We start from the raw sequence: 115,343 nt of genomic DNA on the forward strand, positions 1-115,343 counted from the left end.
TATGGCAGGGGTAGTTTTGGCGCAGTCTTTAGCGACTCGCTAATCGCGATGGCGCTTTTAGGTGGTATGTCATTTGTGGCGTACTTAATCGCACAAATCCCACCATTAGGTAAATTACCCGTTATTTTCTGGGTATCCCTCATTGCTGCGGGTCTGTGTTCACCATTATTCCCTTACGATAAAGAAATGATCGCAATGACAGGCAAAATTTCACTTGCTGTTATTAGTACCACGGTACTGGCATTTGCAGGTCTTTCACTCGGTAAAGATATCGAAAAATTTAAAGCCATCTCTTGGCGGATTATTCCAGTTTCACTGGCGGTATTCACGGGAACATTCTTATTCGCTGCACTTATTGGTCAAGTGACTCTTTCATGGAGTGGCGTTATCTAAATAGAGGAAAATATTAACCATGACAATGACCAAAGACCAATTGAAAGCCAAAGTATGTGAAGCTATTGCGTCTAACAAAGACATAATCAAAAAGCTAGCAGACGATATTTGGGCAGAGCCTGAACTAGGTTATAAAGAAACCAAAACAGCAAAAAAAGTTGAAGCCGCATTTTCCGCTTTAGGCGTAAACTACCGCAATCAACTTGCCCTAACAGGTGTTAAAGCACGCTTAAAAGGTGGCAAAGGAAGCAAGCACAGTATTGCCGTGATTGGCGAGTTAGATGCCATCATTTGTGCTGAGCACCCTGATGCCGATGACCTCACAGGCGCGGCTCATTGCTGTGGGCACAATGCGCAAATTGCCAATATGATGGCGGTGACAATTGGTCTGGTTAAATCAGGTGCAATGGAATACCTCGCGGGGGACGTGGTTCCCTTCGCGGTTCCCGCTGAGGAATATGTCGAGCTTGCCTACCGCAATAAATTGATTGAACAAGGAAAAATCAATTATATCGGTGGCAAGCCCGAATTAATCTCCCTCGGTGAGTTTGATGATGTGGATATGGCGATGCAAATCCACTTAACCAGTGTTAAACCTGAGCGTGATATCGGTTTTATCGAGATGTCGACAACCACCAATGGGTTTATTGGCAAACTGATTAACTACAAAGGTAAATCTTCCCATGCCGCAGCGGCACCCCATTTAGGTGTGAACGCACTGAATGCGGCCATGATGGGTATTATGGGGGTAAATGCGATTCGCGAAACCTTCCAAGAAAAAGATTATATCCGTTTCCACCCAATCATTACCCAAGGTGGCGATTTAGTAAATGTCACGCCAAGTGATGTGCGGATGGAAAGTTATGTCAGAGCCTCAAATGTCCCTGCGATGGTTGATGCTAATGAGCGGATCACTCGTGCACTGGTTGCTGGGGCAATGTCTGTTGGCGCTGAAGTGGAGGTAAAAGATTTACCAGGTTATTTGCCACTTTATAACAACGACACACTCAATGACTTACTACAGCACAATGCTCATGACTTAATTGGTGAAGACAATGTCTGGGTTGCAGAACATATGACAGGTAGCACAGATACTGGCGATCTTTCCCACATCATGCCAGTGAGCCACCCATGGATTGGTGCAATTCGCGGTGGATTACATGGTAAAGATTACGTGGTATTTGATGATGATATGGCCTATATCCGTCCTGCTCAAATGATGGCAATGACCATTATTGACCTGTTGTTTGATGATGCTGCTGGCGCTGATGCTCTTATGGATAATTACAAGCCATTGATGAGCAAAGAAGAATACCTCGCATTTATCAGCTCCTTTAAAAATTAATTTGTCCCCCTAAATATGTTGCTAAAAGCTACATATTTAGGAGGTATTTCTTATGCACTCCTCCTTACCTTCCTTTTATTTATCGTTATCAACGATTATTTTTAAATATATTTAATTTTATTGGGCATTCTTTATTTATCAAATCAATTAACTTATTTTAAATACGTTTTTAAATCATAAAAACCTAACGAAAATCCATCTTAAAAAATATAAAGAAACACTAAAACCCATACAACAAAACCACAAAACATACTGATATATAATACATTTTTAATTAAATTTATTTTTCTACTTTATTTCTTTTGCTTACCATCTAAATTCTTCATGAGCCATGAAATACTGATATGATATAAATACGATCCCCATCACGCATACTTTCTGAATATTAACGTTAAAATCTAGCTAACCAATAATAATCAACAATAACCACTAACAGATATTTTCTGAAATTTGGCTTATTTTGAAAATAAATGACAATGATGTTATGTCATTGTAGCACCAAGAATTGAACACGCTTACACCAGGGCCCCTTTTAACAGCATGAAAATTGCTTTCTGTATACGGGAAATAATGTAATGACCAATAAGTACAATATTAGTGAAAAACTCTTTTCGCTTGAGACATTTAGCAAAAAAACGCGCCAAGACTTACATAAAATCCCTGAACTCTCAGGTCAAGAATTCAAAACATCGCAATACTGCCGCGAGCTGATGCAAAGTTTTGGCTACAGCATTCGTCTATTTGAAGGTTATACCGGTTTTACCGCTGATCTGATTATTGACCCTGCTAAGCGTTTAATTGCTTATCGTACCGATATCGATGGCCTTGAAATGCCTGATTTAACCTGTAACGAACACAGTTCTGTTCATGAAGGTTGTGCCCACAACTGTGGTCACGATACCCATATGACCATCGCACTGACCGCGGCAAAATACCTGAGTGAAAACCGCGATGAACTGACCCATAACGTTCGTTTTATCTTCCAGATGGCAGAAGAAGACATGCGTGTTCCTGGCGCCAATAAAATGGTTGAAATGGGCTGTATGGATGGCGTTGATGAGGTTTATGGCTTACACAATGATGCGGCATTTGAAACAGGCAACATCAAATTTAACGCTGGCGTGATGTCCTCTTATGGTTCAGCTTGGACACTGGATGTACACGGTGTTTCCGCACATGGCTCAACACCGCATAAAGGGCTAGATGCCATTCGCGAAGCAACACGTATTATCGATTACATGGATTATATTGTTGCGAAAAAAACCGATCCTTTTAGCCCTGCAGTCTTTGGCTGCGGCATGATCAACGGCGGAACTATTCCAAATGCATTGGCCGATCATGTCCAAGCACGTGGAACCATTCGTTCAATGGATGAGGAAACCGACAAAATCTTAAAAGCAAGCTTTAAAGAAATTGTTGAACGTAGTGAAGCTGGCGGTTTCAAAACGACACTTGAGTGCAGTGGTTACCCTGCAGTCGTAAACCACCCACAAGCCGCTAAAGTGATTTACGATGCAGCGGCGGCATTCTTACCCATTGAAAACATTGAGTCAAATGGCAAGCCAATGACAGGAAGCGAAGACTTCAGTTTTATGGTCAATGCCACAAAAGATAAACTTGGCGCCATGTACTTTTTAGGTAGCGGTAACCAAGCAAAAGGCATCAATAACTATCTGCACGCCAATCCCTATTTTGTCGACGATGACTGTCTGTTAATTGGCGCTCAGATTTTTATTAATATCGCGACACGTTAAAACTAAAATAATACACACAGTAATCTAAAGCCGAATAATCTAAATTATTCGGCTTTTTTCTTAGAGTTCAGGTAGTGAGCGATAGAGCTCGTCACGCTCGTTTTTATCCGTTGGAACCCATTGCGCAGATTGGTGAATATAATTTAAATCAAGGTGAGGGGCATAGCTGGAAATAAAGTCATACATATAGTCTTTCAGGTGCATATGTCGACTAATACAAACATGTGTATAACTTGGCTTCACTAAATTACTAATATCAATGCAACGTAATGTCTCGCTGTCTTCTTCAGGGTCAAAAGCAACGGTCGAAATAATACCAACCCCTGCTCCGTGCTTCACATAGTATTTAATAATTTCTGTATCAACTGCCGTTAATACAACATTTGGCGTTAATTTATTTTGATAGAAAACTTGGTCGAGCTTTGATTGACCTGTAAAACCAAACACATAGGTAATTAGTGGGTATTGAGCAAGTTCCTCAATCGTTAATTTTTCACACTGTGCAAGTGGGTGATCATGGGGAACGATAACGCTACGTGACCACTGGTAGCAAGGCAAGGCTAATAAGTCATCGTAAAGGTGCATCGATTCTGTTGCGATAGCAAAATCCACATCCCCATTGTTAACCATTTCTGCTAACTGCGCTGGCGCACCTTGATGAAAATGCAGGGAAATATTGGGGTAACGTGCATTAAAGCGCTCAATCACCTTTGGCAATTTATAGCGGATTTGTGTATGTGTCGTGGCAATATGCAGATTTTGTTTAATCGTCGTGTCTTCGTGGGAAACAATATTTTTAATTTTATCAAACTGCGCCAAAATATCGCAGGCCACTTGGTGAACTTGTTCTCCAATCGGGCTTAATGAAAGTAAGTTATTATTTTTCCGATTAAATAAAGAAACATTCAGCTCATCTTCCAATAGTTTAAGCTGCTTACTCACTGTAGGTTGCGAGGTATACATTTTCTCAGCAGCATTAGTGATATTAAAATCACTTCTTACCACCTCAACAAAACTTTTTAGCTGACTAATGTTCATTGCTGATTTATCCAGTTTAAATGGATCAAAATAAGAATTAAAAGAGACAATTTTTTATACAACATACACCATGTTGTGCGCAATAATTGTATCACAAAAAGATAAGCCCACTAAATTAATGGCTACTCATTATTCTTTTCTAATGATAAAACTCGTTCAACCTTGGCATAGGTTATGCATTTATTTTGTAATGACCTCTATTCATAGCACTATCCAAGGAGCATCTCATGAAAGACAATAATATCTTTGACTTACGTCTCCCTGCGGAAATGGCTAAAGTCGCAGAGCAAGCAGGCCTTTATAAAGTCAGCAAAAAAAAGGATATTAGCTTTTTTTTAGCGATTATGGCTGGTATTTTTATTTCTATCGCATTTACGTTCTATATCACGGTTACGACAGGCGCCGTTCCCGCAAATTCACTCACTAAATTAGCAGGAGGGCTTTGCTTCTCATTAGGGCTGATTTTAGTAGTGGTATGTGGAGCCGATCTTTTCACTTCAACAGTCCTCACCGTTATGGCAAAAGCCAGTAATTTAATTACGTATAAGCAATTGATTGGTAATTGGATATTGGTTTATCTTGGTAATTTTGTTGGCGCAATTTTCTTTGTCGCGCTTATCTGGTTTTCAGGCCAATTAATGAACAGCAATGGCCTGTGGGGACTGAATGTTTTGCAAACGGCTGACCATAAAATGCACCATACGTTTGTTGAGGCCGTTTGCCTTGGCACACTGTGCAACTTGATGGTCTGTCTTGCGGTTTGGTTAAGTTATTCTGGTCACTCTTTGACCGACAAAATTGTCGCTTTGACGCTGCCGATCGGCATGTTTGTCGCCAGTGGCTTTGAGCACAGCATCGCCAATATGTTTCTTATTCCCTTAGCCATTGTCATACGCAACTTTGCTCCCGACACATTTTGGAATGCAATCCACAGTTCCGCTGATAGCTTCCCTGCTTTAACCGTCAACAATTTTATTACCGACAACCTTATCCCTGTCACCATTGGCAATATTATTGGTGGTGGCGTACTCGTGGGGATTACCTACTGGTGGATTTATTTGAAAAATCAAAAAAGTGAGCATTAATAAAATTAAAAATAACACCAACACACATTCACTATCTATGGTTGAATTAATACAGAGAGTTAATTTTATAGTATATCCATTAACTCTCTGTTAATTATGCAGTTAGGCCGCCATCAAGCACCAATGTTTGCCCTGTCAAATATTGGCTATTGTCACCAATCAGAAACTCTACCATTTTGGCAACTTCTTGTGGCTGGCCTAAGCGACGTAACGGAATATTTTTACACATCGATTTTAATTTCGCTTCAGGCATCGCTCGCGTCATATCACTCTCAATCAACCCTGGCGCAAGGCAATTTACCCGTAAACCAAACCGCCCAACTTCATGCGCTAAAGACCGAGCCATCCCCATCATCGCCGCCTTACTTGCTGCATAAGCCGTTTGCCCAACATTCCCTTTTAACCCAGTAACCGATGACATCAATACAATAGAACCTGAATTCGTCATTAACATCGCAGGTACCAATTTGCGGTTCCAATTCACAATGCAAATCAAGTTATTATCTAAAACATCTCGCCAAATATCCCCATCCTGATGAATATGCAATGCATCTCGAGTAATACCTGCGTTATGTATAATGGCGGCTGGGGCGCCAAATTTATCCAATAAAGATTGAGACAACACATCGACTTGCTGCCCATCTTTACCATCACATTGAAACCCTTTTATCCATCTATTTGGACGTCTATTTTCGAGTAAAGAAAGCGTACTCGCTATACTTTCGGTACTACGTCCAGTGAAGATAACATTCCAGTTATGTGATAATTCAGCGACTAATGCCTGACCAATTCCCCGGCTTCCACCAGTGACTAACACCCACTTATGGTTTTCCATTTAGGATTCAGACTCCTTATCAATATGTTCACAAAGTTCTTTAATTGAAAGATTTGGATGCTGAATGAAAAAATCAGCGTCTAACGCAACATTAAAATCACGTTTTACCAGTACCATTAATTCAACATAATCGAGGCTATCAAATTCTAATTGAACTAATGTGAGGTTCTCATTCACCTCTTCGCTTTCTAAATCTTTTGCATCACAGATCATTTCGCTAATTTTGTTATAAATTGTTTGATATTGGCTCATTTTTTTATCCTTCCACTGTTATCAATTTAACGAATTCACTTTTAACGTTATTAAATTACTGATTAATTTATTGTCATAACGACCAATAATATTGATATTAATTAATAGCCCACCATCTAAATCCCCCATCACTAATGCAGGTAGGATGTGTATCTGCATCGGCTTAGGTTCCTTTATCGGAGACCACTTCTTAAGAAGATCTCTATCAAAAATCACTTCCTGATGTGTTTGTACGATGGGGTAGCGGGAAAAAATATCTTTTAGGGTTGCTCCTTCGGATAACCATTTCGAGATATCTTTTTGTTTTAATAATGAATTATCATGTATCAAATATTGAAATAAAATTGCATCTATAAATTGCCACTCATACATCTCTGTTGGATAAAGCGGAAAAGATAGCTGTAATTTCGCCATCTCCTCTGAAGAAATATGCGCCCCCCAATCCAAAACGTTAGTGTTTAAGCCATCAACTGGGGATAATTGACAAGTTAGGCAATTTTGCTGCTCTTCTGTAGATAAAATAGCGACTGAACCCGCTTTATTACGCGCGACTAAATCATAGGATTTATCATTCCATAATGGACTTCTTAGCCGTACCGCACATTTAACAAACGCTGATTTTGTTCTCTGCTGAGCATCTTGTGAGCCGTGAAGAAATTGCTCACTTGCAAATTGTTTCGCATCAAGCAATGCCCGCATTCCATGGACGCTTAATTGTTCCCCACCAGCCGCTTGCACCCACTTAAGATCAAAATGAATCGGGTTATAGTCTCCAGAAAATTTCGCCCACCCAGCTGCATCAGCTAATGTGTAATACAACGCTCTCATTTCGCGCTCTCCAATATCAGCGCAGCATTTGCACCGCCAAAACCAAAACTGAGATTCAACGCCCTTTCTACTTTTTTGAAACGGTGGTCATTCGGAATATAATCAAGATCGCATTGTGGATCCGGGGTATGGAGGTTTGCGGTTGCGGGCATCACGTCATGTTCCATCGCTTGTAAGCAAATGATAGTTTCAAAACTCCCCGCTGCCGCGATTAAGTGCCCACTATATGATTTAGTGCTGGAGATTGGGATATCGTAAGCGGCTGCCCCTAAGGCTTTTTTAAGTGATTCCGTTTCATTCAAATCATTCAACGCCGTCGAGGTACCATGGGCATTGATATAATTTAATGACGCAGGCGAGATCTTCGCTTGCTGTAACGCCATTTCTATCGTTTTAACGCGAGCTACGCAGTCCTCTGCAGGTGAGGTAAAATCAAATGCATCTGAATAATTTGCATACCCAGTAATTTCACCCAATATCACCGCCCCTCGGGCAATTGCACTGTCATGCTCTTCTAAGCATACGACCGCAGCACCTTCAGATAATACGAACCCGCTGCGCTCTGCACTAAATGGGCAACTGGCACGCGTAGGGTCTGTTTTCTCTCGTGTTAAAGCACCTAACACGTCAATATTCCACACAGCGCAATCTGTACGTAATGATTCCCCCGCCCCCGCTAACATCATGGAAGCCCTACCATTGCGGATCACTTCAAACGCATCCCCAATCGCGATAGTCCCTGTGGCACATGCGGCTATTGTCGTATTTTGATATCCTCGTAAATTCCAAAATTGGCTGCATGCCGCTGTTGTGACATTTGGCATCGCATAAAAACAGTTGAATGGCGATGTCATGCCTGTCGCATCAAACTCACTCACCGACATATAACTTTCATCTAAACCTGCCCATCCAGTTCCCATAATCACGCCACACATGAGAGGGTCATAAAATTCTGATGGTGAATTCCCTGAAAATGCCATTTCCATGGCTTCTCGAGCTGCACCTAATGCTAGGCGGGTATGCCGTGGTAACCGACGGCGAATGGCGGCAGGAACACCTTTTAAATTGGGTTCATTATCAATTAATCCCAAAAAGTGGCTGTGAATATTTTTATCCGTTTTATCCACGTAACGGTATCCTAATTGCTTATCCATGATAGCTTGCCAACATGCTTGCGCGGTTCCACCAAGGGGAGTGACAGCGCCATATCCTGTCACAACAACGCGTTTTAATTGGGTCTTTTGGTTCATGATTGGTTGTCCTCGTGATGAACGCTACCACCACCTTGTGCTAGCCAAAGTTGCAACGTTGCATAAAGATAATCGTATTGGTTTTGCGCTAATGAGTTTTCGATGGATAACAAATCATCCTGCGCATTAAGTAGTGTTTGATAGTCAACAGCGCCAGCGCGATAACGGTTTCCCGTGAGCTTTAATCTTTGCTGGCTAAGGGATAATGACTGCTGTAACTGTGTCCGTATTTCATCTGCAGTAAAACGCGCCTCCATGGCATTATCAATTTCAGCGAGTGCGCTATAAGCTGTGCTTCGAAATGACACTGCCGCTTGTTGCACCTGCAAATCTGACTGTTCAATAGTAAGTTTTACGGTATTCCATTGAATAAAGGGGAGTGAGATGCTGCTGCCAATAACTCGAGAGGGGTCACTAAACCATTGAGAAAATAACTGGCTTCCTGCGTTAAGCGCACCTTGAAGAGATAGCGTAGGATAGAAACTCAACTTCGCAGCATCTGAATCAGCAAGTGCAGAGCGCAAACGTGACTCTGCGGCTTGAATATCTGGGCGTTGTGCTAATACCGCCAAAGGGGTCATTCCCTGAATCTCAACTCGCAGGTCACTATTAAGAGAAGATAATTCACTCACATGCTGCTCTGCAGGGCGATTTAACAACAGTGCTAAGGCATTACGTGAGTTCTCACGTTCCTTGATAAGCTGACGTAATTCATTCTTACGACTAATTAGCGTTTGTTCTGATTGCAATAAATCTAATTGGCTTACTTTCCCAGCTAAATACCAAGACTGAATGAGTTGCTGGCTTTTCTGTGCAATTTCCTGACTTGCCGTTAGGTTTTTTATCTGTTGATTTAATAGCGCAATATTCCAATAGAGCTGTGCCGTTGTGTTGATTATCACAAGCGTCGTTGCATGGTAATCTTGTTCAGTAGCGACGGCTTCCCATGCATTTTTCTCACGAACACGTGCTAATTTACCCCATAAATCAATCTCATAACTTAATGTTAAGTCTGCACTATAACTTTCTTGTGATGAGTTGCCATGGCGAATTGATTTTGAGTTACTAGCAGATCCCCCTAATGAAAAATCAGGCGTTATATTGGTATTTGCTAAACCTGCCGTATTGCGAGCCAGCTTTAATTTAATTGCGGCTAATGCTAAATCATTGTTATTTTCTAAAACTTGATTAATCAATTGGGATAGCTTGGGATCATTAAAATTTTCCCACCAACGCCCTACTGTATTTCTCTGCAGGTCAGATGGCATAACATCATTCGCACTTGATGAACGCTGAATTTTATCACCCCATTGCTGAGGTAGAATAAGTTCAGGACGTTGGTACTCGGTGCGGGTAAAGTTCCCACACCCACTGAGTAAACAGATAAAAAGTACCACTGAACCAAAATAAGGCGATTTTATTTTCATTCCCGTGCTAATGCCTCCGTTGGGTTAAGCTTGGCTGCCCTACGTGCTGGGAAATAACCAAAAACTAAGCCAATTAGCGCAGAGAAACCACAAGCCAATAACACGGGTAACAGTGTGAATACCATGGTAAATTCAGTCGTGATGTACGCAAAAATGCCACCTGCTAACCACGAGCCTATAATCCCAATGAGCCCTCCTAACGCACAGATCATGACGGCTTCAATTAGAAATTGGTTCATGATATCCGCAGGTCTCGCTCCCACTGAAAGGCGGATACCTATTTCGTGGGTTCGCTCTGTAACTGAAACCAGCATGATATTCATAACACCCACCCCTCCCACTAATAAGGAGATGGCTGCAATCGACGTGATCAGTAATGACATGGAATCAGAGGTTTTTTGTAGCGCGCTAGCCAGTTGGTCATCAGACTGAATAAAAAAGTCTTTTTTTCCATGTTCACGCAGTAAATGCTTTTCGACCTGCACTTCTACTTGTTTAGCGGCTAACATTTCGGGAAAACGTAATGTGATATATTCAATAGGTTTATCACCGAGAACTCGCTGCTGAAGAGCCGAGTAAGGAGTCCATCCCATAACATATCCGCTGGACATTTTCGGGCCTGGTTTACGCGCAATTCCAATGATCCGCCAAGGTGAACTACCAATTTGGACAATTTGGCCTAAAGGCTCTTCATCGGGTGCAAATAAAATATCCCGACTAGCATCATCCAGCACAATAACAGGCTCACTGTCATTCACATCTAACACACTAAATTGATTTCCAGACAACATTTGAATACCTTGAGCTGCAAAGTATTCATCAGAAACACCATTTAGCATGATGGAGTAATCGAGCCCTTTATTGATAGCTACTGTCATGCTGCTGACAACTGGCGAAATAGACTCAATCCATGAGAGCTGTTTTAGGCTTTTAATATCATTTAATGATAACGCGCGTTCCATATCTGGCCGCTTTGCCCCCCATCCAGTACCTGGGCGAATTTCAAGCGTTGTGCTGCCTAACTTACCAATTTCATCCATAATGGCACGTCTTGCGCCTTCACCGACCGCCATTGATGACACCACAGAAGAGATGCCAATAATAATGCCCAGCATTGATAAAAAAGCGCGCATTCGGTGCCCTAATAATGCCCGCCAAGCCATACGAATCGACTCATAAATGCCACGCCAAAGTGATGCCCGACCATTATCTTTAACAGAAGGAAGATTATGCTTAGCACGTGCCTGCGCTTGTGAAAGGTTTTGATTATCGGCGACAATTTTCCCATCACTAATTTCGATAATACGTTGAGTTTGCTCAGCAATATTTCTATCGTGGGTCACGATCACCACGGTATGGCCGTCTTGATGAAGTTGATGCAAAATATTCATTAATGCATGCCCACTCGAGCTATCCAAAGCGCCCGTTGGTTCATCCGCTAAAATGACTTGTGCGCCATTAATTAATGCACGGCACACACTGACACGTTGTTGTTGCCCTCCAGATAATTGATATGGCTTATGGTTCAAACGAGATTGTAAACCGAGCTTATCAGCTAAAAGTTGAATTCGCTGCACACGCTCATCTTCAGGCATTGCGGTGTACAGCGCTGGAATGGCAATGTTTTCTTCAGCACTGAGATAAGGCATCAAATGATAGCGCTGGAAAATAAACCCAAGATATTGGCTACGCAGCTCAGCAAGCTGCTCACTGGTCGCCTCATGAACAGGGATACCATTGATAAAAACTTCGCCACGAGACGGTTTATCTAAACAGCCAATAATATTCATCAAAGTTGATTTACCAGAGCCAGAGGCTCCAATAATGGCAACCATTTCCCCTTGATTTATCGATAGTGTTATATCATTCAATACAGGGATGATTTGTGTTCCAGCCGAAAACTCACGATAAACATGGTAAAGTTCAATGAGAGGGCGAGATGAAGATAACGTTGGTGATATTATCTTCATGATTAACTCGCTATTTTCTCTTGTTGAACAACAACTTGCTCACCTTCAGCGATACCCTCCAGAATCTCAACAAAATGGCGATCATTTATACCTACTTTGACGGTTCGAGCTTCTGTTATTTCATTTTTGATAACAATGACTTCATATTGGTTAAGACCCAGAGAACGACCTAACGCACTCACGGGTAAACGCAGCGCATTTTTAGCTTGGGCAACACGAATAAAAACCTGTGCGGTCATCGACGTTTTTAATGCACGGTCGGTGTTATCAACCTCAAATGTTCCATTGTAATAAATCGCGCTATTTTGCTGACCAGCTGAATTATTATTCCGCTCATCAAGGGCTTCGGGCGGAATAGGTTGCACGTACCCCATGGTGCTTTCGTATTGTTTCTCAGGATTTGCAATTACATAGAATGTCAGTGGCTGACCAGGTTGAATTTTTTGAATATCCGCTTCTGAAATGCGGGTTTGTACTTGCATCTTATCTAAATTAGCCAACACCAAGATCGTAGGTGCCGTTTGTGAGGAAACGATGGTTTGCCCCTCATTTGCAACAATACCCAGTACTTCTCCATTAATTGGAGCCACAATGCGGGTAAAGTTCAAGTTAGCCTGAGCCGTTTGCACATCCATTTCTGATTGTGTGATTAACGCTTCATTAACGCTAACTTGCTGTAATTGTGCTTCATATTGCGCTTGCGCTTGCTCATATTCACTGCGAATGCCAGAACCGTCGCGCTGCATAATTATCTGGCGCTGATAAGCTTTAATGTATTGAATTAACGTTGCTTCTGCTGCGCGCTTTTGCGCTTGTGCGCTCAATAGGCGTGCAGTCGCATTTTTAAGCTCAGATTGCTGAATTGTTGGGTCTATTTCGGCTAATAACTGCCCTTTTCTGACTCTATCACCTTGCTTTACAAATAATTCTCTAATTTGCCCATTAACCTGAGCCCCCACATTCACTTGAATAGACGGTTTTAGTGTGCCAGTCACCATGACCACTTTTTCAATATCCCCCCGATCAACCGAAAGAATGACTCTACTTTGTGCGGGTTCTGTCGGTGCTTGCCAAGCAAGGCTCGTCAACACAATGACAAGTAACAATGCAATGAGACCAATCCAAACACGAGCTCGCATAAATAAGTGTAAAAATGTCGGCTTAATGCGGGGAGAAGTCATAATCAAAGCTCTCCTATGCTAGCAAGCAAAGACGTTGTAGGCTGAGGTGCGTCCTCACGATTACCACCATCATTTCTGATTGATACTTTTTTATGTAATTCACCCGCAGTAATTCGATAAATTGAATCAAATCTTGTCGTGATTTCCTCACTGTGTGTCACAACAATGAGGGTTTTCCCTGTTTTTAGGCAATGTTCCTGAATTGTTTCTATAACGATTTTTGCCGTTTCTTCATCTAAGTTTGCGGTAGGTTCATCCAGTAAAAGAATTGGGCGAGAACTATAAAGTGAACGAGCTAGCAACAAACGTTGGCGTTGCCCAAGAGAAAGTGCAGAATGGCTTTCCCTAATCAACGCATTTAAACTGCCTGGTAACTGACTTACCACTGTGCCTAACGCCAGTTTATTGAGTAAGTTTTCGACCATTTTTCGGTCTTTTTCGCGGAAGTTAGGGTCAAACAACGTGATGTTATCTAACACAGTTGCATTGAATAAAATATCCTCTTGGCTTTGTAAACAAACAAGTTGCGTAAGCTGTTGTACACTTACAACCTCTTCATTTGACAAACATTTTCCTTTCTGAGCACTAAATAGCCCTGCAATAATTCTCAACAAGGTACTTTTACCCGCCCCAGATTCACCCACAATGGCGACTTGAGCACCTGATGGCAAATCTAGCGAGATATCATTTAATATTGGCTTCGATGGGTCATAGCTAAAATGAATGTTTTCGAAGGTAAGGTTCGGGGCTACTCTACCTGCTGGTGATATTGTTTGAGGTGAGACCGTGCTTTCCTCACTTTTCTGAGGAAATAAAGAGTGAGCGCGTGTATCAATAATATGCAGCTGAGATTTGTGAATAATCGCATAAAAAATTCGAGTAACATAGGTAGTGAAAATTTGACGTAAAAAGCTATAAGCAAAAAAATCACCTAAGGAAATCAGGTCATTAGCAACCATCGGCAGCACAACCAACATAAAAATAACCATTTCGAGGCTACCTGTTAGCTGGTAAATACCATCTTTAATTTGTTGGTACACATTTCGACGCTGCATGCAGGTAAACAATTCACGGCTTAGCCACGCAAATTGCGCCTTACGTTGCTCTTCGATACCGGCTGTTTTTATGGTCAGAATGCCCTGTAAGGTTTCCATAAAAAAGTCATTAAGCTCAGCAGCTTTAAGCTGTAATTGCTGGGTGTACCAACGATCGCGAATAATTGCCCATACACTAATGAGCCCCATCACGGTCACCCCTGCCGCTGAAATAACGGCAAGAACAGGAGCAATCCAAAACATCACACCCAATGCAATGGCGCAAATAATCCAATCAGTTCTAAGCCCATTATCAAGCTCAATTTTCTCAGTTAATGCACCCTGCCAAGCAACAAAACGACTGAAAATATCCCCTGGTGCACGTTTTTCAAAAAATCGCAAAGGGTTACTCATTAACCGCGAAAAACCCACCCCACTGTTAATTAACACAAAGTGTTTAACAAACCGTTCGCTTATCATACGAACACCGAGCGCAAGTAGCGTGGCAACAACAAACGCGACAATAAACCAACCATAAGGAAACACTGCATTTTTAGCATCTGAAAATGCTTGGTTGATTGCATTACTCACCATTGCAGGCATTAAAAACAATGTTAGCGAAACGAGGAAAACAAAGGTCATTAACCAATAAATACCTCGCACCTTAGCGGTTTCTTTCAAACTCATCGCATGAGGTACTTTCTGTGTGGAGGCCTTGTTTGTAGCCTGTTCAGAGGAAAGTGATTCGACTTTTTTCAATGCCGTATCTGGCTCTAAAATCAGCGCATAACCGCTAATTTCAGCTTTTAGTGCAGAAAAAGGCAACCATTGCTGCCCTATCGCAGGGTTCATTACACAAACATTATTTCCCTTACGATAAGCAAGTAAGACAAAATGATTTGCGCCATAATGCAAAATCGCAGGAAGCGGCAGGCTACTTAATTCGTCATGCTCAAATAAGACAGGCGTAGTTGAAATGCCATAATTTACTAAAATTGAGGAAAGATCGATCAATGAAGTTCCATGATCAGAAGCTGGATGAACTTCCCTCAATGCATTAAGGGAAAGCGAAAGGCCTTGAGTTTGGGCCAACATCGCAATGCATGCCAAACCACATTCATTCGTTTCTTCTTGAGCGACAAAATTTGGAATAGTATTTTTCATTATTATTAGTGACTAATAAAATAAAGTGAATGGCTATGCCATAAAAGCCAGTCATTGGGATATTCGCGAATTGAATTTTCGATAATAACGGGCATTTGAGCTGCAACATCCTTTGCAGCAATAGGTGGATATATCTTGATTTTTAAGCCATTTTGATAATACAGATGATAAAAAATGACCTGCGCTGAAATCGCATTAGATAAACGTACAACCCCATTATGTAATTTCGCTGCTCGACCAAATAACTGACACGATAATTTACTCGACATCCCTTCTTCAGTTTGAATGGTGTAATCTGGCGTGATATCTGGAAATACAATCATATTTTTTTGGCCCGTCGCAGTTTCTGTCATTAAAGTCATTAATTGAGTCGCTAATGACTTATTGTCTTGATGAATTGAACAATACGACAAATTCACTTGGCCTAATTCACGGGCAGAGGCATTGTATTTTTGTTGCTCCGCACTGGATGAAACCACTACCGTAGCGTTGCCTGGAGTAACTCCAGAGCCGACTATCGTAGCCAGCACATCAGAAACCATATGTAATGGCGCCAAAACAATCGGTTTATTTTGCTGATGCAAAGGTGCAACAACACTATCAAGGGCAAGAATGCAGGCTTGTAATTGCGCCATAATTTGGCGGTTTTGCCCCCATGTAGCCGCTTCTTCCAAAATAAAGCGCTGTACTGCGGCCCATCTCGCATCGACGTTGCCATTCGTCTCCACTAAACTGCGATAATTTTGCGTTGCAACTTTGTTTTGATTACGGTATTTACGACCGAATACCCCAATTCGGCAACCCAGTTTAGCGATTAGCAGAACTGGGACAATATAACCTCGACGCAAAAGAAAGCGAAAAGAAGAGATTCCATAGTGGCTGAGATTTTCATATCCTTTTTTAAACGGTATTAAGCAGCTTTTTACACTGAACACCGTCCAAACAATTAAAAACCGGATCACTGTGACGCCTTATTGCTTTTTTCCAATAATTCCAACATATAAGCTGAAAATTCAGGGAAATCACGATCTTGATAAACTACATATCGTTTATTAATAATAAATGCAGGGGTGCCTGTGATTTGGTAATACTGGGTAATATCAGCCATATATTTAATACGTTCTTTAACTGAGCTGGTTTGGCTAATTTCATGATATTTTACTGAGTCAATGTCATGCTGCTTTAACCATACATCTAAAATATCTTTCTTGGTTAAGTCCAGTTTTTCGTTGATAACTGAGTTATAAAGTGCCTGACGTAATTCGGCTTCTACCCCCATTTCTTCAAGGGTTGCAAAAATAGGCGCGTATGCAGCAAGCCCTACGCTATTATCCATTGCTAAATGAATGGCTTTAAACGTAATACCCTCTGGAAGCTCCTTTTCAAATTTGGCCATATTGTCATTGCTTAACGCACAATAATGACAACCATAAGAAAATATTTCTATGATGCTATTATCTTCCTTTATTGGGCTTGATAAAACTTGTGCAGTATTAAACTCGACAAAAGAAGAATCATCTAAGTTACTATTTGAAAAAGTATTAAAGATGAAAATATGGTAGAACAAAACCGTCATGAGTGAAGAAATCACAGCAACGAATATTGTGTAAATTGTGATGGTTATTGGTTTAAAATGCATATTCATAACAGCCGTTCCAATTTAAAGTAAAATATACATGGGGGTCCATCCCCATGTATTAATTAAAGGTAGTTAAATTAAATCTTATGGTTTAACAGCACCTGAACAGTTTGCAGCGTCAACATTTTTAGCTTTGTATGTTTTATTTCCATGCTTGTCAGTACAAGTTGTAATTAATTTACAAGATGAAACACCACCAACAATGATACTTTCATAAGAATCAGTACAAACTTGTTTAGTTCCACCAACTACAGCAGCAGCTTCGATAGCATTTAATGTTTTCATGTTATTTCCTTTTAAGATAAATATTAATTAATAAAACACATATCTGTTGATGATTTTTCACCAACAAATTCTTTAGAATTTTTTATTTTTAGAAAAGAAGAACAATAATAACCAACTAAAAATTCAATTGATTTAACCTTTCATTTTCGCCAAACAAATAACTCGCCTTATATCTAACGTCTCTTGCTTTATCCTTTTCACCTAGCTCATTTAAAACCAGAATCCAAGAAATATAAACATTAATGTCAGGAGATGAATTTGATGCGTCCATGGCCCAATCATTAAATAAATTAAGGTACTTAATATCCTGCGTTTCGTTATAGCGTAATAAATACCCCATATTCAAATCAAACTGATAACGGTCATACATCAATAAATAGTTCCAATTATGGTAAAGAGGCTTTTCTATTGATAACAACATTTGCTGTCCCGTTTTTTCTATATAGGTTAAGTATTGTTGTGCTTGTAATGTCATGTATAACAGAATGACGGACAAGGCTGAGCCAAATATAATAATTCCTTTTAAAAAGTAGTTCACCATCTTATTTAGTTTATATTTTTTATTTGGTGAATCAGCACAGCGTAATAACAATATTAAAACTATCCCATGAGGTATCGATAACCACAAAGGAAATTCTGTCATCATATGGAATATGATAGGCAAAGCCGCTACCCAATAAATGTAATTTTCATTTTTATTTTTAAATGTAGATAGCAATAAAGCTACACCACCGATAATAATTAAAACTGTCGCAATAAGCCCAACAAAACCACCTTCGACCATCCAACGTAATATTTCATTATGTGGATGTGACATTATTCTTGCATTAGTCTCTAGTAAACCACCACCAAATCGCTCTAAAAATACTGACTCAAAACTTCCTACGCCCCATCCCAATAATGGTTTTTCGCTGAAAAGATATAAACTATGCTGCCATAAAACCCATCGAATTCGTGATGTATTTAATTTACTTTCAGTCGTATCTATAATATTAAGACCATTCTTGATTCCATAGCCAATTATTAAACCAAGAATAACAATCAGAAATAAAAATAAAATTTTTTTACGATGATACTTTGCAATTAAATAAAAAACAATAAAAATAAAAATTAAATTTAAATAACCTGTTAATGATTGAGACAAAGGTACTGTTGCACTCATTAAAAGCAAAGCAGTAGCAATAAAGCCAACTAAATACCATTTAGCATTCTTTATTTTGATCAACAAACTTACTGCACTTGCTATTCCTACGCAAATGAAACTAGAAAAAACATTAACCTGTTGAAATACACCATATGGCCTATCTCCATTTAATGGCGGATAAGGTAGACCTATTAATGGCAATAGATTAAAAACTTGAAGCATCGCCAATATACTTTCTATAATAGCAGCAACAAGTATTCCATAAAGTATAATTTCACGGACTACATTTGAAATATTAAATTGAACTAAAACCTGATAACATATCAATATCCCTAATAACCAATAAGCTGTTAAGTAAGCATTGTAACGATAGTTCTCAGGCGAAAAAAAACATAGCACCATCAAGATAATTAAGCCTAATGAAATAAAATTACTTGCTAATGAATAAGTTATACTTATCTTTTTTATTTGAAAAAAAATCGCCACCACTAAAAATAAAGCCAGAAAAAAGGCACTAACGATATTTAATGGTAGTGAAAATCCTGCCCCACCTAAATTAGGTAGATAGATGTGAAATATAATTCCAAAGCACACAATCACACTACCGATAACAACCCAATTACTCTGACTATATAAATATAAATTATTTGATTTTTTTATTACACTCATCGTATTTATTTTACTTATCACTGATAATTTAATGTGTAATATGCAGTGCTATAAAATAGCCCATATGTAATAGTCTGATTAGTTCGAGCTTCTGGTTCAGCTTCAACATAAGCTTTAAATTGAAGCTCAGTATTATTATCCGCCAGATTTTGCGCCAATGATGGAACATTTAACTCTATCGGTGTTTCATTTAAATTTAATAGCCCAATCCCGATTCCATTCGCTTCGCTTTTGTCATTAATCGCTAAATGATCAGGGAGATTAGTGTTTTCTACTCCATTAAATGTTACTGTTACCGCGTTAAATACAGACGTATTACAGTTTATTAAATGAATCGAAAATAATAAAGGTTTCGATTTTCCTGTTGAATAAAGCTCTTTTACTGAAACCTCTTTAAAGTCTACTGGCACCTTTTCACTACCTGGTGCAATTTGGCAAGGTGTAACCATCACATTACCCCTAAAAGAATAACTCCCCATATTAGTATGAGTAATATCTGCAACAGCCTGATTTGAACCAAATAAAAAAAGGCAACATACCGATAAATAAATTGTGTTTAATATTTGATTATTATTTTGCATTGTTAACCTCATTGGAATTCAGCGAGGATCGTGCCTGTCGCTGTAAATTCACCATCATCCACTGTGCTACCTGGAGCTGCAATTGGTGCCGCAGTTAAATTCCAAGTACCTTGGTTATTAAAAAAATTAGGTACAGTATAAGCTTGGTTAGGTTTAACTAATGCTCCCGTCAAATTCTCTTTAATAACAATGCCAAGGTTTGTTCGCTTCACGCCATTTTTTAATGTTCCGTAATAATCCGCATTAAAATCGGCTTGACCTGAAGCACCTGGGAGTAAAGATAACTTGATGTTCAGATCCCCCGTCGTAAAGCTTCCACCTCTACATTTCACTGGGATATTAAAAGGTTCTGCATAATTAATTCCATTTAACTGTTCACTTGTATTTGCAACATCTTTAAAGTCAATATTAATTGGATTTCCATCATTTATCGTACATTCATCAGCAACTGTAATAATTCCCGCAGCCAGTACAACACGTGTTGATGGAATTGGTGGATAAGACGTTAATCCATTAGTCGCGGTTCCTTTTTTAGCAAATACTTGAACTAATTCCGCTTGGTTTATGGTAATTCCATTAATAATCGGTTTTTTTAACCTAAACGTTACTGTTCCGCTAGAGCCTGTTCGAAGCGTTACTGCATAAGGACGGCTATTTGTACTCGTCGGCCTACACTCCATTGGATCAGACCCCCCATTCCACAAGTTCGATGCTGGAACAGCCACTTTCCTAGGCTGCGTCCCGCCAAGCTGGATTTCAACTTTCACATCGAAATACTCATTTAAGGTCAAATAACCCGGATTTTGCATTGATTGGGGTATTGTTGACATTAAATCAAAGGTCATTCCAGAATCGGGATTGTTGTTACCTGGCCCACCAGGCTGCATATAAGTTTGACAATAAATATCAAAATAAGGCCAGTCTGTAACATCAAAATTAAATACCGTCTCTGCGTCTTTTTCATTTATCAAAAGCTGGTTATTCATTCTTGCTTCGAATGTATAGGTCCCTCCATCGGGTATTACAGCCCCATGTGGATACCCAAATACTGACTGAGGTAACAATGCCACTACCGCCAAACTAGTCGCGATCGCTATATCTTTTAATATTTTATTGTTGGATATAGACATTGTTATAAATACTCCAGTTTTAACCTAACTAATCCGCTAAAATTACCTGCTGAAACAACTTGGCTTGTTGCTTCTAAAGATGCGTTTAAGGTAATGTTATTATCCCCTGGCTTAAGCACCCATGAGCCTTTAGGTTGGTTAAGCATTAAATTCTCATGGTCTTGGCTGAAAATACGCAATCCCGCACCTTTAACACCACCACTAACTCTCACTAAATCTGAATTATAGAAATCAGAATCCCCCGCAATACTCAACGAAACCGCGCTTTCACCTGTTAGGTAATAACGCTTACCATTTTGCGTTGCTTCTCCCGCCGAATTTACAAAGGATCTAGATGCACCACGCTGGCAATCTTTAAGCCTCACGCTAAAAGTCACTGGTGTACTTCTATCGCCAATACGATGAAATGACCGCGCACTTACCTCTCCTAAATCAACATATTGTTCCTGAGTATTTAATTCAAGAACGCAAGGCGATGCATACACACTCCCTTGAAAATGCACAGTACTGTGTACATCCAATAAGGTTTGACGCGAGGTTTTATCATCAGCCATTTCCGCAACCGCAGAAAAACTGCCGACCCCTAGTAACACAAACCCTAAGCATTTAATTTTCATTCGAATACTCCTAGCGTGGCTGTTGCTCTGGTGGTAGTGCTTTACAGATATTTCCATTACAGCTGTATTTCAGTTCTGGATGGCCGCCGTAATCGTTCACATACATCATGGTAAAGCTTTCACCTGCTCCATTAACCTTAATATCTAGATGAGATTTAGGCGCTACCATTACCCCTGGAAAATCCGTTAATTTTTTCCCCCCCTCTGTAATCAACTTATTATTTAAACTAATAATAGTGACAAAATAAGGTGTCGGGTTTTCAGCTCGCCAGTTATTTCCTTGCTTATAAAATGTCACTTGGTCTTGCCAAATTGCACTTTTTGACGTGGGAATAATTGCCGTTGGTCGATAAAATAATTTGATGCGCGATTGCATCGCTAACTGTAAAACATTTGGTTTATCTGGCTTTGGTGGCACTTCCCTAACATTTAAATAAAATAAACTTTCGCGATCTTGAGGAAGTTTATCTATTTCCGCTGTTTTTGAGACTCGAGCAACACCTTTTTGTCCGCCATTAATTCTCTGTAATGGGGGTAATACAACTAATGGAGATGTAATTTTTTTCCCATTTGCATCTTCAACCCAAGATTGCGCTAAAAAGGGAATACTTGAACTGGTGTTTGATAAATTAGCACTCGAAGAGGTTTCCGCACCAGTAATAATCAACCGAGTTCTATCTAGTGATATTCCTGCATATGATTGGCTTACTCCAGCCATAATTACCAGTAAACCACCCACCCATTTTTTTATACAAATCGCCATTTTTTATACCTTATTTAAAAACTTGTTCTGATTGTCATTTCATTATTGGCAAGGCAGTAAAACTGACATACCAGGATTAATTTTTTCAGGTAATTGAATTTTGCATTGCGCTTTCCCACCCCAAGAGACCGTTAATGTTTCTTTAGGATTTACAGCCATCAAATACGCCAATCCATCTTCCATCAACATTGCAACATTAATACCGTCAGCGTTGGTCACATCCGCCCCAAACGGAGGAACTGTATTATTAAAGCGAATTGTGGCAATCAGTTTTTCACCTTGGGCAACAGCAAATCGCTGGTAACCAATCGCCCCTTCCGTCAGTGTTGACGTTGCGATCGCTTTGTTGGTATCAACATCACTATTTAGCTTATCGACATCAATACGGGTATCGAAGCTGTAATAACTCACGATATCTGGTACCACTGAAATACCCGCCCAGTTTGTTCGTGTTTTTTCATGGTTAAATGGCACACCACTAATTCCATTGGTATCGACCATAATCCTGGCTGTATCAGTTGTTGCGCTACTATTATGTAGTGCGGCACCATAGGCTGTTGCGGTAAAGCCGCCGCGCAATGTCCCATTGATGGATGCAGTTTGTCTTTCTTGATAGCTGACGTTGGTATTTACATCAGCAAGTTGAGTGCGCTTTTGATAATAACCGTCAAATTGCACACGATCATCACCACTACGCCCAGCTCTTACTCGCCATAAGTTATTGAAATCTCTATTATCGCTATACGACAACATATGACTTGTTTTACTTCCGCTATTTTGTAAGTCATATCCCGCCCAACGGCTATCACCAACAGGCACAGAGACAGAAAGGGAGACACTATCGTCACGTCTTCCTCGATAATCTGAACGATAAGCGGCAATATTCGTAGAAACCCCATCGATGCCCATTAATCGGAATGTTCGACCAACAGACAAGCCATACCTATCTTGAGATGTTTGATCCCAAAAAGTTTGATGCGTGTAAGTTAAAAATAGTGTTGTTCGCCAATCAGGCTCATCTGCCCAAAACGTTTTATTCGCGGTGATGGTATACATCTCTTTCTGGCGACCTATACCTAAATAACGGTTTTCACGTTCATCTAAATATTGTGATAGTGTGCGAAACTTATCTTGTGAGAAGCGATATCCCGCAAATGTGATCGTACTGTTTATTTCATCAAAAGATTTTGAATAACTCAGACGAAAAGAAGACCCCGTTTCTGTATTTTCACCAGGAATTCGGCTAACTGATTGTGTCACATCCGCAGACAAAGCTCCGAATACAGATAAGTCACGGCCTAACCCTGCTGAAAGTGCGGTATAATCCCGGCCGGCAAATAAGATCCCTCCAATTAACGACCAGTTATTACTCAGCCCCCAAGAGAAATCTCCTGTCGCAAACATTGGCCCTTCTGGCTTATGGTTAAAGCGAGAAGGCTTACCCATTGAGACGTTATAACGAACATAACCAGGTCGAGTTAAATAAGGGATATTGGCGGTATCAATCTGAAAAGTGGATACATCACCGTCATCACCTTCAACTCTAACATCCAAAGTTCCTCGAATTGAGCTTTGCAAATCTTGAATACTAAATGGCCCCGCAGGTACTGTCGTTTCATAAACAACACGCCCTGCTTGGCTCACTATCACCTTTGAATTACTTTTAGCAATGCCATTGATTTGCGGCGCATATCCCCTTAAATTTGGTGGTAACATACGCTCATCGCTGGCTAAGTTAAGTCCTGTATATCGAATAGTATCGAAAATTTGCGAATTTAAATAAATTTCACCCAGAGTTAATTTAGCCGCTATATGAATTAAAGGGCGGTATGCATAAAACTGATTCCAATCGAATTTTCTGTCACCACGCTCATTGTAATTTGCTTGGTAATCAGCTCTAAAACGCCATGCACCTAAATTCACTCCAGCTTGGCCATAAGCAGATAAAGAATGTCTACTTGTATGCCTGACTAAAGAACGTGAAATCGAACCATTTAGGTTATAATCGAACAATAAACCTGAAACACCTGTATCCCAACGCTCAGGCGGTACCCAGCTTGGGTCTGAATACTTCATCCAAGCTTGCGGCATTGTGATATCAAGCTTACCTTCGAAGTTATTAATTTTGACACCTGATATAGGTAAAATATTCGAGCATCCTGGTGAGATCGCCTGAATTTTCTTTAATGCATCTTCTTTAAGTGCCAGCATATCAATTTGTTCAGGCGTAAAACAAACGAGCGTTTTTTCGCTATCCTGAGGGTCAATGATATAAGTAACTTTTTGCTGCGATAATGATTGCCCATTAATATAAACATCTAATAGATAAGTACCAGGAAATACAAAGTTGTCTTTTGAAAAGCGAGTTAAGTCAATATTATTACGATCCCCGACATCTAATACATCTGTATTAAATTCAACAATATCGTTAGCTAACATATTAGGTGAGTAACAAAGCATTGCAATATATATTGCAAATATTTTTTTTATATTCCCACTGAAAATAATCATTTTAATTCACTCTGAATTCACTAGCTATTCTAAAAGACCAATCCGATTCTTAATAAAATCGCAAATATTTTTATATTTATTCAAAAATAATCCATTCTAAATCTCAATACACCTGCAAATTCACCCGCCTTAATGTATTTTTGATAAGCGACTAAAGTTGCAGTAAACTCCAAACTGTTTCGTCCCTCGAGCAATGTATAATCAGGTAGCTTTGTATTGAATTTTAGTATTTCTCCATGAGAATTTTTTAATTGAATACCAAAACCTTCTGAATCGCCATTAACTTGAAGTAACTGACCGCGGTCCACAGTGCTTCCCATCATTGTTATTTGAGCTCTTGATGCACTACCTTTATCTTCGGAAGGAAGCGTACAACCGACTAGCTTTATATTAAAATTTTTACTTAAAAGTAAATTAGCATCAGGCGTGATTTCACGTGCACTCACTTCCCCGAAATTAATCCAAAGCTCTCGACTATCAGGATCGATATTACAAGAAGCCTCAATTAACTCGCCTTGCATAACAATATCACCTGGGGTGTTATTTACAGCACTTCCCCAGCTTAATAAGGGCCATAATAAACTAGAGCTTAATGCTATTTTTTTAACTCGAATTATCATGGGTAACACCGCTTTAATTATATTTCTAGGCTCAGTATTGCGGAGTATTTAATACTCCGCATACAATCACTAAATTAATTCCAAATTATTGGTAATCGATTTGGAAGTTAATTGTAGAATCGAAGTTACCTGGAGTAACAGCATTAGATGCGTTATCTGATTTCAGGTATGCAACAAATGGAATTGTTGTTTTACCATTAGTTAAGTTAACCGCTGTAGAAGCCTGGCCCCATACAACATCTTGATTTCCATTATCTCTTAAACCAATACCAGCACCGCTTGCTGTTCCTGAAGTAAATGCAGCTAATGCGCTATCATTCGGATTTACTGTAGATGGCGTGTAAGTAACAGTTGCAGTTTGAGCTACTGTAGTATCACAGCCTTGCAGAACGATATCTTTTTTAACATTACCTGCACGCTCACCATTTTTTAAATTTGATACAGGGATTTGGTAAAAATTAACTTTTACAGGGCTTGACTCTTCGCTTAAACCACAAGCAGAGTTAACAAGCTCACCTGTAATTTCAATTGTACCGTTAGTTGGGGTACCTGTATAAGCGGCCATAGCTGCAAATGAAGCAAAACCTGATGCTAATACTGCGCCGACTACAAATTTATTTAATTTCATATTAATTTAATCCTGTATGATTTATATTTTGCTATAATAGTTGTTCATAACAACTTTAGATAAAAATAATCATTAATCCATATAATGATTATTTTTAATAAAGTTATCACCTTGACAAGTTGAATTTATTTATTTGTATTATCTGTTTATCATGCCTTGTTCTTAATTGTCATGAGCAAAAATTATCGCCACATTTTTTTTGTATCTTTATCTAAGATCGAATAATAGTTTTTTTCATTCATTACAATGCATTTTAATCTTTCGTTATCATGCTTATCTATTACATGATTAAAAAAATCTCGCCATGACTTATTAAATAGTGCTAAGATGGTGTCCATCATTTCAAACGTTAATTTCGTTTTTCCCGTTTCATAGCGAGAAATTTGTTGTTGACTCACATTTAACTTTTTTGCCAGTTCACTTCCTGTTAAGTTTTGCTCTTTCCTTATCCCTCGCAAATACTGTCCTATTTCTATATTTATCCCTTTAGAAAAATAAGCCATCTTTATTTAACCTTTATATTAAATAATAAATTTTAGACACTTTGTTAAATTTAGAATGATTATATGTCTGAATATTTAGTTTGTATAATTGATAGTGCAAATCTATTTTTATTAAAAAAAAACACCGCCCTATTAAAATAAGTATTTGTTACAAAAAAATGAAACTTAAAGTAAATAATCATTGAATAACAAAGAGTTACTTTTTTGGTAGTGAAAATACTTAGTTAAATATTTACAAATTGATACAATTTAAAATATCAATATACACTTTTAACCCGCGCCATGTTTATTTAGGTTAAAATTTAACCACTAAAGTTAATGAAATAAAATTTTCCCACTCGTATTTTGGGTTTAATTTTATCTTAAATATTTTTTTAAGACTTATCTTAGCCTGTTAAAAAATGAAGTGTTTAGCTCACTAAGCGTAAAGGGGATTTTTAGAATCATATTTATGTGGTTTTAGAATCATAGTGAGAGGATTCATCAGTGAGGTCGAGAATTGAAGTTCGAAATTTCCCTTCTAGCTAAGCCCTTCCCACAAATATTGTTTCAGCTTTATCTTATCATTTGAATCAAAAATAATGCCTTCACTGATAAGTGCTTTTTTATGTCGCGTATAGCTCTCCCCTTTCACAGACAATTTCCCTTGCCCATTTATAATGCGATGGCACGGCAAAGTACTGTCTGCGGGGATCGTGCGGATCACTTGGCATACTTGTCGTACATAAGTAGAGTAACCCGCCATTTTGGCCAGCGTGCCATAAGTCACGACTCGGCCTTCAGGGATACTACCGATTAAGTGATAAATTATATCTTGAAAAGAGGGAGTGCTATTCATAATAAATTACTTATATTCAATATGTTACTTAACTTAGTAACGTTATTAAGTAGGCCTATATTTAATATAGAAAGCCCATGATACGTCTAAAATCAGAGCAGACAATAGAATGTATTATCACTCTAAATCGCCTTCACAGCCACGACCCTATGATTTTTAATTGTTAAACACACCTAAGTTTCTTTAATATAAAATAAAGTCAAATTGAGGTTACCGTTCGAATTTCATGAAAATACTCTTAATTGAAGATCATATAAAAACCCAACATTGGGTTAAAAATGGCTTAGAAGAAGCAGGTTTTCTTGTGGATACTGCCCAAGATGGCCGTGATGGTCTCTATTTTGCCTTAGAGAATAACTACCAGTTAGTTATTCTCGATATTATGCTCCCTGGCATGGATGGCTGGGACATTTTGAAAATTTTAAGGACATCTAAAAATGTTCCTGTAATTTGCCTCACCGCTCGCGATGCAGTAGACGACCGAATTAAAGGATTAGAGCTCGGTGCAAATGACTATCTCGTTAAACCATTTTCATTCTCAGAATTACTCGCTCGGGTTAAAAATCTCTTAAAAGTTCATCAACCCACATCTACAAATATGGCGGTTGCGGATTTAAAAATAGACCTCACTCGCCATGAAGTTGAACGTGGTGGTATAAAAATCACCTTAACCCGTCAAGAATTTTCTCTTTTACTGTTTTTTGTACTGCATTGTGATGAAATCTTGCCGAGAGCATTAATTGCAAGTGAAGTTTGGGGGATTGATTTTGACAGCGATACCAATGTTATTGATGTCGCTATTCGCCGGCTAAGAAAGAAAATCGATGATAATTTTGACGTTAAACTCATCGAAACGATTCGTGGTATGGGATATCGCTTAAATAGGCCAGAAAAATGAAAAAAAAATCGCTACGCTTTAAGCTTATTTCATTATTTATTGCTTTGATGGTTGTAAATGCAGGTATGGTGACGTGGGTTTTGTATCACTCACTTAAAAATGAGCTCGTTGAACAAGATAACAACTTACTCATTAACCGAGCCCACCAGCTCGCCAAGTTAATTTCCAGTGGTATTGATATCAAAACGCTTCCCATGTATTTCCAAAGCATGATGGATATGCGCCAAGATATTATCCAAATCTCGGATGACGCTGGGCGCGTATTAGTTTCGACAAATAATGCGCAACTTGATACCCAACAACTCAAATTAGTGCCACAAAAACAATTAAATCTCAATGTTATCAACCATGGGAAAACAGCGCAGGGGATCCCCTTTTCCTCCGTATATTTCGTTTCAAACTCCCCACAAGGGCCCTTACAAGTTGTTCTCGGCAAAATATCGGTCGACCGCAGTGGCATCTTAGCCCAATATTTAACCCAAAGTATGCTGGTTTCAGCATTTTCAATATTACTCATGGGGATACTCAGTATATGGCTCTTGAAAAAAGGACTGTCAGATATTCAATCGCTTAGCCAAATCACAGCAAAAACAGATATTTATACATTAAAGAACCCTATCGATATTGAGCAGTTGCCGCAAGAGCTTAAAGAGCTGGGTAAATCAATGAATACCATGCGCCAACGATTGAAGCATGATTTTGTTAAACTCACCCAATTGGCTGATGACTTAGCCCATGAGTTAAGAACCCCAATTAATGCTATTCGTGTGCAGAATGAGGTTACATTGCAGCGGCCTCGTAGTGTTGCCGAATATGAAACGATGATCGTCAGTAATATCGAAGAGTTGGATAAACTGGCTAAAATGATCCAAAACACCCTATTTATTGCCCGTGCTGAAAATAAGAACATTACGTTGAATCGCGAAAACATCGTTTTATTTCAAGTTATTGATGAGGTGTATGAGCTATTTTCCGCCTATGCACAAGAAAAACAAATCGAGCTATCATGTGAGCCATCGTCATTAACCCTTTATGCTGACCCTACACTACTCACCCGAGTTTTCATTAACATTTTCTCAAATGCAATTAAATTTTCTCACGCACAAACTCGCGTACTCACTGAAATCACTACATATCCAAACCACCAAGAAATTAAAATCACTAACCAAGGCGATCTGCTGCAAGATAATGAGGAAATTTTCACTCGTTTTTGGCGGGGGGATAATGCTCGTTCAACAGAAGGCTCTGGTTTAGGATTAGCAATTGTTAAAGCAATTGTTGAATTGCATGGTGGGTCAGTAAGCTTTGAACACTGCTCAGGTACCAGTACAATTACCCTCCGATTTCCTACAATCAAGTAAGATGACAAATTTGTCATCTTACTGTCAGCTTTATTTTTTGCGCGTTTGATATAACAGATTTAATCCACCTTATTACTCTGGAGCGCACAATGAAAAAAACACCAAAAATTCCGACGTCTCAAATCACAGATGAGTCGATTTTTTTTATGAAACGCCGACAACTTCTTAAAGCCTTGGGTATCGGAGCCGCAGGATTAACCCTTGCATCTACGGCAAATGCAGGTTTATTTTCTTGGTTTAGTGACGATACCCCCGCGACTCCAACCGTGCCTAGAAAATCGCTGATATTTATTCAACCTCAGGAATACCAATCATCACTTATTCTGACACCAGAAGATAAAGTGACTGGGTATAATAACTTTTATGAGTTTGGACTCGGTAAGTCAGATCCCGCCGATAATGCTCATACATTAGTCACTGACGAATGGACTGTCACGATTGAGGGTGAAGTTAGCCATCCAATGACTCTCAATTTAGATGACATCAACACTAAGTTTCCCTTAGAAGAACGTATTTATCGAATGCGCTGCGTAGAAGCGTGGTCGATGGTTATTCCATGGGTTGGTTTTCCACTTGCGAAGTTATTAGCGCTAGTGGAACCTACGAGCAAAGCTAAATATGTCGCCTTTGAAACACGTTACGCCCCCGAACAAATGCCTGGGCAAAAAAGTCGTTATGTTGGTGGCGGGTTAGCCTATCCCTATGTGGAAGGATTACGCTTAGATGAAGCAATGAATCCACTCACTTTATTGGCCACTGGCGTATATGGAAAAAGCTTACCCAACCAAAATGGCGCACCTATCCGACTAGTCGTTCCTTGGAAATACGGCTTTAAAGGCATTAAGTCTATCGTGAAAATCCGCCTAACTGAGCAAATGCCCGAAACAACGTGGAACCTTTCTGCACCAGATGAATATGGTTTTTATGCCAATGTAAATCCTCACGTAAACCACCCCCGCTGGTCACAAGCAACTGAACGTTTTATTGGTGCAGGTGGCTTAGGCCAAGTAACTCGGCAACCCACGTTGCTCTTTAATGGATATGCCGACCAAGTGGCAAGCTTATACCAAGGAATGGACTTGCGGAGATACTATTAATGTCCCAAGAAAATAAACTAACAGTATGGTTAACCAAAGGGAGTATTCACCTTGTTGCTCTACTCCCTTTGTTGTGGTTAATTTTTTTAATAGATACCCAGCAACTTGGCGCCGATCCCACTAAAGATATACAACATTTTACAGGGATCACTGTGTTACGTTTATTAGTTCTGATTGCGTGCATCCCACTTATTGCTCAATTATTACGATTTACCACATTGTTTCAAACACGCAAAGCACTTGGGCTCTGGTGTTTTTTTTGGGCAGCTCTACATTTAAGCAGTTATCTGTTACTTGAAATCGGTATAAATAATTTGGGGTTATTTTTTGAAGAAATTTATTCGCGAGTTTATTTAGTTATTGGCGCTATCGCTTGGCTATGTTTATTTCTGATGGCTATTAGCTCATTAAACTGTATACGTAGTTGGTTAGGTACATGGTGGAAAAAAGTCCATATGCTACTTTACCCTACCCTCTTACTTGTACTTTGCCATTACATTTTGTCACTCAAAACACTCACACCTGAACCTTTTATCTATTTAGGGCTAGTTGGATGTGCATTTTTTTATCGTATAAAGAATCAATGGAAAATGTCTATTTCATCATAAATATAAATTGAAATGAATAAAACCTATCGTTTATTTTTCTATATCTTTTTATGATATGTTTAAATATAATTCGAATATTTTTAAACCCCTATAAAAAACACATGCCAACAAAAATAATTTTATATTTTCAATGTATATTCAGAGTTATCACATACTAAAACAATTCTTTAATTTACGATATAACTCGACTAAGATAGATGGTGAAAATAACTCAAAAAGATAGAGTGAGTAGTTAACATGAAAGATATTAATAAAGAAAATAAATATATTAGCTTTAGAAATAATGGAGTTTTTTTGATTACTGCTATAGTCAATTCAACTATTTGTTTTTCTTTATTTGGCTTCATAGGTGGGACATTTGGTCTTTTAACAACACTATTCTCTAATGTCGTTTATGATACAAAGCCTGATAGTAGTAATATTTTTTATGTATTTTTTTTATTATGTTTAGTTATCGTTGGTGGGGGGATTGGTTTTATACTAAAGCTAACAATTTATTTTCATATTTACTTATTTATCCTCTCCTATTGCTATTACCTATTTTACAAAAAAGATGATTACTTAGATCGTACATTTCCATTTTTGATTATCTTTTCTTGTATGGGAACAACACTTGACTCTATTAGCTTTGACTTGCCGATGGCCTTTATCTCAGGGGTTGCTATTAGTCTGCTTACATTTAGCTTACTAAGACATAAAAATTTTGAAAGTCATGCATTTAAAAATGGATTATTTTCAAAGGAAATATATCATAGTGATGAAAAAGTATATATACGTGCTTTCTTGTTCAGTTTTTTTCTATTTTTAAGTCTTTCAATACCTGACTATCTAAATTTATATAAACCTTATTGGGCACCTCTAACATTCATTATGTTACTCCATCCAAAAGAAATGCACATAATAAAGGTTACCTTACTTAGGTTTTTAGGAAGTCTATTGGCAGCCGTTTTTGTTATTGCCATGTTTAGCATAACCAAATCACAGGAAACTTATATTTACTTAGCAGTTTTAGCTTTAATCATATTTTTCATGCCAACACTTTTCCGCTTAAATTATCTACTAAAAACATTTTCTATTACTGTTTTTGTTCTACTTCTTCTTGAAGAAACTCAATTTTTACATAACCCAAGTTACTTACTACCGATATCAAGAGCATATGAGACATTTATCGGTGGTGCTGTTGCAATTCTTGCAAGCTTAGTTTTAAATATTTTTAGGATCCTAAAAAAAGAAAAATCATAAATTAAAATTTATAGTAATAAAAACAAGGAAGCCTTCTTTAAGTAAATGTTGAAGCTTCCTCTATATTTAGACTGCCATTGAAGAAAACCATAACAAAAAAAACAACTACACTCTTATAAAAGTTTTCATACATATTATTTATTTTTACTTCTATTACAATACCAGTGGCTAAACCAACGTGTAATGTAAATATAAACTAAAATAATTAATGTAATAGTGAAAATATCCATATTTAATGTTTTTGTGTCAAAACCAATTATGCTGATAAATATCACAGGTGATAATACCAAAAGTATTAAATCAAAAAACAATTGTAATCTATAAGGCTCTGAAGTAATTCCATGCCATATTGATTTAGCTATTTTCATTTCAAAACTCCTTGTTCTATTATAAACTTAAAAATAACAGTATCATATTTAACTATATTGCTTATTACTCACTGAGTATCCAATATAGATAGCAGCAAACCCGATAACGACACTTAAAATCAAGTAACTAACTGCCACTAAGAAAGCCCCTGGATACTTCATTATCTCAACGGCGCCATAGACAAAACTAGAAAATGTTGATAATCCACCCATTACACCTGTGGCAAAAAATGCATTCATCCCTTGGCCTATTTTCTTCCTCATTAATAGTCCAGCGACAATACCCAGCAATAATGATGCGAGAATATTTGCTATAAATATGTCAAGGGGAAAGTGATCATTCATGGTAGGAACAGACACCATCAGTAATTCTCGGGAAATTGCGCCAATTGCACCACCAATAAAAACTAAGATCATAATATTCATTTTTAGCCCCTGTTAGTTTGCTAACCAAGCACCAATAAATGCCGCAGCTAACCCAAATAAAACCGAAATTAATAAGTAAAAGAGTGCGAGTAATTTTTGTTTAGTTTGAGTCAACTTCAAGGCATCAAGCTGCATGCTACTGAATGTTGTATACCCCCCCAGTAACCCTGTTAAAATAGCTGATTGTAGAAATGTCCCATAGCGGTCATCCCAATCAATAGAAAAATAACGGCTTAAAAAACCAATAACAAATGCGCCAGAAATATTAATGATGAACGTTGATAATGGAAATTTCCCGTGATAACTCTCGCCCACTAGGCGACCAATCCACCAACGCAGTAGTGAACCAATACCTCCGCCAGCTCCAACTAATAAAATATCAATAGCTACCATTCCAGCATCCTCTATTTGATATCATAGATATAAAAACATCATTTCTAGAATTTAAATTAAATACATTAATGGAATATCAAAAATTAACAGTCATTAAATGAGCATAATTAAATAGCCAGTGAATACTTTTGATAATTTAAAATAGTTCACTCTGATATTGTTATATTCCAAATCGATGTACATACCTTTTCTAATAGGAATTTATTGTGGCTAAAAACAATCATCGATAATGGTCTTTCTTCCGAGAGCTGAATTAAAAACTGCCATATATCTTTCTGTAAGTGAGCATCTAATTGTGCAGTGATTTCATCTGCAATTAAGGTTTTTGTTCTTGGGTCTAATGCTCTTAATAAGGCAATTCGAGCAAGCTCTCCGCCCGACAGTTCATTTGGTCTTCTAGCCAACCACTCTGATTTAATAAACAAACGTTCAAGGTAGTATGGAGCAGGCTCCCAAGCATCCTTCACACTTTCACCGACTGTCCGATAAGGGTTAAAGCACTTTTCAGGATGTTGAGGAACGAGCTGAACAGGGCAATATTCATTTTGAGACAATTTTTTTCCATTAAATAGCACATCTCCTTGTGCAGGTATTTGCCATTGGGCTAATACACGGCCTAATGTTGTTTTACCAAAACCACTCGGTGCTGAAATCCCTAGTCGCTCATTTTTATTCAGTGAAAATGACAGTGAATCCCATAATGTACGGTTATCTTGCTTTATACATAAGTTTTTGACTTCTAACATGTTGAAACTCTCTATAAACTAATAGATGGATAACCAAACAACAGCAATAAAAATACAAATAATGGAAATAATACCGCCTGATTTTGTAAACTCTAAAAACGATATCTTAATACCATGCGCAGAGGATTGCTCAACAGCAATAATCCCTGCAATACTACCAAATATAAATATATTACCCGCAAAACAGGCCCCTAAAATTAACGCAGCACCTAACAAATCGACATTGCCATGAGGGTAAACAAACTGGATCAATAAAATCACCGTTGGTGTCGTCCCTACAAAAATACTCATTACGATGGTGACCAAAAATAACGTAATAGGGCTATTTAGGTCGATACCTTTGCCCAATAGATAATGCAATATCTCCTGAGGGATACCAGTATTAGAAAATGCGGTATTAATAATAAATAACCCCATCATTAAAAGAATTAAGTCTCCATCAACATGCTTTAACATGTCACTGGACGCTATTTTTCTGTTTAACAATAAAAAACAGGCTGCTGACAATGCAACAAGCTCACGAGGTAAATCACTAAATAAAAAAGCGAGAATAACCGCAAATAAAACCGTAGCGGCTTTTATCGTTTCCCACCAATTGAATTCAATAATCGAAGGTTCGCCATTGGACAATGTTGACTTTTTATCGTCAGATAAATACCAACGATTACGGTAAAGCAAAGTGATCACACACCATACAATGGGAATTGAAAATAAGACTGGAATAGCCGTAATATTGAGTATGCCAATAAAAGATAAATCCAATCCTTGTGCCACAACCATATTTTTAGGGCTGCCAATTAAAGAACCTGCGGCACCGTTATTGGCCGCAAAGCAAAAGCCAAGTAAAAATGGAATTGGGTTAAGACCACGAGATAATGTAACGGAAACCAATAAAGGCGTCATCGCCACCACAACAATATCGTTTGTAAGTACCGAGGCAAGAAGTGCGCCAACAATAATAAAAACAGCCATTAATTTAGGTGGGCTAATATTTAAGCTCGCCACTTTTTGTGCCGCTTGGTGATAAAATCCTGATACTGTAAATGATGCAGATACCACCATTAAGCCAAATAGTAATCCAATCGCACTGTAATCAATTGCATTCCAAGATACTTTGGGCGAGATAATCCCAAACCCTATCATGGCCAATGCCCCCGCTACAGATGCACCAGTACGGTCAATTTTAATCCCTGGGAAAGTCCCAAAAGCCATTGCGACATACACTAGAATAAAAATAATAACGGTTAGATCCATAATAAACTCTCTATCTCTTATCTATATTTTTATTTCTTCGTATAAATGATAAAGCTGCAGATACTCCACAGCAGCAATTTTCTATTGGGACTCCAGCATATTATGATTCTAATATGTTGTTTGAAAAAATAATATTTTCCATCACTTGGTTATTAATGTTTTCACCAAAGATCATTTTAATCAGAACTTCACTTCCTAAAGATGAAAGCGAAATGAGTAAATCCGCATGTAGTAGCTGCATGTTTTCGTAGTTTTTGTCATCATTTACAGCAATAACACTTTTAATATTTCCACCAACAATTTCTTTCGCAGCCAACATAGAAATGGTGTTTTCAGAATCAGAGTCACCTAAAATAAATAACGCTTTTGCCTGATCTAAGTTAGCGCTATTTAATGTATGTTTATTAATTTGCGCTGTGACAATAACTTGTGCATTATCTGGATAGCTCTTTTTTTGATCTTCATGACAAAGCACCATGACATCTAAGTCGCGCTTTCTTAATCCGTGGTAGGTGTTTAAAGCTAGGGGGCTTGCGCCAACAATAATATAGTGGTTTTTCATACGGAATAATCTCTTCTTAACAATTTCCTGTGTGCTTTTTGCAAATACCCCTAAAAAATAAACAATAGAGGTTGTGAAAATTGTAATACCTAAAATTACAATCGAAATGGTGAACAGTCTTGCCTCAACGCTAATTGGAATAATGTCACCAAATCCCACCGTCGTCATACATACCAGAGCAAAGTAAAATGCTGATGAAATATCAGTAACATGGGGTTGAAATTGTTCGCCTAAATACAAAGTTCCAAATACAGAATAACCCAATAATACGCTTAAGCTCATGAAAGCAACAAAGCCTGCACCAGATAAGCTATGTCGATTAAATGCTTTCCAATTTGCAACAGCAATAATCAGTACTATCAGTGAAAAAGTTCCAGTCAGGACATTTTCCCTTGCTAATACCAAGTTAATTAACATAATAATAAACAGCATAAAGCAGCTAAATAACCAACCGATCCGCAGGCCTAAATATGTAGGAATAGCAAGGATAATGAGTACAACTCCAATAGCAAATCTTGGAATATCTAATAACTTAACTAATCCTAAAGATTGTAGCCAATCAACAAAACCTAGATGCTGAGGGTATAAATGAAAATCATAAGTTGAGATGATGGGGATAATAATCAATATCCCATCTACAAGTATTAATAATGAGAGCACTAAGCGTAGCATTCTCATATTTTGAATATATTTATATATTGCATTTTTTTTCATAATTGAATACCAAAAAGTTTTAGTGCAAATATTACTGCCGATGCTTAGGCATAATATCTTGATTCGGTACTAGAAATAGCCATGATGCTAGAACAAATGGCATCGTTAAGGTCGGGATACCAAATGGTTCAAGAATAATATCGAGTGCCCCTTGAACAAATACGGTAAATATCACACCAACGATGGCATAAACGACCACTCGATAGCTCGGTTTATTAAAGGTAGAACCTAAAGCAATCGCAGTTAATACAGCGCTAAATGAATATAAACCAGTATGAATACTCGAAAAATCACCTTTTAAAAGAGTTGCAACAATAAAAGCCAGAAGAGAACCAAATACGGCAAATATCGCTGCCCATATAGAGCTAACCGCAAGACCAATGACAAAAAGAATGCCGACAATCATGCTACTGAGTAAAAATACTTCCGAGACACCACGGAAAATATCAGCAACCAGATCGCTATGAGGAATTAACCCAATAGGTTCAATAAGTTGTTTAGGTAATGCGGGGGTCGGCAATGCAACACCTTCAATACCTAAGAAATTGTAACTCGCGAGTAAAATGATCCATGATACTAAAACAAAAGGGGCTGTTAATGCTGCAACTTTCCAGTTTTTTAGAAAATCCATTAAAGAGATAGTCGCTATAACAGAAACGATACTCCCTAATACGATTGTTACCCAAACAAATGGGGTATTCTCTAAGAAAGTAGGAAGAGCAACCCCAACTAAGCAACCATTGTATCCATAAAGCCCCGAGCGCAGTGATTCAGTATCTAATTTACTAATATAAGCGGTAAGTGTAGCCACAATGGTACCTAACAAACAACCTAAAGCGACTTGCGGCATGCCTTCTAAAAACGCACCGATGAAAATGGCAATAAAAAATAGAAGTCCGGTGAGTGCGTTATTTTGAAACATAACTTGAGCACAGCCACGCAAGACGATATCAATAAATTGTATCGCTATATTTTTGCTGGCTAACTTATTCCAAGCATTCTGATTTATTATTTTTTCCATCATGAAATTCCTTGATAGGAATATCAGTAGAGAAATCATAAAAATTACTCTACTGATAATATATTAATAAATTACTTTGATAACCTAACTGGTTATTTCAGTCACTTTATGACAACCATTACTATTTTGTATTAAATGCAATAATAAACATTTAATGTAATAAACCGCATTTAACGCCATAAAAAAGGTTCTTGTAGCGAAATACCTAATATCTCTTCTCTCGCTATTTGCCAAAAATATCTGACAGCATCCTTCACTTTTGGACTATCAACCCCCAATGCTTTAAATATTAATCCACAGTCATTCGGTAATTGAGTTGCACCAAAAGCAATTTCATTTTTCGGGTCATATATCGCATCTAGACGTTCTAAAATACGCTCATGATGAATTTTAGGTGTCAGTAAAATAACATTGCCAAAAGTATCAAAGCTATCCATAACCGCTTTAAGATTTAACGGTGATTTTTTTGGCTCTAAAATGTATTTCTCAACAAATAATTCTTTATTGAACGATGATTCTGCTCGAATATGGGATGAAAAAACATCAAATCCAAACTGTTCATCTGGGTGGTGATATTTCCTGCCCGACATGAGTATTTCGGAATAAATCATTGTCGCACTTGGATGAATATTAATCCGCGTGTCAGTAATAAACCGAGAATTACGGTGAGGAATTATAGGATCGGGTAAATACTCTAAATACCCATCTTCCTCAACGATAATATTCTGGTACTGTGTGGCATAGTTGGCTTCCATCATATGAACCTTGGTCGCAGATTGCGTTGTCACATGAGCACAAGCACCTTTTTCAACTATAATATCAAGGGCTTGCCTATCACCTTGCAGTAAACTGCCAGAGGTAGAGATCATAGTGACGCAGGGTAGATGGGGCATCAACTCATCCCAATACAGCGCTTTTTGCACTAAAGAAGGAACGCGACGCTCCATTTCCACCAGCTCACTACGATACTCTCCTTGAGCAAACCTTAATTTTAAGTAACCACTTTTACCAACAGCACCACTTTGCATTTGCTTCGGTTCATCTTGATATGCGGCGAGTTCAGGTGCATTGCTGCCTAAAATATGAGCTTTAACACGCGTTGGAGTATTTGCTATATCTGCCCTGAAATTCGTCATCTTTACCCCCTTGGTACTTGGTGCGTAAAGAGGAATTTATCCATGATCATATCAACCAACTCAACAACCCCTTCCCCCGTTTTACAGTTAGTCAGTATATAAGGGCGGTCGCCACGAACAATTTTGGTATCATGTTCCATCACTTCAAGACTGGCACCAACATAAGGCGCTAAGTCAATTTTGTTGATAACTAAAATATCGGCTTGAACTAAACCTGGACCATTTTTACGTGGAATTTTTTCACCTTCAGCCACATCAATAACATAGATGTAAAAGTCAGCAAGTGCAGGGCTAAAGGTTAAAGTTAAATTATCACCGCCACTTTCGATCATAATCACATCACTATCAGGGAAGCGTTCTTCCATATCTTCAACTGCAGCAATGTTCATACTTGGGTCTTCACGTACTGCAGTGTGAGGACATGCCCCTGTTTCAACACCTAAAATTTTCTCTTCATCAAGAATGCCTTTCAAGGTGCGCTTTACTTGTTTTGCATCTTCAGTCGTCACAATGTCATTCGTGATGATTAGCGGTTTAATACCTCTTTCAATGAGGATCGGGGTGATCACTTCAATAATTGCTGTTTTTCCTGAACCTACTGGTCCACCAATTCCGATCCGAGTCATTTTTTTCATCATTTTTCCCCAAAATTTTTAGTTGTTCGTTAGTTCATAAACAAACGGACAAACGATTTAGTGTGTACCGCAGCTAAGACATCAATCACAGGAACATATGAGGACATTTGCTCTATGTCACCATTAGCTGCGATGTCACAAAAAACCTTAATTTCTTCATTTAATTCAAAAAGAATATGCTGTGTTTCATAGTGTGTGATACGCATTAGCCGCATCGCAGCACTCAAAATGGTCATGGCAATACCATATTGGTGCATCACAACAACATCTCTTTCCGCGATCCCTTGAACAGCCATAACAATGGCTTGTGTTACTGGCTGAGTCCCTGGAACCTCATTAGCTTTGATTTTCGCAAGCCACCCACTCACTTGTGGGTTCTCAAAAATATGGACTGAGATTTCAGCGAGTTTTTTCCCCATTCGGGTTGTCATTATGCGTGCTTCTTCATTCAATTTACGGTTATGTACCGCCCAATCAACCTTCGCTAATGTGTCGTTATCTTGAGCAATAGCAGCACGATGAGCCGCCACAATGGCGATACAATCTGAATGAGCTGCGACACTCAAAGACGTATGAACAAAAGATTTCAGCGTTTCTTTGTCGTGGACAACACCTTTTTGAATGGCGGATTCAACCCCATTTGAAAATGTAAATGCACCAATTGGTAGCGCTGAATCACCAAACTGCATAATTCTAATTAGGTCAGATGCTTCCATATCACTTTCCTTACTCATGAACACGAACGTTATTTGTGTGTATGAGTGTGCCCATGGTCATGATGGTGATCATGACTGTGATCATGACTATGATCGTGGCTGTGTGCATGATCATGACTGTGACTGTGCCCGTGGATCTGCCCTAATTCCACATGAACATGCGTATCTGTTTCCTCTGCACCACCAAATAATAAACGCGCTTCAGAGTGGCTCAATTCAGGTAAAATGCTTTCACCTTTCACAAAGGCAAATGTTTCTTCACCAAAACCATGTGTGCGCATGACCGAACCCATGACTTTTTCACTTACCGTCAGTGGTACGTAAACAAGATCACCCTTTAAAACGGCTTTCCAGTGCTGGTTACCTAATGCATGCCCTAATTCGAAACTAATACGAATATGCTCTTCAGTACTTAGGTTTTTCAGGTGGGATAAATTGACCATCATGACGTCACGTAAAGAGATCTGAACTATCGTCATTGTATTGGTTGTTTCATCAAATAGCAGGACATCACCATCCGACAACAAGACTTTTCTGTCCAGCGCGATACCTAAGTCTTGGCCTTTTTCAGTATTTTTACGACAGCGGCTTTTCTGTGCTTCTCGTTGATCAAGGATCAACGTATCAACGTCAGCATTTTTCTGGCGCGCTTGCCACACTGGGTCTTTTTTAACATTGCCAAGAATATGTTCAATAATGATCATAATATTACCTTTTATGTTAATTCTGCCCGCCACTGGCGGGCAGATAATCCAAACATGTACAATTAGCTAAAGAAATAACGTTGATTCATTGCGGCTTCGCTAATCGGCTGGCAAGTTGCATGTTCACCATTTACTTTTACAGCAAAGGTTTCAGGGTCAACTTCAATATTTGGTGTCTCACCGTTACGCACTAAATCACGCTTTCCAATCGCTCGGCAGTTATTGACAGCAACCACTTGCCGCTCAAGGTCTGCTTTTTCTTTAATGCCATCATCTAAAGCAGCTTGTGAAACGAAAGTCACACAAGTGTCGTTAACGGTTTTACCCATTGCACCAAACATTGGACGATAGAACACTGGCTGTGGTGTTGGCAGGGAAGCATTCGGATCGCCCATTGCTGCCCAGTTGATCATGCCACCTTTAATAACCAGTTTAGGTTTAGCACCAAACATACGTGGGTCCCATAATACGAGATCCGCCATTTTGCCGACCTCAATGGAGCCTAGAATATGGCTGATACCCTGAGCAATCGCTGGGTTGATGGTGATTTTTGCCACGTAACGTAGGACACGGAAGTTATCATTGCCTGGCGCATCTTCAGGCAGCTTGCCACGAGACGCTTTCATCGCGTTGGCTGTCTGAACAATACGTAACCAGTTTTCACCCACACGCCCCATCGCTTGTGAATCACTTGAGAACATCGAAATAGCGCCCATATCATGTAGCACGTTTTCTGCTGCAATGGTTTCAGGGCGAACACGGCTCTCTGCAAATGAAACATCCGACGGGATATTTGGATTCAAGTTATGACATACCATGATCATGTCAAATAACTCTGACTGGCTGTTAACACCGAACGGTAAGGTTGGGTTTGTTGAGCTTGGTAGTACGTTAGGCTGGCTAACAACTTTTATAATATCAGGGGCATGTCCACCACCAGCACCTTCTGTATGGTAGGTGTGGATAGTTCTACCTTCAAAGGCTTCGATGGTATCTTCAACATAACCGCCTTCATTTAGGCTGTCTGTATGCACTGAGATTTGGACATCAAATTCATCAGCAATACGTAACGCATGGCGAATCGCATTTCCTGTTGCGCCCCAGTCTTCGTGAACTTTTAGGCCAGCAGCCCCCGCGACCAGTTGTTCTATCAGTGGTTCACGAGTATAAGAGTTGCCTTTACCTAAAATACCTACGTTAATTGGTAAACCTTCGATAGCGCGTAGCATGGAGCGCATGTTCCAAGGGCCTGCCGTTACTGTCGTACCGTTAGTTCCATCGGTTGGGCCAATACCACCACCAAAGAAGGTTGTCACACCGTTTGATAACGCCGCATAAGCTTGTTGCGGCGAAATTAAGTGAATATGAGTATCAATACCCGCAGCCGTTAGAATTAAGTGTTCACCAGAGATAGCATCCGTTGATACCCCAACAACCATACCTGGCGTGATGTTATCTTGAATATTTGGGTTACCGCTTTTACCAACACCAACAATTTTGCCTGCTTTAATCCCCACGTCGGCTTTGATCACACCTAAACGCGCATCGACGATGGTGACGTTAGTAATCACTAAATCTAAAACACCGTTATCACTCGTGAAAGTATTATTCGCGCCCATACCATCGCGTAAAGATTTACCACCACCATAGACAGACTCCTCGCCATATCCACGTAAATCTTTTTCGATTTCAATATATAAATCGGTATCGCCTAAACGAATTTTATCGCCAACTGTTGGTCCGAATAAACCGTTGTATTCTTGTCTAGAAATTTTTGGCATGTTATTTACCTTTAACGTTAAGAAGGTGCATTGTTATTTATCATTACTGACATCTAACGCGCTTACTGTTCCTTATGCTTAAAACCACGAGCAATTGCTTTATTTAAAGCGATTGCTTTAGCAGGACGCTCAGTAGCGGCAACGTTGTCACCCGCCCAACCATCAACAAGGTTATTAAACCCATAGACACTTTGCTTTCCACCATAAGGGATCAGAGAAACTTCCACTTCATCACCTGGCTCAAAACGAATTGCCGTTGTAGAAGCAATATTTAAACGCTTACCGTAAGCCGCTGCACGGTCGAACTCTAATGCGTGGTTAACTTCAAAAAAATGAAAGTGGGAGCCAATTTGCACAGGTCTATCACCTGTATTACGAACTTTAATTTTTGTTTCAGGTTTGCCAACGTTGAACTCAATAGGCTCATCAGCAAAAATAACACCACCTAAAGGAGTCGGAACTTTAATGTCTGCTTTTGAATTACTCATGATTCACCTCTCCTTCATTTATTTAATCGGATTGTGGACTGTCACTAAGCGAGTACCATCAGTAAAAATCGCTTCAACCTGCACATTTGGAATTAAGTCCCCTACGCCATCCATAACGTCTTTTTTTGTTAAAACAGTCGCCGCTTCTTTCATTACATCTTCAACAGTTTTACCATCTCGTGCACCTTCAAGTGCGGTAACCGTAATAATGGCAACAGCTTCTGGGTAATTTAATTTCACACCACGCGCACGGCGTTTTTCAGCTACGTCTGCGAGTGTGTAAACCATCAATTTTTCAATTTCTCTTGGGGTTAACTGCATAACGCCTCCTCAATTGATAAAGCTTAGTATTGTTAATACTGATAAGTATTCATTTTACGAACCAATAACTCATTTTCATTTGTAAAATATAAATTGAGTTAAATATCCAATAACGACGAGTTAAATAAATAAAATCCTTCTCAATAAACATTCCAATTTAATTAATCCAAATAAGACTGGATACGTATTGGCTATTTATTAAATTCAATTTTTAAATCATATTTATTCACTGGGTCCAATTTATAAATTGTTGTTCAGGCAAAGAATTCCACAGAGATTGAAAACACTTCCCTCCTCCGCCTCGCTTTAATATTTCACTACTGAGTACTTCTTCTAAAACACCATTACGTAATAGCGCAATGCGATCAGCAAAACGCACAGCCATTGCAAGGTCGTGGGTCACCCACAAAACACCTTTACCATCAAAGCAAAGAGATTTGATATGTTGTAGAAGTTGCATCGCATGTTCATCGTCTAGCCAAGATGAAATTTCATCTGCAAGAATATATTCAGCTTGAGAGAGTGTCGCGCTACAAGCGAGTACACGTTTTGCCATTCCCCCAGAAAGCTTATTGGGATAGCTATGGATTAAATCTGCTTGTAAATTATATTGTTGTAAGTGCAACGCGACGTCATGCATTTTAATATGCTGTCCACTTAATACAGCGGCACGTTCAAGTTGAGGGCCTATCTTAATGAGAGGATTTAATGCACTAATCCCTTGAGGGATATAGCACAGTGAATTACCACGATATTGCTGTTTAGATTTTTCTGTTAACTGACATCCATTTAATACAATATCACCACGACATCGCATATTTTCAGGTAATAGACCTAAACTACTTTGTAGTAATAAGCTTTTCCCTTCTCCGCTCCCACCTACCAATGCAACCATTTCACCAGGAGCCACATCCAATGAAATATCTTGTAAAAGCGGTGACCACTGTTTTTTGCCTAACCAGCGGAATTTCGCAACATCAATCGTAAGGTTATCAAAACTTAACATCAATCGCTCCTCAACCATAATTGCTGTACCGCTTTAGCAAACTGATCAAATAACAGCACTAACCCAACTAATGCAATGCCTGGAAACACAGCTAACCACCATGCACCTGTACTTAAGTAACGCAATGCATCTGACAGCAAAATACCTAACGATGCTTCATGTGGAGACAAACCAAAACCCAAAAAACTCAGTGCCGCACTATGTAATATCGCATGTGGAAACATTAATAATGACCCCACTAACCATTGTGAAAGGATCATCGGTAAATAGTCATATCGGCATCGGTAGAACGCACTATTTCCAATCCGTTTCGATAACATGATGTAATCTGTTTGCTGCACTCGGAGCAATTCGGAACGTAAGATCAACGTCAACTTTGGCCAGTGTGTCAACGCAACCGCCCAAATTACCCCCACTTTGCCGCCACCTAATGTAAAGCAAATCAATATCAACAATAACAAGTGTGGCAACGCTAACAACGAATCAATACATCCACGAATAACATAATCCATCGTCTTACTAAAAGAGGATAAACTTGCCATCACTAGCGCTATCACTCCGCTCGATAATGCTGCGATGGTACCAATTTGTAAGCTGGTCGCTATTCCTTGGAATACCCTGTCCCACAAGTCTCGACCTAAATTATCAGTACCAAATAAATGAACCAACGATGGCGCTTGTCGGCGGTCGAGTAAATTCACTTCTACATCAGTTTGGGAAAGCCATGCTGCATAAGCCCCTAAAGCAAATAAGCACAATAAGGAAATAACTAACTTAATTAAGGCCTTATTTGGATTATAAGTCATGGCTCTCGGAGTACTCCTTTGTTCACGCTCTTGAGCAACCTATCAGAGATACTATTACTAAAGAAAATCACTACCGCACATAGCATCACGATCCCCATTAATAAAGGGATGTCACCCCGTAAACCCGCATCAATGGTCGCTTGCCCTAATCCTGGGTAAGCAAACACTTTTTCAGCTAGCAATGCACCACTGAGCAATTCCCCCATTGAGGCAAACTGTAAACATATTGCAGGGGTAATCGCATGTTTTACGACATGAAAGCTGATCATCGGCCATCCTTTATCCCCTTGAGCTTTTGCATAATGGATAAACTCACTGTTCATTACTTCAGCAACTTTAGAACGCGTATGCAGTGCGATATTACCAATACCTAACATCCCTAAAGCCACTACAGGTAACACAAGGTGATGCACTTTTTGTGACAATGTTGATGTTTGTTCATCTAAGCCTATCGGCCAAGCGCAACAAATTGGCGCCCACTGTAATGAAACAGCAAAAAGTGACAATAAAAGTAAACCAACCCAAAAAACAGGAATTGAAGCCAATAAATAAGATAGCGTTGAGATGATTTTATCTGGCCATCTATTTAGGTATCTCCCTGCAATCAACCCAAGTCCAAAACCAATTGCTCCAGAAAATAGCCATGCCGATAATAACAAGGCTAATGAAGGTGCTAACCTATCAGCAATCACTTGTGAAACAGGGGTGTTATAGAGCATGGAATACCCCATATCACCTTGTAATATCTGTGAAAACCAACGCCAGAACTGCATCCATAAAGGCTGATCAAGCCCCCAACGAGCTGCAATCAATGAATATTGCTCAGGGGGAACATGCATTAAATCATTACCAATGTAGGCTTTAATTGGGTCTATTGGTGAATAGCTTAGGAGAATAAAAACCCCAAATGCTGTCACCAATAATAAACAGATAAACCGCAATAAAAGCCCGATGGTTGTCCGCATTACTTGCAGGTCCAAGCCCAGTCATCTACATTATTCAACACTGACCACGAGCCGTGAATTTCAGGTGCGCCCTTTCCTAGCTCGACACAATTATTCAATAAATAAAGATGTTGTACGTTCATTAACCAAGCCCAAGCGGCGTCACCTTGAATACCTGTTCCTGTTTTGCCATCCCAATCCACTTTCTGCCAAAATGGAATAGCCGCATCTTGGTCTGGCTGGCGAAGTGCCTCTTCTATCACCTTATCAACAGCTGGATTTTTATAGTAACCCGCATTATAGAACCCTACGCCAGCAGCCTTGCTGCTGTAGTTATGAACCAGTTCCATCGGGTCAAGGCTACCCCAACCAAACAATGTTGGGTTGGCATGCATATATTTTTCAACGGTTTCCCAGCTGCCTGATTTTAAATCCATTTCAATGCCAATTGGCTTTAAGCTTGCTCTCACGGCCTGAGCTAAATCACGACGAGTGCTGTCGCCGCTGGCGTACCAAAGCGTTAGTTTTGCCACTTTGCCATCTTTTTCTCTTAAGCCGTCTTTATTCAGTTTCCAGCCAGCATCATCAAGAATAGTTTTCGCTTTTTCGACATCCCCATCTTTAAATGAAGATTGAGGATTATTCCAAGGCAAGCCTTCAACGCCTGTATATGCAGGGATCGCAAAACCTTCTAACACCGCATCCGCCAATAGCTTACGGTCAATGGCGTAGTTGATCGCTTTACGGATAGCGACATCTGAAGTAATGTCATTTCCAATTGGGTCACCTGCCGCATTTTTCTCTCCCGCAGGTGGAATTGGGAAGGAAATCCCTCGGTTTTCAACACTATGGCGCTCAATCAACTTCATTCTTTTCACATCTTTTGCATTATTCGCAACGGCTGCAGGAATACGAACAATGTCTAATTCACCACTTTGAGCTGCGGCAAAAGCGCCATCTTCATTCAAGAAGACAAAAACCATTTTATCGAAATCGTTTTTGGGCCCCGCATAAAATGGGTTTCTTTCAACAATTAATTGCTGGCCTGGCTGGAAGTTCACTAAGCGATAAGGGCCTGCCCCGATAGGATTATGTGCGTATTTTTTCGCATCATATTTATCCGCAGAAACAATCCCTAATGAACCTAATACATTAATAAAGGTACTTTGCGGAGCAGATAACGTCATTTTAACGGTAGATGGGTTAACTTCCTCTGCTTTAGCAAAGTTCCCCATATCGACTTTTCCACCACTTGCTGCGGCATTGTTATAGGTAAAAACAACATCTCTTGCGGTTAATGGGGAACCATCGGAGAATTTAAGCCCGTCTTTTAATTTTAATGTCCACTCTTTACCGTCATCTGAATGTTCATATTTTTCAAGCATGTAGCTATGCCATGATAAATCAGCTTTTTGTTTTAATAATGGACTATGCAAAAGTAAATAGCTGCCGTGGCTCCAACCTAACATTGGATCAAACCCCTCGGTTGGCTCAGAGCCTATCGCTAAGCGCAAAGTTTGCGGCTTCTGAGTATCAGCCGCAGCATTTACACTCATCGATAGCCCCATAAAACAAATAGCCTGAATAGCTATTGCTACTTTCTTTTTCATATGCCCATCCTAAATTACCAGCTGTATTTAGCAGCTATCCCAACCAGTGGTTCAAATAAACCTATCAATTAGGATAAACTGCAAAAAATAATATATTTGATAACTAATCTGCTTTTTCTCGATATGCGTCTTCATCAAATTCAACGGTATCTAAATTGTCACCAACCGCACTTTGGTCAACTCTGACTGGTGTAAATTTATTGATTATCCAAAGAATTAAGATTGTAAAAACAAAGGACCAAATACTGGTAAAGACAACTGCCACAGTTTGCTTCACAATTTGCATCCCGTTACCTTCAATTAACCCTGCTGGCCCTTTCGCATTCCAAACCGTTGATGCAAATACACCGACTAAAATCGAGCCTGTAATACCACCAACACCGTGCACACCGAATACATCTAATGCATCGTCTAAATGGCGTCGGACTAAGAAAACACAGGTATAACAGACGATACTGGCAATAACCCCGATAATTGCCGCAGAACCAATTGAAACATAACCTGAAGCAGGTGTAATAGTGGCTAAACCGGCTACTGCCCCTGTTAAAAAGCCGACAAGTTTAGGTTTGCCTGTATGCAAGCGTTCAATAATAAACCAAGTAATTGCCGCAAATGCAGCCGCAATATCAGTAGTAATAAATGCCGAAACGGTTACGGTGTTGACTTGCAGTTCAGACCCAGCGTTAAAACCATACCAACCAAACCACAATAAAGCCGCGCCAAGTGCAATATAAGGAATATTATGAGTACCATCTGACTTAACGACTCTTTTACCTACATATAACGCTGAAGCTATTGCAGCGAAACCGGCTGTTGCGTGAACGACAATACCACCCGCAAAGTCAACAACCCCCCATTTAGCAAAAATACCATCTGGGCTCCAGACCATATGAACGAATGGTGCATAGACAAATAATGTCCATAAGGTTAAAAAGATGAGATAAGCAGGGAAATTAACTCTATTTGCGAAAGCCCCTGTAATTAAGGCGGGCGTAATAATCGCAAACATCATTTGATATCCAAAATGAACCAGTATTGGCAAACCACCATCATTACCGGTATACATCGTCTGAGGATCAATGTTATTCAAGAATGCATAATAAAGTGGGTCGCCAACAATCCCATTAATTGTAGGACCAAACGATAATGAATACCCAACCGCAAACCAAATAATTGCCACCCACCCCATAGAAAAGAAACTCTGGGACATAATGGTAATAATACTTTTACGCGAAACTAATCCACCATAGAAAAAAGCAAGCCCAGGAGTCATTAGCATAACAAGACTGGTACAAAGCAGCATAAATGCTGTATTTGGGACATCCAAAACTGACGATACATTTTCCATGGATACTCCTAAATTAACATAATGATATTTAAAATTTAGAGATATTTATTACTTCATTAAATGACTAGAATGATTATCACAATTGAAATTACATTCATAATAGAGTGATCACTCAGATAATCAATAAAAAAAAACAAATTAGATAATAAAAAATAATTCATACGTTTTTTAATAATCGATAAATGATTAACCATAAATGACTAATTAACATCGAAAAATAAAAAATCATTTTAGCCAGTGAAACATTCATAATTTTCAATCAAAAACAAGGCATCTCCTTAATTAATAACAATCAGATTTAAAAACATATTTTTTACATTTTCCCGCATTCTTAATTTTAATAGGTATAAAAATAAATCTATCCTCCGAAATCATTCATCAACATTACACTTTCATTACTATTAAATTGAAAAATAGCGTAATTAATTCAGTATACTCAGTTAAAAAACAGAAACCTACACAGCACTAATCAAATAAACTGCAAAAACCATTAGCAACCATAAATACAAAAATAAAACCTCGTAAATTCCTTAAAAGAAAATAAATTAAATAATATTAATTAAAAGAAACCCTACTTAATAAAAAATTCATCATGGTAATTCCAATACCTATAAAGTTAGTATGGTTTTATTACACTTATTTTTAAAAATATAAGAAGGGCTTATTTTTCTTTTCATTATTCAGTGTACTCATTTCATTTTCCACAAATGTACTTATTCTTGATATCTTAAGGTTGCTTCAAGGGATAAGTGCCGCAGCCGCATTTTCTGGGGCAATATCTCATATTTTATTTAATTAACAGCATAAACACAGACAGAGTGTTGAAGTTACTAACAACACTCAATCCCATTAATTTTTTTAAGGTTTATGCTTATCAGACTCTATATTTGCATTTTTTACATCGTGACGACCAATCACTATTTGACCATCTTCCTTGATAAATTCACTTTGTTGGGGATTAGGCAATATATCTAACACTACCTCTGAAGGCCTACACAACTTTACGCCTAGCGGAGTGACGACAATCGGCCTATTAATCAGTATCGGGTACTGCAACATAAAATCAATGAGTTGGTCATCTGTATAGCAATCTTGTTCTAAATTTAATTGTTCATAAGGTTCAACATTTTTTCGTAATAGCTCCCTCGCTGTGATTTTCATATCGGCGATAAGTTGTACTAACACATCCTTAGTCGGTGGCGTTTCTAGATAGTAAATAATCGTTGGCTCAACCCCACTATTACGGATCATGGCTAGGGTATTGCGCGAAGTACCGCAATTAGGGTTATGGTAGATAGTGATCTCATTCATTGGGGTTACCTTTAATTTAACAGTGAAAGTCGAAGCACTAATGCAACAAGTGTGACTATGAGCACCGGGATCGTCATGATAATCCCTGTTTTGAAATAATATCCCCATGTAATGGTCATGTTTTTTTGCGATAAAACATGCAGCCACAACAATGTCGCCAAGCTACCTATTGGTGTGATTTTAGGCCCCAAATCGGCGCCAATCACATTGGCATAAACCATTGCTTGCTGAATTAATCCTGTCGCATCACTCCCTTCAATCGATAGCGCACCAATTAATACCGTTGGCATGTTATTCATTATTGAGGATAAAAATGCAGTGATAAATCCAGTGCCTAGAGTTGCTACCCATAACCCTTTATCCGCAAGGTAATTGAGCGTTTCAGAAAGATAATGGGTTAACCCTGCATTCCTTAAACCATAAACAACCAAATACATACCTAGGGAAAAAATGACGATTTGCCACGGTGCACCACGTAAGACTTTTTTAGTATTAATCGTATGGCCTCTGGCTGCAATCACCCAAAGGATCAGTGCACCAATAGCGGCAATCGCACTAACCGGAATCCCCAAAGGCTCTAAGACAAAAAAACCAACCAGTAGTAACACCAGCACTAACCAACCTGCTTTAAAGGTTGTCATATCCTTAATGGCTAACGTCGGCTCACTCAGTTTGGTAACATCATATTGTTTAGGAATATCTTTACGGAAAAACCAATGCAGCATCACGAGTGTTGCAACAATCGCCGCAATATCCACTGGCACCATAATTGACGCATATTCAGTAAAACCAATATTAAAGAAGTCCGCAGAGACAATATTCACGAGGTTCGAAACAATCAGCGGCAAGCTCGCTGTGTCTGCGATAAACCCGGCAGCCATAACAAATGCCAATGTCGTGCCTTTGTTGAAACCAAGTGCCAATAACATCGCAATCACAATGGGCGTTAATATCAATGCTGCGCCATCATTGGCAAATAAGGCCGCAACCGTTGCACCAAGTAACACGATATAACTGAATAATAGCTTTCCTTTACCCCCGCCCCACTTGGCAACATGTAATGCAGCCCATTCAAAAAAGCCACTTTCATCTAAAAGTAGGCTAATGATAATGACGGCAACAAATGTCGCCGTGGCATTCCAAACAATGTTCCAAACAATCGGGATATCTTGGAAACTGATCACACCAAAGATCAGTGCCAATACGGCTCCTGCTGTAGCACTCCAGCCAATACCCAGTCCTTTGGGCTGCCATATAACAAACGTAATCGTCAAAACAAAAATTAATGCCGCAATAAACATAACAACCTCGTACTTATTACACTCACAACACATATGTTTTTTCATATGTGTTTATTTAAAAAATTATCTTGCGCAATTACCCATCGAATGTGTTTTCGCTATAGCTGAGAGTAAGTTTGATACTCTCTTTTTTTCTGTTAAATACGTTATATCAATGATATTTTTTACCCACGGTAGTAATGCCGGAGATAATCGATAATGAACCCATTTACCATGTTTTGAATCGAGCAAAAGACCCGATTCTCTTAGCATTGCTAGGTGTCGAGAAGTCTTTGGTTGCGATAAATTTAAGGCCGTATAGATATCACAGACACATAGCTCACCAGATGCTTTCAAAAGCAACACAATATCGAGCCTTGTTTGATCACCTAAAATTTTAAACAGTTGTAGTGGTTCCATATATTCTCCTGAATGCTCTATGGGCATTCTACCCCCTAGAAACATATATGCAAAATCAAATATAATAAATACTAAAAAGAATTTTTAAGCTGAAGGATCTCGAGTTAATTTGAAGACCTAATTAGTCGTGTTTCTATAAAACAGTGACTAAGACTAGATTACAAAAAATATACTCGAAAAATCAAATAGTAAGCTAGATATAAAAATAGCGTTTCTACTTCCCCCGCTATTAGTTCTATATCTTGAATAGGGGTAAGTGTGTGAAAAGATCCTTTTTCATGATAAACTTACATTGAAAATATAAAGAGTTAGGTTGATTCAGACTTAGTATAAAAGTAAGCTTAAAACTGGATTTTAGTCATGAAAGAAATCAAAAAAATGTCAGATAAAGACTTTGTTGATACACTAATACAAGAATGGCTGGAAACCGTCCCTACATTGGATTTGAGTGGTTTACCCATTATCGCCCGCATAGTACGTATGAGTCATTATATCTCGCAATTTGTTGATGCGAATTTGGCCCGATACAATCTAAATGTGGGGGAGTTTGAAGTGCTAGCAGCACTTGCTAGAAACCCTGACCGTCAACTTTCCCCCAAAGAACTGCAAAAGAAAATTCTTATTTCCTCTGGTGGATTATCTAACCGAATTAATCGATTAGAAGAAAAGAAATTCATTGTTAGAATTCCAGATCCTGCTGATCGACGTGGTGTTATTGTAAAAATAACACCAGAGGGACGAAAATTGACGCTTGAAGCAGTAGAAACTCACGTAGCGATTGAAAAATCATTAATTCAAGGCTTAGATGCTGAAAATAAAGATCAACTCGCTATGCTACTGAAAAAACTTATTCAATCACAAAAATCTGAGCTCAACGAGAAAAATGGAGCTGAATAAAAAAACACCCCAAAGTTGGAGTAAACTTTAGGGTGCAGCTCACATTGAGCTATTTTCATTCTGACGTAATCATTTCAGCTAAGCTTTTTGCTGGCCCTCAGACTTTAAAACTAACCATAGACCAGCCAAAATCAAACATAATCCTATTACAGCCAGCATATTGACGTTTTCATGCGCAACAACAATCGCAAGGAAAAACGCCACAATGGGCTCAATTAACCCCAACGCCACACCTGTAGGAGCACTGATATGTTTCAATGCTTGGGTATATAACAGATAAGCCACGCCAGTTGTTAATAATCCGAGGTAAAATATCACTGCAATGCTCACCCAACTGACCGTTGGTGTTCCTGCTAATATCCAAGCAATCGGAACCGCAATAAATATAGCAATGCTAAATGTATGCTTAGTAATCGTTAATGGAGAATCAATACTGACCAATTTCTTACTCATCAATGTATAAAGTGCATAGCAAAAACCCGCACTCAAACAAATAAGTAAACCACCTGTATTAATTTGCCAACTACTACTTTGAGAAAGAACCATCCATGTTCCTCCTGCCGTTGCACAAAAAGTTCCAAGCCACCAAAGCAAAGACGGTGATTTCTTCAGAAGAATCGCCTGCATTAAGCCAGCCCAAATAGGGGCACTACCAATCGTTGTAGCCGTTCCTATTGCTATTCCAGTCGCCTTAATACCTGCAAAAAAAGTTAAGTTATATAACCCCATACAGATACCTGCGATAATGATATATCGCCAATATGTCATTGACCCCTTGGCAGAATTATCTGTTTGTTGTTGCTCATTTACGTTTAGTGCTTGGCGGTTTGTAATTCGATAAAAAAACAACAAATGAAAGAATAAACACGCAACAAGCAACCTAAATGCACCAATCCAGTAAGGTGCTGTTGCACCTTGCACAAAACTTTGAGCGGTCCCCGCAGTTCCCCATAAAAAAGCCGCGCAAAGCGCCAGCGAGATCCCAATTAAAGATACTTTTTTCATCGTCATTGAATTTTTACCACCATTTCAATAAAAATATATCTTCACACTAAGATACTTAATGTGAAGATACAAGAGTGGTTGGAATTAAAGAAGACAAAATAGTAATTATTTATGATAAAAGTCAATAATTGTACGTTTTTTGATTGATATTAAAACACCAATTATTAATATTGATATATCTTCTCGTGAAGATACTTCCAATAAAGAAATAATGATGAGAGGCAGCTATGACTGTTATAATTATCAGTGTAATAGTGTTGATACTAGCGGGTTATGCAATTGCGAAGAACTACGAGGCAAAAATTGTATTATTCACCGCAGGTATTGCGCTGATGCTCAGCGCAGCAATGTTAGGAATGCCTATTTTAGATATAAAACAAAGTACAGGGAATATCTGGCTTGACCCACTAAAACAAATACAACTAGGATTTATCAAACAATTTGGTGGCGCAGGGATCATAATCATGGTCCTATTCGGCTTTTCTTCTTATATGTCACGCATTGGTGCAAACGATGCCGCTGTTCATTTAGTTGCAAAGCCTATTTCAAAAATTCGCTCTCCTTATATTCTAGTTCCAATTGTTTTTTGGCTCGGAAACTTACTGTCGTTAGTGATCCCCAGTGCCGCGTCATTAGCCGTTATTTTAATGGCGACTCTGTACCCCATATTAAGGGCTGCAAAAATGTCATCAATGACAGCGGCGGGGATTATTGCGACCACAGCAACAATTATGCCAACACCATTAGGGGGCGATAATGTTGTTGCAGCTCGCTTACTCGGTTTTGAGCATGTTGTCGACTACGTCACTTTACATCATGCCGTTATCTCTCTCCCCGTTTTATTATTAATGGGTTTTGCCCATTATTTTTGGCAAAAGTATATGGATAAACGGCAAGGCGCATCAGCATTTACTGAAGTTGATGAAAGTAAAATCGAGGGTAATAAAGAGCTACCTCCCTCCTATTACGCCTTATTTACGCTTGTTCCACTTATTCTAATTATCGTTTTAGGGCTGTGTTTTCGAGAAATCAAAGTAGGGCTTGTTGAAATCACACTATTCTCATTTGTGCTCGCATTTGCCACAGAACTTATTCGTAAAGGCAACCCGAAAGAACAAATGGTTCAAGCAGGACTCTTTTTTAAAGGAATGGGTGAAGGATTTTCTCAAGTCGTTGTCCTGATTGTTGCCGCAGGCACACTAGTAGCAGGTCTTAATGCTATTGGCATCATCGATATGATTTCAGGTGTTGTTAAGAACGTAAATAATGCAGGCGTTGGATTAATGTTTATTTTCTCTGGCTTAACAGCGTTAATCACCTTTATTAGCGGTAGTGGTAACGCGGTGTTCTATTCATTTATTGAATTAATTCCATCTATTGCAAATCAAGCCCATGTTGACCCGATTATGGTTGCTCTTCCAATGCAATTTACGTCTAACTTAGTCCGAGCCATCTCTCCAGTTTCTGCTGTCGTTATTATTGTCGCATCGGTTATCAAAGTGAGTCCTGTTGAAGTAGTAAAAAGAACCTCAGTACCTTTAGCGGTAGGCACGATAGCAACGTTAATTTATGCATATTTTCTGTATGCATAGAATGGGTTATTAAAAGGAAAACCAAAATGACTACAATAAATAATGCCTCATTAGTTGCATGGCGACGTGAATTTCACCGTTACCCAGAAACGGGTTGGGGGGAATTTTACACCACTGCCACCTTGATTAAACTACTGGAAGAAATGGGACACCACGTATTAACAGGCGAACAGATTATCAACCCTAGTTTTATTCGTGGACGTAACCCATCAATAGTTGAAAAAGCCAAACGCGCAGCCAAAGAGCGTGGCGTAGATGATTCACTACTCGCAAGAATCGGTGACTATACAGGTTGCGCAGTGATCTTCGATACAGGGCGCCCTGGCCCAACGGTTGCATTTCGTTTTGATATTGACTGCGTCAATGTGCAAGAAACTGATACGGCAGAACATATTCCAAACCAAGAAGGCTTTAATTCTACCAACCCAGGTTATATGCACGCTTGCGGCCACGATGGGCACATGGCTATCGGTCTCGGAGTCGCAAAATGGTTGATAGAAAATAAAGATAGCCCACTGAAAGGCGTGATTAAACTTATTTTCCAACCCGCAGAAGAAGGCGTACGAGGGGCAAAACCTATCGCCGAAAGTGGTATTCTCGATGATGTTGATTATTTTGCTTGTGGTCATCTTGGTTGTGATGTTCCGAGTGGCGTAATTGTCGCTGCACCTGAACGTTATCTTTCTACATTAAAAATGGATCTGCGCTTTAAAGGTAAAGCCGCGCACGCAGGAATGGAGCCACATGCAGGCAAAAATGCGTTACTCGCCGCCTGTAACGCAACAATTCAAATTCTAAGCCTACCAACTCACGGCGAAGGAATGACTCGCGCTAATGTCGGAGTATTAAATGCAGGAGAAGGCCGCAATGTGATCCCTTCATACGCGCAAATGCAAATTGAAGTACGTGGCGAAAATGAAAAAATCAACAATTACATGACAGAAGAGGCTTTAAGACGTGCCCGCGGAGTTGCACTCAGTTTTGATGTTGAACTCGAAACTGAGGTCATGGGGGAAGCCGTTGATTTCATTCCTGACGATGAAATGACTGACTATATAACCGAAGTAGCCCAAACCATCCCAGCGGTAGAAAAAGTACAACGTACAATGAATTTTAATGGCAGTGATGATGCCACTCTATTGATTAAACGCGTACAAGCCCATGGTGGAAAGGCGGCTTATTTTGTGATTGGCTCAGACATCAAAGCTGGCCACCATCAAGCCAAATTTGATATTGATGAAAATCAGCTATTCACTGGCTTTTCAATCTTTACAGGGTTACTACAACGCTTATCCGTATAAAAACAGCAAATCAATATAAGCCAATTATAAAACCTTATAGCGGATGATGTTATAAGGTTTTTTTAAGGAAATATGATGAAAAAGACATTATTAAATACATTACTTTCTAGTTTGATTTTATATACCTCTGTTTCACTAGCTGCTGGTGCTATTAAACCCAACGTTACCATTTTAGCCACTGGGGGAACCATCGCAGGAAGCTCAAAATCCAACCTTGATACCACCGACTATAAAGCGGGCTCACTGGGTATTGATGTGTTAATCAATGCTGTGCCGGAGATCAATGATGTTGCTATCGTCAAAGGTGAACAAATTTCTAACACTATCAGTGGCAATATCAGCAGCGAAATCCTATTAAACCTCAGTAAACGCGTTAATCATTTACTAAATGAAGGAAAACAACAAGGCATCGTTATCACTCATGGGACTGATACAATTGAAGAAACAGCCTTCTTCTTAGATTTAACCACTCAAAATGAGCAGCCTATCGTTATTGTCGGAGCCATGAGACCAGCAACTGCTATCAGTGCGGATGGCCCAATGAATCTGCTTGAAGGTGTTGTACTTGCTGCGGATAAGAAAGCTAAAAATCGCGGCGTCATGGTCGTTTTAAATGATCGTATTGGTTCTGCTTTTTATACCACCAAAGCAAACTCAACTACCCCTGATGCATTTAAATCTTATGAACCTGGCTATCTTGGTGTCTTTGTCAGCGGAAAACCTAAATTTTACTATACCCCTGCCCAACCCGTTGATCGTACTTTTTTCGATGTCAGTAAGGTAGATAAACTCCCTAATGTCGAAATTATTTATGCATACCAAGACCAGACCCCCGCTATGCTTGATGCTGCTATCAACAACGGAGCAAAAGGAATTATTGTTGCGGGAAGTGGTAATGGAAATGTATCGAGTAACATGGAGGAGGCAATTAAGCAGCTCAGTGATAAAGGTATTCCTGTTGTGATGGCAACTCGAACAGGCTCTGGCTATGTGAGTAGTAAATCATTTGCCATAGGTTCTGGCTTTTTAAATCCACAAAAATCTCGCATTCTATTGCAGCTCGCACTTGCAACTGGTGCCGACCTTAAGCAAATATCGAATTACTTTGATAGCCAGCGTTAAAACCATTACTATTTTACGATTAATAGGCGCCTCTAATATAGGCGCCTTTTTATTTATTAATAACTTTAATTCTTAATTAAATTAAATGTAAAAATTAAAACATAACTCACCAGCCATTTAATTAAATGGATATTAATTTGATTATTAGAAATACGTTTTCTATCTAAATTTTTAAAGACTTTCTTTTTTTGCTAATAGGTAGTAAATAATTGCTGTAATCGGAAATGCAATAAAGAATGCAAAATTATAGCCTATCATACCTGAGATCAATCCAATCACTAGCGCAGTAATACCTGGTTTTCGCCAGTTAGGAATATCATCACTGTATAGATTCTCTAAATTAAGATGGCATTTACGAATAAGATAATAATGCACTAACATAATCGCCAATATAGGGGCGAGTATTGCAGAGAAAATCATTTGTACGTAATCAAGATAACTTAATAATAACCATGGCATCATTAGAATACTAATCAACCCAACTAGCCATGTCGCTTTCGCAAAAGTTAATTTAGGAAAAAAATTAAGCATGATCAATGTTGCGGGGAAAATATTCGCACAAGTATTTACTGTCCATTGCGCAAACACAATAATAATACAACTAACAATTAATATACTCGAGTTATCAGCAAAAGCAATTTGCAACATACCAATTGGATTGTCACTTTTCGTAAGATAAGCACTAATTAATCCTGCGAGAGTCAATAATAACCCCGTACCAACGAATCCGAGTCCAAAGCAAAATATAGTGCGCTTATTACGTGAAAAGAAGCTGTTTGAACTTGTGTTTTCAGGTAGTTTTAACTTTCTGGTTAAGTCACTACCATTTAGTGCTTCAGATAACCATCCTCCACTAAATATAGCGATAACAGTAACAAAGCTAAACCCAGTCCCTTCTAATGGTGAAGCGGTTATAACCTCTGGTAACGAAATTTGATGTTCTTGCAATAACCAAACGACTAACGACACCAATCCACATGCAAGAATAGGTACTGCTAATGTTCCAAACTTACTCATGCTATCCACATTACGACTTGCATTAAATAACTGCAAAGACGCATAAGTAATAAATATCACCCAGAACATTGAAATTCCTGTGACAATTTCAATAATCGCATTAATCGCTTGTGTTCCTAAAAATAAAATCACACCACACCATGTTAAACAGACAATGGCTCGACATATCGCCCCAATTTTCGCCCCTTGTTTTCCTAAACAATCGCGAATAAAAATAGTGAAAGGAACGCCATAGCGTGTTCCGATATCACCCGTTAACGTAATTAAAATAGTGACTAATAAAAACCCCAAAAAACATGCCATCAATACTTCTATTGGGGAATATCCTCCTCTTAAAAGTACTTGAGCGGGGATCACTAAGCCAACAACATTAATTACCATTGACGAGCAAAGTACGAGTAAATCACGTGTTTTTAAGGTTCTATCCTTTTCCTGTGTTGGCAAGAGTTCTTCATTGGCTTTAGCAAGCAATTCCTGTGAAATATTCTGTCCATTATTCATGAGTTTAGCCTCATCTTTATTGTCGTTTTAGTTTAATTTCAAAATACGTTTAATAAATTTCCCTTGTCCTTTACTTCCCATAAAGGTGTTGTTATCCATAATAATTTCACCACGTAAAAGGGTTGTTTTTACCTTTCCTTTCGCTTTATATCCTTCATGTAGGCTATAGCCAGCACCACTGTGTAAGTTATTGGCTGAAATAATCCATTCCTCATTCGGATCAAAAATGACAATATCAGCATCAGCTCCTGGCAATAGCGTCCCTTTTTGTGGATAGCACCCCATGGTTTTCGCAATGTTAGTGCTGCATAATGCAACAGCGTGGTTCATCGTGATTTTTCCACTTGCCACCCCCTCAGTTACCATCAAGTTAAATCGGATTTCGAGACCAGATAACCCATTAACAACTTTAGTAAAATCAGGAATGATTTTGCCGTTTTCATCACGCTGTAAAGCCTTTTCTTTTTCCTCTCGAGTAAAAGTACAATCATCGGAGCCTATCAAGGTGATCGTACCGTTCTTAATGCCATCCCAAAGTTCATCCCGCTCTTTACGAGTACGCAATGGAGGTGAGCAAATCGCTAAATGTCCATTGTCAACATCATCATAAAGTTCATCGAAAAGTGTCAGATAATGAGGACCCGTTTCGATATACAGCTTTTGACCGCGCTCTTGTGCTTGCTGTGCAATATCAAGACAAGGGCCATTTGTGGTATGAACAATAAGAAGAGGAACTCCAACTGATTCAGCAAGTTTAGCCACACGACCAAAAGCTTCTGTTTCACAAATAACGGGTTTACTATTGGCAAAATCACGCCAAGTCAGTGTGTTATTTTTGATGCACTCATCCACCGCGGTTTCTGCTATCGCATTACTTTCCGCATGGATCAATGGCATACAATTATTTTCTTTTGCGCGTTTGAAGACCTGCATCAGTGTCATATCATCTGCCATCACACCTTCTTTACGGTAGGTCATAAATAACTTAAATGTTGGGCACCCTTTTGCTGCAAGATGTGGGATCTCATCTAATAACTGTTCGTTCGCTTCAACAAATTTGCCATGAACACTAAAATCAATTGCAGATTCAGTCATTTCCTCAATACGGTCATCTAGAGCCTGAAGGACACTTGAACCTTTCCAAGTATTGGTAAAATCCATATAAGTGGTAACACCCGCAAATGCGGCACAAATACTTTGCTGATAAAAAGTTAGTTGCGGGGAAATCCCTTGAAATGGAGCCTGTGTGTGCATATGAGCATCAATTAAACCTGGTAGAACTAACCGACCTTGCGCGTCAATTTCTTTTTGGCATTCAGCGTACTCATCAGGGCCAAGTAACGCTGCAATTTTGCCATTTTTAATTGCCAGATCGGCACGGACAGTACCCTCTTCAAGAACCAAATGCCCATTTCTAATGATTGTGTCAAACATAACTATCTCCAACGATTTTTATGTCACAACACAGCGAAAAAGAGGCTGTGTTGCAGCTATTATTGATTGATCAACTCAGCGTTCCTTTCCGTAAAACTTGCCCACTACAGGCATAACTTTCAATATGATTAAACAGCGCAATTCGGCCATTAACCATCACAAGCTCGATACCATCAGGGTATTGATTAGGTTCAACAAAAGTACCTTTATCTGTAATGGTCTGTGGGTCTAACATCACGATGTCAGCTTGGTAACCTTCTTTAAGTAATCCCCTATCGGTTAAGCCTAAAACCTCAGCAGGTTTACCCGTCATTTTGCGAATTGCCGCTTCCCAAGTTAAACACGCTTCTTCGCGTACATACTTCCCAAGCACTCGAGGAAATGCTCCAAAAACACGGGGATGGGGCTTACCAGCCCCCATTAAGCCGTCCGTACAAACATTCTGCTCGGGCCGACACAGGAATTTAATCACATGATCTTCTGTCCCATAAAAGTCCACCATTCCAACTGCGTTATCTTCCTCATATAACAGGTCAAAAGTGGCGTTATAAGGGTCTTTACCGCGTAATTCGCCAAGCTGAACTAAGTTTAAGCCCACTGCATCTTGGTTTTTCTGTTGCTTCACACTGGTAATGAAAATTTGATCTAACCCTGCGAAATCAATGAAGTTATCCCACCCAGGGATTCCTTTTTCTATATCGTCAATCATGCGTTGGCGTAATTCAGAAGATTTCAGGCGTTCGAGTAGTTTTTCCGTGCCACCTGCATGCACCCACGGTGGTAAAATCACCCCTAGCATGGTGCTACCTGCAACATAAGGGTATTGGTCGAAAGAAATACGGATCCCTTCTTGCTGTGCTTTTTCAAGCATCGATAGCATTTCATCGATCAGCGGCCAGTTTTTCTTACCACACACTTTCATATGGGAAATATGGAGCCAAACTCCAGATGCATGAGCAATATCAATAAGTTCTTGAGTAGACTGAATGATGTCATCCGCTTCACTACGCTGATGAACCACAAAAATACCATTATATTTGGCTGTCACTTTGCAAAGTTCGGTGATCTCAGCGGTATCGCCAAATGCACAAGGCATATAGATAAGGCCAGTGGATAGTCCATAAGCTCCCGCTTGTAACTCTCGTTCAAGAATCTGGCACATTTTGGCGACATCTTCCTGCGTCGATGCCTTACCATCCAATCCCATCGCTTCCATACGAATATTACCGTGGGGAACAAGGTAAGCGAGGTTCGTGGCACTTCCTCGCGACTCTAACATGTTGAGATACCCCTCCGTATTCTTGAAATGCCAGTCTATCTCATCAGAGTCACCATCAAGACCAGCAATATTTTTACGCCACGCTGAAATATATTGTTCAGGCAAAGGTGCCAATGCGACGCCGTCTTGTCCCAACAGCTCAGTCGTGATCCCTTGGCGAATTTTGGCGGAAACTGCGGGGTTTAATAACACCGATAAATCAGAGTGAGTGTGTGTATCAATAAAACCAGGGCAAATAATTTTCCCAGAGGCATCAATAACTTGGTCCTGAGTGTTGGCGCAAATATCGCCGATTTGAATAATTTTACCTTCATTAACAAGTAAGTCGCCGTGATACTGGCTTTCCCCCGTACCGTCAATGATGGTGGCATTTTTAAATAATGTTTTCATTGTTCTCTTCCTTTATTGATGCCTTAGTAATCACAAAGGCATCAACTGGTAACTATTTGTTATTATTGTAAATATTTGAAATTATGCTGTAGTAACCTTTGGCTGAGCCTGTTAATTGATCTATCTCGATATATTCATCAATGGTATGCGCCAAATTCTCTCTCGAAGGCCCAAAACCAATCGTTGGAATATTAGCTTCCCCCGCATAATGGCTACCATTAGTGCAGAATGAATATTGTGTAACTGTTGGGTCGAGGCCGACTTTTTTGAGGCCTAATAATGCATGCTGAACAAAGTTATCCGATTCGTCTAAGACCCAGCCAGGGAAGAAACGCTCTCCCTCAATCGTATTGCCGGTATAACAAGATTCTGTTCCATAGGCATAAGATACTCGCGCCTTAAACTCAGGATCAGACTGTGTTATTTCATCTAACGCTTTTTGGATAGGTTGGAGCACACTCTCTTTGCTCTCACCGACTAATAACCTGCGGTCATAAGTCGCACGGCAATATTCAGGAACAACTGATGCCCCTGGATATGGAGACGATTTAATGTCTGTTAATTCAAGTATTCCTAACCCAAGAACTGGGTGAATGGTAGGGGGAAGCATTCTAATTTTTTCAATCAATGTAGCCATTTTATAGACCGCATTAATACCCGCTTGTGGGTTTGCAGAATGAGCAGGTTTCCCAAATGTTTCTAACACGACTTCAGCTCGGCCACGTTGACCTATTTTCAAATTAAGTTCTGAGGCCTCACCGATAACTACATAATCAGGATGATATTTATCAGTAACTAGCCGTGCAGCAACGCCTTCAAAGCACTCCTCATGTACAATACAAGCAACATAAATTTTCCCTGCAAACTCACGCAGATGGTCTTGACCAAAAAAGCCAACCGCTGAAATCATAGCAGCAACCGCACCTTTCATATCGGTCGTACCACGACCATAAATTTTGCCGTCTTTGATTTCTCCGCCAAATGGATCTTGCGTCCATTGGCTTTCATCGACTGGAACAGTATCAATATGTCCATCAAAAACCAGCGTTTTCCCAGGGTATTTCCCTACAATCCCACCAATAATATTGCCGTATCTATCAATATGAATGTCATCAAATTCATACTCTTCCATCATGGATTTAATAACGTTGACAACATTACCCTCTTCACCGGAGTAACTTTTTTCGCGAACTAAAGCCTGACAGTTTGTGATGACTTCGTTAAAACGACTTTCTGAAAACATATTTTTCACCCCGATTAAAATTGACCAAAACTTGGGAACTCACCATCCCAAACAATATCCCGATAACGTTGAATATCCGTGTCGCCCTCAGTACTGATCACCAAAATGCGTGAATTTTCATTCAGCTCCAGCTCGTTGCGCACGTCAGCATAATTTTCAGACTGCATTAGAATAGAAAGTAACCCTGTCGTGACCGCACCTGACTCACCCGAAACAATTGGAGGATCAGTCGGTAATGGATTGCCTAATATCCGCATCCCTCGCGTTGCGACAAAATCGGGGCAAGAGAAGAAAGCATCAGCGTAGTCTCGTAATAATTGCCAACCGGTAATATTGGCTTCACCACATGCCAACCCAGCCATAACTGTTTGTAAATCACCGCCAACAGGGATCGCATCTTCATTTTCAGCAACCGCTGAACGGTAAAGGCAATCCGCAATTTGAGCCTCAGCAATAATTACTTTTGGTCTATCTTCTCCATAAAGCGCCGTTAACATCCCCTGCACCATGCCAGCAAATGAGCCAACACCTGCTTGAACAAAAACGTGGGTCGGTTTCACTTTATGTAACTGGGACAAAGCTTCAAACATTAGCGTGCTGTAGCCTTGCATAATCCACTGAGGGATCTTTTCATAGCCAGCCCAAGCGGTATCTTGCACCACCACCCAGCCATATTTCTCTGCCATTTCGGCAGTCATACGTACCGCATCGTCATAATTCATATCGACAATTTCTGCTGTCGCACCTTCATTCAAAATGGCATCTAAGCGTTCCTGAGAAGAACCTTTAGGCATATAAACCACTGATTTTTGTTTAAGTTGGCGTGCCATCCACGCCACACCTCGCCCATGGTTGCCATCCGTCGTAGTGGCGAAAGTAATGCCATTTAATTGTTCTCTAACCTCATTGCTGACCATGACGTTATAAGGAAGCTCAGAGATATCTTTCCCCAACTCTTCGGCAATATGGCAGGCCATTGCATAGGAGCCACCTAATGCCTTGAATGCCTTGAGGCCAAAGCGTTGAGACTCATCTTTTAAGTAAATCTGCCCAACTTTTAATGACTTGGCGAGCACAGGTAAATGATAGAGTGGTGTTGGTGCATACTCAGGAATTGAGCGGTGAAATTGCCACGCTTTATGTAATTCAGCTTCCGAAAAAGAGGCAAGGTTCGCCGTCGGTTTCTGCTTAAAACGGCTGTGATTAATGTAGTATTTTAATTGCTCCTGCATGGAAAACCTCATGAACTTATTATTAATAAACAAGACAATTAAGTCTTAATAAAAAATAGGTTTACAACTTAGGTAGCAATACACATGCCAAGATCGCCATTTACGTATAATTATAATGAGGGAATAATGTAATCAGTTGATACAAAACAAAATTTAAAATAAACAATATAGAATTATTTTTAATAAATTTGAGATCATTGATTTACCTCATTGATAAATTATCAAATATGATAAATAGTGTGATGGCGGTATATAAATAATTTAATACATTGATTTATAAAAATATTAATAATTATCACTTCAATTAAATTTATTAATATTTATCAATCTTGATAATAAGGAAAAAAATGACATCCATTCTGAGTACTATCCAAAATGAAATTTGCCATTATGCAGAAGCCATTTCTGGCGTGACTGGAACAGATGTCGAAATTATTGATGAATATCTGATCCGTATTGCAGGAACAGGTTATTACAAACACATGCTTAATCAAAACGTTTCACGTAACGGCTACATTTATCGTCATGTTTTACGAGTACAAGAAACCGTATTAATTAAAGATCCAGGGGAAAATAACCTCTGTCATCTATGTGAAAATCGAGAAACTTGTACGGAAGAATTAGACCTTAACGCACCGATTTTTTTAAATGGCAAAGTCATCGGGGTCATTGGTATTATTTGCTCGACTAAACAACAGCGAGCCGTATTACTTCAGCAACTCAATAAATTCATCACATTCATCGAACAGATTGCTGAAATGATATCGAGTAAGGTCTTTGAGTGTCTTGAACGCTTGAGAGCCCAAGAATCTTTACATGCATTCCGACGATTGATTGATGCCATGGATAGAGGCGTGATAGCAATTGATAGCCAACAAAAAATTTGGCATACCAACCGCTCTGCATCCCGCTTTTTTAATAAAGATATTATAGGCCTGTCACTGTCCTTTGAGCTAACAGGGGATATTTTATATGGTGATGAAGAAGCATGGCTAGAATTAGAAGGCCAGCGCTATCATGTACTCTGTCGTAATGTCACTTTTACTTCACTGGAAAATGATACGTTAACCATGATCATTTTTCAGGATGCCCGTGATTATATTACTCATGTCAATCAATCATCCGTTGAAATCAGCGAAGTCCCTTCCCAGTTAATCGGTAATTCATTAACCATGATGAACCTTAAACAAACCATCAAGAAGGTTGCTATCAGCCATGCAAACGTGCTGATCACAGGAGAAAGTGGCTCAGGAAAAGAAGTTGTCGCTTATGCTCTACATGCACAAAGTGCTCGACATGATCAGCCCTTTGTCACCATAAACTGTGCTGCAATACCAGAGCAACTCCTAGAAAGCGAACTCTTTGGCTATATCAGAGGTGCATTCACTGGAGCGGATCCCAAAGGGCGTATAGGTAAGTTTGAATTAGCTCATGGGGGAAGCCTATTCCTCGATGAAATTGGTGATATGCCTTTGTTATTACAGGCTAAATTACTGCGCGTTTTACAAGATAAAACCATCACCCGAGTTGGCTCAAATAACCAAATACCTACCGATGTCCGCATTATTGCAGCCACAAACAAAAATTTATTAGAGATGGTCGAGAACAAAACGTTTAGAGAAGACCTATATTACCGATTAAATGTTGTGCCAATCCCTGTTCCTGCATTGCGGGAGCATCGTGAAGATATTGCTGATTTAGCAAAGTATTTTTCTGACCAATTTTCAATACAATATGATAGAGAAAAGCAAAAGATCCCTGATACAGTAATGAATTATTTATATGGCTATCATTGGCCAGGTAACATACGTGAACTGCGCAATGTCATCGAGTATATTTATGTCATGCAAGGCGATCTGCCTGAAATGAACCATAGCCATTTGCCTGAGTATATTACAAAAACAAATTCATCTGTAGAATCATTAGGCTACATCACAAAAACCGCCGCAGTACCTACGCACCATTATGAAAAAGAGACCATACAACACGTACTTGAAAAAACGGGTTACTCCATGAACGGAAAGAAAGAAGCGGCACAAATATTAGGTTTAAGTATTGCAACACTGTATCGCCGATTAAAAAAATACGATATCACCAGCTGATATTCATTTTGGGTGCGCATGTTGCCTTCTTCCCCTTTACGCCAATCTGTTTCACTTATCTAAAAACAATCACAAAATGAACAGTCTTTTTGTGATGACCATCTTACCCACTTTGGTTTTTTCGCCAATTTCAAGAATATCTGGCAAAAAAATACAATTAATCCTAATTCATTTTACTTAGATTAGGAGCGCCAATTTATTTTTAATCAATTGGTAGACAGGTTAATTATGCCACTAAGAATGGCATCATAAATAAATTATAGGTGCAAACATGAAAAGAATTAAAACTAAGATTCTCTTGTTATTTTATATACTTATTTCAATAACCTCCACCAGTGCTTTAGCCACATCAGATAACGATGCCCTTTATTTTTACCTTGTTAGACATGGGCAAACTTATTCAAATATTAAAGAAATGACCATTGGCGGAGGTGGTAATGCTCAGCTCACAGCCAAAGGACGCTATGATGCACGTAGCCTTGGTTTAGGTCTAGAAGATGTCAATTTTATTGCTGGATATAGCAGTACATTAGGTCGAGCCCATGAAACTGCCAGTAATATTTTAACTGGCCGTAATATGGATATTATTGAGATTGAGAACCTAAAAGATATATCTTGGGGTGACGCTGAAGGTGGTAGAATTGATGACTTAACGAGCCAATACGGCCATTCTGGTAATGAATTTGAATACTATTTTGGTCACTATAAGGACAAAAACTTCAAATCTATCGTCAACACTGAAAACATGTATGATTTTTCTCAACGCTTCGAGTCTGCATTATTGGATATTGCTAATCGCCATAAAAATGAAACAGGTAATATTTTAGCCGTTGGCCACTCATCAATGGCATTTTATTTGCAAAAATACCGTCAAGATCAACCATTATCAGGGTTAAGCAATACTGCCGTTTCGGTATTAAAATATAAAGATGGGCAATTTACTCTTCTCGACTTTAATAATACGGATTATTTAAAATCAGGTTATGCAAAACAAGAGAAACTTCCGCCTCTTGAAATCTCGATTGTCATCAACCCAATGACTATTTTAAATGATGCCAATATAATGGAAGGTACCTCAGACTCCGATCTCAGTAAATCAGGTGTTGCGGCGGTTAACCAATTGAAACAACACATTAACCCTACTGACTATTTTGCGGTTTATAGCAGCACATTAAATAGAGCCAAATATACTGCAAACCACTTATTTGAAAATAGTCCCCTACCAATCCAAATTAATCGTAATTTAGATGAAATTTTCCTTGGCCTTTGGGAAGCAGAGAAAATCAGCACATTAGAAAAAGAACCTGAAGGCCAGTTTGCCAAGCTACATTCAGGGACAAATGTGTTGAGCTTTGAATCCCCAGTCGATGGTGAAACTGGGGCTATTGCAGCCTACCGATTAGAAAGCTTACTCAGAGATATTGGTATCCAAAATGAATTCCATACAGGAAAAGTGATGGTGGTTACTCACCCGATTATTTTCAGTGCATTTTTAAATAAAGTTCAGCCAGAGTACCAATTCATCCCTAAAAAAGACTTACAACTGATTACCCTGCAATATAAAAATGAAAAATTCAGTGTCAAAAATATCCAGTCTTTTAATGGTAAATAAGAGAAATTAACACCTTATAATCGCCAATAAAAAACCTCGCCATTGCGAGGTTTTTATCTCTTCAGAAAAGCTCAAAATGAATTATACATTTTTCCTTTCGATAGTTTCTTCCCCCCAATATAGCCTATCCGCGGTGGTCTTCGAAAAGGCAAGAGGTAAAACCTCATCAGAGCCTTCTTCCCAAATTTGTTCCGCTAGCACTTCATCATTATTCGCTAATTCAAAAATAGCTTGAGCAATTTCAATTGAGGTTTCTCTAACTTTAGCCCATTCGGCTATATGGTGAGGATCTTTCATTATTCGCTCCTGATTCAATGGTTCTGATAAAAATACTCATATATTTCAACTCTGTGAATAAGATCACTGTGACTTTAAATATATTGCCATTTTTCCTTTTTAGTGGCGCTCCATTAAACGCGCTCATTGTTCACTCTCTCTAGTATATGACTATAAGTTAAGTAATAGAGATAAAAAAAGTCATGAATATTCGCCATGTTGTTGCTATTGATTTAGGCGCATCTAGCGGTCGTGTCATGTTGGCTTGCTATGATGTGCATAATAAAAAATTATCGTTAGATGAAATTCATCGTTTTACAAACCATTTGATCACTGAAGGTGAACACTGTTATTGGGATCTGGATGATCTTGAGGCTCAGATACTGATTGGCTTACATCGTGTAGAGCAATCTGGTATCAATATTGACAGCATTGGCATCGACACTTGGGGGGTTGATTATGTCCTCCTTGACCGTGATGGGGCTACCGTTGGTCGTCATTTTTCCTACCGTGATAACCGTACTCAAGGTGTCATGGAACAAGTTCAAGCCGATCTAGGTGTGCAGAACATCTACCAAAAAACTGGGATCCAATTCCTCCCTTTCAATACTTTATACCAATTGAAGTCCTTACAACAATCACACCCTCAATGGCTGGAACAAGCACATCATTTATTGTTGATCCCTGATTATTTGTCATACCGCTTAACTGGGAAAATCAACCATGAATATACCAATATCTCCACCAGCCAAATGATTAACCTGCAAACGGGCGATTGGGATGATGAATTAGTCGAGTATTTACAGTTGCCACGCCGTTTATTAGGTGAAATCAAGCAACCAGGTAATACCATTGGCTATTGGCACACACCCAAAGGCCAAAAAATCCCCGTGATTGCTGTGGCAAGCCATGACACTGCCAGCGCTGTCATTGCGGCACCGATAACCGATAGCCATGGTGCCTATTTAAGTTCAGGAACATGGTCATTAATGGGCCTCGAGCGCACATCCCCTTGTACTTGTGAAAACGCATTTTCTGCCAACATTACCAATGAAGGTGGGATTAATGGTCACTACCGTGTTCTAAAAAATATTATGGGGCTATGGTTATTCCAACGCATTTGCCTTGAGCACAATGTGCAAGATATTTGCAGTCTCATTACCTCGGCAGAAGCAATTCCAGCATTCACGTATCTGATCAACCCCAACGATAACTGGTTCTTGAACCCAGAGTCGATGAGCCAAGCCATTAAAGAGGCTTGTCGGGAAAACCAACAACCCGTCCCAAATACTGTCGCTGAGCTAGCTCGCTGTATTTTCGACAGTTTAGCACTGCTTTATCGTCAAGTATTTCTTGAATTACAACAGGTTAATCATTCCCCATTACAACAGCTGCATATCGTCGGTGGTGGCAGCCAAAATGCTCTACTTAACCAATTATGCGCCAACACTTGCGGAGTTCCTGTGAGTGCAGGACCGGTTGAAGCCTCCACCTTAGGCAATATTGGGTATCAGTTGATTGCCCTAAACACCATTCCAGATGTCCCCACTCTGCGCTCCATTATTGCGCAAAATACTGAACTTTGTTGGTTTCAACCTCAAAGCATCGCACTGGATGAACCTTGGAAACGATTTAAAACCATTACGGGCTAACTCAGGTTATTAACCGTATATCGATAAGTTATAAGGAAAATTTCATGTCTAATTACAAAGAAAGTTATCTTATTGCCAAACAACGTTTTGCTGACCTTGGTATTGATACTGAACTAGCGATGCAAGCTATGGCTGACTTGCCTGTATCGATGCATTGCTGGCAGGGAGATGACGTAGCCGGCTTTGAAAAATCAGCAACCGCTTTAAGCGGCGGTATTCAAGCTACAGGTAATTACCCTGGCAAAGCGACTAATGCGATTGAATTACGTGCAGATATGGATAAAGCAATGAGCTTAATTCCAGGCCCTAAACGCGTTAACTTGCATGCTCTTTATCTCGAAGCAGATACTGCCGTCGAACGTAATGAAATTGAACCTCGCCATTTTGCTAATTGGGTTGATTGGGCGAAAAAAAACCATATCGCACTCGATTTTAACCCTTCTTACTTTTCCCATCCGCTCAGTAGCGAAGCAACTCTTACTCATAGCAATAAAGAAATTAGAGACTACTGGATTGGCCACGGGCAAGCTTGCCGCCGTATTTCTGCATATTTTGGTGAGTCATTAAACAGCGCTTCCGTGATGAATATTTGGATCCCTGACGGCATGAAAGATCTCCCTATTGACCGCTACGCCCCTCGTCAACGCTTAGTCGAGTCATTGGATGAAATTATCAGTGAAAAAATTGATATTAAATATCATATCGATGCCGTCGAAAGTAAATTATTCGGTATTGGCGCAGAATCTTACACCGCAGGCTCCAGTGAGTTTTATCTGGGCTATGCCATCACACGTAAAACCGCTTTATGTTTAGATGCAGGGCACTTCCATCCAACCGAAGTCATTTCGGATAAAATTTCAGCGGTCATTCCTTATGTTGAACGTCTACTGCTGCACGTCAGTCGCCCTGTACGTTGGGACAGTGACCACGTCATTTTGTTAGATGATGAGACTCAAGCCATTGCCAATGAAATCATTCGCCATAACTTAAAAAATCGTGTGCATATTGGCCTCGATTTCTTTGATGCATCGATTAACCGTATTGCCGCTTGGGTCATTGGGACTCGAAATATGAAAAAAGCCTTACTACGTGCCTTACTTGAACCAACAGCAAGACTACGCCAACTCGAAATTGAAGGGGACTTCACGGCTCGTCTTGCGCTATTAGAAGAACAAAAATGCCTGCCATGGCAAGCGGTTTGGGATGAATATTGCGAACGCAACAATGTTCCTGTCGGCGAAAAATGGTTAGATGAAGTTAAACAATACGAAAAATCAACATTATTAACACGTTAAGGTGAATTGTATGCAAGATATTCTGACATCTTGGTTTGTTCAAGGAATGATAAAAGCCACCAGCGATATGTGGCTCAAAGGCTGGGATGAACGTAATGGCGGTAATGTGAGCTTACGACTCACCGAAGACGATGTTTCGCCATTTAAACACACTTTTCACGCTGACCCACGTTATATCGAAGCGACAGAGCCAGTTAAAGAGCTCGCAAACCAATATTTTATTGTTACAGGCTCCGGTAAGTTTTTCCGTAACGTTGCCTTAGACCCCGCAGATAACTTAGGTCTGGTTCGTATCGATAGCGAAGGCCAGGGTTACCACATTGTTTGGGGCTTTGTGAATGGTGCAATACCAACCTCTGAATTTGCTGCACACTTTCAATCGCATATCACACGTATGCAAGCCACTAATGGTACCAACCGCGTCATCATGCACTGTCATGCAACCAACATCATTGCATTAAGCTATGTTTTACCGCTCGATAGTGCATCCATCACTCGTCATTTATGGGAAATGAGTACTGAATGTTTGGTGGTTTTCCCTGATGGTATTGGTGTGCTGCCATGGATGGTCCCCGGCACAGATGGTATCGGTTTAGAAACAGCGGAACAAATGAAACAACATGGCTTAGTACTTTGGCCATTCCACGGTATTTTTGGCTCTGGCCCAACTTTAGATGATGCTTTTGGTTTAATTGATACCGCAGAAAAATCTGCGGAGATATTGGTAAAAGTTCTCTCCATGGGTGGTAAAAAACAAACTATTTCAACAGAAAATCTGATTGCGCTTGCCAAGCGATTTAATGTCACACCAATGTCTGATGCATTGAAATAAAACCTGTTTCTCTGTGGATACCCCTTTCCTTCCACAGAGAAATTAAAACGATAATAAACAGAGAGGAATAGTTCATGGGCAGTGGAATTTTACTCGGTATTTTTTGGCATTTTGTCGGCGCAGCTTCAGCTGCCTGCTTTTACGCACCATTAAAGAAAGTTAAAAACTGGTCATGGGAAACGATGTGGTCCATTGCCGGTATTTTTTCGTGGATTATTTTACCTTGGACCATCAGTTATATTTTACTTCCTGACTTTTGGGCCTATTACAACTCTTTCAGTGCAAGTATTCTGATCCCTGTATTTTTATTTGGCGCCATGTGGGGGGTTGGTAATATTGGTTATGGCTTGACCATGCGCTATTTAGGTATGTCAATGGGGATTGGGATTGCCATTGGTATTACACTCATCGTTGGTACCTTGATGACCCCTATTATTCAAGGCACATTTGGCGAGTTGATTGCCTCGACTGGCGGAAAACTAACGATTCTTGGTGTCTTAGTGGCTGTTCTAGGGGTTGCTATCGTTTCCTATGCTGGGTTACTGAAAGAAAAGGCGACCGGAGTGCAAGCTGAAGAGTTTAACCTGAAAAAAGGCTTATTACTGGCAGTCATGTGCGGTATTTTCTCAGCCGGTATGTCATTCGCCATGAGTGCAGCCGTCCCTATGCACGAAGCTTCCGCTGCCCTCGGAGTTTCTTCTCTTTATGTCGCATTACCAAGTTACGTCATCATCATGGGCGGCGGCGCATTAATCAACTTAGGCTATTGTTTTATTAGGCTTATTTACCGCCAAGATATCTCTTTCAAATCAGATATCTCTGTCCCCAAAGCCCTACTCGTCAGCAATATTTTATTTGCCATTTTGGGTGGCGGTATGTGGTACTTCCAATTCTTCTTCTACGCATGGGGACACGCCAATATCCCATCACAATACGGCTTTATGAGCTGGATGCTACATATGAGTTTTTATGTTCTGTGTGGCGGTATTGTGGGGTTAGCCCTAAAAGAATGGAAAGGCACTGGCAGAAAACCTGTCCGAATTTTATGTTTAGGCTGCTTAGTGATTATCTTAGCTGCAAACATTGTTGGCTTGGGAATGGCAGCATAACGTAACGACTTTTTATTTTAATCGATCGGGAGGTCAGCGATGACCCATAGAATGATACTCAATGAAACCTCATACTTTGGCGAGGGAGCTATTAATCACCTTGTAGAGGAAATTCAAAAACGCCAATTTAACAAAGCACTGATTGTTACGGATGCGGATCTGGTTAAATTTAATGTTGTCAGTAAAGTCACCCAATTATTAGATAACGCTAAATTAGACTACGCCATTTATGATGCCGTTATTCCTAACCCAACCATCGATACGGTCCAACAAGGACTAGAATATTTCAAACAATCTAATGCAGATTATCTTATCGCTATCGGTGGTGGTTCTCCACAAGACACCGCCAAAGCGATTGGGATTATTATCAATAATCCACAATATGAAGATGTGGTGAGCTTAGAAGGTGTCGCTCCTACCCAAAACCCAGCGGTTCCAATTATCGCCATCCCAACTACCGCTGGAACCGCAGCAGAAGTCACCATTAACTATGTCATCACGGACAACAAACTGTGCCGTAAATTTGTGTGTGTTGACCCCCATTGTATCCCTATGGTTGCGATTATTGACCCTTCAATGATGGCATCTATGCCCGCTAGCCTAAAAGCCGCTACTGGGGTTGATGCCCTCACTCATGCCATTGAAGGCTATATCACGAAAGGAGCTTGGGCACTTACCGATGCTCTGCATCTTAAATCCATAGAGTTGATCAGCAATTCGTTACGGCAATCCGTTAAGGGCGACCCGCACGGCGTTGAAACAATGGCTCTTGCACAATATATGGCTGGAATGGGCTTCTCTAACGTTGGTTTAGGGTTGGTACATGGTATGGCTCACCCACTTGGGGCATTTTACAATACACCTCATGGCGTCGCCAATGCCATTTTATTGCCCCATATCATGGCATATAACGCAAATTATACAGGGGAAAAATACCGCGATATCGCCCGTGCAATGGGCGTAAAAAATATAGACTCCCTACCACTTCAAAAAGCCAGAGATACCGCCATTGCAGCTGTCTTTGCGCTAAACAAAGACGTTGGTATTCCTGAAAAACTGCGTGAAATCGGCATGAAACCAGAAGATATTCCCTCCCTTGCTCAAGCCGCCTTTGATGATGTGTGTACTGGGGGTAATCCACGTGACGCAACATTAGAGGATATCGCTGAATTATATCAAGCGATTTATTAGAGGACAGTATCATGATAAAAAAAGCATTTGTGATGCAAGTTGCTTCTAACGCCCACCAAGAATACCAGCGCCGACACGATGAAATTTGGCCTGAATTAGTGCTTACACTCAAAGAACACGGCGCACATCACTATTCTATTTTCTTAGATAACAAGCGAAATTTATTGTTCGCCTATGTGGAAATTGAATCACAAGAACGCTGGGATAGCGTTGCACAAACGGAAGTATGCCAAAAATGGTGGAAATATATGTCGGATATTATGCCATCAAATCCTGACAACAGCCCTATCAGTGATGAGTTAAGAACGGTATTTTATTTAGACTAATCCCCCCAGACAGTGCTAGCCTTTGGCTAGCACTTACCTCAATTTATTTTTCTGTAAAAAACAGCGTCGATATGCACTTGCGGTCATATTCATTTTTTTATGGAAGACACTCGAAAAATAATTACTATCCTCATAACCACATTGCCCAGCGATTTCACTGATCGACAATGAAGTACTACGTAATAATAATGCCGCTTGGCATAAACGTAGTTGTTGCAGATATTCCATTACCGTCATTCCTGTTTTCGACTTGAATAAACGCTGTAATGAACGAGCAGACACCTGATTTTCCTGAGCAAACTTATCTAATGAAAATGGCGTATTGATACTTAGATTTAAACGGTTTATTAACTGATCCAGTTGATGTAATAAGCTTATTGGCACTTGGTCTGGCTGATACCGTAAACGATAAATATAAATTGCCAGTTGTAAGAATAACCCTTCGCAAAGATGAATGGATGGGATATCAGGTTTTTGGCACTCTAATGCCATTTTTTCAATAATTGGCGTTAAAGTCGATAAACTTGAAGGCGGTAATTTCCAATGCCGAGATATTATCGGCTCATGGCTTAATGGTACATACTGTTCGATAGATTGTTTTATGAGAAACTCATTAGGCTTGTATAATATATTAACTAGCTTTAAATTATTTACAGAGTGATAGCCATGATAATCCTCCGCATTAATATAAAACAGATCTCCACAAGTAATTGGGTAATCAGAACCATTCCAATGATGTAAACCATTTCCTGAAAAAACAATAACAAACTCATTAAAATCATGACGATGAATAATAAAATCTTCCTGAGAATCTCGCTTTTCTATCGTCACAGTATTTTCAGGCCGAATAAAATAATCACCGCTGTTGAGAGACAGAATTTTTTGTATCATGGCCACCTCAGAAAAGAATATGGATGATCATGACGATCTTTGTTAATTGCTACAATGACGCAAGTCACGAGGTGTGAAATTATACTCGCTTTTAAAACACGTCGAAAAATACGCACTATCATTAAAACCATTTTCCAACGCAATATCCGTAATGGTTTTATCCGAAAAACGGATTTGATAATAAGCTTCTGATAACCGCAATTTTATTAAGTAATTTTGTGGCGATATACCTAAGTTATTTTTCATATAGCGATGAAAAGTCCGCAACGAGACCGAAAACTGAGTCGTTAAACTTTCCCAATCAATTTCTTCCGTAAAGTTTGCATTCAACCAGCGTAGCATTTGGATAATCCGTTGTTCATTATTCCCTTCACCTACATAGTTATAACGCCCCTCTTGCAGATTAACAATTAACTGCAAAAAAAGGCTCTCAGTATACGCAAGGTCAGCATCACTTTCATGGAGTTTAACGATAATCTGTTGCGCTCTATTGTAATGCTCTTTATTTAATAGCCAATGGGAAATGTTTTTTTCAGTATCCGCAGGGAAAAAATGACTGATATTATTTAAATAAGTAAAGCTGGAGTCTGAACGATATAACACGTTAGTTAAATTGAGGTTAGAGACATTATCAAATAAGTGATAATCGCTGGATTTAATATAACACACCATACCTGGGCATAATGTATAAGGCCGCCCATTAAGTATATGTAGACCAATGCCCTGAGTTACCAAAAAAATCTCACTAAAATCATGTGTATGTTCAGGAAAAATAGGCTGAGGCACTCTTGGTTCAACCGTAATGTGCTGCTGTGGTGTGATAAAAAAATCTTCGCTATAGAGTTTCATGAAAGATCTCCGAGTAAACACTCCCCCCCCGTAGAACCTACCATGGACTTACTTATCATTCATTAGCCCATCGTAAATACCCTTATATCCCTATTCTAGCGTTCTCATCTAAAATCACCTTGAAATTACTACCAAGCAATCACAAGTTATTGGCTATATTTTCAAGAGTTCATCAAATAAATGTGCAAAATGTGACCTTGAATACACAAAGGCGACTTCATCTAAGATCGCAGTTTTGCAAAAGGGGGCAATCACCAGCTAGTTAACTATCTGACTTATCAAAATAGGATTGGTTATCAATAAGCTGTAATCACATGAAAACATAACATTGTATTTTCACTTTTCGAAATGGTGGCCTATGGCTTAGAAGAGTGTAGAATTAATACTTTATAATCAGTCAATTACAGTCTATCTCAGTGTTCAAAAGCTACAAAGAAGATAAAGTAATTCAAAGTTGTTTAAAGTCGTTCAATCATATTCAAACTTGAACGTCACAACCACGTCCTATCATTCCCCTCTCATTTTTTGTATCACAATTTCGGCATAGCTCGTCACAGTAAATTAAACCTAGTAGTTAACAACGTACATATACTTAATTGATGATATATTAAATATCCCTTTAACTTCTAAAATATTGTCGTTACGTATCACTGCATCACCAAACCCGCCGAATCTAATATCAATTGCAATTGAGCACATCGTCCCCCTTCACCACAGGCAGCACATCGAAATTTGTCGTGTTTACTGGTGATAAAATTTCGCACTTCATCTGGTATTTAAACCAAAAACAGCCACTAAGGACTGTTTTAGTTTTATGTCATAGGCCGTGGTTACTCAATAAGAAAATTGACATCTAAACTTCCTCTATAACCCCCTGGTGCTATTTCCCCATTAACACATAAAGCAAAGTTTAGCCCTTGAATAAAATTTTTCCCTACCGTGCTATAAACTTGCTTGCTCTCTGTATATTTAATGGCCTGCGACGAGTCGGTAGTACAAACTTCATTACCTTTTGCTGCCGTTCCTACTGATGTAGCGATATAGGGCAAATCACCAGAATGGCCATCTAACGATTCTAACACCATGCCCGTTTGATTTCCGCTCACCAAAGCGTTATTTGGCTTAACAGACATGAAGTATTTACCTGTATTTGGGCAGCTGACATTAATTTGAGCAAGGGCATTCGCTAAATTTTTCGGGCTTGGATAGGTCCCCGCTAGCTGAGAACCAAAATTAATTTTAGTATTTGTAATTGGAGCAACTTTACATGTATCTACTGCAAATACACCTAAATCTTGATACTCATTAATGAATGTAGCATTCGATTGATTAACTGAAAAACCATCACCAGGGCCATCACGATGCGCCATGATTAACCTATCATCTGCAAAATAACGACCTTTTTTTAGTGGTTGAGGTGCATACGCAGAATAGCTCATAATAATGCCTGTGAACTGCATAGGAGCAACTGAAGAATCTTGAATCCTATTAGCTAAATAGCCACTCACTCCGCTTTGAGGTTCCAGTCCAAAATTTAATGGATTTGGAAGCGAAGAACCAATAGGTACATGATACATTCTATCTGATGATGTCATTTTTGAGTTTTTCAGCGTAAAGGAAGCGCCTTCCCACATATAACCTGAATTTGCGTCACCAGTAACTTTATACCGCAAATATTTCACACTAAATGTGCCATTTATCAGCAAGATTATTCTATTATTTTTGTCAAATTCATTAACTAGCGTAACGCCATATGCCCCTTCAGGTGGATAATAGGTGTATTCCCAGTTAGGGCTTCCTCCCTTCTTCCATGTTATCAATTCAATAAATGGGAAATTTGGATTGATCCTACTTGTTCCTGCTCGCTCTTGAAAATTAACCACCCTCAAAGGCGGTGAAACCTCTCCCAGATAACCTGTAGCTCCAACAGAAACGCGCAAATTATCTCCATACGAAACAGGAGCAAGCGCACTCATAGCGAGTACAGTCACACACACAAAATAACGTATTATCTTATTCATACCTTGCACCATAATTTTTAATCATTTTAAGTTGCATTAATCATATAACCCTTTTATTTATCTGAGTATGAAATACATGCATAAATTGTAACCAGAAATTACTCATACTAAGAGTTTAAAAGGAATTAAATGTCATCAATTGATTAAAAGTAGTGCATGTACTAAAAATAACAACTCTAATAAATAAATCTAACTTAACTCTCTTACCCATTAATAGACTGTGGGTATACACAGTAATACCTACTTAGTACGCATTGATACCTAAAAAACACCTATCTAGAATGAGAGTTTTTGAGGATAGGTGGCATGGAAAGAAAATATAATCATCCGCAGATTAACCTCAGATTACTGACTGATTTAAAAGATAAAATTCAAGATTTAGCTGAATGTAATAATCGGTCAGCAAATCAAAAAAATGGTCACAGCTATCGAATATTGGATATTGCGTCATTCTCATGTTGAAGTTTTAACGATTTGCGATGTGGCTGAGCTCATATTCCAACTTGAACGAGAGATGGAAGTCGTTAAGGAAAAATTAGGGATTAAGAAGTAGTCCCCACTATTGAGGGCTTTCTCTCACTCACGATAGTATTGATTTTTACGTCATTTGCGGCACACATGGGCGAGTTGGCTAATTCAGTCTGGCGTCCTACTTTCAGTTCTGCAAGAAATGGGCGGCTGGGAATCAGTTGATATGGTGAGAAGATATGCTCACTTAGCACCTAATCATTTAATTGAACACGCTAAGCAAATAGACACTATTTTTGGCACTTGCGTCCCAAATATGTCCCAGTTAGCAAAAGTGGAGAGTTTTAAATGATGGTAAGTGGTTGAAAATTAATGGTACGCCCTACAGGATTCGAACCTGTGACCTACGGCTTAGAAGGCCGTTGCTCTATCCAACTGAGCTAAGGGCGCATTGTTAATGCAGGCAGCCTATCTGGCTGATGGCGTTGAATTATACGGTTGCTGAGCGCTGAGTCAATGGCTTTTCGCTACTAAAATAGCTATATGCTCATTTTATGTAACAGTTTGAACTGACAATGACGTTAACTTCTGACAAAATAGAGCCATCACCGTGTCTCATATATGGATTAAGTTACAGATGTTAGCAAAAATTATTGATGGGAAAACGATTGCGCAGACAATTAGGCAGGAAGTTGCCCAAAAAGTACAGTTACGTTTAGAACAAGGAAAACGTGCTCCAGGTCTCGCCGTCATTTTAGTTGGTGCGAACCCTGCTTCCCAAATTTACGTCGGCAGTAAACGCCGTGCTTGTGAAGAAGTAGGCTTTATTTCACGCTCTTATGATTTACCCGACACCACCACAGAAGCTGAACTTCTGAAACTGATTGACGATTTAAATCAAGATGTTGAAATTGATGGCATTTTAGTCCAGTTACCCTTACCTGCTGGTATTGATAATGTTAAAGTGATTGAACGTATTCATCCAGATAAAGACGTTGATGGCTTCCACCCTTATAATGTAGGCCGGTTGTGCCAACGTGCGCCTCGTTTGCGCCCTTGTACACCACGTGGGATTGTCACACTGCTTGAACGCTATGACATCAATACTTATGGCCTCAATGCCGTCATTATTGGTGCATCAAATATTGTCGGACGCCCAATGAGCCTTGAATTATTATTAGCGGGCTGTACAACAACTGTTACCCATCGATTTACTAAAGACTTAGAACAGCATGTACGCAATGCGGACTTGCTGGTTGTCGCTGTCGGTAAACCTAATTTTATTCCTGGAGAATGGATTAAACCTGGTGCAATTGTCGTTGATGTGGGTATTAACCGCTTAGAAAATGGCAAAGTGACAGGCGATGTGGACTTTGATGAAGCATCAAAACGCGCTGCGTGGATCACCCCTGTTCCAGGTGGTGTAGGCCCAATGACTGTCGCAACACTGATTCAAAACACGCTGCAAGCGTGTGAAGAGTATCACGATATTTAATGTATTTTGGAGTAATTAATGGAAATTTTCAATCTTGAAGGGCACCCACACGTTGAACTGTGTGATTTGCTAAAAATTCAAGGCTGGGCAGAAAGCGGCGCAATGGCTAAAGCCATGATCGCTGAAGGTTTAGTACAGGTTGACGGTGTGGTAGAAACCCGTAAACGCTGTAAAATTTTGGCGGGTAAAGTTGTCTCCATGGGCGACGAAAAAGTCAAAATCGCTGAGTAAGATTTTGGGTAAATAGGCTAGCCTATTTACCCATCTTTCAATCAAGCTTATCCCCTTGATTGACCTAGTTTATTATCAACTCGAATACTATCAAATAAATCCTTCGGCACCCTTTCCCCAAAAGCAAACTGTGAGATACCACCAGCCACTTTATCTGACTGATTTTGGTAATTGTTTCTATTTGAGTATGAACTCAAGGTACTCCGCAGATCCATTAATTCAAACATACGATTAGTCAGCCCTGCTTTTTCATTTGGCTGCAATTTAATTTCTTCAGACCAATTCGTTACATACATGACTGGTACTGAGTATTGTTGATTATTATGGGTAATTGTTAGGTTATAACAATCCAGATTCAAGTTCCCAATACACTTCGTCACTGCAGTTTTAAATGAACGTGTTTTCAAATCACCAAACTGTTGCTCTTTAACCCCCTCAGAAAATAGTGTTTTTCCTTGTTTTTCTTGCTGCTGCGCTGATGACCAAACAATAACCACTTGGGGTTTATTTTGTCTAATTTCATTGAGAAATTGTTCAACGGGTGGCGCTTTGGGCTTGCTTGATTCAATCTCTGCGACAACGACCTTTTGATCGTTTTTTATCGGAACTTGGCTTGTATTACTAGACGCTATAGTACTCTCAGAGGGTATCTTACTTGAAATATACCAAGTTGCAGTGGGGATATTCGCTGGTTGCCTTTTAATCCCTACTAGTTTTTGTAAAAAGTTGATAACACTTTTTTTAATCGATGTTGGAGACCATAAACTTCTAACTGAGGTGCTGATTGGTGATGGCATAATTATTCCCCTTATTTCAAATAATAGTGCCACCGTATTGTGCGTACTTTGATGGCTGCTGTTGTTCATTAATTGAACTTATTATTTGATGAAAAAAATAATTATTTCTTGCAAATTTAGCCACTAAATAGAAAAACGGCCAGATATTGTATCAATCAATACCTAGCCGTTTAATTTTATCAAACTCTAACTTTTTAACGCGCTCAATACGCTAAATAGTTCGTGTTGTGGCTAGGCGCCGAACGCGGATAGCTTGGGGAGCATACACTAGTATGTGACCCAAGTAGCCAAGTGATGGCAACACCGCCACAGCGCGAAATATGACGCGTAGGTGTTTATTTACGGCGCCACGTTGTCCCCGCAGATGAATCCTCCAGCACAATCCCCATCGCTGTCAGCTCATCACGTGCAGCATCGGCTTGTGCCCAATCTTTATTTTGACGTGCATCTAATCGCTGTTGAATTAACGCTTCGATTTTTGCGACTTCCGCATCATCTTCACCTTGAGCGCCGCCTTTTAGGAAGTTTTCTGGATCTTGTTCTAGTAAACCGAGCACGCCTGCTAGTTCACGCAGTTCTGCAGCCATCCCATTAGCAGCGGCCATATCTTCCGCTTTCAAACGATTGATTTCACGTACCATGTCAAATAGCACAGAATAGGCTTCTGGTGTATTAAAATCATCGTTCATGGCTTCAACGAAACGGGCTTTAAAGGCTTCTCCGCCCGCTGGTTTTGCAGATTTTTCTGTGCCACGTAATGCAGTGTACATACGCTCTAACGCGGTGCGCGCTTGCTTCAGGTTTTCTTCCGTATAATTCAGTTGGCTACGATAATGGCCTGAAAGCAGGAAATAACGCACGGTTTCGGCATCGTAATACTCAAGCACATCACGAATGGTGAAGAAGTTATTGAGAGACTTCGACATTTTCTCTCTGTCTACCATGACCATGCCTGAGTGCATCCAATAGTTCACATACGGGCCATCATGCGCACAAGTGGATTGAGCAATCTCATTTTCATGATGCGGGAACATTAAATCTGAGCCGCCGCCGTGAATATCAAAATGATTACCCAATGTTTTGCTGTTCATCGCCGAACATTCAATGTGCCAGCCTGGACGACCTAAACCCCAAGGTGACTCCCAGCTTGGCTCACCTTCTTTGGACATTTTCCAAAGCACGAAGTCCATTGGATTGCGTTTAACATCCGCCACTTCAACACGCGCACCCGCTTGAAGTTGTTCTAAATCTTGGCGAGATAGCAAGCCGTAATTTGGGTCAGTTTTCACTTCGAACATCACATCGCCGTTATCTGCCACGTAAGCATGACCACGTTCAATTAAGCTTTCAGTCAGCTCAATAATTTCGCTAATATGCCGCGTTGCACGTGGCTCGCTATCAGGGCGAAGAATATTCAACGCATCGAAATCTTTGTGCATTTCCGCTAACATGCGAGTGGTGAGTTCTTCAACACTTTCCTTATTTTCCGCGGCACGTTTAATAATTTTGTCATCAATATCCGTGACGTTACGGACATAATTCAAATCATAGCCCAAATAGCGCAAATAGCGGCTAATTGCATCAAATGCCACAAATGTCCGGCCATGGCCGATATGACACAAGTCGTAGATAGTGATGCCACACACATACATCCCAATCTTTCCTGCGTGGATGGGCTTAAACTCTTCTTTTTGACGACTTAGTGTATTAAAAATTTGTAGCATCTGGACTTTTCCATGTAAGTGAAAAATGATTATCGATTTCTATCGGTAAAATACCATGTTATTGAACCCCGATCACCTTAAGAATGCAAGGGTTTACCCTGCCTTTTATTGTTGAATTCAACAGGCATTTAATACACACCTATTATGCTATAAACCACCTGCAAAACGCACTGTCGCTTCAAGTCAGGTTTTATCTGTGATATAAACGTGCAGATCTCAACGCTTTCGCAAGATAGCGCACAAAAAACAATTATTCAGGATAGCTATTATGGTTACATTTCATACCAATCACGGCGACATTGTTATCAAAACATTTGACGATAAAGCGCCAGTCACAGTCGAAAACTTTTTAACTTACTGCCGTGAAGGTTTCTACAATAATACCATTTTCCACCGTGTTATTAACGGCTTCATGATCCAAGGCGGTGGTTTTGAGCCAGGCATGGAACAAAAAAACACGAAAGCGCCTATTAAAAACGAAGCAAACAACGGTGTAAAAAATACCCGTGGCACACTAGCAATGGCTCGTACTAACGACCCACACTCTGCCACTGCACAATTCTTTATCAACGTCGTTGATAATGACTTCTTAAACTTCCGTTCAGAGCGCCCAGATGGTTGGGGTTACTGCGTATTTGCTGAAGTTGTTGAAGGTATGGACGTGGTTGATAAAATCAAAGGCGTTTCAACTGGCCGTAGCGGTTTCCACCAAGACGTTCCTCGTGAAGATGTGGTGATCGAAAAAGTGACTGTCAGCGAGTAATCCTGTCTCTATGTCTACTTACATCATTGCAGATCTGCATTTGAGTGAAGATGAACCGGCGATCACCGCCGGTTTTATCAATTTTATTCAACAACGAGCCATCCACGCCGATAGCCTGTATATCCTCGGTGATTTTTTCAATTATTGGGTGGGCGATGATGATGATAACCCGCTTCATCAGCGCGTTGCGAACGAGCTAAAACAACTCACAGCCAAAGGTATTCCTTGTTACTTTATACATGGCAACCGTGATTTTTTAATTGGTAAACGCTATGCCAAGCAGTGTGGAATGACGATTTTACCCCAAGAAACTGTTCTCGATATTTATGATAAGCGCATTTTAATTCTACACGGTGATACCTTATGCACTGATGATATGGCTTATCAAAACTACCGTAAAAAAGTTCACACTCCTTGGATACAACGTATTTTTCTCACGCTCCCTCTGTTTATTCGCCGCCGAATAGCACAGAAAATGCGTAAAAATAGCCAGTACGCCAGTAGCATGAAAACCGAGTCTATCATGGATGTTAATCCACAAGCGGTTGTTAATGCGCTACAAAGACACCAAGCGCAGTGGATGATTCATGGCCATACCCACCGCCCAGCCATTCATGAAATCAATATTGATGACAGACTACATTTCCGAGGTGTATTAGGTGCATGGCATCATGAAGGCTCAGCCTTTGTGATTAATGAACACGGTATTGAACTGATTTTCTTTCCCTTTGAATAATACCCATGAAAGTTCTTGCTCGTAAACGCGACTGTTTGCTTACTTATTAATCACGCAAACGTTTTCCTTGCTGCTTTGTCATGATATGATCGACTCAATTCAATTCTCCACCTTCGGGTGACGTTTTTTTCAATACAGGAAAGCACCAAATGACTGCCCAAGCTTCTGCTCAATCTGCGGCAAAAATCGCCATTGTTATGGGTTCGAAAAGTGATTGGACGACCATGCAGCACGCTGCTGATGTATTAACCGAACTCCAAATTCCTTTTCACGTCGAAATTGTTTCTGCACACCGTACACCCGATAAACTGTTTTCGTTTGCCGAAACCGCCAAAGAAAATGGTTTTGATGTGATCATTGCAGGTGCAGGTGGTGCAGCCCACCTACCAGGTATGATAGCGGCCAAAACCTTAGTGCCTGTTTTTGGTGTTCCTGTACAAAGCGCGGCACTCAGTGGTGTTGATAGCTTATATTCCATCGTTCAGATGCCAAAAGGCATCCCAGTGGGTACGCTTGCCATTGGCAAAGCTGGTGCAGCAAATGCCGCGCTGTTAGCGGCTCAAGTATTAGCCATTGCAGATACCGCTGTTTTTAATCGCTTATCCACTTGGCGTGAAATACAAACTAACGACGTACTCAATAACCCAGACCCGAGGGATGCGTAATGAAACCCGTTTGCGTACTGGGCAACGGTCAACTGGGTCGCATGCTGCGCCAAGCTGGCGAACCATTAGGTATCGCCGTTTTCCCTGTCGGATTGGATGCAGAGCCTGAAGCAGTTCCTTATCAACAAAGCGTGATCACCGCTGAAATCGAGCGTTGGCCTGAAACGCCTTTGACTAAAGAGTTAGCTAGGCACAATGCCTTTATTAACCGCGATATTTTCCCGCGTTTAGCTGACCGCTTCCCACAAAAAAGCCTGTTTGATAGCTTACATTTGTCAACCGCCCCTTGGGTACTGCTCGAATCCCCAGAGCAATGGCCTGAATTGTTTGCCTCACTGGGTGATTTTCTGATAGTCAAACGCCGAACAGGCGGCTATGACGGGCGCGGCCAATGGCGTGTACGCCCAGGTGACGAACTCAGTTTACCCGCTGAAGTTTACGGTGAGTGCATTGTAGAGCAAGGCATCCCTTTTGATGCTGAAGTCTCGGTGATTGGTGCTCGTAATGCTGCTGGGGAGTCGGTTTTTTACCCTATCACCCACAATCTACACCAAGAAGGTATCCTGCGCACCAGTGTCGCTTTTCCGAAATCCACCAATCCTCAGCAAAATCAAGCGCAAGCGATGTTAAGCGCTGTAATGGATGAGCTCGGCTATATTGGTGTGATGGCGATGGAATGCTTTGTTGTGGGCGATAAACTGCTGATCAACGAAATTGCCCCTCGCGTACATAACAGCGGACATTGGACCCAAAACGGTGCATCAATCAGCCAATTTGAGTTACATTTGCGTGCCATATTGAATCTACCAATGCCATCCCCTGAAGTATACAGCCCTGCGGTAATGGTGAACTTAATCGGCACTGATGTGAATATCGATTGGCTCAATTTGCCACTAGTTCACTTGCATTGGTATGAAAAAGAGGTGCGTCCAGCCCGTAAAGTTGGCCATTTAAACCTCTCCCACAGTGACTGTAATCAGCTAACCGAAACGCTCAGTGCACTTATCCCACTCTTACCAAATGAGTATAAAAGTGGCATTGAGTGGGCAAATGAAAAATTAGACTGGTACTCTCACCAATAAATAGGGAAAATAGCCTTAATCGATGCCCGAACTTGTTTTCGGGCATTTTGCTATTTTCGCCGTCATCCAGATGATAATTCTCCTGACTAAAGGTGTGCGGCATGACTGGAGTTACTATGTCCTCGCAGCCTTTTAGTCCGTTTTATCAGTGGTGTATTTTAATTCTATTAGGGTTAGTTTATTTTTTAGCCACAGCCACGACTTTCACCTCTTTAGGCGTTGTATTGCCAGAAATGATCAGCGAGCTAAAATGGAGCTGGAGTGAAGCGGGTTTTGGCTTTACCTTATTGGGCTTGACCTGTGGGCTTGCCAGTTTCTTACCCTCTTTGCTGATCCGTAAAGTTGGCGTGCGAGCCACATTATTGCTGGGTACCTTAGTCTTTGTCGCTGGGTTTTATAGCCTGTATTCCACCAACACCATCAGTACATATTTCTTAGGTACAGCCTTGATTGGTATCGGTTTTACCTTATTAGCCACGGTGCCTGGCACTTACGTGCTTTCCCGATTATTTGAAAAACAGTCCCTCGCTTTTGGCTTGTATTTCACCATTGGTGGGCTCGGCGGAGTTGCAGGGCCATGGATTTATTTCTATGCTTCAAACCAATTGGGCTCATGGCGCATGCACTGGGTTCTATGCGCTATTTACCTCAGCATCATCACGTTAATTACTATCTTTATGTTACGTGAAGGCAAACAAGAGCAAGAACATGCCAAGAAAGTGATGCAAAAACAAGTCAGTGATGCAAGTAAACCCATTTATCGTACAGCTGAAGTGTGGACAGTTGGACGTGCACTGCGCACATGGCAATTTTATTTAATCGCTGCGACTTACACCTCCTTTTTATGGTGCGGGATCACAGTGAATAGTTTTGCTGTCGCCCATATTGAAGAACGTGGCTTTGGTATGACCGTTGCAGTTTCATTACTCAGTACAATGGCTTTTGTTAATGCATTTTCACGATTTATTGGCGGCGCAGCTGGAGAATGGTTGGAGCCAAAAAAACTGCTGATTGGCAGCTTAATTATCATGGTGCTTGGTGTTATCTTCCTCAGTATCGCAAGCTCTTGGTTCTGGTTAATTTTATTTGTTTTGTGCGTAGGAATTGGTTACGGCATGACGTTCTTGGCATCAAGTGTTTTGTTATCAAACTACTTTGGTCGTGGCCCCTATTTGGAGCTATTTTCTGTGGTTAACTTGATTTCAACTATCGCCTGTTTAGCGCCATTTATCGCCGGTGGGATCAAGGACTACACAGGTAGCTTCACCCCTGCATTTTTAGTCATTGCCGCCCCTGTGGTGGTTATCCTCGGCTTAACATTAATGATGAAACCGCCCGCACTCCATACCAAATAAAAAATCCCGAGCACAGGCTCGGGAAAGATTGAAACCAAGGGAAAAATAAGCTTAAGACCAGATATTGGATCAAAACATGCGTTTCACATTGTGCCACGACAAACTGGAATGAGGTGGTACAAATTCAATCAAGGCTTTAACAATTCAGGGACTTTCAACAGAATAAATTCATTATCATCGGCTTGATTTGGCTCACGGCTGGATGAGAATGGGTAGTTATTGTCATTCCCGACAATGATATGTTCACCGTCGACCACATCCACATTCTCAATCGTAAAGAATGGAAAGGTAAATACCCCATCATTTAAGGGTTTTCTTGCTTGACTATTTGGGTCTTTAATATTCATTAAATCAATGTACGCCTGCTTATCAACCGCTTCACCGACGTTTTTATCTGAAAACTCAATACGGTATACACGCTTAAATTTCGCTAAATTACTAAAGCAATTTTCCGTGTTCGTACTGCCTGCAGCACAGGCTTTATCCGATGTCCCCTCGCCATTATCACGCTCGATGATTAGGCCATGAGTGCCATCGATTAAATTAAAATCGCCGATAGCATTTTGGTTATCTTCGAACACATACAACCAGCTTCTGCCTGTCCAATCTTGTTTTTTTACATCGAACTCAAGAATGCGTGCAGCGCGTTTACCATCCACATTTTCATAATCTTGTTTTTCATCAACCCAAATTGCCCCTTCAAGCATTGGGTACAGTTTTGAACCGTCTGGTGAGGAAGCCATACCTTCAAACCCTTTTGAGCGATTCACTTGGAAGGTGACTTTATCTGTTGGTTTTCCTGGTGTGGTGACTTGATAATGGTCTGGAGAAACCACTTTTTTGCCATCGACCTGCGTTTCAAACAAGGCTAACACTTTGCCATCCAAATCCATTTTTATCAGATATGGGCCAAATTCATCCCCTACCCATAATGCACCATTAGCAAACTGAAAACTTTCTGGGTCGAAGTCGCTGCCCGTTAAGTAACGTTCCTTTGTGCTCTCATTAATAATGTGAAAAGGAATGATTCTGTCGGGGTCATGGAAAAAAACCGTTTTGAGTGGTGTTGTTTTGCCTGATTTAAAATCAATATCGTATTGCGTCACATACAGCATAGAGTCTGGTGAATTCACTTTATTACCAAACCCATTATCCGTTAACACCCAATAGGTGCCATCCCCCATCCGTTTAATTCCTGAATGGCCTTGCAATGGCTGCCCTTTGATTGGAATGTGTTTCCCCGTTGGACGATCAGCGGATTTTCCTTCGACTTTGCCGAGAGTGTCAACGCGTGTGCCAGTGGTGAATTTTCCGCTCACTTGAAGGTCTGCAGGCGCATTTTGTGGCGCGGAAACGGTGGAATCAACGGAAAGAATGGAATGCCCCATTAATGTGGCAGGCACTTCTTGTTGAGCAAACCCAGAGAAGCTAAATGAAATCAAACTTGCCAGTAAAGAAAATGAACCCAACGTCTGTTTAATTGGGTGTGTAATTGAATTTTTATGCTGCATGGTTATGTTTCCATTTTAAGGCTATCAATAATCGACGGCGGAATCATAACTTGAGCAAATGACGATTTTGTGAAGGATTCAAGACAGTTATTTTAATTGGGCGTAAATAATTTCACGCCCAATTATTCCCTATAAATTAATCATCCATTGGGTAATCGACGGTGCTGGCTGCCTGTTCCTAATAAGCGAAGACCTAGCCATCCCCCACAAATCGACAACAAAATAGCTGCGCACAGTGGTAATAATAGCCACATACGCCATTCAGGTTGCCATGGAAAATCAAACACTTTACTTTGCAATAACCACAAGGCAATTTCAGCACCAAAGGCCGCAGCAAGGCCTGCCATTAAGCCAAGTAATGCAAACTCGCTCCATAATGTTCTGCGCATCAGCTTTCTGCTCGCACCTAAGGTGCGATAGACCACCAGTTCGCGCTCACGTTGGCTCATTCCCACTTGAATCTGTGCCAACAATAACAGCAAGCCACAGAAAATCACTAAGACGACCATCACTTCAAGAGCTTGGCTGACTTGCTGAAGGATTTGCTGAATCTGTGTAATGATCGCCCCTGTATCCAGCACATTTATGGTTGGGTAATGGCGGCTAAGTTGCGTCAATAACTGGCCGTCCCCCTCATAATGGAAACTACTCAGCCATGTTGCTGGCATTTTCGACAAGCTTTCTTCCGAAAAAATAAAATAAAAATTCGGTCGTAAACTTTCCCAATCCACAGTGCGGATGCTGCTTACCGTCGCCGTAAAAACTTGAGCTCCTGCGTTAAATGTCAGTTTATCCCCCAGTTTTAACCCTAGCTCTTTCACCACGGTTTGTTCAATGGAAACCTCCCCCGCTTTCGGCGGCCACGTGCCTTCATTCACGATATTCGCAGGGGCCAATTGAGATTGCCACGTTAAGCTTAATTCACGCCGTACCGTATTATTATTTGGGTCACGTTTATCGGCCCATTCAATCGCTGACTGGTCATTAATATCGGTTAAACGCGCTAAAACCACAGGATTGAATTCCGTTGGCTTCACTTGATACTGTGCCAGTAACTCAGTCACAGGTTTAAGCTGTGATTGGTTCATGTTAATCAAGAAATAGTTCGGGCTATCTGCTGGCAATTGCTGCTGCCAGCGGTCAAGTAAATCACCCCGAACTAAAATTAATAATGCCAGTAACATAAACGAGAGCGAAAAGGCGCTCATTTGGGTGATAGTTTGCAACGGTTGGCGCAACAAGCGGCTGACCGAAAGGCGTAAACTCAGCTGGCGAAATTTAATATGGCGCAGCCCCCAAAGCCCACCCCAACCAATTAAAGCCAATAGAATCGCCACGACAACAATCCCTGCAAGAATCGACCATAACAGGGGGTTTACTCCCGCAAAAATAAATAACCCGCCCACGACAATTAATATAACCACAGGGAGATAATAATGCAGCGGCCATACTGGGGATTTTGCATCTTCACGTAACACCCGAGAAGGTTGGGTCGCCATCAATTGGTAATAAGGACGGCTGCCTACAATAATGGCAATGATAAACAATGTCCCTATCGCCCAGACCCACGGCATTAGGCTAGCAGGAGGCAATTCTTTTGGCAGCATTGCGCCTAGAATTTGCATCAAAATGCCTTCAAAGGCTAGCCCTAATAACGAACCTAATAACGCCGCTGCCACTAAAATGACCAACCACTGGCCAATGATCCATTTACGCAGCGCACTGCGCCCAGCCCCAAGTGTTTTTAGAACCGCAATAAGCTGGTGGCGGCTACGGCAATAGTGGGTCATAGAAACCACAACAGCTGCAATCGCCAGTAATAAGGTTAATAATACGGATAACAACAAAAATTGCTGAGCACGTTGGAAAGTTTTCCCCACCGCGCCATTGTCTTCACTTAAGGTATACCATCGCTGGTCATTGCGCAGTTCTTTATCAAACTTTTGCTTAAATGCATCAATAACTTGGCTATCACCCGCGAACATATCGCGATAGGTTAAACGGCTACCTAACTGAATCGCCCCCGTTAACGGTGCATCTTCAATCGCAATTAATACTCGAGGGGCAATTTGGAATGGATTGAAGCCACTATCGGGCTCTTGGAGTAATTTCCCCGAAACCTTTAACGTCGCATCGCCGATATCAATATTATCGCCAATATTCAGGTTCAATAACTCTAATAAGCGAGGTGCCACTAACACCTCCCCTTGGTTTGGTACTAACCCTTCAGGTTCTGTAACTAACTCGCCATACAGCGGATAAGCCTTGTCGGCGGCTTTGACTAACACCAGCTGTGGGCGGGCATCTTCATCTTCCGTTGCATAGGCCATCGTCGAAAATGATATCTGCTGGCTCAGTTTTAACCCATCTTTTTGTGCCTCTTGCAACCAAGCGGGCTCGCTCGGGTGTGAGGAACGCAGAACCAGATCCCCTGCAAGTAGCTCACGGCTTTGGTAGCTCATGCTGTTTTCGATACGATCACTAATGCGCCCTAACGCTAAAACACAGGCAACGGCGAGAGTGAGTGCTAACCAGACAATCAATAATGACGGCGTTTTCCATTCACGCCAAAACCAACGCCAAATCATGCTTCTTCCCTCAGTTGTCCATCAACCAAGCGTAAGCGACGCTGACAACGTGCAGCGAGTTCGTTATCGTGTGTAACTAAAATCAGCGTAGTACCATATTCTTTGTTCATGGCAAACAGCAAGTCCGCGATTTTATCCCCAGTCTGTCTATCAAGGTTACCTGTCGGCTCATCGGCAAATAAAATTTGTGGACGACCGTTAAATGCGCGTGCCAGTGCCACACGCTGTTGTTCGCCACCAGAAAGTTGTGGCGGCATATGCTTCATGCGATCTTTTAAGCCTAAATCAGTCAGTAATTCAGCGGCATGTTGGTGGCTAGATGACTCTGGCTCTCCACGCAACAAGGAAGGTAGCTGCACGTTTTCAATCGCATTTAATGTAGGGATTAACATAAACGATTGGAACACAAACCCCACGCTTTGCGCGCGCAAACGAGCTCGTTCCTCTTCATCCATGCGGGTCAGGTCTTGCCCCAATAAATTGACCGAGCCACACGTGCCGTCATCTAAGCCCGCAATGATCCCAAGCAGAGTTGATTTCCCCGATCCTGACTCGCCAATTAAAGCAATTGTTTGACCAGACTCGACAATTAGCTCAACACCTTGCAATATAGTCAGTTCATGTTCACCTTGACCAACACGTTTAATGAGATGATGAACTTCAAGAATATTATTCGCCGACATATATTGGTTTTTCTCCTGTTACTGACTGCAAGTGGACACGCCCTTGCGTCAACTAAGCTATTGATCTTAGGTGATAGCCTAAGTGCAGGCTACCGTTTACCCGCTGAGCAGGCGTGGGCCTCTTTGCTTGCCAACCGCTGGCAGAAACTGTCTCCGCCTATTGAGGTGGTCAATGGCAGCATTAGTGGCAATACATCAGCACAAGGGCTGGAACGCCTTTCTACCTTATTGGAACAAAATAAACCGAGCTGGGTGCTGATCGAGTTAGGTGCTAACGATGGTCTGCAAGGCTTACCTGTCGAACAACTGGAAACTAATTTACAGCAAATAATCGACCAAATCGTGCAATCGGGTGCAAAACCGCTCTTAATGCAAATTCGTATTCCACCAAATTATGGAAAACGTTATACAACAAGCTTTGAAAAAGTGTACCCGAAACTGGCGGATAGCAATCAAATTCCGTTACTGCCTTTTTACATGGAAACCGTTATCACTAAGCCTGAGTGGATACAACAAGATGGGATTCACCCGACGGTTGAAGCACAGTCATCCATTGCTGACTTTATGGAAAAACAACTTTCCGCACATATTTTACCCTCAAACAAGTAAAATAGGCGGTAAACAAACGCGATAAAGGGCTCTTTATACGCGAAATAAATTCAGTTGCATGAAATGAAGGTAAAGTTATGCAAACATCCGCACGAAACGGAAAATCGGTTCTGATCACTGGAGCATCAAGCGGTATAGGCTTTTGTGCTGCCCAAACTCTGCGCCAACGGGGCTACCATGTGATTGTCGCCTGTCGCAAAGAGAGCGATATCTTCCGCTTAAGAGACCTTGGCTTTGATACAGTTGCTCTCGACCTTGATGATAAGAATAGCATAGATACAGCGGCAAAAGAGGTGTTAACACTCTGTAATCACCGACTTTTCGGATTATTCAACAATGCGGGTTTTGGGGTTTATGGGCCATTGAACAGTGTTAGTCGGGAACAACTCGAAGCCCAGTTTTCCACAAACTTTTTCGGCGTGCACCAATTGACCTTCCAACTGCTACCCGCCATGCTAGCACACCATGAAGGGCGCATTGTGCAAACCAGTTCGGTGATGGGCATTATCTCTACCCCAGGTCGTGGTGCTTATGCAGCGAGCAAATATGCCTTGGAAGGTTGGTCAGATGCCTTACGGTTAGAGCTAAAAGGCAGTGGTGTTTTCGTGAGTTTGATTGAGCCAGGGCCAATTCACACGGCATTCACTCAAAATGTTGAACAAACTCAAAAAGATAAACCTATTAAAAACCCAGGGATCGCCTCGCGCTTTACCTTAACCCCAGAGCATGTGGTGGAAAAGCTTATCCATGCGTTAGAAAGCCCACGCCCACGCGTGCGTTATTCTGTCACGCTTTTAACAGTGGCAGTCCGAGTGCTTAAACGTGTTTTACCTGACAAACTGATGGATAGAATACTGGCAAATCAGGGAAAAAAGGCTTGAAAAAAGCAAATTAAGCCCCACTCTACTATTAATGCTAACTCATTCAAAAGAGATACCCTATGTTTGCGAATAACGCACAAATTATTGATATTAACGAAACTAATCTTCATCAAGTCATTGAACAATCAATGAACTTACCCGTCATGTTTTACTTTTGGTCACCTCGTAGCCCTCATTGCCAAGAGTTTGGCTCAATGTTGGAAAAAATTGCCAACGACTACGCAGGTTTATATATCTTAGCTAAAGTTAACTGTGACGAAGAACAAATGATTGCCAGCCAGTTTGGCTTAAAAGCCATCCCAACGGTATATGTCCTGCAAAATGGCCGACCCGTTGATGGCTTTGAAGGGCCGCAACCGGAAGAGGTCGTGTTAGAGATTTTATCTCGTGTTCTACCAAGTCCTGAAGAGTTGAAAGCGGCACAAGCGGCTGAATTAATAGCGGAAGGTAAAACACAAGAAGCGTTGCCTCTGCTGAAAGAAGCTCATCAACTAAACCCGAAAAATAGCGATATCACGCTGTTATTGGCAGAAACGCAAATTAACCTAAAACTCGTCGATGATGCACAAACCACCTTAGATGTGGTGCCATTACAAGACAAAGACAGTCGTTATCAAGGGCTGATTGCACAAATTGAGTTGTTAAAACAAGCAGCGGATACCCCTGAAATTCAACAATTACAGGACGAATTTAATCAAGATCCGCAAAATACCACGTTAGCCGTTCAATTAGCACTAAAATTACATGAAGTGAACCGTAATGAAGAAGCCCTTGAAATGTTATTTAGCTTCTTACGTAAAGATTTAGGTGCGGGTGACGGTGCTGTGAAAAAAACCATGATGGATATTATGTCCGCCATGGGTACTGGCGATGCGATTGCGAGTAAATATCGCCGCCAAATGTATTCATTACTTTATTAATTAAGGGTTAGATATGGACTTGTTCGCCTTTGGTGCCATTCCGATTATTATTTTTGTAGCCATCGTTATTGTTTTCACCTGCGTTAAAACAGTACCGCAGGGTTTTCAATGGACAGTTGAACGTTTTGGGCGTTACACCCGTACATTACAACCTGGGCTGCATATCATTGTGCCATTTATGGACAAAATCGGCCGTCGTATCAATATGATGGAACAAGTCCTTGATATCCCATCACAAGAAGTTATTTCACGGGATAACGCCAACGTCACTATTGATGCCGTGTGCTTTATTCAAGTGGTTGACCCTGTTCGTGCTGCTTATGAAGTCAGTAATTTAGAACTGTCCGTGCTTAATCTGACAATGACCAATATTCGTACCGTGTTAGGGTCTATGGAACTTGATGAAATGCTGTCTCAACGAGATTCGATCAACTCCCGCTTATTGCATGTGGTGGATGAAGCAACTAACCCATGGGGTGTGAAAATCACCCGTATTGAAATTCGTGATGTGAAACCGCCAAAAGAACTTATCAGCGCGATGAATGCGCAGATGAAAGCGGAACGAACAAAACGTGCCGATATTTTAGAAGCGGAAGGTATTCGTCAAGCGGCAATCCTTAAAGCGGAAGGTGAAAAACAATCACAAATTTTAAAAGCCGAAGGGGAAAGACAATCTGCTTTCTTACAAGCTGAAGCGCGTGAAAGGGCTGCAGAAGCTGAAGCGAGAGCAACCCAAATGGTATCTGAAGCAATTGCCGCTGGGGATATGCAAGCCATTAACTACTTCGTGGCACAGAAATACACAGATGCGTTAACCAGTATTGGCTCGGCACAAAATAGCAAAGTGATTATGATGCCATTAGAAGCCAGCAATTTAATGGGCGCGATCGGCGGTATTACCGAACTCATTAGCGAAAGCAAAAAAACAACACAAAAGGCGAAAGAATGATAGAGCTTATCAGCGCTCAACCCGCATGGTTTTGGCTGTGCCTCGGTGGGCTATTGCTGATTGCTGAGTTACTCGGCACGGGTGGCTATTTGCTTTGGTCGGGGATTGCCGCTGTCGCCGTCGGTTTATTGACTTGGGCTTTACCCTTCCTAAATTGGGAGTGGCAAGGGATTTTATTTGCCGTCTTTACCCTTGTTTCTGCCGTGTTATGGCGCAAATGGTTAAGCGGCCGTAAAAAAAGCAAAGCTGACGATGTCAATCAAATCAGCCACCAGCTTGTGGGGGTTAAAGCGCGTTTGTTAACGGATACCGAAGAAGGCTTTAGCCGTGTTCGCCTTGCTGATGGCAGCTGGCGGGTTTTCAGCGATGTCCCACTTCTTGCTAATACTGAAGTAGTGGTCATCGCCGTTGATGGCATTACATTGCAAGTTAAACCTTCTGGTGATGGCAACAGCCACGTGCCAGGTGGTCAATAATTGGGCAGTTAGCGCCATCATCCCCTGGGCACACATCCACCAGCTCCTGTAATGTATCGCGGATTGCAGACAGTTTAAAAATTGTCTGCTCTATTTCATTTATCTTAGCAATGGTCGTGCTTTTCACATCAGCACTGTGTCTGGTTGGATTACGAAACAGCCCAAGCAGTTCACCGCATTCATCCAAGGTAAAGCCAACATCCTTCGCTTGTTTTAGCAATATCAATTCGTTTAAATGCCGTTCTTGGTAATAGCGGTAGCTATTCTCCCCTCTTTCAGGTGGCGTAATCAGCCCTTTATCTTCATAAAAACGGATTGCTTTTGCAGTTAGGCCTGTTTTTTTGGCAATTTCACTAATATTCATAATAACCCCTTGACCTTAACCTTGCTGGAAGGTGTAACCTTTGCTCATTGTCGAATTATAGACCTAATTGTCGATAAAGTTATAGACCCAATTCATCGAACGGGTTCGGAGGCTGCAAAATGAGTAACAAAACTATCCTAAAATTACAGGGGCTAAGCTGCATGCACTGTGTCGGCTCAGTCACTAAAGCATTAGAAGCTCGCGGTGATGTGATAAATTTAAACGTCACTATCGATTATGCGACATTAGAAAGTGATACCAATGTTGCTGATATCATCAACACGATTACTGAAGCTGGCTATGAAGCCGAAGTTGCATCAACACCTGATGTCGAATTGCAGCTTTCGGGTTTAAATTGCATGAAATGTGCAGGCAAAACCCAAAAAGCCCTTGAAGAGGTTGAAGGTGTTGCCGCTGCGGTTGTTAGCACAACTCAGGCAAAAGTGTATGGCTCTGCTGATGCACAAACCTTAATCGCTGCGGTTGAACAAGCAGGCTTTAAGGCCCAGTTGCCGCAGTCCAATGAGGTGACGTTATCCCTTTCAGGATTAAGCTGCATGAAATGTGCGGCGAAAACCCAACAAGCACTCGAAGCTGTTGACGGTGTAGAAAGCGCACAAGTGGATACAACGTCTGCGGTTGTACAAGGTTCTGCATCAGTTTCGGCATTGATTGCTGCCGTCGAAGCCGCTGGCTACCAAGCTACAGAAGGTGAATCTCACCCAAAAACTGAGCCGCTGACCACCCAAACTGAACAGCCGGATGCTGATTCAGCGGCAATTTGTGACATTCCGGCACAAGAGTCAGATTTAGGTGAACAGCCTGACATCCCCCCAACGGATGACAGTGTGCAGTTACTGCTTGATGGCATGACCTGTGCCAGCTGTGTGAATAAAGTGCAAAAAGCACTCAGCGGCGTCCCCGGTGTGGAAAACGCACGCGTTAATTTAGCCGAGCGTAGCGCATTAGTCACAGGAACTGCAGATCCCAATGACCTGATTAATGCCGTGGTTAAAGCGGGTTATGGTGCTGAAATCATTCAAGATGAAGCCAAACGCCGTGAACGCCAGCAAGAAGTTGCTCAAGCCAATATGCGCCGTTTCCGTTGGCAATCAGCCTTAGCCTTAGCCCTTGGTATCCCTGTCATGGTATGGGGAATGATGGGCGATAATATGGTGCTGACTGAGCAAAATCACACCACATGGCTTACCATTGGGGTATTAACCTTCCTAGTAATGGTGTTCGCAGGTGGGCATTTTTATCGCAGTGCATGGCAAAGTTTAAAAAATGGCAGTGCCACTATGGATACCTTGGTTGCACTGGGTACAGGAGCTGCATGGCTCTACTCTATCGTCGTTAATATTTGGCCTGAATGGTTCCCTGACCAAGCTCGCCACCTTTATTACGAAGCCAGTGCGATGATCATCGGTCTGATTAACCTTGGCCACGCTTTAGAGCAACGGGCACGCCAACGTTCCTCCAAAGCCCTTGAAAGGTTGTTAGATTTAACACCGCCAACTGCACGTGTTGTGACGGAGCAAGGCGAAGTTGACATGCCATTGGAGCAGGTTAAAAAAGGCATGATCTTACGCTTAGCGACGGGTGACCGCGTACCTGTCGATGGGGAAATCATCGAAGGGGAAGTTTGGCTAGACGAAGCGATGCTGACAGGTGAACCTATCCCGCAACAAAAAAGTAAAGGTGACCCTGTACATGCAGGTACTGTCGTGCAAGATGGTACGGTACTCTTTCGCGCCGCGGCAGTGGGAAGCCAAACCACATTAGCGCGAATTATTCACCTTGTTCGTCAAGCACAAAGTAGTAAACCGCAAATTGGCCAAATGGCGGATAAAATTTCGGCAGTGTTTGTCCCTGTAGTTGTTGCTATTGCATTGATTTCGGGGGCTATCTGGTACTTTATTGGCCCTGCGCCACAAATTACTTATGCCTTGGTTATCACCACAACTGTGTTAATCATTGCCTGTCCATGTGCTTTAGGATTAGCAACGCCGATGTCGATAATTTCAGGTGTCGGTCGTGCAGCTGAGTTCGGGGTGTTAGTCCGTGATGCGGATGCCCTTCAGCAAGCTAGCGAACTGGACACTATCGTCTTTGATAAAACAGGTACATTAACCGAAGGTATGCCTCAAGTTACTGACATCCACGTATTTAATGGTTTTGATCAGGACGGCGCATTGCAGCTCGCAGCATCGTTGGAAAATGGTTCAAACCACCCATTAGCGCGTGCTGTCTTAGCAAAAGCGAAAGGCTTAACCTTACCCGCTAATGAGCAATTTAGGACATTAGCAGGCTTAGGTGTAAGCGCAATTATTGATGGTAAAGCCATTTTGTTAGGTAACCAAAAGCTGTTAGCGCAAAGCAGTGTGGATACCACAGATGTCGACGGTATTCTGCATCAGCAAGCCTCTCAAGGGGTGACCCCTGTACTGTTGGCCGTTGAAGGGAAAGTCGCTGCGTTGTTATCTATTCGTGACCCACTGCGTGAAGACAGCATCAGTGCTCTTGCTCGCTTACATAAACAAGGCTTCCGTTTGGTGATGTTAACAGGGGATAATCCAGTCACCGCCAATGCTATCGCTAAAGAAGCGGGTATTGATGAAGTGATTGCTGGCGTCATGCCTGATGGTAAATCAGCCGCAATTGAAGCCCTGCAAGCGAAAGGTCATAAAGTAGCGATGGTCGGTGATGGCATCAATGATGCCCCTGCACTTGCCCGTGCTGATGTGGGTATTGCGATGGGCGGCGGTAGTGATATCGCCATTGAAACAGCATCTATCACCTTGATGCGTCAAAGCTTACACGGGGTTGCTGATGCGGTTTCTATCTCAAAAGGGACTCTGCGCAATATGAAGCAAAACCTATTTGGTGCCTTTATATATAACACGCTGGGGATCCCAATTGCTGCTGGTATTTTATACCCACTCACAGGGACTTTACTTAACCCAGTAGTTGCAGGAGCAGCAATGGCGCTCTCCTCTATCACTGTAGTGAGTAACGCAAACCGTCTATTACGTTTTAAGCCTGAAAAATAACCTTTAAAAAAGGGTGGGGGCCTCTCTCACCCTTGAGGTTGTTGACAAAGCAGGATAAAAGCGTGGTTTTTCCTGCTTTGTGTTATCAGCCGAAAATCAATGAATTGATTTTCCTCGACTATTTTCAAAACCAATCCAACCTGCAGTCAAACCTAATCGGTTTGTCAGCAGTCTGAAGGGTGGGAGCCTCTCTCACTCTTCCTCGTCTTATTTCAATCATCAAAATACGCTAAGTATTTGCCTTCCAAGATTTTATTATTTAAATCGCACGATCTTTGATGCCCTTTCTCGTCGGCTAGGTCTATACTATTAAATAATTAGCTACTTAATATTTGGAGCGCAAAATGCTTAATATTGATCGTGAAAAACTTGCCAAACTCGCTGGTGAGGAATTTAAAAAACAGCGAACTTTTTTATTAATTTTGTCCTTTTTGCTGTTAGCTGGTGGCATTTTTTGTATTGTTAACCCAATGATTTCAGGCATTGCGGTCAGTACGGTATTAGGCGTTTTACTGATTATTGGTGGTGTCGGTGCCATTGTTAGCATACTTAGCACGGTAATTTATACGGGATGGTCGCGCTTATTTGGTTTTGTGATTGGGCTAATCTATATTATTGTCGGCTATTCCTTTATTAAAGACCCACTACAAAGCTTAATTGCCCTCGCGATTTTAGTCGCCGCACTATTTATTGTCGGCGGTGTCATTCGCTTATATGTGGGTTTTCAACAAATAAAATCCCCAAGCGGTTGGCTGCAAATTCTTATCGGGTTATTAGATTTCTTTATTGCCTTTTTGCTTGTTGGCAATGGGCCATTAACGTCGATTACGCTATTAACCACGTTAATTGGTATCGAAATGGTGTTTAGCTCATTCAGCTTATTTGCGTTGCTAAGTGTGTTTAAAAACATTACTAAAAACAGTTAATTCAATTTGCCCCCTATTTGGGGGCAATCACTTCATCGATGACGACGACTGGTACTGGGTTGATTTTTATCAAGCTGATGGCCACGACCTCCTGAGCTTTTTGGGGGTTTAGGGGGAAATGACTTTTTGACTCCCTTTCCGATAGGAAGATTCCCAAACACACGTTCAAACTCATTGGCATACATTGTATAGAGTGTTTTATCCATCCCTCCCCAGAAATTCCCCATTCCAACCTGAAACTCTATATCTTTATAGTCGTATAATGTGAAACTCGTTTTCCCTACCGCCACTCCAGCAGAATATGAAGAGTTTTTATAGCGAGTTCGTGACTGCCCATGTTGTATGGCTGCAAGAGGTAAATCACCATCTCGAAGAATCATCGTTGTGAAGCGACGTTTAGGCATTGATTGTCGAAAAGTATACATGGCATTTTCACAACTTGAACATAATTTAGCCTTTTGGGATATGATTAAATTACTTATGTTAAAACTATCATGAGCCGTTAATGTTCTTATTAATGCCTGCTCCGCATGATTAACCGTTTCCCAGCCAGGCTGACGCTGGCGAGAAGTATTTTGATAGCTTAATTTATTTGTCGCCCATGTCTTAAACTCCTCACTTTGCGAGTCCATCTCCAAAAATTCATATAAATTAATAGCATATGTAAATTTGGATGTTTTATCTTTGTAAAATAATTGCGCCATACTAATGACTCGGTTGCGAATTAATGATGGATTTTTCGCAATTCTTTCAATTTTAGAGGATGCATTAAGCAGCTTTGATACTGTTTGCTGGAAATCAGCAAACATATCATCTTGTGTATCAAAAAGTCGAGGTGCTAACCCATGTTCATCCTGATAGGTCAATGGGTTGTTACGTACCATCCGATACAGATTTAAACCATCAATAGTTCCCGCGGGATCTGCGCTTAACCAACGCCCCACCCAAGGCTGATAATAACGACGACCATAATAATAAAGCCCTGTAATATCACGCTCTTGCCCTGAATAGCGCCGTGTTTTGTAGTTTACTTCCAATGCGCTACTTACCGTCCAAACAGCCGTTCCACCAAAGGGATAAAACTCCTCTTGGCTAATCAAGTTTCCATCCATATCGAGTTCTAAACCGCTATTGCTGGCAAGCCCATTAATACTATAACGAACGGTATTATTTACCATTTTATCTGGTAGCCCAATTTCCCAATGCAATACTTGGGCTTGTACCTCACTGTCTTCCCCGATACAGATCACATGGTATTTTTCATTATGTTCAATTTGCCTAATCTCTAGGTTCGGTAAATAAACAACCTTGCTTTGTTTTTGATTATATTGTGTTATTTTTAATGCCCGCTGGCTGTCGCCATCGTAGCGGTAAAACTCATTCCCGCCAGCACCATTAACACTTTGCAGTTCTTGCCTTGATGTCCACGTTAAATTTTTTCCTTGCAAAAGCTGTTTTTGCTGTCCACTTGGCGTGAATAATGGTTCCACTTGATGAGGAAACTCAGCTAAATCTGCCAGTACTGCATGGTTACTTCGGCTGCTCGTTGTCATTTTGATTGTATAAGCTTGCTGCATCGCAGGGGCACGGTGGTGAATTTGAATTAAATTCCCGCCTTTATCATAAGAATAGGCACGGAAATACCGTGTATATACCGAATTATCAATTGATGAATGGTGAGGAAGGTAGTGACTTTGCTGGCTAATACCCGCTATTTCTCGCCCTGTCGCATGGACTAATTGATAAAGCGTGTCATATTGATATCGATGCTTGGGTTCGACTTTTTGATTCCGCCAAAAAACCTTTTTTTCTGCACTATTATAAATTGCAATCACATTGCCGACAGGATCGTAGTCGTAATGTAAACTCTGAAATAATTTATAACCCAATGAGTGATTTACTGGCCTATAGGTCTGAATAAGAATTAAGCGCTGTGTCTGCGCCTCGTATACATACTCAGTCACGGCACCATTACCATAGATCTCTCGCACTTTCTGACCGACTGCCGAATATTCAATGATCTGAGTTATTGGCTGCGTATCTTGTCCTTTAACTGTGAATGTCGTTCTGATTAACTGACCTGTAATATCATATTCTCGCTGTTGTTTATGGCCTTTTGCATCAATAATAGAAAGGCAAGCACCTGCAGCATCAAAATGTGTTTGGTGAGAAAATTTTTCGGGTGATAATGCCGTTAAATCACTATCTTCTTGCCAATCAACATTAAACTCAGCATTATCAACTTGTTGAATAAACTGCCGAGTCAATAAAGTCGGTTCCCCTTGCAGTGATACTTCCTGTGTTTGCAATAACCCTGCAGTATCAAAGTGACTAATACATTGCCCAGCTAAATTCGCCAATTGTTCGGTATGCGAATTACCTGCATATTGAAAACGCTCGCTGACTCGCCAGTTCCCTCCCTCTATTTTCTCACTGACACTTTCGAGGCGACCTAATGAATCATTAGCCTCATAGCAACACCATTTAAACGTTTTATTTGCGTCAATGCTTACCATAAGCCGCTGTTCAATATCATTCAGTTGGTAAATTTCACCGCTATCAACACCTTTGTTTAATAACGAGAACCCCATTAAATCCGCATGATAATAAAAGTTATCTTGCCCACTTTCAGACAAACGTGCATCTGCATTTTTCTGTAAAAAACCATAAATATTAAAATAATGAAATTCAAGACGCTCCTGTACATCCTGTTGAATATTAGGCTGTCGATAGTATTGAAGTGTACGAACCGTAAAGTGACGGTTATCGAATGCCGTTATTGTTGGTGTGCCCGCATGAATATTTGAAATTTGAGGCGTTATCATGTTATCTCCAATTAAGGCTAACAAAATGATAACACCATCTTGTTAACGTATTGCTTCATATCGTGAAACCATAATTGAAGTGTGCCTAAATTGTCATTGTCCATTTTTATCAGGACAGACGAAAAATGCGTAATTGACGTACAACATTCGCAAATTCGCGAGAGATTGTTTACCCTATTAACCCAAGAAAAATGCAGGGTAAAATGATGGGAAAACTGTTTGAAAGCTTTAAAAATTGGCTCCATATGGAAACGGCGCTGGTATACCCCTATCCTGCGATTGATGTTCGCTTATCAAAAGGCCTTAAATTGCACATTGTAGGCAGTATTCATATGGGAACAGAAAATATGTTTCCGTTATCTGCCATATTGCTCGATAAACTGAATCAAGCGGATGCATTAATTGTTGAAGCGGATATAACCCAAGCTCAATCCCCTTACCCTCATGAAGTTGATGAGCAGCGCCCTGTTCAGCAACGTTTGAGCGAAGAACAATACGCCTTATTTTTGCAATGTTGCCAAGAAATTCACCAGTCACCCGAAAAGTTTGATAGTCTCCCTTCATGGCAAATCGCCTTGATCCTACAGGCCACTCAAGCACAAGGGCTTGGCTTGCGCGGCCACTATGGCATCGATTATCAGCTTATTCGCAACGCTCAGACCCAACTTAAACCGATCATTGAACTTGAAGGCACTGCATCCCAAGTTGAATTGCTGCTTTCCTTGCCTAATAATGGGTTAGCGCTCTTACAAGACTCATTAGTCCATTGGCGCGCAAATGCACGTTCACTGCAAACCATGATTGGTTGGTGGCTTGATTATCAACCCAATAACCACATGACTTTACCTAATACTTTCAGTAAAGATGTCTATCAAGTACTAATGGATAAACGTAATGCAGTTTGGAGTGAACAACTTAAGGCGCTTCCAGATGGCAATTATGTGGTTGCTGTTGGTGCATTACACCTATTTGGTGAAGGCAGTCTTGTTGAGTATCTGCGCCATTGTGTCAGAGATAAATAAAAGGTAAAAAAATGACTCCTGCTGTTAAATTACTTGAAAAACAAAAAATTAACTTCACATTGCACCCTTATGATCATGACCCAAATGAGAGCAACTTTGGTGATGAGGCAGTACGTAAATTAGGCTTAGATGCCAAACAAGTGTTTAAAACGTTATTAGTAGCATTAAATGGTGACCAAAAAACATTAGCCGTTGCCGTCACCCCTGTCTCAGGGCAGCTTGACTTAAAACTGGTCGCAAAAGTGTTCAAAGTGAAAAAAGTGGAAATGGCCGATCCCCAAATCGCGCAAAAGACCACTGGCTATTTATTAGGTGGCATCAGTCCATTGGGCCAAAAGAAGCGATTACCCACGGTAATCGATGACCAAGCCCAGCAATATGCAACAATGTTTATTTCAGGGGGAAAACGCGGGTTGGATATTGAATTAGCGCCAGCTGATTTAGGTAACGTACTCAATGCTACTTTTGCTGAAATTCGCAAGTAAATACGCGCATTGATAAAAAAAGCCTCATCGATATGAGGCTTTTCATATTATAAAATGAATTATTTATTGTTATAAATAATCTCACCTTTTGGTTCGTAATCTGCAGCTTTTAGTGGAGAATGTTTCTCGATATAACCTTTGAGCACTTCCGCATCCACAAAACCTGTATTCACATAGTTAGGGTGATTATCAATTTTCGGATAACCATCACCACCAATCGCATTAAAATTCAATGTTGCCATACGATAAGTTTTTGATGTATCAACAGGTTTACCATCGATTTTCACATCGCTAATCGTACCATCTTTATTCAACGTCAAGTTTACATTATAGAATTGACCATATGCCCCTGCATCGGGTTTCATATTCGCGACCGCAGTCAGGTAAGGAATGACTTCATCCCCTTTAAAATCAACGTACACTAATTCATTCGCAAAGGGTTGAACTTTCAGCACATCTTTATACGTGATATCACCGCTTTCGATAGAATCACGGACACCCCCCCCACTCATGATGGCAAAATCAGCGCCTGCGCGCTCTTTTTGAGCTGCTAACAGAAGGTGCCCCATATTGGTTTGCACAAAGCGCACTTTGCTACGATCGCCTTCCAGTTTGCCTTCAACAGAACCCACTTTGACGCTTAATTGCTTATCACCTTTCTCTTGGTATGGCGTCAGTAATTTCATCATATCTGGGTTGTGGGCGATTTCTTGTGTGTAATAAACACGCTCACTGGTACCATCTTCTTTGGTCACTTTTTTCTTCAAGTTAATTGGAATTAACTGGTAGTGTTTTAAGGTAAATTTGCCATTTTTGAATTCAAAATCAGCACGTCCTACATATTTACCCCACTCATGGGCTTGAACAATCCATGTACCATTTTGATTATCTGGCGCACAAGGAGTCCCTGGTACATAGTCCGCTTGTTTGTAGTCTTTGTTTTCTTGGGACATACAAACGGGGTCTTGTGAGTGACCACCCACTATCATATCTAAGTAACCCGCAGGTAAACTGCGTGCCATTTCGACGTCACCTGGTGCGTTTGAACCATGTTTGCCGTCATCATAGTGCCCCATGTGGGTTGCGGCGATGATAATGTCAGGTTTTTCAGTCTGGCGCAGTTCTTCAACCACTTTTTTCGCTTCATCCGCAGGTACGCGGAATTCGACATCAGGGAAATTTGCTGGGTTACCAATACGTACAGTATCGTCTGTAGTCAGCCCCATCACTGCAATTTTTACACCTTGTTTATCAAATATTTGATAAGGTTTAAACAGACGTTTACCTGTGCTGGTTTGGTAAATATTAGCGGATAAGAATGGGAAGGTTGCCCATTTTTCTTGCTGACGTAGCGTTTCAAGCGGATTATCGAACTCATGGTTACCCAATGCCATTGCATCGTACCCGACTAAATTCATCCCTTTGAAATCAGGCTCCGCGTCTTGTAAATCAGATTCTGGAACCCCTGTATTGATATCACCACCAGAGAGTAGCAACACACTGCCACCTTGCTTCGCCACTTCATTGCGAATTTCATCAACGACGGTTTTTTGCGCTGCTAAACCGTATTCGCCGTGGTCGTTATGCCAAAAGTGACCATGGTGGTCATTTGTATGCAAAATAGTGATATTGTAGGTTTTGTCTTTTTCCCACGCGTTTGCCATCGTCGCGGGTATTAACGCTAACGATACTGTTAATGCACATGCGGATGCTTTAAATGCAAACTTCATACACTTCTCCCTGCTGGTATAGGAATTTTTATTCGTTAATATTAGATTATAGTTTGTCACTGCCCGCAGATTTATAGCATAAAAATATGAGCAAGATTTGATACCTCTTGCAGAATAAGAAATTCGTTTCATAAAAATGAGATCACCATCAAATAATTCACTGATATTATTTTTCATGTGACTTATTTATTCATTTCAATAAATTGTATTTCAGTTATATTGATAACAATTATGTAACACAAAAAGTTGATAATTATGAGTGAGCAAACAACAACCCCTAATAACGCAAATCCATCAAAACCCGTGAATAAAACAGGGAAAACCGTCTTCAGTATTCTGACAGCAATTAGTGTCTCCCATTTATTAAACGACATGATCCAATCGCTTATCTTAGCGATTTATCCTTTATTACAATCTGATTTCTCGCTGAGCTTCGCGCAAATTGGGATGATCACCCTAACGTATCAGATTACCGCATCCCTACTGCAGCCTGTTATTGGCTACTACACGGATAAACACCCTCAGCCATACTCATTACCAATTGGCATGAGCTTTACATTGACTGGGTTAATTTTATTGGCGATGGCAGAAACCTTCCCAATGATTTTATTTGCAGCCGCTTTAGTCGGGACGGGTTCTTCAGTCTTCCACCCAGAATCATCTCGTGTAGCTCGAATGGCTTCAGGTGGTCGTCACGGCCTTGCTCAGTCATTTTTCCAAGTAGGCGGTAACTTAGGGGCATCACTAGGGCCGTTGCTTGCCGCATTAATTATTGAACCTTATGGAAAAGGCAACTTAGGTTGGTTCTCCCTTGCGGCTTTGTTAGCGATTGTGATTTTGCTGCAAGTCAGTAACTGGTATAAGCAGCAACATCGCGTTGCCAGTAAAAAAACCACTTCCACTGGCAACATTAAAATCTTACCTCGCAAGGCGGTTATTGGTTCGTTAGCGGTCTTACTGGTTTTGATTTTTTCTAAATACTTCTATTTGGCTAGCATTAGCAGTTATTACACCTTTTATCTTATAGAGAAGTTTGGTGTTTCTGTGCAAAATGCCCAGATTCACCTATTTGTTTTCTTATTCGCTGTTGCCGCAGGGACAATGATTGGCGGCCCTATTGGGGATAAAATAGGTCGTAAATATGTTATTTGGTTCTCAATCCTCGGTGTCGCCCCCTTTACCCTCATTTTACCGTATGCTTCGCTATACTGGACGGGCGTGCTAACTGTAATCATTGGGATGATTTTAGCCTCTGCGTTCTCAGCTATTTTGGTGTATGCACAGGAGCTGATCCCCGGTAAAACCGGCATGGTATCAGGATTATTCTTCGGTCTTGCATTCGGAATGGGCGGTGTTGGGGCAGCAGTTTTAGGCCATATTGCTGACCAAACCAGTATTGAGCAAGTTTATCATTATTGTGCTTTCTTGCCATTACTTGGGATTTTTACAGTATTGTTACCAAATATCGGTCATAAATAGATTTATTTTCTTATTTTACCCACACTTAATTAAAAATAAGTGTGGGTCTTTCCTACCATATTTCCTAAAAATTTCAGCTAAAAATCGCCTAATCCTAAAGTTTGTAACGATTTAGCACCTTTAGTCTGTCTTTTTTTTAAAAACATTTCATTTTTTTAAGGAAATATTTCTCAAAAAAAGTTAAAATAGAAAAACATGCAAATTGGCATTTTAAAATGAAGGCCTCATTTTAAAAGTCAACGGCATGTACCCACCTTATATTTTCATACTAACCAGAGGAGACTAAATGGAGCATTCAACGCCCTTAATCACAACCATTGTTGGTGGTCTCGCCCTTGCATATTTGTTAGGTATGATCGCACAGCGATTAAAAATCTCCCCACTTGTGGGCTACCTTGCAGCAGGTGTCCTTGCAGGCCCATTTACCCCAGGGTTTGTGGCAGATGCAGCGCTTGCACCTGAATTAGCTGAAATCGGCGTTATCTTGCTGATGTTTGGCGTGGGTTTACACTTTTCACTCAAAGATTTATTGGCTGTTAAAGCCATCGCTATCCCCGGCGCAATTGCGCAAATTGCAGTCGCTACCCTATTAGGCCTTGGCTTATCGATGCTATTTGGCTGGGGCATTTTTACCGGTATTGTCTTTGGTTTATGTCTTTCAACCGCCAGTACCGTGGTTTTATTACGTGCATTAGAAGAACGGCAACTGATTGAAAGCCAACGTGGGCAAATTGCCATTGGCTGGCTAATTGTGGAAGACTTAGCCATGGTTCTTACCCTGGTACTGCTTCCTGCCGCAGCTGCTATCATGAACACAGATGATGCAAGCTTTAGTGAGCTCGCATTAGGCCTTGCCTGGACAATTGGTAAAGTTGTTTTATTCATATTCATTATGATTGTGGTCGGTCGTAAAGTCATTCCATGGATTTTATCTCGTACCGCCTCAACAGGTTCTCGTGAGCTGTTCACCTTAGCTGTTCTCGCCCTTGCGTTAGGTATCGCTTATGCCGCTGTAGCTATCTTTGATGCTTCCTTTGCGCTGGGGGCGTTCTTCGCGGGGATGGTTCTGAACGAGTCTGAGCTGAGCCACCGTGCAGCACAAGACACCTTACCACTGCGTGATGCATTTGCGGTTCTGTTCTTCGTTTCCGTTGGTATGCTTTTCGATCCGATGGTTCTGATCCAGCAACCTCTCGGTATCTTGGCTGTTCTGGCTATCATTATTATTGGTAAGTCCGCTGCGGCCCTGGTTCTGGTCAGAATGTTTGGGCACTCACGACGAACCGCATTAACCATCTCCGTCAGCCTTGCGCAAATTGGTGAGTTTGCGTTTATCTTAGCGGGTATGGGCCTCACCCTCGGCGTGATGGATAAAGACGCACAAAACTTGGTGTTAGCGGGTGCTATTGTCTCTATTATGCTTAACCCAGTATTATTTAGTTTGTTAGATAAATACCTTGAAAGAACAGAAACGATTGAAGAGCAACTTCTGGAAGAAACGCTGGAAGAAGAAACACAAGTACCTGTCGATATCTGTGGTCACGCCATCATCGTCGGTTATGGTCGTGTCGGAGGTATGTTAGCGGACAAACTGCGTAGACGAGAAATCCCTGTTGTCGTCGTGGAAGACACCCGTGCTCGCTTTGAGGAGCTGGCTGAAAATGGCTTCAGTGCAATCCTCGGTAATGGAGCGAATAAAGAAATCATCAGCCTTGCCCGCATTGAATGTGCTAAAACGTTATTATTAACCATTCCAAATGGTTATGAAGCAGGTGAAATCGTCGCAACCGCGAAAGAGATGAACCCTGACGTTACCGTTATTGTTCGTGCCCACTATGATGATGAAGTCAGCTTTATTAAAGAGCGCGGCGCTGATCATATCATTATAGGTGAACATGAAATTGCCAAATCCATGGCGACACTCATGTGTAATGATGTGGAAGAGTTTGGCTGTTCTATCGATGATATGCTTGATGGCGGCAACGATAAAAAAGGTGAAGGCAAAAGTTTAGATGATTATCTAAAACCGGCTCACTAACCTCCTCTCTCTATAAATACAAAAAGGAAGCCATGGCTTCCTTTTTTATCTTTTGCCTTCTTTCATCTCAGCATTTGTCTTTTACCTTCCATCCCTCATCACTCACTCTAAATAATTCCCGTTGAGGCTAGGAATCCTTAGGAGAATACATAAGTATGTGACTAAGGTGAACGCACGCAGCCAACAACGCATCAGCGTGAATTATGACGAGTGAGCGATAAATTCATCACTGGTCCAAACTGGCAACCCTTTATCTTTAAAAAACTGAATTTCAGCTGCAACACCACCACTCTTTTCCCAACCTGGTAGCGTCAGTACAATTAGCCCATCACAACGTTTTAAGAATTCCATATCAATGGATGACCATGCTACTTTTTTCCCTTCAGCGGCCAAATATTGATTAATTGGGTGCGTCATGGTGATTTGGCTATAGGTCGCAATTCCTTTTAGCGCAAGTTCTGCTGCAAATTTAGTACATTCAGCAAAACGCATTTCTACAATATTGCTATCGGGATCAGAGTAAGGGCAAGCTATAAAATAAAGGCTCATAATAATTCCTGATGTTAGTGTGTTCAAATTTTAGATACAGTTATCCCGTGAAAAATAAGTGATTATTTTCCAAGGGATAGGTTTAAATAGGTGCTACGTTAAAAACTTATTCAATATCAGCAACAATGATTTTGGTTTTTGGTCGCTTTTTATTTTCGGGTAACTTAAATTCTTTACTGGTTGTCACCAGATAATCAATATTATCCCAATTAGTGACAAAGTTAATGGCGTGCTTATTGGCCTTAGTGCCATCCGCCAGCACAATCAGTTTGTCACTGTTTTCCATCATTTTTTGGGCTATTGCTGCCTCATCCACATGCTGATCCATCACGCCATGTAATGCATGGATAGCCCCTGCACCAATCACTGCATAATCTGCAAAAAACTCGGCAATATTTTTTAACGCTATTGCGCCTAAACAGGCATTTTGCGCCGCATTAAACTGCCCTCCAATTAAAATGGTTTCAATGGATGGGTTTTCTTGCAGTGTGGTCGCTAATAATGGCGAATTAGTAATTACCGTTAAATTATCAATCAATTTAATACGTTGACTAAATTCAAACGTCGTCGTACCAAAATCAATAAATAAGGTATCGCCAGGTTTAATCAGTTCAGCTGCCTTGATGGCAATCGCTTTTTTCTCATCCACAGCAGCTTGGGCACGTTCAGTAAAATTACGTTCAAATTTTGACTGAATATTCACCGCCCCACCATGGACTTTCTTTAATAACTTTTGTGATTCCAGCTTACTGAGATCTCGACGGATTGTTTCCTGCGCGACATTAAAATGCTTTGCGAGCTCCTGCACGTACACCTGACCTTGAGTCGACAATAACTCAATGATGGTTTGATGCCGTACTTTTGAAGAGCGCCCTTCACACATAGTTTAATCCTTCTTGACCATTTAACATTTCCAGCACTATACAACAGTGATACGAATTTCAGTAGCGTCTGGTTGTATTTTTGTTAAATCGATATTTTTCAATAAAATGCGTCTTGTTGGTAAACAACGGTGCTTTTTCTCATACAAAACCGTATTCCCCGCCATGACTTTGATTGTGCCTTGCAACGCTTGTTCAACTTTAATATTGAAGTCGATACATCCTTGGGATAGCGCGTCCATATTTATACAAGCAGGAACGCTAAAGCTGATATTTGAATCTCTGCTCACCGGGATGCGCTGTACAGGCTGAATTTGCGGCTGATGGTGATTGGCTAATAAATCATTCGCAATATTCTCCCCTGTCAATAAACCTTCTTGGTAGCACTGATCCCCCATATCCGCAGGGTGCAACATATTCCCCGCCGCATAATATGCCCCATCCGAGCAGCGACTAAATTGGTCTGTTACAGGCTTCCCTGTGCTCGCATCAAATTCAAGGTGACTTTTGCGGATTAATGTATTTTCCCCCACAAATTGCCCCGTAAAAATGACCGAATCACACTCAATTTTGTGGTTTTTTCCGTTGGTTTCCACCATCACATACTCTACACGGTCAAGGCCACCAATTTCAGTGATTTTACTGTTTAAATAAACGGGTGTTCCCATCGCTTTGGCAAATAAGGTCGCGGGTTTAAATGCCAGAATGCGCTCCCCACCTTCCACCATTGCCTGCGCTTTTACACCTGCATTTTTTAATGTCCACAGGGCAGAAAAACTGACTAACTCACTTCCCACAATGACTGGGTTTCGGCACGGTTTTTTACCATTAAGGTAAACAAACTGCTGCAATGCCCCTGCGGTTAAAACACCTTGCGGGCGAAGGCCTGATACCAAACGTGGGTGACGCGGTGTTTCACGAACCCCTGTCGCTACCAAGATGCGCTTAGCGTGCATCTCAACTAACCCCTCTGCGGTAGAGACCGTCAGTTTTCCATTTGGGTGAAGCTGCGTCACGGTGCTGCGGGTAAAAATTGGGGTATCACCGAGGCTTTCCACAATTTTCGCTGCAAATTGATTACCTTTCATCGGCCGCTTAAATACCAACAAACCAAATGTTGGGTGTTGGCAATGACGAGGAACACCGCCTGCATGGGCTTCTCGCTCAAGAATAGCGATATTCTTAATGCCACGACGGCGTAGAGTATGAGCTGCGGCAACACCAGTTGGCCCTGAGCCAATGATAATCACATCATAATATAAACTCATTTTACCGCCTCCACTGCCAGTGTATGGTCAAAACGACCATTAATAATTTCCGCCACCTGACTACTGCAATAAAAGCCATTACAACGCCCCATCATAACCCGCGTTCTACGGCGCAAAGCCCCCAAGCATTCAGGCGGAATATCAGAGTCAAATGTCGCTTCGATTTCCCGTTGTGTTACCAATTCACAATGGCACACAATGCCGCCATTGCTTTTACATTGGTAATCACGTTGATGATATTCAGAAATCGAGGGCATATTCGGCCAAATAAGTTCTTCTGGCGGCAATAATTCAAATAATGGCGTGAAGTTTTCTTGGTATAACTTACCCAAGTGATTTGCGACACCCAGTGCTGATGTTAAGCCTGTCGAACGTATCCCCCCTGCACAAATCCATTGTTTTTCAGGGTAACCATTGATACGGTAATATTTTTCTTCTGTTGCAGGACGTAAGCCCGCATAAGTCGCCGTCACACTGTAATTCTGTAAAGACGGTAACATGCGAGAACCTTGGGCGATTAAATCTTCCATCACCTCTTGTTTGACTTCCGCTTTCCAACGGTCATCCTGTTCTTCGGCTGTTGGCCCTAACAGCAAATTACCGAAAATAGTTTTTGATAACAAAACACCCTTTGTGATGGCGGTTGGTACAGGTAAAATAATCGCATTGATATCCGCAGCTGCCGCTTTGTCATATACCAAAAATTGCCCTTTGCGCGGTTTTATTTGGAATGGTGATGGATGGCAAATCGACTCAACAATATCCCCGTTAATCCCTGCACAGTTAATCACTAAACGGGCAGAAAACTCACCTTTTGTTGTGGTTAAATGCCACAGTCCCGCCTTTAGCTCACCGCCTTTGACTTCACAATGAAAATGGTATTGTGCTCCGTGTTTCACGGCTTGGGTTAAATAAGATAACGGTGTACTCCACGGGTCAAT

Annotated in this window: 105 protein-coding genes, 1 tRNA gene and 1 pseudogene (2 of these 107 only partly in view); 40 read left to right on the plus strand and 67 right to left on the minus strand. The window is 40.6% G+C overall.

Annotation, left to right across the window (positions count from 1 at the left end):
• From PSF27_RS07555 to PSF27_RS07565, 3 genes are all read left to right on the plus strand, one after another.
• Nucleotides 1-393, plus strand: the 3' portion of a protein-coding gene (locus tag PSF27_RS07555) for a hypothetical protein (RefSeq protein WP_219246199.1). 84 nt of this gene lie to the left of the window's left edge; the window shows 393 of its 477 coding nt (coding positions 85-477); its start codon lies off the left edge, out of view; it ends in the stop codon at nt 391-393.
• Nucleotides 394-412: 19 nt separating this feature from the next.
• Nucleotides 413-1,738: an amidohydrolase gene (locus PSF27_RS07560; protein ID WP_206082821.1), complete on the plus strand. Its 1,326-nt coding sequence runs from the start codon at nt 413-415 to the stop codon at nt 1,736-1,738.
• A gap of 575 nt (nt 1,739-2,313) precedes the next feature.
• Nucleotides 2,314-3,492 (plus strand): M20 metallopeptidase family protein, encoded by a 1,179-nt coding sequence (locus PSF27_RS07565; protein WP_206082822.1) that lies wholly within the window; start codon nt 2,314-2,316, stop codon nt 3,490-3,492.
• Nucleotides 3,493-3,552: 60 nt separating this feature from the next.
• Here the strand turns inward: PSF27_RS07565 and PSF27_RS07570 are convergent, their stop codons facing one another.
• A complete protein-coding gene (locus PSF27_RS07570) occupies nt 3,553-4,530 on the minus strand; it encodes a LysR substrate-binding domain-containing protein (RefSeq protein ID WP_206082823.1) in 978 nt (325 codons plus the stop codon).
• Nucleotides 4,531-4,757: 227 nt separating this feature from the next.
• Between PSF27_RS07570 and focA the strand changes: the two genes are divergently transcribed.
• Nucleotides 4,758-5,615, plus strand: a complete 858-nt coding sequence (gene focA / locus PSF27_RS07575) for a formate transporter FocA (protein WP_272539063.1) — start codon at nt 4,758-4,760, stop codon at nt 5,613-5,615.
• Between the two features lie 94 nt (nt 5,616-5,709).
• Here the strand turns inward: focA and PSF27_RS07580 are convergent, their stop codons facing one another.
• The 21 genes from PSF27_RS07580 to PSF27_RS07680 all read right to left on the minus strand — a co-directional run bounded on the left by PSF27_RS07580 (nt 5,710) and on the right by PSF27_RS07680 (nt 27,484).
• Nucleotides 5,710-6,450, minus strand: a complete 741-nt coding sequence (locus PSF27_RS07580) for an SDR family oxidoreductase (protein WP_206082825.1) — start codon at nt 6,448-6,450, stop codon at nt 5,710-5,712.
• The gene (locus PSF27_RS07585; protein WP_206082826.1) at nt 6,451-6,702 is read right to left on the minus strand and encodes an acyl carrier protein; all 252 of its coding nucleotides are present in this window, start codon (nt 6,700-6,702) and stop codon (nt 6,451-6,453) included.
• A gap of 21 nt (nt 6,703-6,723) precedes the next feature.
• On the minus strand, nt 6,724-7,530 hold the full coding sequence (locus PSF27_RS07590) for a MaoC family dehydratase (protein WP_272681214.1): 807 nt from the start codon (nt 7,528-7,530) through the stop codon (nt 6,724-6,726).
• Complete coding sequence (locus PSF27_RS07595; RefSeq protein WP_272681215.1) at nt 7,527-8,780, minus strand: beta-ketoacyl-[acyl-carrier-protein] synthase family protein; 1,254 nt, start codon at nt 8,778-8,780, stop codon at nt 7,527-7,529. Before PSF27_RS07595 ends, PSF27_RS07590 begins: the two co-directional genes overlap by 4 nt.
• Entirely contained in the window at nt 8,777-10,207 is a 1,431-nt protein-coding gene (locus PSF27_RS07600; RefSeq protein WP_272681216.1) for an efflux transporter outer membrane subunit, read from the minus strand. The genes PSF27_RS07595 and PSF27_RS07600 overlap by 4 nt, the downstream gene beginning before the upstream one ends.
• The gene (locus tag PSF27_RS07605; protein ID WP_272681217.1) at nt 10,204-12,177 is read right to left on the minus strand and encodes an ABC transporter permease; all 1,974 of its coding nucleotides are present in this window, start codon (nt 12,175-12,177) and stop codon (nt 10,204-10,206) included. The genes PSF27_RS07600 and PSF27_RS07605 overlap by 4 nt, the downstream gene beginning before the upstream one ends.
• Nucleotides 12,178-12,179: 2 nt before the next feature.
• On the minus strand, nt 12,180-13,358 hold the full coding sequence (locus PSF27_RS07610; protein ID WP_371007054.1) for an efflux RND transporter periplasmic adaptor subunit: 1,179 nt from the start codon (nt 13,356-13,358) through the stop codon (nt 12,180-12,182).
• 2 nt (nt 13,359-13,360) lie between these two features.
• Complete coding sequence (locus PSF27_RS07615; RefSeq protein WP_206082831.1) at nt 13,361-15,556, minus strand: peptidase domain-containing ABC transporter; 2,196 nt, start codon at nt 15,554-15,556, stop codon at nt 13,361-13,363.
• A gap of 5 nt (nt 15,557-15,561) precedes the next feature.
• Nucleotides 15,562-16,518 (minus strand): ABC transporter, encoded by a 957-nt coding sequence (locus PSF27_RS07620; RefSeq protein WP_272681218.1) that lies wholly within the window; start codon nt 16,516-16,518, stop codon nt 15,562-15,564.
• Complete coding sequence (locus PSF27_RS07625; protein WP_272681219.1) at nt 16,515-17,201, minus strand: DsbA family protein; 687 nt, start codon at nt 17,199-17,201, stop codon at nt 16,515-16,517. Before PSF27_RS07625 ends, PSF27_RS07620 begins: the two co-directional genes overlap by 4 nt.
• Before the next feature lie 78 nt (nt 17,202-17,279).
• Entirely contained in the window at nt 17,280-17,480 is a 201-nt protein-coding gene (locus PSF27_RS07630; RefSeq protein WP_206082834.1) for a DUF4762 family protein, read from the minus strand.
• A gap of 115 nt (nt 17,481-17,595) precedes the next feature.
• On the minus strand, nt 17,596-19,293 hold the full coding sequence (locus PSF27_RS07635) for an O-antigen ligase family protein (protein WP_272681220.1): 1,698 nt from the start codon (nt 19,291-19,293) through the stop codon (nt 17,596-17,598).
• A 17-nt stretch (nt 19,294-19,310) separates the two neighbouring features.
• A complete protein-coding gene (locus PSF27_RS07640; RefSeq protein WP_272539055.1) occupies nt 19,311-19,874 on the minus strand; it encodes a fimbrial protein in 564 nt (187 codons plus the stop codon).
• Between the two features lie 8 nt (nt 19,875-19,882).
• A complete protein-coding gene (locus tag PSF27_RS07645; RefSeq protein ID WP_272681221.1) occupies nt 19,883-21,004 on the minus strand; it encodes a fimbrial protein in 1,122 nt (373 codons plus the stop codon).
• A 2-nt stretch (nt 21,005-21,006) separates the two neighbouring features.
• Nucleotides 21,007-21,621 carry a fimbrial protein gene (locus tag PSF27_RS07650; RefSeq protein ID WP_206082838.1) on the minus strand — a complete coding sequence of 205 codons (615 nt, stop codon included), beginning with the start codon at nt 21,619-21,621 and terminating at the stop codon, nt 21,007-21,009.
• Between the two features lie 10 nt (nt 21,622-21,631).
• A complete protein-coding gene (locus tag PSF27_RS07655; protein ID WP_404462930.1) occupies nt 21,632-22,339 on the minus strand; it encodes a fimbrial biogenesis chaperone in 708 nt (235 codons plus the stop codon).
• Nucleotides 22,340-22,426: 87 nt separating this feature from the next.
• Complete coding sequence (locus PSF27_RS07660; RefSeq protein WP_371007061.1) at nt 22,427-24,895, minus strand: fimbria/pilus outer membrane usher protein; 2,469 nt, start codon at nt 24,893-24,895, stop codon at nt 22,427-22,429.
• A gap of 80 nt (nt 24,896-24,975) precedes the next feature.
• On the minus strand, nt 24,976-25,515 hold the full coding sequence (locus PSF27_RS07665; protein WP_206082841.1) for a fimbrial protein: 540 nt from the start codon (nt 25,513-25,515) through the stop codon (nt 24,976-24,978).
• 85 nt (nt 25,516-25,600) lie between these two features.
• Complete coding sequence (locus tag PSF27_RS07670; RefSeq protein ID WP_206082842.1) at nt 25,601-26,143, minus strand: fimbrial protein; 543 nt, start codon at nt 26,141-26,143, stop codon at nt 25,601-25,603.
• 182 nt (nt 26,144-26,325) lie between these two features.
• A complete protein-coding gene (locus PSF27_RS07675; RefSeq protein ID WP_206082843.1) occupies nt 26,326-26,646 on the minus strand; it encodes a helix-turn-helix domain-containing protein in 321 nt (106 codons plus the stop codon).
• Between the two features lie 520 nt (nt 26,647-27,166).
• A complete protein-coding gene (locus tag PSF27_RS07680; protein ID WP_206082844.1) occupies nt 27,167-27,484 on the minus strand; it encodes an MGMT family protein in 318 nt (105 codons plus the stop codon).
• A gap of 226 nt (nt 27,485-27,710) precedes the next feature.
• Here PSF27_RS07680 and PSF27_RS07685 point away from each other — a divergent pair, with 226 nt between their 5' ends.
• The 5 genes from PSF27_RS07685 (at nt 27,711) to PSF27_RS07705 (ending at nt 32,690) form a co-directional block, all read left to right on the plus strand.
• Complete coding sequence (locus PSF27_RS07685; RefSeq protein ID WP_272681222.1) at nt 27,711-28,382, plus strand: heavy metal response regulator transcription factor; 672 nt, start codon at nt 27,711-27,713, stop codon at nt 28,380-28,382.
• Nucleotides 28,379-29,743, plus strand: coding sequence for a heavy metal sensor histidine kinase (locus tag PSF27_RS07690; protein ID WP_272681223.1), 1,365 nt, complete (start codon nt 28,379-28,381; stop codon nt 29,741-29,743). Before PSF27_RS07685 ends, PSF27_RS07690 begins: the two co-directional genes overlap by 4 nt.
• A gap of 89 nt (nt 29,744-29,832) precedes the next feature.
• The gene (msrP, locus tag PSF27_RS07695; RefSeq protein WP_206082847.1) at nt 29,833-30,840 is read left to right on the plus strand and encodes a protein-methionine-sulfoxide reductase catalytic subunit MsrP; all 1,008 of its coding nucleotides are present in this window, start codon (nt 29,833-29,835) and stop codon (nt 30,838-30,840) included.
• Nucleotides 30,840-31,448, plus strand: coding sequence for a sulfite oxidase heme-binding subunit YedZ (locus tag PSF27_RS07700; RefSeq protein WP_272681224.1), 609 nt, complete (start codon nt 30,840-30,842; stop codon nt 31,446-31,448). Before msrP ends, PSF27_RS07700 begins: the two co-directional genes overlap by 1 nt.
• A 237-nt stretch (nt 31,449-31,685) precedes the next feature.
• Nucleotides 31,686-32,690, plus strand: coding sequence for an FUSC family protein (locus PSF27_RS07705; RefSeq protein ID WP_206082849.1), 1,005 nt, complete (start codon nt 31,686-31,688; stop codon nt 32,688-32,690).
• A 134-nt stretch (nt 32,691-32,824) separates the two neighbouring features.
• Here the strand turns inward: PSF27_RS07705 and PSF27_RS21040 are convergent, their stop codons facing one another.
• From PSF27_RS21040 to PSF27_RS07815, 22 genes are all read right to left on the minus strand, one after another.
• Entirely contained in the window at nt 32,825-33,058 is a 234-nt protein-coding gene (locus tag PSF27_RS21040) for a hypothetical protein (protein WP_206082850.1), read from the minus strand.
• 48 nt (nt 33,059-33,106) lie between these two features.
• A complete protein-coding gene (locus PSF27_RS07715) occupies nt 33,107-33,484 on the minus strand; it encodes a CrcB family protein (protein WP_272539051.1) in 378 nt (125 codons plus the stop codon).
• Nucleotides 33,485-33,496: 12 nt separating this feature from the next.
• Nucleotides 33,497-33,877 carry a fluoride efflux transporter CrcB gene (gene crcB, locus PSF27_RS07720; RefSeq protein WP_206082852.1) on the minus strand — a complete coding sequence of 127 codons (381 nt, stop codon included), beginning with the start codon at nt 33,875-33,877 and terminating at the stop codon, nt 33,497-33,499.
• A gap of 146 nt (nt 33,878-34,023) precedes the next feature.
• Nucleotides 34,024-34,623: an ATP-binding cassette domain-containing protein gene (locus PSF27_RS07725; RefSeq protein ID WP_206082853.1), complete on the minus strand. Its 600-nt coding sequence runs from the start codon at nt 34,621-34,623 to the stop codon at nt 34,024-34,026.
• An 18-nt stretch (nt 34,624-34,641) separates the two neighbouring features.
• Nucleotides 34,642-35,877, minus strand: a complete 1,236-nt coding sequence (locus tag PSF27_RS07730; RefSeq protein ID WP_272539050.1) for an SLC13 family permease — start codon at nt 35,875-35,877, stop codon at nt 34,642-34,644.
• Between the two features lie 100 nt (nt 35,878-35,977).
• Nucleotides 35,978-37,153, minus strand: a complete 1,176-nt coding sequence (locus PSF27_RS07735; RefSeq protein WP_206082855.1) for an ion channel — start codon at nt 37,151-37,153, stop codon at nt 35,978-35,980.
• 31 nt (nt 37,154-37,184) lie between these two features.
• Nucleotides 37,185-38,177 carry an urea transporter gene (gene yut / locus PSF27_RS07740; RefSeq protein ID WP_206082856.1) on the minus strand — a complete coding sequence of 331 codons (993 nt, stop codon included), beginning with the start codon at nt 38,175-38,177 and terminating at the stop codon, nt 37,185-37,187.
• Nucleotides 38,178-38,344: 167 nt separating this feature from the next.
• Nucleotides 38,345-39,310: an urease accessory protein UreD gene (locus tag PSF27_RS07745; protein ID WP_206082857.1), complete on the minus strand. Its 966-nt coding sequence runs from the start codon at nt 39,308-39,310 to the stop codon at nt 38,345-38,347.
• Between the two features lie 2 nt (nt 39,311-39,312).
• Complete coding sequence (gene ureG, locus PSF27_RS07750; RefSeq protein WP_206082858.1) at nt 39,313-39,945, minus strand: urease accessory protein UreG; 633 nt, start codon at nt 39,943-39,945, stop codon at nt 39,313-39,315.
• Between the two features lie 29 nt (nt 39,946-39,974).
• Nucleotides 39,975-40,661, minus strand: a complete 687-nt coding sequence (locus PSF27_RS07755; protein ID WP_206082859.1) for an urease accessory protein UreF — start codon at nt 40,659-40,661, stop codon at nt 39,975-39,977.
• Between the two features lie 29 nt (nt 40,662-40,690).
• A complete protein-coding gene (gene ureE, locus PSF27_RS07760; RefSeq protein ID WP_272681225.1) occupies nt 40,691-41,365 on the minus strand; it encodes an urease accessory protein UreE in 675 nt (224 codons plus the stop codon).
• 62 nt (nt 41,366-41,427) lie between these two features.
• Nucleotides 41,428-43,146 (minus strand): urease subunit alpha, encoded by a 1,719-nt coding sequence (locus PSF27_RS07765; RefSeq protein ID WP_042848772.1) that lies wholly within the window; start codon nt 43,144-43,146, stop codon nt 41,428-41,430.
• Nucleotides 43,147-43,208: 62 nt separating this feature from the next.
• A complete protein-coding gene (locus PSF27_RS07770) occupies nt 43,209-43,634 on the minus strand; it encodes an urease subunit beta (protein ID WP_004256072.1) in 426 nt (141 codons plus the stop codon).
• 18 nt (nt 43,635-43,652) lie between these two features.
• Complete coding sequence (locus PSF27_RS07775; protein WP_004256079.1) at nt 43,653-43,955, minus strand: urease subunit gamma; 303 nt, start codon at nt 43,953-43,955, stop codon at nt 43,653-43,655.
• Between the two features lie 226 nt (nt 43,956-44,181).
• On the minus strand, nt 44,182-44,961 hold the full coding sequence (locus PSF27_RS07780) for an ATP-binding cassette domain-containing protein (protein ID WP_206082863.1): 780 nt from the start codon (nt 44,959-44,961) through the stop codon (nt 44,182-44,184).
• On the minus strand, nt 44,961-45,767 hold the full coding sequence (locus tag PSF27_RS07785) for an ABC transporter permease (RefSeq protein WP_272681226.1): 807 nt from the start codon (nt 45,765-45,767) through the stop codon (nt 44,961-44,963). Before PSF27_RS07785 ends, PSF27_RS07780 begins: the two co-directional genes overlap by 1 nt.
• Nucleotides 45,764-46,732, minus strand: a complete 969-nt coding sequence (locus PSF27_RS07790; RefSeq protein WP_206082865.1) for an ABC transporter permease — start codon at nt 46,730-46,732, stop codon at nt 45,764-45,766. Before PSF27_RS07790 ends, PSF27_RS07785 begins: the two co-directional genes overlap by 4 nt.
• The gene (locus tag PSF27_RS07795) at nt 46,732-48,321 is read right to left on the minus strand and encodes an ABC transporter substrate-binding protein (protein ID WP_272681227.1); all 1,590 of its coding nucleotides are present in this window, start codon (nt 48,319-48,321) and stop codon (nt 46,732-46,734) included. The genes PSF27_RS07790 and PSF27_RS07795 overlap by 1 nt, the downstream gene beginning before the upstream one ends.
• Before the next feature lie 103 nt (nt 48,322-48,424).
• On the minus strand, nt 48,425-49,669 hold the full coding sequence (locus tag PSF27_RS07800; RefSeq protein WP_272681228.1) for an ammonium transporter: 1,245 nt from the start codon (nt 49,667-49,669) through the stop codon (nt 48,425-48,427).
• Nucleotides 49,670-50,527: 858 nt separating this feature from the next.
• Nucleotides 50,528-50,980, minus strand: coding sequence for a glutaredoxin-dependent arsenate reductase (gene arsC / locus PSF27_RS07805; RefSeq protein WP_272681229.1), 453 nt, complete (start codon nt 50,978-50,980; stop codon nt 50,528-50,530).
• A gap of 11 nt (nt 50,981-50,991) precedes the next feature.
• A complete protein-coding gene (locus PSF27_RS07810) occupies nt 50,992-52,281 on the minus strand; it encodes an arsenic transporter (protein WP_272681230.1) in 1,290 nt (429 codons plus the stop codon).
• 63 nt (nt 52,282-52,344) lie between these two features.
• Nucleotides 52,345-52,680, minus strand: coding sequence for a metalloregulator ArsR/SmtB family transcription factor (locus tag PSF27_RS07815; protein WP_206082870.1), 336 nt, complete (start codon nt 52,678-52,680; stop codon nt 52,345-52,347).
• 360 nt (nt 52,681-53,040) lie between these two features.
• Here PSF27_RS07815 and PSF27_RS07820 point away from each other — a divergent pair, with 360 nt between their 5' ends.
• Nucleotides 53,041-53,577 (plus strand): MarR family winged helix-turn-helix transcriptional regulator, encoded by a 537-nt coding sequence (locus PSF27_RS07820; RefSeq protein ID WP_206082871.1) that lies wholly within the window; start codon nt 53,041-53,043, stop codon nt 53,575-53,577.
• A 78-nt stretch (nt 53,578-53,655) separates the two neighbouring features.
• Here the strand turns inward: PSF27_RS07820 and PSF27_RS07825 are convergent, their stop codons facing one another.
• Nucleotides 53,656-54,588 (minus strand): DMT family transporter, encoded by a 933-nt coding sequence (locus PSF27_RS07825; protein WP_206082872.1) that lies wholly within the window; start codon nt 54,586-54,588, stop codon nt 53,656-53,658.
• Between the two features lie 221 nt (nt 54,589-54,809).
• On the opposite strand from PSF27_RS07825, the gene dcuC reads away from it, so the two are divergent.
• From dcuC to PSF27_RS07840, 3 genes are all read left to right on the plus strand, one after another.
• Nucleotides 54,810-56,174, plus strand: a complete 1,365-nt coding sequence (dcuC, locus tag PSF27_RS07830; protein ID WP_272681231.1) for a C4-dicarboxylate transporter DcuC — start codon at nt 54,810-54,812, stop codon at nt 56,172-56,174.
• A 26-nt stretch (nt 56,175-56,200) separates the two neighbouring features.
• The gene (locus PSF27_RS07835; protein WP_206082874.1) at nt 56,201-57,475 is read left to right on the plus strand and encodes an amidohydrolase; all 1,275 of its coding nucleotides are present in this window, start codon (nt 56,201-56,203) and stop codon (nt 57,473-57,475) included.
• A gap of 72 nt (nt 57,476-57,547) precedes the next feature.
• A complete protein-coding gene (locus tag PSF27_RS07840) occupies nt 57,548-58,597 on the plus strand; it encodes an asparaginase (protein ID WP_404462689.1) in 1,050 nt (349 codons plus the stop codon).
• Nucleotides 58,598-58,768: 171 nt separating this feature from the next.
• On the opposite strand, the gene PSF27_RS07845 is transcribed toward PSF27_RS07840, so the two are convergent.
• The 5 genes from PSF27_RS07845 to dpaL form a co-directional block, all read right to left on the minus strand.
• Entirely contained in the window at nt 58,769-60,115 is a 1,347-nt protein-coding gene (locus PSF27_RS07845; RefSeq protein WP_206082876.1) for a cytosine permease, read from the minus strand.
• Nucleotides 60,116-60,142: 27 nt separating this feature from the next.
• Nucleotides 60,143-61,549: a dihydropyrimidinase gene (gene hydA, locus PSF27_RS07850; RefSeq protein WP_272681232.1), complete on the minus strand. Its 1,407-nt coding sequence runs from the start codon at nt 61,547-61,549 to the stop codon at nt 60,143-60,145.
• Nucleotides 61,550-61,619: 70 nt separating this feature from the next.
• Nucleotides 61,620-63,218: an N-acyl-D-amino-acid deacylase family protein gene (locus tag PSF27_RS07855; RefSeq protein WP_206082878.1), complete on the minus strand. Its 1,599-nt coding sequence runs from the start codon at nt 63,216-63,218 to the stop codon at nt 61,620-61,622.
• Between the two features lie 52 nt (nt 63,219-63,270).
• The gene (locus PSF27_RS07860) at nt 63,271-64,461 is read right to left on the minus strand and encodes a YgeY family selenium metabolism-linked hydrolase (protein WP_206082879.1); all 1,191 of its coding nucleotides are present in this window, start codon (nt 64,459-64,461) and stop codon (nt 63,271-63,273) included.
• Nucleotides 64,462-64,475: 14 nt separating this feature from the next.
• Nucleotides 64,476-65,693, minus strand: coding sequence for a diaminopropionate ammonia-lyase (gene dpaL, locus PSF27_RS07865; protein WP_272573367.1), 1,218 nt, complete (start codon nt 65,691-65,693; stop codon nt 64,476-64,478).
• 347 nt (nt 65,694-66,040) lie between these two features.
• On the opposite strand from dpaL, the gene PSF27_RS07870 reads away from it, so the two are divergent.
• Both PSF27_RS07870 and PSF27_RS07875 read left to right on the plus strand, forming a co-directional pair.
• Nucleotides 66,041-67,795 (plus strand): sigma 54-interacting transcriptional regulator, encoded by a 1,755-nt coding sequence (locus tag PSF27_RS07870; protein WP_206082881.1) that lies wholly within the window; start codon nt 66,041-66,043, stop codon nt 67,793-67,795.
• Nucleotides 67,796-68,066: 271 nt separating this feature from the next.
• Nucleotides 68,067-69,407: a 2-carboxy-D-arabinitol-1-phosphatase gene (locus tag PSF27_RS07875; RefSeq protein WP_272681233.1), complete on the plus strand. Its 1,341-nt coding sequence runs from the start codon at nt 68,067-68,069 to the stop codon at nt 69,405-69,407.
• Nucleotides 69,408-69,488: 81 nt separating this feature from the next.
• Here the strand turns inward: PSF27_RS07875 and PSF27_RS07880 are convergent, their stop codons facing one another.
• On the minus strand, nt 69,489-69,704 hold the full coding sequence (locus PSF27_RS07880; protein WP_047756975.1) for a YccJ family protein: 216 nt from the start codon (nt 69,702-69,704) through the stop codon (nt 69,489-69,491).
• A gap of 182 nt (nt 69,705-69,886) precedes the next feature.
• Between PSF27_RS07880 and rhaB the strand changes: the two genes are divergently transcribed.
• The 6 genes from rhaB (at nt 69,887) to rhaM (ending at nt 76,088) form a co-directional block, all read left to right on the plus strand.
• Nucleotides 69,887-71,335 (plus strand): rhamnulokinase, encoded by a 1,449-nt coding sequence (gene rhaB, locus PSF27_RS07885; RefSeq protein WP_272681234.1) that lies wholly within the window; start codon nt 69,887-69,889, stop codon nt 71,333-71,335.
• A gap of 44 nt (nt 71,336-71,379) precedes the next feature.
• Entirely contained in the window at nt 71,380-72,630 is a 1,251-nt protein-coding gene (locus PSF27_RS07890) for an L-rhamnose isomerase (protein ID WP_272573365.1), read from the plus strand.
• 10 nt (nt 72,631-72,640) lie between these two features.
• Nucleotides 72,641-73,462 carry a rhamnulose-1-phosphate aldolase gene (gene rhaD / locus PSF27_RS07895; RefSeq protein WP_206082885.1) on the plus strand — a complete coding sequence of 274 codons (822 nt, stop codon included), beginning with the start codon at nt 72,641-72,643 and terminating at the stop codon, nt 73,460-73,462.
• A 74-nt stretch (nt 73,463-73,536) separates the two neighbouring features.
• The gene (rhaT, locus tag PSF27_RS07900; RefSeq protein WP_206082886.1) at nt 73,537-74,571 is read left to right on the plus strand and encodes an L-rhamnose/proton symporter RhaT; all 1,035 of its coding nucleotides are present in this window, start codon (nt 73,537-73,539) and stop codon (nt 74,569-74,571) included.
• A gap of 39 nt (nt 74,572-74,610) precedes the next feature.
• Complete coding sequence (gene fucO / locus PSF27_RS07905; protein ID WP_272681235.1) at nt 74,611-75,762, plus strand: lactaldehyde reductase; 1,152 nt, start codon at nt 74,611-74,613, stop codon at nt 75,760-75,762.
• A gap of 11 nt (nt 75,763-75,773) precedes the next feature.
• Nucleotides 75,774-76,088, plus strand: coding sequence for an L-rhamnose mutarotase (gene rhaM, locus PSF27_RS07910; RefSeq protein WP_272681236.1), 315 nt, complete (start codon nt 75,774-75,776; stop codon nt 76,086-76,088).
• Between the two features lie 33 nt (nt 76,089-76,121).
• Here rhaM and PSF27_RS07915 read toward each other — a convergent pair whose 3' ends face one another.
• The 3 genes from PSF27_RS07915 to PSF27_RS07925 form a co-directional block, all read right to left on the minus strand.
• On the minus strand, nt 76,122-76,979 hold the full coding sequence (locus tag PSF27_RS07915; RefSeq protein ID WP_272681237.1) for a helix-turn-helix domain-containing protein: 858 nt from the start codon (nt 76,977-76,979) through the stop codon (nt 76,122-76,124).
• A 42-nt stretch (nt 76,980-77,021) separates the two neighbouring features.
• Nucleotides 77,022-77,828: an HTH-type transcriptional activator RhaS gene (rhaS, locus tag PSF27_RS07920; RefSeq protein WP_272681238.1), complete on the minus strand. Its 807-nt coding sequence runs from the start codon at nt 77,826-77,828 to the stop codon at nt 77,022-77,024.
• Between the two features lie 830 nt (nt 77,829-78,658).
• Nucleotides 78,659-79,849, minus strand: a complete 1,191-nt coding sequence (locus PSF27_RS07925; protein ID WP_272681239.1) for a hypothetical protein — start codon at nt 79,847-79,849, stop codon at nt 78,659-78,661.
• A 607-nt stretch (nt 79,850-80,456) separates the two neighbouring features.
• Here PSF27_RS07925 and PSF27_RS07930 point away from each other — a divergent pair.
• Nucleotides 80,457-80,669 (plus strand): annotated as a pseudogene (locus PSF27_RS07930) (tyrosine-type recombinase/integrase); the annotation flags it as partial.
• A gap of 21 nt (nt 80,670-80,690) precedes the next feature.
• Here PSF27_RS07930 and PSF27_RS07935 read toward each other — a convergent pair.
• A tRNA-Arg gene (locus PSF27_RS07935) sits at nt 80,691-80,767 on the minus strand.
• A 187-nt stretch (nt 80,768-80,954) separates the two neighbouring features.
• On the opposite strand from PSF27_RS07935, the gene folD reads away from it, so the two are divergent.
• Entirely contained in the window at nt 80,955-81,812 is an 858-nt protein-coding gene (gene folD / locus PSF27_RS07940; RefSeq protein WP_206082892.1) for a bifunctional methylenetetrahydrofolate dehydrogenase/methenyltetrahydrofolate cyclohydrolase FolD, read from the plus strand.
• An 18-nt stretch (nt 81,813-81,830) separates the two neighbouring features.
• Nucleotides 81,831-82,043, plus strand: a complete 213-nt coding sequence (ybcJ, locus tag PSF27_RS07945; protein ID WP_206082893.1) for a ribosome-associated protein YbcJ — start codon at nt 81,831-81,833, stop codon at nt 82,041-82,043.
• A gap of 47 nt (nt 82,044-82,090) precedes the next feature.
• Here the strand turns inward: ybcJ and PSF27_RS07950 are convergent, their stop codons facing one another.
• Both PSF27_RS07950 and cysS read right to left on the minus strand, forming a co-directional pair.
• Complete coding sequence (locus PSF27_RS07950) at nt 82,091-82,840, minus strand: hypothetical protein (protein ID WP_272681240.1); 750 nt, start codon at nt 82,838-82,840, stop codon at nt 82,091-82,093.
• Nucleotides 82,841-83,175: 335 nt separating this feature from the next.
• The gene (gene cysS, locus PSF27_RS07955; RefSeq protein WP_206082895.1) at nt 83,176-84,564 is read right to left on the minus strand and encodes a cysteine--tRNA ligase; all 1,389 of its coding nucleotides are present in this window, start codon (nt 84,562-84,564) and stop codon (nt 83,176-83,178) included.
• A gap of 268 nt (nt 84,565-84,832) precedes the next feature.
• Between cysS and ppiB the strand changes: the two genes are divergently transcribed.
• The 5 genes from ppiB to PSF27_RS07980 all read left to right on the plus strand — a co-directional run bounded on the left by ppiB (nt 84,833) and on the right by PSF27_RS07980 (nt 89,165).
• Nucleotides 84,833-85,327 carry a peptidylprolyl isomerase B gene (ppiB, locus tag PSF27_RS07960; protein ID WP_047756161.1) on the plus strand — a complete coding sequence of 165 codons (495 nt, stop codon included), beginning with the start codon at nt 84,833-84,835 and terminating at the stop codon, nt 85,325-85,327.
• 10 nt (nt 85,328-85,337) lie between these two features.
• Nucleotides 85,338-86,063, plus strand: a complete 726-nt coding sequence (gene lpxH / locus PSF27_RS07965; protein ID WP_272681241.1) for a UDP-2,3-diacylglucosamine diphosphatase — start codon at nt 85,338-85,340, stop codon at nt 86,061-86,063.
• Between the two features lie 149 nt (nt 86,064-86,212).
• A complete protein-coding gene (gene purE / locus PSF27_RS07970; protein WP_206082897.1) occupies nt 86,213-86,728 on the plus strand; it encodes a 5-(carboxyamino)imidazole ribonucleotide mutase in 516 nt (171 codons plus the stop codon).
• The gene (purK, locus tag PSF27_RS07975) at nt 86,728-87,810 is read left to right on the plus strand and encodes a 5-(carboxyamino)imidazole ribonucleotide synthase (protein WP_272681242.1); all 1,083 of its coding nucleotides are present in this window, start codon (nt 86,728-86,730) and stop codon (nt 87,808-87,810) included. The genes purE and purK overlap by 1 nt, the downstream gene beginning before the upstream one ends.
• Before the next feature lie 101 nt (nt 87,811-87,911).
• The gene (locus tag PSF27_RS07980; protein ID WP_272681243.1) at nt 87,912-89,165 is read left to right on the plus strand and encodes an MFS transporter; all 1,254 of its coding nucleotides are present in this window, start codon (nt 87,912-87,914) and stop codon (nt 89,163-89,165) included.
• Between the two features lie 128 nt (nt 89,166-89,293).
• On the opposite strand, the gene PSF27_RS07985 is transcribed toward PSF27_RS07980, so the two are convergent.
• The 3 genes from PSF27_RS07985 to ybbA all read right to left on the minus strand — a co-directional run bounded on the left by PSF27_RS07985 (nt 89,294) and on the right by ybbA (nt 93,947).
• On the minus strand, nt 89,294-90,676 hold the full coding sequence (locus tag PSF27_RS07985; RefSeq protein ID WP_272573358.1) for an esterase-like activity of phytase family protein: 1,383 nt from the start codon (nt 90,674-90,676) through the stop codon (nt 89,294-89,296).
• A gap of 140 nt (nt 90,677-90,816) precedes the next feature.
• Nucleotides 90,817-93,264 (minus strand): putative ABC transporter permease subunit YbbP, encoded by a 2,448-nt coding sequence (gene ybbP, locus PSF27_RS07990; protein ID WP_272681244.1) that lies wholly within the window; start codon nt 93,262-93,264, stop codon nt 90,817-90,819.
• Nucleotides 93,261-93,947: a putative ABC transporter ATP-binding protein YbbA gene (ybbA, locus tag PSF27_RS07995; protein ID WP_272681245.1), complete on the minus strand. Its 687-nt coding sequence runs from the start codon at nt 93,945-93,947 to the stop codon at nt 93,261-93,263. Before ybbA ends, ybbP begins: the two co-directional genes overlap by 4 nt.
• Here ybbA and tesA point away from each other — a divergent pair.
• The 5 genes from tesA (at nt 93,915) to PSF27_RS08020 (ending at nt 97,782) form a co-directional block, all read left to right on the plus strand.
• Nucleotides 93,915-94,556 (plus strand): multifunctional acyl-CoA thioesterase I/protease I/lysophospholipase L1, encoded by a 642-nt coding sequence (tesA, locus tag PSF27_RS08000; RefSeq protein WP_206082906.1) that lies wholly within the window; start codon nt 93,915-93,917, stop codon nt 94,554-94,556. The genes ybbA and tesA overlap by 33 nt on opposite strands.
• Nucleotides 94,557-94,633: 77 nt before the next feature.
• Nucleotides 94,634-95,437: an SDR family oxidoreductase gene (locus PSF27_RS08005; RefSeq protein WP_272681246.1), complete on the plus strand. Its 804-nt coding sequence runs from the start codon at nt 94,634-94,636 to the stop codon at nt 95,435-95,437.
• 59 nt (nt 95,438-95,496) lie between these two features.
• Nucleotides 95,497-96,357: a co-chaperone YbbN gene (locus PSF27_RS08010; RefSeq protein ID WP_206082908.1), complete on the plus strand. Its 861-nt coding sequence runs from the start codon at nt 95,497-95,499 to the stop codon at nt 96,355-96,357.
• Between the two features lie 13 nt (nt 96,358-96,370).
• Nucleotides 96,371-97,306, plus strand: a complete 936-nt coding sequence (locus PSF27_RS08015; protein ID WP_206082909.1) for an SPFH domain-containing protein — start codon at nt 96,371-96,373, stop codon at nt 97,304-97,306.
• A complete protein-coding gene (locus tag PSF27_RS08020; protein ID WP_272681247.1) occupies nt 97,303-97,782 on the plus strand; it encodes an NfeD family protein in 480 nt (159 codons plus the stop codon). Before PSF27_RS08015 ends, PSF27_RS08020 begins: the two co-directional genes overlap by 4 nt.
• Here the strand turns inward: PSF27_RS08020 and cueR are convergent.
• Nucleotides 97,736-98,146 carry a Cu(I)-responsive transcriptional regulator gene (cueR, locus tag PSF27_RS08025; protein WP_206082911.1) on the minus strand — a complete coding sequence of 137 codons (411 nt, stop codon included), beginning with the start codon at nt 98,144-98,146 and terminating at the stop codon, nt 97,736-97,738. The genes PSF27_RS08020 and cueR overlap by 47 nt on opposite strands.
• A gap of 119 nt (nt 98,147-98,265) precedes the next feature.
• Between cueR and copA the strand changes: the two genes are divergently transcribed.
• Nucleotides 98,266-101,199 (plus strand): copper-exporting P-type ATPase CopA, encoded by a 2,934-nt coding sequence (gene copA / locus PSF27_RS08030; RefSeq protein ID WP_272681248.1) that lies wholly within the window; start codon nt 98,266-98,268, stop codon nt 101,197-101,199.
• Between the two features lie 344 nt (nt 101,200-101,543).
• A complete protein-coding gene (locus tag PSF27_RS08035; protein WP_206082913.1) occupies nt 101,544-102,125 on the plus strand; it encodes an HdeD family acid-resistance protein in 582 nt (193 codons plus the stop codon).
• Nucleotides 102,126-102,157: 32 nt separating this feature from the next.
• On the opposite strand, the gene PSF27_RS08040 is transcribed toward PSF27_RS08035, so the two are convergent.
• Complete coding sequence (locus PSF27_RS08040) at nt 102,158-104,950, minus strand: RHS repeat-associated core domain-containing protein (protein ID WP_272681249.1); 2,793 nt, start codon at nt 104,948-104,950, stop codon at nt 102,158-102,160.
• Between the two features lie 206 nt (nt 104,951-105,156).
• On the opposite strand from PSF27_RS08040, the gene PSF27_RS08045 reads away from it, so the two are divergent.
• The gene (locus PSF27_RS08045) at nt 105,157-105,972 is read left to right on the plus strand and encodes a TraB/GumN family protein (protein WP_272681253.1); all 816 of its coding nucleotides are present in this window, start codon (nt 105,157-105,159) and stop codon (nt 105,970-105,972) included.
• Nucleotides 105,973-105,983: 11 nt separating this feature from the next.
• Nucleotides 105,984-106,457, plus strand: a complete 474-nt coding sequence (gene ybaK, locus PSF27_RS08050; RefSeq protein ID WP_206082916.1) for a Cys-tRNA(Pro)/Cys-tRNA(Cys) deacylase YbaK — start codon at nt 105,984-105,986, stop codon at nt 106,455-106,457.
• A gap of 59 nt (nt 106,458-106,516) precedes the next feature.
• Here ybaK and ushA read toward each other — a convergent pair whose 3' ends face one another.
• Nucleotides 106,517-108,187 carry a bifunctional UDP-sugar hydrolase/5'-nucleotidase UshA gene (ushA, locus tag PSF27_RS08055; protein WP_206082917.1) on the minus strand — a complete coding sequence of 557 codons (1,671 nt, stop codon included), beginning with the start codon at nt 108,185-108,187 and terminating at the stop codon, nt 106,517-106,519.
• Between the two features lie 255 nt (nt 108,188-108,442).
• Here ushA and PSF27_RS08060 point away from each other — a divergent pair, with 255 nt between their 5' ends.
• Nucleotides 108,443-109,666 (plus strand): MFS transporter, encoded by a 1,224-nt coding sequence (locus tag PSF27_RS08060; protein WP_272681250.1) that lies wholly within the window; start codon nt 108,443-108,445, stop codon nt 109,664-109,666.
• Between the two features lie 286 nt (nt 109,667-109,952).
• On the plus strand, nt 109,953-111,704 hold the full coding sequence (gene ybaL, locus PSF27_RS08065; protein ID WP_206082918.1) for a YbaL family putative K(+) efflux transporter: 1,752 nt from the start codon (nt 109,953-109,955) through the stop codon (nt 111,702-111,704).
• Between the two features lie 201 nt (nt 111,705-111,905).
• On the opposite strand, the gene PSF27_RS08070 is transcribed toward ybaL, so the two are convergent.
• From PSF27_RS08070 to PSF27_RS08085, 4 genes are all read right to left on the minus strand, one after another.
• On the minus strand, nt 111,906-112,253 hold the full coding sequence (locus PSF27_RS08070) for a DUF1937 family protein (protein ID WP_206082919.1): 348 nt from the start codon (nt 112,251-112,253) through the stop codon (nt 111,906-111,908).
• 106 nt (nt 112,254-112,359) lie between these two features.
• Nucleotides 112,360-113,136, minus strand: coding sequence for a DeoR/GlpR family DNA-binding transcription regulator (locus tag PSF27_RS08075; RefSeq protein WP_206082920.1), 777 nt, complete (start codon nt 113,134-113,136; stop codon nt 112,360-112,362).
• Between the two features lie 36 nt (nt 113,137-113,172).
• Nucleotides 113,173-114,402 carry an NAD(P)/FAD-dependent oxidoreductase gene (locus PSF27_RS08080; RefSeq protein ID WP_206082921.1) on the minus strand — a complete coding sequence of 410 codons (1,230 nt, stop codon included), beginning with the start codon at nt 114,400-114,402 and terminating at the stop codon, nt 113,173-113,175.
• Nucleotides 114,399-115,343: the 3' portion of an NAD(P)/FAD-dependent oxidoreductase gene (locus PSF27_RS08085; protein ID WP_272681251.1), read on the minus strand. Its footprint extends 456 nt past the window's final position; only the last 945 of its 1,401 coding nucleotides appear in the window; its start codon lies beyond the right edge, outside the window — the gene reads right to left on this strand; the stop codon is at nt 114,399-114,401. Before PSF27_RS08085 ends, PSF27_RS08080 begins: the two co-directional genes overlap by 4 nt.

This window comes from Providencia sp. PROV129 (assembly GCF_028482245.1).
GTDB lineage: Bacteria > Pseudomonadota > Gammaproteobacteria > Enterobacterales > Enterobacteriaceae > Providencia > Providencia vermicola.

Bases quoted from the DNA above. Each gene is read 5' to 3' on its own strand.
- PSF27_RS07560 (WP_206082821.1), top strand. From the start codon at position 413: ATGACAATGACCAAAGACCAATTGAAAGCCAAAGTATGTGAAGCTATT.
- PSF27_RS07565 (WP_206082822.1), top strand. From the start codon at position 2,314: ATGACCAATAAGTACAATATTAGTGAAAAACTCTTTTCGCTTGAGACA.
- PSF27_RS07570 (WP_206082823.1), bottom strand. From the start codon at position 4,530: ATGAACATTAGTCAGCTAAAAAGTTTTGTTGAGGTGGTAAGAAGTGAT.
- focA (WP_272539063.1), top strand. From the start codon at position 4,758: ATGAAAGACAATAATATCTTTGACTTACGTCTCCCTGCGGAAATGGCT.
- PSF27_RS07580 (WP_206082825.1), bottom strand. From the start codon at position 6,450: ATGGAAAACCATAAGTGGGTGTTAGTCACTGGTGGAAGCCGGGGAATT.
- PSF27_RS07585 (WP_206082826.1), bottom strand. From the start codon at position 6,702: ATGAGCCAATATCAAACAATTTATAACAAAATTAGCGAAATGATCTGT.
- PSF27_RS07590 (WP_272681214.1), bottom strand. From the start codon at position 7,530: ATGAGAGCGTTGTATTACACATTAGCTGATGCAGCTGGGTGGGCGAAA.
- PSF27_RS07595 (WP_272681215.1), bottom strand. From the start codon at position 8,780: ATGAACCAAAAGACCCAATTAAAACGCGTTGTTGTGACAGGATATGGC.
- PSF27_RS07600 (WP_272681216.1), bottom strand. From the start codon at position 10,207: ATGAAAATAAAATCGCCTTATTTTGGTTCAGTGGTACTTTTTATCTGT.
- PSF27_RS07605 (WP_272681217.1), bottom strand. From the start codon at position 12,177: ATGAAGATAATATCACCAACGTTATCTTCATCTCGCCCTCTCATTGAA.
- PSF27_RS07610 (WP_371007054.1), bottom strand. From the start codon at position 13,358: ATGACTTCTCCCCGCATTAAGCCGACATTTTTACACTTATTTATGCGA.
- PSF27_RS07615 (WP_206082831.1), bottom strand. From the start codon at position 15,556: ATGAAAAATACTATTCCAAATTTTGTCGCTCAAGAAGAAACGAATGAA.
- PSF27_RS07625 (WP_272681219.1), bottom strand. From the start codon at position 17,201: ATGAATATGCATTTTAAACCAATAACCATCACAATTTACACAATATTC.
- PSF27_RS07630 (WP_206082834.1), bottom strand. From the start codon at position 17,480: ATGAAAACATTAAATGCTATCGAAGCTGCTGCTGTAGTTGGTGGAACT.
- PSF27_RS07635 (WP_272681220.1), bottom strand. From the start codon at position 19,293: ATGAGTGTAATAAAAAAATCAAATAATTTATATTTATATAGTCAGAGT.
- PSF27_RS07640 (WP_272539055.1), bottom strand. From the start codon at position 19,874: ATGCAAAATAATAATCAAATATTAAACACAATTTATTTATCGGTATGT.
- PSF27_RS07645 (WP_272681221.1), bottom strand. From the start codon at position 21,004: ATGTCTATATCCAACAATAAAATATTAAAAGATATAGCGATCGCGACT.
- PSF27_RS07650 (WP_206082838.1), bottom strand. From the start codon at position 21,621: ATGAAAATTAAATGCTTAGGGTTTGTGTTACTAGGGGTCGGCAGTTTT.
- PSF27_RS07655 (WP_404462930.1), bottom strand. From the start codon at position 22,339: ATGGCTGGAGTAAGCCAATCATATGCAGGAATATCACTAGATAGAACT.
- PSF27_RS07660 (WP_371007061.1), bottom strand. From the start codon at position 24,895: ATGATTATTTTCAGTGGGAATATAAAAAAAATATTTGCAATATATATT.
- PSF27_RS07665 (WP_206082841.1), bottom strand. From the start codon at position 25,515: ATGATAATTCGAGTTAAAAAAATAGCATTAAGCTCTAGTTTATTATGG.
- PSF27_RS07670 (WP_206082842.1), bottom strand. From the start codon at position 26,143: ATGAAATTAAATAAATTTGTAGTCGGCGCAGTATTAGCATCAGGTTTT.
- PSF27_RS07675 (WP_206082843.1), bottom strand. From the start codon at position 26,646: ATGGCTTATTTTTCTAAAGGGATAAATATAGAAATAGGACAGTATTTG.
- PSF27_RS07680 (WP_206082844.1), bottom strand. From the start codon at position 27,484: ATGAATAGCACTCCCTCTTTTCAAGATATAATTTATCACTTAATCGGT.
- PSF27_RS07685 (WP_272681222.1), top strand. From the start codon at position 27,711: ATGAAAATACTCTTAATTGAAGATCATATAAAAACCCAACATTGGGTT.
- PSF27_RS07690 (WP_272681223.1), top strand. From the start codon at position 28,379: ATGAAAAAAAAATCGCTACGCTTTAAGCTTATTTCATTATTTATTGCT.
- msrP (WP_206082847.1), top strand. From the start codon at position 29,833: ATGAAAAAAACACCAAAAATTCCGACGTCTCAAATCACAGATGAGTCG.
- PSF27_RS07700 (WP_272681224.1), top strand. From the start codon at position 30,840: ATGTCCCAAGAAAATAAACTAACAGTATGGTTAACCAAAGGGAGTATT.
- PSF27_RS07705 (WP_206082849.1), top strand. From the start codon at position 31,686: ATGAAAGATATTAATAAAGAAAATAAATATATTAGCTTTAGAAATAAT.
- PSF27_RS21040 (WP_206082850.1), bottom strand. From the start codon at position 33,058: ATGAAAATAGCTAAATCAATATGGCATGGAATTACTTCAGAGCCTTAT.
- PSF27_RS07715 (WP_272539051.1), bottom strand. From the start codon at position 33,484: ATGAATATTATGATCTTAGTTTTTATTGGTGGTGCAATTGGCGCAATT.
- crcB (WP_206082852.1), bottom strand. From the start codon at position 33,877: ATGGTAGCTATTGATATTTTATTAGTTGGAGCTGGCGGAGGTATTGGT.
- PSF27_RS07725 (WP_206082853.1), bottom strand. From the start codon at position 34,623: ATGTTAGAAGTCAAAAACTTATGTATAAAGCAAGATAACCGTACATTA.
- PSF27_RS07730 (WP_272539050.1), bottom strand. From the start codon at position 35,877: ATGGATCTAACCGTTATTATTTTTATTCTAGTGTATGTCGCAATGGCT.
- PSF27_RS07735 (WP_206082855.1), bottom strand. From the start codon at position 37,153: ATGAAAAAAAATGCAATATATAAATATATTCAAAATATGAGAATGCTA.
- yut (WP_206082856.1), bottom strand. From the start codon at position 38,177: ATGATGGAAAAAATAATAAATCAGAATGCTTGGAATAAGTTAGCCAGC.
- PSF27_RS07745 (WP_206082857.1), bottom strand. From the start codon at position 39,310: ATGACGAATTTCAGGGCAGATATAGCAAATACTCCAACGCGTGTTAAA.
- ureG (WP_206082858.1), bottom strand. From the start codon at position 39,945: ATGAAAAAAATGACTCGGATCGGAATTGGTGGACCAGTAGGTTCAGGA.
- PSF27_RS07755 (WP_206082859.1), bottom strand. From the start codon at position 40,661: ATGGAAGCATCTGACCTAATTAGAATTATGCAGTTTGGTGATTCAGCG.
- ureE (WP_272681225.1), bottom strand. From the start codon at position 41,365: ATGATCATTATTGAACATATTCTTGGCAATGTTAAAAAAGACCCAGTG.
- PSF27_RS07765 (WP_042848772.1), bottom strand. From the start codon at position 43,146: ATGCCAAAAATTTCTAGACAAGAATACAACGGTTTATTCGGACCAACA.
- PSF27_RS07770 (WP_004256072.1), bottom strand. From the start codon at position 43,634: ATGAGTAATTCAAAAGCAGACATTAAAGTTCCGACTCCTTTAGGTGGT.
- PSF27_RS07775 (WP_004256079.1), bottom strand. From the start codon at position 43,955: ATGCAGTTAACCCCAAGAGAAATTGAAAAATTGATGGTTTACACACTC.
- PSF27_RS07780 (WP_206082863.1), bottom strand. From the start codon at position 44,961: ATGTTAAGTTTTGATAACCTTACGATTGATGTTGCGAAATTCCGCTGG.
- PSF27_RS07785 (WP_272681226.1), bottom strand. From the start codon at position 45,767: ATGACTTATAATCCAAATAAGGCCTTAATTAAGTTAGTTATTTCCTTA.
- PSF27_RS07790 (WP_206082865.1), bottom strand. From the start codon at position 46,732: ATGCGGACAACCATCGGGCTTTTATTGCGGTTTATCTGTTTATTATTG.
- PSF27_RS07795 (WP_272681227.1), bottom strand. From the start codon at position 48,321: ATGAAAAAGAAAGTAGCAATAGCTATTCAGGCTATTTGTTTTATGGGG.
- PSF27_RS07800 (WP_272681228.1), bottom strand. From the start codon at position 49,669: ATGGAAAATGTATCGTCAGTTTTGGATGTCCCAAATACAGCATTTATG.
- arsC (WP_272681229.1), bottom strand. From the start codon at position 50,980: ATGAATGAGATCACTATCTACCATAACCCTAATTGCGGTACTTCGCGC.
- PSF27_RS07810 (WP_272681230.1), bottom strand. From the start codon at position 52,281: ATGTTTATTGCGGCATTAATTTTTGTTTTGACGATTACGTTTGTTATA.
- PSF27_RS07815 (WP_206082870.1), bottom strand. From the start codon at position 52,680: ATGGAACCACTACAACTGTTTAAAATTTTAGGTGATCAAACAAGGCTC.
- PSF27_RS07820 (WP_206082871.1), top strand. From the start codon at position 53,041: ATGAAAGAAATCAAAAAAATGTCAGATAAAGACTTTGTTGATACACTA.
- PSF27_RS07825 (WP_206082872.1), bottom strand. From the start codon at position 54,588: ATGACGATGAAAAAAGTATCTTTAATTGGGATCTCGCTGGCGCTTTGC.
- dcuC (WP_272681231.1), top strand. From the start codon at position 54,810: ATGACTGTTATAATTATCAGTGTAATAGTGTTGATACTAGCGGGTTAT.
- PSF27_RS07835 (WP_206082874.1), top strand. From the start codon at position 56,201: ATGACTACAATAAATAATGCCTCATTAGTTGCATGGCGACGTGAATTT.
- PSF27_RS07840 (WP_404462689.1), top strand. From the start codon at position 57,548: ATGATGAAAAAGACATTATTAAATACATTACTTTCTAGTTTGATTTTA.
- PSF27_RS07845 (WP_206082876.1), bottom strand. From the start codon at position 60,115: ATGAATAATGGACAGAATATTTCACAGGAATTGCTTGCTAAAGCCAAT.
- hydA (WP_272681232.1), bottom strand. From the start codon at position 61,549: ATGTTTGACACAATCATTAGAAATGGGCATTTGGTTCTTGAAGAGGGT.
- PSF27_RS07855 (WP_206082878.1), bottom strand. From the start codon at position 63,218: ATGAAAACATTATTTAAAAATGCCACCATCATTGACGGTACGGGGGAA.
- PSF27_RS07860 (WP_206082879.1), bottom strand. From the start codon at position 64,461: ATGTTTTCAGAAAGTCGTTTTAACGAAGTCATCACAAACTGTCAGGCT.
- dpaL (WP_272573367.1), bottom strand. From the start codon at position 65,693: ATGCAGGAGCAATTAAAATACTACATTAATCACAGCCGTTTTAAGCAG.
- PSF27_RS07870 (WP_206082881.1), top strand. From the start codon at position 66,041: ATGACATCCATTCTGAGTACTATCCAAAATGAAATTTGCCATTATGCA.
- PSF27_RS07875 (WP_272681233.1), top strand. From the start codon at position 68,067: ATGAAAAGAATTAAAACTAAGATTCTCTTGTTATTTTATATACTTATT.
- PSF27_RS07880 (WP_047756975.1), bottom strand. From the start codon at position 69,704: ATGAAAGATCCTCACCATATAGCCGAATGGGCTAAAGTTAGAGAAACC.
- rhaB (WP_272681234.1), top strand. From the start codon at position 69,887: ATGAATATTCGCCATGTTGTTGCTATTGATTTAGGCGCATCTAGCGGT.
- PSF27_RS07890 (WP_272573365.1), top strand. From the start codon at position 71,380: ATGTCTAATTACAAAGAAAGTTATCTTATTGCCAAACAACGTTTTGCT.
- rhaD (WP_206082885.1), top strand. From the start codon at position 72,641: ATGCAAGATATTCTGACATCTTGGTTTGTTCAAGGAATGATAAAAGCC.
- rhaT (WP_206082886.1), top strand. From the start codon at position 73,537: ATGGGCAGTGGAATTTTACTCGGTATTTTTTGGCATTTTGTCGGCGCA.
- fucO (WP_272681235.1), top strand. From the start codon at position 74,611: ATGACCCATAGAATGATACTCAATGAAACCTCATACTTTGGCGAGGGA.
- rhaM (WP_272681236.1), top strand. From the start codon at position 75,774: ATGATAAAAAAAGCATTTGTGATGCAAGTTGCTTCTAACGCCCACCAA.
- PSF27_RS07915 (WP_272681237.1), bottom strand. From the start codon at position 76,979: ATGATACAAAAAATTCTGTCTCTCAACAGCGGTGATTATTTTATTCGG.
- rhaS (WP_272681238.1), bottom strand. From the start codon at position 77,828: ATGAAACTCTATAGCGAAGATTTTTTTATCACACCACAGCAGCACATT.
- PSF27_RS07925 (WP_272681239.1), bottom strand. From the start codon at position 79,849: ATGAATAAGATAATACGTTATTTTGTGTGTGTGACTGTACTCGCTATG.
- folD (WP_206082892.1), top strand. From the start codon at position 80,955: ATGTTAGCAAAAATTATTGATGGGAAAACGATTGCGCAGACAATTAGG.
- ybcJ (WP_206082893.1), top strand. From the start codon at position 81,831: ATGGAAATTTTCAATCTTGAAGGGCACCCACACGTTGAACTGTGTGAT.
- PSF27_RS07950 (WP_272681240.1), bottom strand. From the start codon at position 82,840: ATGCCATCACCAATCAGCACCTCAGTTAGAAGTTTATGGTCTCCAACA.
- cysS (WP_206082895.1), bottom strand. From the start codon at position 84,564: ATGCTACAAATTTTTAATACACTAAGTCGTCAAAAAGAAGAGTTTAAG.
- ppiB (WP_047756161.1), top strand. From the start codon at position 84,833: ATGGTTACATTTCATACCAATCACGGCGACATTGTTATCAAAACATTT.
- lpxH (WP_272681241.1), top strand. From the start codon at position 85,338: ATGTCTACTTACATCATTGCAGATCTGCATTTGAGTGAAGATGAACCG.
- purE (WP_206082897.1), top strand. From the start codon at position 86,213: ATGACTGCCCAAGCTTCTGCTCAATCTGCGGCAAAAATCGCCATTGTT.
- purK (WP_272681242.1), top strand. From the start codon at position 86,728: ATGAAACCCGTTTGCGTACTGGGCAACGGTCAACTGGGTCGCATGCTG.
- PSF27_RS07980 (WP_272681243.1), top strand. From the start codon at position 87,912: ATGACTGGAGTTACTATGTCCTCGCAGCCTTTTAGTCCGTTTTATCAG.
- PSF27_RS07985 (WP_272573358.1), bottom strand. From the start codon at position 90,676: ATGCAGCATAAAAATTCAATTACACACCCAATTAAACAGACGTTGGGT.
- ybbP (WP_272681244.1), bottom strand. From the start codon at position 93,264: ATGATTTGGCGTTGGTTTTGGCGTGAATGGAAAACGCCGTCATTATTG.
- tesA (WP_206082906.1), top strand. From the start codon at position 93,915: ATGATGAACTTCAAGAATATTATTCGCCGACATATATTGGTTTTTCTC.
- ybbA (WP_272681245.1), bottom strand. From the start codon at position 93,947: ATGTCGGCGAATAATATTCTTGAAGTTCATCATCTCATTAAACGTGTT.
- PSF27_RS08005 (WP_272681246.1), top strand. From the start codon at position 94,634: ATGCAAACATCCGCACGAAACGGAAAATCGGTTCTGATCACTGGAGCA.
- PSF27_RS08010 (WP_206082908.1), top strand. From the start codon at position 95,497: ATGTTTGCGAATAACGCACAAATTATTGATATTAACGAAACTAATCTT.
- PSF27_RS08015 (WP_206082909.1), top strand. From the start codon at position 96,371: ATGGACTTGTTCGCCTTTGGTGCCATTCCGATTATTATTTTTGTAGCC.
- PSF27_RS08020 (WP_272681247.1), top strand. From the start codon at position 97,303: ATGATAGAGCTTATCAGCGCTCAACCCGCATGGTTTTGGCTGTGCCTC.
- cueR (WP_206082911.1), bottom strand. From the start codon at position 98,146: ATGAATATTAGTGAAATTGCCAAAAAAACAGGCCTAACTGCAAAAGCA.
- copA (WP_272681248.1), top strand. From the start codon at position 98,266: ATGAGTAACAAAACTATCCTAAAATTACAGGGGCTAAGCTGCATGCAC.
- PSF27_RS08035 (WP_206082913.1), top strand. From the start codon at position 101,544: ATGCTTAATATTGATCGTGAAAAACTTGCCAAACTCGCTGGTGAGGAA.
- PSF27_RS08040 (WP_272681249.1), bottom strand. From the start codon at position 104,950: ATGATAACGCCTCAAATTTCAAATATTCATGCGGGCACACCAACAATA.
- PSF27_RS08045 (WP_272681253.1), top strand. From the start codon at position 105,157: ATGGGAAAACTGTTTGAAAGCTTTAAAAATTGGCTCCATATGGAAACG.
- ybaK (WP_206082916.1), top strand. From the start codon at position 105,984: ATGACTCCTGCTGTTAAATTACTTGAAAAACAAAAAATTAACTTCACA.
- ushA (WP_206082917.1), bottom strand. From the start codon at position 108,187: ATGAAGTTTGCATTTAAAGCATCCGCATGTGCATTAACAGTATCGTTA.
- PSF27_RS08060 (WP_272681250.1), top strand. From the start codon at position 108,443: ATGAGTGAGCAAACAACAACCCCTAATAACGCAAATCCATCAAAACCC.
- ybaL (WP_206082918.1), top strand. From the start codon at position 109,953: ATGGAGCATTCAACGCCCTTAATCACAACCATTGTTGGTGGTCTCGCC.
- PSF27_RS08070 (WP_206082919.1), bottom strand. From the start codon at position 112,253: ATGAGCCTTTATTTTATAGCTTGCCCTTACTCTGATCCCGATAGCAAT.
- PSF27_RS08075 (WP_206082920.1), bottom strand. From the start codon at position 113,136: ATGTGTGAAGGGCGCTCTTCAAAAGTACGGCATCAAACCATCATTGAG.
- PSF27_RS08080 (WP_206082921.1), bottom strand. From the start codon at position 114,402: ATGAGTTTATATTATGATGTGATTATCATTGGCTCAGGGCCAACTGGT.